At 68.4% G+C, this 113,262-nt stretch carries 102 protein-coding genes and 1 pseudogene (1 of these 103 cut by a window edge); 48 read left to right on the top strand and 55 right to left on the bottom strand.

Annotated features, from left to right (window positions below):
* Window positions 1–5: 5 nt before the first annotated feature.
* Complete coding sequence (locus NXI30_16520; protein MCR9095827.1) at window positions 6–791, bottom strand: SDR family oxidoreductase; 786 nt, start codon at window positions 789–791, stop codon at window positions 6–8.
* Between the two features lie 46 nt (window positions 792–837).
* A complete protein-coding gene (locus NXI30_16515; protein MCR9095826.1) occupies window positions 838–1,989 on the bottom strand; it encodes a sulfotransferase in 1,152 nt (383 codons plus the stop codon).
* A 116-nt stretch (window positions 1,990–2,105) separates the two neighbouring features.
* On the opposite strand from NXI30_16515, the gene NXI30_16510 reads away from it, so the two are divergent.
* Window positions 2,106–2,519, top strand: a complete 414-nt coding sequence (locus NXI30_16510) for a nuclear transport factor 2 family protein (protein ID MCR9095825.1) — start codon at window positions 2,106–2,108, stop codon at window positions 2,517–2,519.
* 21 nt (window positions 2,520–2,540) lie between these two features.
* Here NXI30_16510 and NXI30_16505 read toward each other — a convergent pair whose 3' ends face one another.
* The 6 genes from NXI30_16505 to NXI30_16480 all read right to left on the bottom strand — a co-directional run bounded on the left by NXI30_16505 (window position 2,541) and on the right by NXI30_16480 (window position 10,310).
* A complete protein-coding gene (locus NXI30_16505) occupies window positions 2,541–3,605 on the bottom strand; it encodes a beta-lactamase family protein (GenBank protein ID MCR9095824.1) in 1,065 nt (354 codons plus the stop codon).
* 49 nt (window positions 3,606–3,654) lie between these two features.
* Window positions 3,655–6,267, bottom strand: a complete 2,613-nt coding sequence (locus NXI30_16500) for an insulinase family protein (GenBank protein ID MCR9095823.1) — start codon at window positions 6,265–6,267, stop codon at window positions 3,655–3,657.
* A 70-nt stretch (window positions 6,268–6,337) separates the two neighbouring features.
* The gene (locus NXI30_16495; GenBank protein MCR9095822.1) at window positions 6,338–7,159 is read right to left on the bottom strand and encodes a thioesterase family protein; all 822 of its coding nucleotides are present in this window, start codon (window positions 7,157–7,159) and stop codon (window positions 6,338–6,340) included.
* A gap of 107 nt (window positions 7,160–7,266) precedes the next feature.
* Window positions 7,267–7,614 (bottom strand): PilZ domain-containing protein, encoded by a 348-nt coding sequence (locus NXI30_16490; protein MCR9095821.1) that lies wholly within the window; start codon window positions 7,612–7,614, stop codon window positions 7,267–7,269.
* 159 nt (window positions 7,615–7,773) lie between these two features.
* Window positions 7,774–9,909 (bottom strand): hypothetical protein, encoded by a 2,136-nt coding sequence (locus NXI30_16485; GenBank protein MCR9095820.1) that lies wholly within the window; start codon window positions 9,907–9,909, stop codon window positions 7,774–7,776.
* 245 nt (window positions 9,910–10,154) lie between these two features.
* Complete coding sequence (locus tag NXI30_16480; protein MCR9095819.1) at window positions 10,155–10,310, bottom strand: hypothetical protein; 156 nt, start codon at window positions 10,308–10,310, stop codon at window positions 10,155–10,157.
* A 155-nt stretch (window positions 10,311–10,465) separates the two neighbouring features.
* Between NXI30_16480 and NXI30_16475 the strand changes: the two genes are divergently transcribed.
* Genes NXI30_16475 through NXI30_16465 form a run of 3 tightly spaced genes read left to right on the top strand, consistent with a single transcriptional unit; the run spans window position 10,466 to window position 13,195 of the window.
* Complete coding sequence (locus tag NXI30_16475) at window positions 10,466–11,350, top strand: TIGR03620 family F420-dependent LLM class oxidoreductase (GenBank protein MCR9095818.1); 885 nt, start codon at window positions 10,466–10,468, stop codon at window positions 11,348–11,350.
* A 4-nt stretch (window positions 11,351–11,354) separates the two neighbouring features.
* The gene (locus NXI30_16470; protein MCR9095817.1) at window positions 11,355–12,335 is read left to right on the top strand and encodes an SDR family NAD(P)-dependent oxidoreductase; all 981 of its coding nucleotides are present in this window, start codon (window positions 11,355–11,357) and stop codon (window positions 12,333–12,335) included.
* On the top strand, window positions 12,332–13,195 hold the full coding sequence (locus tag NXI30_16465; GenBank protein MCR9095816.1) for an SDR family NAD(P)-dependent oxidoreductase: 864 nt from the start codon (window positions 12,332–12,334) through the stop codon (window positions 13,193–13,195). The genes NXI30_16470 and NXI30_16465 overlap by 4 nt, the downstream gene beginning before the upstream one ends.
* Before the next feature lie 26 nt (window positions 13,196–13,221).
* On the opposite strand, the gene NXI30_16460 is transcribed toward NXI30_16465, so the two are convergent.
* Both NXI30_16460 and NXI30_16455 read right to left on the bottom strand, forming a co-directional pair.
* On the bottom strand, window positions 13,222–13,950 hold the full coding sequence (locus tag NXI30_16460; GenBank protein MCR9095815.1) for a DUF2490 domain-containing protein: 729 nt from the start codon (window positions 13,948–13,950) through the stop codon (window positions 13,222–13,224).
* A gap of 76 nt (window positions 13,951–14,026) precedes the next feature.
* Window positions 14,027–14,659 carry a TetR/AcrR family transcriptional regulator gene (locus NXI30_16455; protein MCR9095814.1) on the bottom strand — a complete coding sequence of 211 codons (633 nt, stop codon included), beginning with the start codon at window positions 14,657–14,659 and terminating at the stop codon, window positions 14,027–14,029.
* A 139-nt stretch (window positions 14,660–14,798) separates the two neighbouring features.
* Here NXI30_16455 and NXI30_16450 point away from each other — a divergent pair, with 139 nt between their 5' ends.
* The 7 genes from NXI30_16450 to NXI30_16420 all read left to right on the top strand — a co-directional run bounded on the left by NXI30_16450 (window position 14,799) and on the right by NXI30_16420 (window position 21,057).
* Window positions 14,799–16,076, top strand: coding sequence for a cytochrome P450 (locus tag NXI30_16450; GenBank protein ID MCR9095813.1), 1,278 nt, complete (start codon window positions 14,799–14,801; stop codon window positions 16,074–16,076).
* 170 nt (window positions 16,077–16,246) lie between these two features.
* Window positions 16,247–16,828 carry a universal stress protein gene (locus NXI30_16445; protein MCR9095812.1) on the top strand — a complete coding sequence of 194 codons (582 nt, stop codon included), beginning with the start codon at window positions 16,247–16,249 and terminating at the stop codon, window positions 16,826–16,828.
* Between the two features lie 251 nt (window positions 16,829–17,079).
* Window positions 17,080–17,499 carry a pyridoxamine 5'-phosphate oxidase family protein gene (locus NXI30_16440; GenBank protein MCR9095811.1) on the top strand — a complete coding sequence of 140 codons (420 nt, stop codon included), beginning with the start codon at window positions 17,080–17,082 and terminating at the stop codon, window positions 17,497–17,499.
* Window positions 17,496–18,275, top strand: coding sequence for an acyltransferase family protein (locus tag NXI30_16435; protein MCR9095810.1), 780 nt, complete (start codon window positions 17,496–17,498; stop codon window positions 18,273–18,275). The genes NXI30_16440 and NXI30_16435 overlap by 4 nt, the downstream gene beginning before the upstream one ends.
* Window positions 18,272–19,300, top strand: coding sequence for a hypothetical protein (locus tag NXI30_16430; protein MCR9095809.1), 1,029 nt, complete (start codon window positions 18,272–18,274; stop codon window positions 19,298–19,300). Before NXI30_16435 ends, NXI30_16430 begins: the two co-directional genes overlap by 4 nt.
* On the top strand, window positions 19,276–19,770 hold the full coding sequence (locus NXI30_16425; GenBank protein MCR9095808.1) for a CBS domain-containing protein: 495 nt from the start codon (window positions 19,276–19,278) through the stop codon (window positions 19,768–19,770). Before NXI30_16430 ends, NXI30_16425 begins: the two co-directional genes overlap by 25 nt.
* A 222-nt stretch (window positions 19,771–19,992) precedes the next feature.
* Window positions 19,993–21,057 (top strand): hypothetical protein, encoded by a 1,065-nt coding sequence (locus NXI30_16420; protein ID MCR9095807.1) that lies wholly within the window; start codon window positions 19,993–19,995, stop codon window positions 21,055–21,057.
* A 22-nt stretch (window positions 21,058–21,079) separates the two neighbouring features.
* Here the strand turns inward: NXI30_16420 and NXI30_16415 are convergent, their stop codons facing one another.
* From NXI30_16415 to NXI30_16390, 6 genes are all read right to left on the bottom strand, one after another.
* Window positions 21,080–21,634 carry a hypothetical protein gene (locus NXI30_16415; GenBank protein MCR9095806.1) on the bottom strand — a complete coding sequence of 185 codons (555 nt, stop codon included), beginning with the start codon at window positions 21,632–21,634 and terminating at the stop codon, window positions 21,080–21,082.
* A gap of 35 nt (window positions 21,635–21,669) precedes the next feature.
* Complete coding sequence (locus NXI30_16410) at window positions 21,670–23,043, bottom strand: wax ester/triacylglycerol synthase family O-acyltransferase (protein MCR9095805.1); 1,374 nt, start codon at window positions 23,041–23,043, stop codon at window positions 21,670–21,672.
* A 5-nt stretch (window positions 23,044–23,048) separates the two neighbouring features.
* Window positions 23,049–23,483, bottom strand: a complete 435-nt coding sequence (locus NXI30_16405) for a CBS domain-containing protein (protein MCR9095804.1) — start codon at window positions 23,481–23,483, stop codon at window positions 23,049–23,051.
* Window positions 23,480–23,980 carry a globin domain-containing protein gene (locus NXI30_16400; protein MCR9095803.1) on the bottom strand — a complete coding sequence of 167 codons (501 nt, stop codon included), beginning with the start codon at window positions 23,978–23,980 and terminating at the stop codon, window positions 23,480–23,482. Before NXI30_16400 ends, NXI30_16405 begins: the two co-directional genes overlap by 4 nt.
* Window positions 23,981–24,000: 20 nt before the next feature.
* A complete protein-coding gene (locus NXI30_16395; protein MCR9095802.1) occupies window positions 24,001–25,182 on the bottom strand; it encodes a cytochrome P450 in 1,182 nt (393 codons plus the stop codon).
* An 80-nt stretch (window positions 25,183–25,262) separates the two neighbouring features.
* Window positions 25,263–26,585 (bottom strand): amidohydrolase family protein, encoded by a 1,323-nt coding sequence (locus NXI30_16390; GenBank protein MCR9095801.1) that lies wholly within the window; start codon window positions 26,583–26,585, stop codon window positions 25,263–25,265.
* A 465-nt stretch (window positions 26,586–27,050) separates the two neighbouring features.
* Between NXI30_16390 and ccoN the strand changes: the two genes are divergently transcribed.
* The 13 genes from ccoN to NXI30_16325 all read left to right on the top strand — a co-directional run bounded on the left by ccoN (window position 27,051) and on the right by NXI30_16325 (window position 40,324).
* Window positions 27,051–28,484, top strand: a complete 1,434-nt coding sequence (gene ccoN / locus NXI30_16385; GenBank protein ID MCR9095800.1) for a cytochrome-c oxidase, cbb3-type subunit I — start codon at window positions 27,051–27,053, stop codon at window positions 28,482–28,484.
* Window positions 28,485–28,488: 4 nt separating this feature from the next.
* Window positions 28,489–29,103, top strand: coding sequence for a cytochrome-c oxidase, cbb3-type subunit II (gene ccoO / locus NXI30_16380; GenBank protein ID MCR9095799.1), 615 nt, complete (start codon window positions 28,489–28,491; stop codon window positions 29,101–29,103).
* A 2-nt stretch (window positions 29,104–29,105) separates the two neighbouring features.
* Window positions 29,106–29,315 carry a cbb3-type cytochrome c oxidase subunit 3 gene (locus NXI30_16375; protein ID MCR9095798.1) on the top strand — a complete coding sequence of 70 codons (210 nt, stop codon included), beginning with the start codon at window positions 29,106–29,108 and terminating at the stop codon, window positions 29,313–29,315.
* Window positions 29,312–30,217, top strand: coding sequence for a cytochrome-c oxidase, cbb3-type subunit III (gene ccoP / locus NXI30_16370; protein MCR9095797.1), 906 nt, complete (start codon window positions 29,312–29,314; stop codon window positions 30,215–30,217). The genes NXI30_16375 and ccoP overlap by 4 nt, the downstream gene beginning before the upstream one ends.
* Window positions 30,214–31,647 carry a cytochrome c oxidase accessory protein CcoG gene (ccoG, locus tag NXI30_16365; GenBank protein MCR9095796.1) on the top strand — a complete coding sequence of 478 codons (1,434 nt, stop codon included), beginning with the start codon at window positions 30,214–30,216 and terminating at the stop codon, window positions 31,645–31,647. Before ccoP ends, ccoG begins: the two co-directional genes overlap by 4 nt.
* Window positions 31,644–31,835 (top strand): FixH family protein, encoded by a 192-nt coding sequence (locus NXI30_16360; protein MCR9095795.1) that lies wholly within the window; start codon window positions 31,644–31,646, stop codon window positions 31,833–31,835. Before ccoG ends, NXI30_16360 begins: the two co-directional genes overlap by 4 nt.
* Before the next feature lies 1 nt (window position 31,836).
* The gene (locus tag NXI30_16355) at window positions 31,837–34,344 is read left to right on the top strand and encodes a heavy metal translocating P-type ATPase (GenBank protein MCR9095794.1); all 2,508 of its coding nucleotides are present in this window, start codon (window positions 31,837–31,839) and stop codon (window positions 34,342–34,344) included.
* Window positions 34,341–34,529 carry a cbb3-type cytochrome oxidase assembly protein CcoS gene (gene ccoS / locus NXI30_16350; protein MCR9095793.1) on the top strand — a complete coding sequence of 63 codons (189 nt, stop codon included), beginning with the start codon at window positions 34,341–34,343 and terminating at the stop codon, window positions 34,527–34,529. Before NXI30_16355 ends, ccoS begins: the two co-directional genes overlap by 4 nt.
* A complete protein-coding gene (locus NXI30_16345; GenBank protein MCR9095792.1) occupies window positions 34,519–35,313 on the top strand; it encodes a sulfite exporter TauE/SafE family protein in 795 nt (264 codons plus the stop codon). The genes ccoS and NXI30_16345 overlap by 11 nt, the downstream gene beginning before the upstream one ends.
* Before the next feature lie 324 nt (window positions 35,314–35,637).
* On the top strand, window positions 35,638–36,057 hold the full coding sequence (locus tag NXI30_16340; protein MCR9095791.1) for a CBS domain-containing protein: 420 nt from the start codon (window positions 35,638–35,640) through the stop codon (window positions 36,055–36,057).
* A 134-nt stretch (window positions 36,058–36,191) separates the two neighbouring features.
* Window positions 36,192–36,938, top strand: coding sequence for a pirin family protein (locus tag NXI30_16335; GenBank protein MCR9095790.1), 747 nt, complete (start codon window positions 36,192–36,194; stop codon window positions 36,936–36,938).
* A 210-nt stretch (window positions 36,939–37,148) separates the two neighbouring features.
* A complete protein-coding gene (locus NXI30_16330; protein MCR9095789.1) occupies window positions 37,149–37,901 on the top strand; it encodes a sulfotransferase family protein in 753 nt (250 codons plus the stop codon).
* Window positions 37,898–40,324, top strand: a complete 2,427-nt coding sequence (locus NXI30_16325; GenBank protein ID MCR9095788.1) for an efflux RND transporter permease subunit — start codon at window positions 37,898–37,900, stop codon at window positions 40,322–40,324. The genes NXI30_16330 and NXI30_16325 overlap by 4 nt, the downstream gene beginning before the upstream one ends.
* A gap of 12 nt (window positions 40,325–40,336) precedes the next feature.
* On the opposite strand, the gene NXI30_16320 is transcribed toward NXI30_16325, so the two are convergent.
* From NXI30_16320 to NXI30_16295, 6 genes and pseudogenes are all read right to left on the bottom strand, one after another.
* Window positions 40,337–40,798 carry a cupin domain-containing protein gene (locus NXI30_16320; GenBank protein MCR9095787.1) on the bottom strand — a complete coding sequence of 154 codons (462 nt, stop codon included), beginning with the start codon at window positions 40,796–40,798 and terminating at the stop codon, window positions 40,337–40,339.
* Window positions 40,799–40,808: 10 nt separating this feature from the next.
* On the bottom strand, window positions 40,809–41,978 hold the full coding sequence (locus tag NXI30_16315) for an amidohydrolase (protein MCR9095786.1): 1,170 nt from the start codon (window positions 41,976–41,978) through the stop codon (window positions 40,809–40,811).
* A 40-nt stretch (window positions 41,979–42,018) separates the two neighbouring features.
* Window positions 42,019–43,269, bottom strand: a complete 1,251-nt coding sequence (locus tag NXI30_16310; protein MCR9095785.1) for a cytochrome P450 — start codon at window positions 43,267–43,269, stop codon at window positions 42,019–42,021.
* Between the two features lie 40 nt (window positions 43,270–43,309).
* On the bottom strand, window positions 43,310–45,163 hold the full coding sequence (locus NXI30_16305) for an NAD(P)/FAD-dependent oxidoreductase (protein MCR9095784.1): 1,854 nt from the start codon (window positions 45,161–45,163) through the stop codon (window positions 43,310–43,312).
* Window positions 45,164–45,200: 37 nt separating this feature from the next.
* Window positions 45,201–47,007: pseudogene (locus NXI30_16300) on the bottom strand (NAD(P)/FAD-dependent oxidoreductase).
* Between the two features lie 52 nt (window positions 47,008–47,059).
* Window positions 47,060–48,166, bottom strand: coding sequence for a MarR family transcriptional regulator (locus NXI30_16295; GenBank protein ID MCR9095783.1), 1,107 nt, complete (start codon window positions 48,164–48,166; stop codon window positions 47,060–47,062).
* 365 nt (window positions 48,167–48,531) lie between these two features.
* Here NXI30_16295 and NXI30_16290 point away from each other — a divergent pair, with 365 nt between their 5' ends.
* Together NXI30_16290 and NXI30_16285 are read left to right on the top strand one after the other, a co-directional pair.
* On the top strand, window positions 48,532–49,533 hold the full coding sequence (locus NXI30_16290) for a hypothetical protein (GenBank protein MCR9095782.1): 1,002 nt from the start codon (window positions 48,532–48,534) through the stop codon (window positions 49,531–49,533).
* 115 nt (window positions 49,534–49,648) lie between these two features.
* Entirely contained in the window at window positions 49,649–51,484 is a 1,836-nt protein-coding gene (locus NXI30_16285; protein ID MCR9095781.1) for a mechanosensitive ion channel, read from the top strand.
* A gap of 101 nt (window positions 51,485–51,585) precedes the next feature.
* Here NXI30_16285 and NXI30_16280 read toward each other — a convergent pair whose 3' ends face one another.
* Genes NXI30_16280 through NXI30_16265 form a run of 4 tightly spaced genes read right to left on the bottom strand, consistent with a single transcriptional unit; the run spans window position 51,586 to window position 55,145 of the window.
* The gene (locus tag NXI30_16280; GenBank protein MCR9095780.1) at window positions 51,586–52,200 is read right to left on the bottom strand and encodes a PqiC family protein; all 615 of its coding nucleotides are present in this window, start codon (window positions 52,198–52,200) and stop codon (window positions 51,586–51,588) included.
* A 2-nt stretch (window positions 52,201–52,202) separates the two neighbouring features.
* Window positions 52,203–53,825, bottom strand: coding sequence for an MlaD family protein (locus tag NXI30_16275; protein ID MCR9095779.1), 1,623 nt, complete (start codon window positions 53,823–53,825; stop codon window positions 52,203–52,205).
* Window positions 53,800–54,510: a paraquat-inducible protein A gene (locus NXI30_16270; GenBank protein MCR9095778.1), complete on the bottom strand. Its 711-nt coding sequence runs from the start codon at window positions 54,508–54,510 to the stop codon at window positions 53,800–53,802. The genes NXI30_16275 and NXI30_16270 overlap by 26 nt, the downstream gene beginning before the upstream one ends.
* Window positions 54,511–54,548: 38 nt before the next feature.
* Window positions 54,549–55,145 carry a paraquat-inducible protein A gene (locus tag NXI30_16265; GenBank protein ID MCR9095777.1) on the bottom strand — a complete coding sequence of 199 codons (597 nt, stop codon included), beginning with the start codon at window positions 55,143–55,145 and terminating at the stop codon, window positions 54,549–54,551.
* 52 nt (window positions 55,146–55,197) lie between these two features.
* On the opposite strand from NXI30_16265, the gene NXI30_16260 reads away from it, so the two are divergent.
* The 4 genes from NXI30_16260 to NXI30_16245 all read left to right on the top strand — a co-directional run bounded on the left by NXI30_16260 (window position 55,198) and on the right by NXI30_16245 (window position 57,953).
* Window positions 55,198–55,404 (top strand): hypothetical protein, encoded by a 207-nt coding sequence (locus NXI30_16260; protein ID MCR9095776.1) that lies wholly within the window; start codon window positions 55,198–55,200, stop codon window positions 55,402–55,404.
* Window positions 55,405–55,669: 265 nt separating this feature from the next.
* Window positions 55,670–56,398, top strand: coding sequence for a potassium channel family protein (locus NXI30_16255; GenBank protein ID MCR9095775.1), 729 nt, complete (start codon window positions 55,670–55,672; stop codon window positions 56,396–56,398).
* A 98-nt stretch (window positions 56,399–56,496) separates the two neighbouring features.
* Window positions 56,497–57,009, top strand: coding sequence for a potassium channel family protein (locus NXI30_16250; protein ID MCR9095774.1), 513 nt, complete (start codon window positions 56,497–56,499; stop codon window positions 57,007–57,009).
* 230 nt (window positions 57,010–57,239) lie between these two features.
* Window positions 57,240–57,953 carry a DUF4410 domain-containing protein gene (locus NXI30_16245; GenBank protein ID MCR9095773.1) on the top strand — a complete coding sequence of 238 codons (714 nt, stop codon included), beginning with the start codon at window positions 57,240–57,242 and terminating at the stop codon, window positions 57,951–57,953.
* On the opposite strand, the gene NXI30_16240 is transcribed toward NXI30_16245, so the two are convergent.
* The 4 genes from NXI30_16240 to NXI30_16225 form a co-directional block, all read right to left on the bottom strand.
* Window positions 57,950–59,434, bottom strand: a complete 1,485-nt coding sequence (locus NXI30_16240; GenBank protein MCR9095772.1) for an efflux transporter outer membrane subunit — start codon at window positions 59,432–59,434, stop codon at window positions 57,950–57,952. The two genes, NXI30_16245 and NXI30_16240, sit on opposite strands and share 4 nt — an antisense overlap.
* 1 nt (window position 59,435) lies before the next feature.
* The gene (locus NXI30_16235; GenBank protein MCR9095771.1) at window positions 59,436–62,633 is read right to left on the bottom strand and encodes a multidrug efflux RND transporter permease subunit; all 3,198 of its coding nucleotides are present in this window, start codon (window positions 62,631–62,633) and stop codon (window positions 59,436–59,438) included.
* Between the two features lie 3 nt (window positions 62,634–62,636).
* The gene (locus NXI30_16230; protein ID MCR9095770.1) at window positions 62,637–63,800 is read right to left on the bottom strand and encodes an efflux RND transporter periplasmic adaptor subunit; all 1,164 of its coding nucleotides are present in this window, start codon (window positions 63,798–63,800) and stop codon (window positions 62,637–62,639) included.
* A 372-nt stretch (window positions 63,801–64,172) separates the two neighbouring features.
* The gene (locus tag NXI30_16225; GenBank protein ID MCR9095769.1) at window positions 64,173–65,030 is read right to left on the bottom strand and encodes a universal stress protein; all 858 of its coding nucleotides are present in this window, start codon (window positions 65,028–65,030) and stop codon (window positions 64,173–64,175) included.
* A gap of 115 nt (window positions 65,031–65,145) precedes the next feature.
* Here NXI30_16225 and NXI30_16220 point away from each other — a divergent pair, with 115 nt between their 5' ends.
* Entirely contained in the window at window positions 65,146–66,444 is a 1,299-nt protein-coding gene (locus NXI30_16220; protein ID MCR9095768.1) for a cation:proton antiporter, read from the top strand.
* A 158-nt stretch (window positions 66,445–66,602) separates the two neighbouring features.
* Here NXI30_16220 and NXI30_16215 read toward each other — a convergent pair whose 3' ends face one another.
* A complete protein-coding gene (locus tag NXI30_16215) occupies window positions 66,603–66,908 on the bottom strand; it encodes an antibiotic biosynthesis monooxygenase (protein ID MCR9095767.1) in 306 nt (101 codons plus the stop codon).
* A 59-nt stretch (window positions 66,909–66,967) separates the two neighbouring features.
* On the bottom strand, window positions 66,968–67,408 hold the full coding sequence (locus NXI30_16210; GenBank protein MCR9095766.1) for an MAPEG family protein: 441 nt from the start codon (window positions 67,406–67,408) through the stop codon (window positions 66,968–66,970).
* A gap of 111 nt (window positions 67,409–67,519) precedes the next feature.
* On the opposite strand from NXI30_16210, the gene NXI30_16205 reads away from it, so the two are divergent.
* Window positions 67,520–68,110 carry a TetR/AcrR family transcriptional regulator gene (locus NXI30_16205; protein MCR9095765.1) on the top strand — a complete coding sequence of 197 codons (591 nt, stop codon included), beginning with the start codon at window positions 67,520–67,522 and terminating at the stop codon, window positions 68,108–68,110.
* A gap of 70 nt (window positions 68,111–68,180) precedes the next feature.
* On the opposite strand, the gene NXI30_16200 is transcribed toward NXI30_16205, so the two are convergent.
* The 5 genes from NXI30_16200 to NXI30_16180 form a co-directional block, all read right to left on the bottom strand.
* Entirely contained in the window at window positions 68,181–68,897 is a 717-nt protein-coding gene (locus NXI30_16200; protein ID MCR9095764.1) for a glutathione S-transferase family protein, read from the bottom strand.
* Between the two features lie 66 nt (window positions 68,898–68,963).
* Complete coding sequence (locus NXI30_16195; protein MCR9095763.1) at window positions 68,964–69,815, bottom strand: formamidopyrimidine DNA glycosylase; 852 nt, start codon at window positions 69,813–69,815, stop codon at window positions 68,964–68,966.
* 33 nt (window positions 69,816–69,848) lie between these two features.
* Complete coding sequence (locus NXI30_16190; protein MCR9095762.1) at window positions 69,849–74,477, bottom strand: DEAD/DEAH box helicase; 4,629 nt, start codon at window positions 74,475–74,477, stop codon at window positions 69,849–69,851.
* A gap of 82 nt (window positions 74,478–74,559) precedes the next feature.
* Window positions 74,560–75,315 (bottom strand): SDR family oxidoreductase, encoded by a 756-nt coding sequence (locus NXI30_16185; protein MCR9095761.1) that lies wholly within the window; start codon window positions 75,313–75,315, stop codon window positions 74,560–74,562.
* A gap of 21 nt (window positions 75,316–75,336) precedes the next feature.
* Entirely contained in the window at window positions 75,337–75,570 is a 234-nt protein-coding gene (locus tag NXI30_16180; GenBank protein MCR9095760.1) for an amphi-Trp domain-containing protein, read from the bottom strand.
* A 358-nt stretch (window positions 75,571–75,928) separates the two neighbouring features.
* Here NXI30_16180 and NXI30_16175 point away from each other — a divergent pair, with 358 nt between their 5' ends.
* From NXI30_16175 to NXI30_16165, 3 genes are all read left to right on the top strand, one after another.
* Complete coding sequence (locus tag NXI30_16175; GenBank protein MCR9095759.1) at window positions 75,929–77,542, top strand: hypothetical protein; 1,614 nt, start codon at window positions 75,929–75,931, stop codon at window positions 77,540–77,542.
* A gap of 229 nt (window positions 77,543–77,771) precedes the next feature.
* On the top strand, window positions 77,772–78,755 hold the full coding sequence (locus NXI30_16170) for an alpha/beta fold hydrolase (protein MCR9095758.1): 984 nt from the start codon (window positions 77,772–77,774) through the stop codon (window positions 78,753–78,755).
* Window positions 78,756–78,807: 52 nt separating this feature from the next.
* Window positions 78,808–79,824 carry an amidohydrolase family protein gene (locus tag NXI30_16165; GenBank protein ID MCR9095757.1) on the top strand — a complete coding sequence of 339 codons (1,017 nt, stop codon included), beginning with the start codon at window positions 78,808–78,810 and terminating at the stop codon, window positions 79,822–79,824.
* Window positions 79,825–79,837: 13 nt separating this feature from the next.
* Here the strand turns inward: NXI30_16165 and NXI30_16160 are convergent, their stop codons facing one another.
* Window positions 79,838–80,206, bottom strand: a complete 369-nt coding sequence (locus NXI30_16160; GenBank protein MCR9095756.1) for a nuclear transport factor 2 family protein — start codon at window positions 80,204–80,206, stop codon at window positions 79,838–79,840.
* Window positions 80,207–80,356: 150 nt separating this feature from the next.
* Between NXI30_16160 and NXI30_16155 the strand changes: the two genes are divergently transcribed.
* Window positions 80,357–81,202 carry a PhzF family phenazine biosynthesis protein gene (locus NXI30_16155; GenBank protein MCR9095755.1) on the top strand — a complete coding sequence of 282 codons (846 nt, stop codon included), beginning with the start codon at window positions 80,357–80,359 and terminating at the stop codon, window positions 81,200–81,202.
* A 28-nt stretch (window positions 81,203–81,230) separates the two neighbouring features.
* Here NXI30_16155 and NXI30_16150 read toward each other — a convergent pair whose 3' ends face one another.
* Window positions 81,231–81,932 (bottom strand): hypothetical protein, encoded by a 702-nt coding sequence (locus tag NXI30_16150; GenBank protein ID MCR9095754.1) that lies wholly within the window; start codon window positions 81,930–81,932, stop codon window positions 81,231–81,233.
* A gap of 204 nt (window positions 81,933–82,136) precedes the next feature.
* Between NXI30_16150 and NXI30_16145 the strand changes: the two genes are divergently transcribed.
* Together NXI30_16145 and NXI30_16140 are read left to right on the top strand one after the other, a co-directional pair.
* A complete protein-coding gene (locus NXI30_16145) occupies window positions 82,137–83,339 on the top strand; it encodes an efflux RND transporter periplasmic adaptor subunit (GenBank protein ID MCR9095753.1) in 1,203 nt (400 codons plus the stop codon).
* The gene (locus NXI30_16140) at window positions 83,336–86,500 is read left to right on the top strand and encodes an efflux RND transporter permease subunit (GenBank protein ID MCR9095752.1); all 3,165 of its coding nucleotides are present in this window, start codon (window positions 83,336–83,338) and stop codon (window positions 86,498–86,500) included. Before NXI30_16145 ends, NXI30_16140 begins: the two co-directional genes overlap by 4 nt.
* A 29-nt stretch (window positions 86,501–86,529) precedes the next feature.
* Here the strand turns inward: NXI30_16140 and NXI30_16135 are convergent, their stop codons facing one another.
* Genes NXI30_16135 through NXI30_16105 form a run of 7 tightly spaced genes read right to left on the bottom strand, consistent with a single transcriptional unit; the run spans window position 86,530 to window position 91,904 of the window.
* A complete protein-coding gene (locus NXI30_16135) occupies window positions 86,530–87,246 on the bottom strand; it encodes a Dabb family protein (protein ID MCR9095751.1) in 717 nt (238 codons plus the stop codon).
* A complete protein-coding gene (locus NXI30_16130; protein ID MCR9095750.1) occupies window positions 87,243–87,608 on the bottom strand; it encodes a hypothetical protein in 366 nt (121 codons plus the stop codon). Before NXI30_16130 ends, NXI30_16135 begins: the two co-directional genes overlap by 4 nt.
* 10 nt (window positions 87,609–87,618) lie before the next feature.
* A complete protein-coding gene (locus NXI30_16125; protein ID MCR9095749.1) occupies window positions 87,619–88,413 on the bottom strand; it encodes an SDR family oxidoreductase in 795 nt (264 codons plus the stop codon).
* Between the two features lies 1 nt (window position 88,414).
* On the bottom strand, window positions 88,415–89,482 hold the full coding sequence (locus tag NXI30_16120) for a saccharopine dehydrogenase NADP-binding domain-containing protein (protein MCR9095748.1): 1,068 nt from the start codon (window positions 89,480–89,482) through the stop codon (window positions 88,415–88,417).
* Window positions 89,483–89,522: 40 nt separating this feature from the next.
* Window positions 89,523–90,359, bottom strand: a complete 837-nt coding sequence (locus tag NXI30_16115; protein ID MCR9095747.1) for a hypothetical protein — start codon at window positions 90,357–90,359, stop codon at window positions 89,523–89,525.
* A 16-nt stretch (window positions 90,360–90,375) separates the two neighbouring features.
* A complete protein-coding gene (locus NXI30_16110; GenBank protein MCR9095746.1) occupies window positions 90,376–91,032 on the bottom strand; it encodes a TetR/AcrR family transcriptional regulator in 657 nt (218 codons plus the stop codon).
* 8 nt (window positions 91,033–91,040) lie between these two features.
* The gene (locus NXI30_16105) at window positions 91,041–91,904 is read right to left on the bottom strand and encodes an SDR family NAD(P)-dependent oxidoreductase (GenBank protein ID MCR9095745.1); all 864 of its coding nucleotides are present in this window, start codon (window positions 91,902–91,904) and stop codon (window positions 91,041–91,043) included.
* A 178-nt stretch (window positions 91,905–92,082) separates the two neighbouring features.
* Between NXI30_16105 and NXI30_16100 the strand changes: the two genes are divergently transcribed.
* Complete coding sequence (locus tag NXI30_16100; GenBank protein MCR9095744.1) at window positions 92,083–92,553, top strand: VOC family protein; 471 nt, start codon at window positions 92,083–92,085, stop codon at window positions 92,551–92,553.
* Window positions 92,554–92,754: 201 nt separating this feature from the next.
* Window positions 92,755–94,569 carry an NAD(P)/FAD-dependent oxidoreductase gene (locus NXI30_16095; GenBank protein ID MCR9095743.1) on the top strand — a complete coding sequence of 605 codons (1,815 nt, stop codon included), beginning with the start codon at window positions 92,755–92,757 and terminating at the stop codon, window positions 94,567–94,569.
* A gap of 96 nt (window positions 94,570–94,665) precedes the next feature.
* Here NXI30_16095 and NXI30_16090 read toward each other — a convergent pair whose 3' ends face one another.
* The 3 genes from NXI30_16090 to NXI30_16080 all read right to left on the bottom strand — a co-directional run bounded on the left by NXI30_16090 (window position 94,666) and on the right by NXI30_16080 (window position 96,333).
* Window positions 94,666–95,103 (bottom strand): hypothetical protein, encoded by a 438-nt coding sequence (locus NXI30_16090; protein ID MCR9095742.1) that lies wholly within the window; start codon window positions 95,101–95,103, stop codon window positions 94,666–94,668.
* A 218-nt stretch (window positions 95,104–95,321) separates the two neighbouring features.
* A complete protein-coding gene (locus NXI30_16085) occupies window positions 95,322–96,041 on the bottom strand; it encodes an NUDIX hydrolase (protein ID MCR9095741.1) in 720 nt (239 codons plus the stop codon).
* Between the two features lie 82 nt (window positions 96,042–96,123).
* Window positions 96,124–96,333, bottom strand: a complete 210-nt coding sequence (locus tag NXI30_16080; GenBank protein ID MCR9095740.1) for a hypothetical protein — start codon at window positions 96,331–96,333, stop codon at window positions 96,124–96,126.
* A gap of 53 nt (window positions 96,334–96,386) precedes the next feature.
* Here NXI30_16080 and NXI30_16075 point away from each other — a divergent pair, with 53 nt between their 5' ends.
* Window positions 96,387–97,604, top strand: coding sequence for a cytochrome P450 (locus NXI30_16075; GenBank protein ID MCR9095739.1), 1,218 nt, complete (start codon window positions 96,387–96,389; stop codon window positions 97,602–97,604).
* A gap of 68 nt (window positions 97,605–97,672) precedes the next feature.
* Here NXI30_16075 and NXI30_16070 read toward each other — a convergent pair whose 3' ends face one another.
* Window positions 97,673–98,617 carry a tetratricopeptide repeat protein gene (locus NXI30_16070; protein MCR9095738.1) on the bottom strand — a complete coding sequence of 315 codons (945 nt, stop codon included), beginning with the start codon at window positions 98,615–98,617 and terminating at the stop codon, window positions 97,673–97,675.
* Between the two features lie 83 nt (window positions 98,618–98,700).
* Between NXI30_16070 and NXI30_16065 the strand changes: the two genes are divergently transcribed.
* On the top strand, window positions 98,701–101,283 hold the full coding sequence (locus tag NXI30_16065; protein MCR9095737.1) for a TonB-dependent receptor: 2,583 nt from the start codon (window positions 98,701–98,703) through the stop codon (window positions 101,281–101,283).
* 72 nt (window positions 101,284–101,355) lie between these two features.
* Here the strand turns inward: NXI30_16065 and NXI30_16060 are convergent, their stop codons facing one another.
* The gene (locus tag NXI30_16060; GenBank protein MCR9095736.1) at window positions 101,356–102,075 is read right to left on the bottom strand and encodes an SDR family oxidoreductase; all 720 of its coding nucleotides are present in this window, start codon (window positions 102,073–102,075) and stop codon (window positions 101,356–101,358) included.
* Between the two features lie 90 nt (window positions 102,076–102,165).
* Window positions 102,166–102,876, bottom strand: a complete 711-nt coding sequence (locus tag NXI30_16055) for a hypothetical protein (protein ID MCR9095735.1) — start codon at window positions 102,874–102,876, stop codon at window positions 102,166–102,168.
* Window positions 102,877–103,333: 457 nt separating this feature from the next.
* Here NXI30_16055 and NXI30_16050 point away from each other — a divergent pair, with 457 nt between their 5' ends.
* Window positions 103,334–104,185: a hypothetical protein gene (locus NXI30_16050; protein ID MCR9095734.1), complete on the top strand. Its 852-nt coding sequence runs from the start codon at window positions 103,334–103,336 to the stop codon at window positions 104,183–104,185.
* A gap of 114 nt (window positions 104,186–104,299) precedes the next feature.
* Window positions 104,300–105,460, top strand: coding sequence for a right-handed parallel beta-helix repeat-containing protein (locus NXI30_16045; GenBank protein ID MCR9095733.1), 1,161 nt, complete (start codon window positions 104,300–104,302; stop codon window positions 105,458–105,460).
* Window positions 105,461–105,867: 407 nt separating this feature from the next.
* Here the strand turns inward: NXI30_16045 and NXI30_16040 are convergent, their stop codons facing one another.
* Window positions 105,868–106,566, bottom strand: a complete 699-nt coding sequence (locus NXI30_16040; protein ID MCR9095732.1) for a PEP-CTERM sorting domain-containing protein — start codon at window positions 106,564–106,566, stop codon at window positions 105,868–105,870.
* Window positions 106,567–107,225: 659 nt separating this feature from the next.
* Here NXI30_16040 and NXI30_16035 point away from each other — a divergent pair.
* Both NXI30_16035 and NXI30_16030 read left to right on the top strand, forming a co-directional pair.
* Entirely contained in the window at window positions 107,226–107,747 is a 522-nt protein-coding gene (locus NXI30_16035; GenBank protein MCR9095731.1) for a shikimate kinase, read from the top strand.
* Window positions 107,748–107,863: 116 nt separating this feature from the next.
* A complete protein-coding gene (locus tag NXI30_16030; GenBank protein ID MCR9095730.1) occupies window positions 107,864–108,025 on the top strand; it encodes a hypothetical protein in 162 nt (53 codons plus the stop codon).
* A 104-nt stretch (window positions 108,026–108,129) separates the two neighbouring features.
* Here the strand turns inward: NXI30_16030 and NXI30_16025 are convergent, their stop codons facing one another.
* Window positions 108,130–108,423 (bottom strand): hypothetical protein, encoded by a 294-nt coding sequence (locus tag NXI30_16025; protein ID MCR9095729.1) that lies wholly within the window; start codon window positions 108,421–108,423, stop codon window positions 108,130–108,132.
* Window positions 108,424–109,104: 681 nt separating this feature from the next.
* Between NXI30_16025 and NXI30_16020 the strand changes: the two genes are divergently transcribed.
* Together NXI30_16020 and NXI30_16015 are read left to right on the top strand one after the other, a co-directional pair.
* Complete coding sequence (locus NXI30_16020; GenBank protein MCR9095728.1) at window positions 109,105–110,088, top strand: glutathione S-transferase C-terminal domain-containing protein; 984 nt, start codon at window positions 109,105–109,107, stop codon at window positions 110,086–110,088.
* Between the two features lie 700 nt (window positions 110,089–110,788).
* Entirely contained in the window at window positions 110,789–111,748 is a 960-nt protein-coding gene (locus tag NXI30_16015; GenBank protein ID MCR9095727.1) for a hypothetical protein, read from the top strand.
* A 548-nt stretch (window positions 111,749–112,296) separates the two neighbouring features.
* Here the strand turns inward: NXI30_16015 and NXI30_16010 are convergent.
* Window positions 112,297–113,262, bottom strand: the 3' portion of a protein-coding gene (locus tag NXI30_16010) for a hypothetical protein (protein MCR9095726.1). 99 nt of this gene lie beyond the right edge of the window; the window shows 966 of its 1,065 coding nt (coding positions 100–1,065); the start codon falls outside the window, past its right edge; its stop codon occupies window positions 112,297–112,299.

Genomic DNA, 113,262 nt, shown 5'->3' with positions numbered 1-113,262 from the left:
CTCGTTCAGCGCATGACCAGGCCGGAGTTCACCAGGAGCTGCTGGCCGGTGATCGTCGACGCGCGATCGGAGGCGAAGAAGATCACCGCCTCGGCGACCTCGGCGTCCGAGGGGATCCGGCCGAGGGGCATCGTGCTCGAGAGCTCCCCCGCGACTTCGTCTTCGCTCACGCCACGCGCTTCCGCCGTCTCCTTGATGTAGCCCTCGAGCGCGGGCCCCCACATGTAGGTCGCGACGACGGTGTTCACGCGGATGTTGTCAGGGGCGAGCTCGTTGGCCATGAAGTAGGAGGCGCTCGTGAGCGCGCCCTTGGCGGCGCCGTAGGCGATCTGCGGAACGAGCGGGATGAACGCGGCGTGGGATCCGATGAAGATGACCGATCCGCCGCCCCGGCTCTTCATGCTCGGGACGCAGGCCTTCGTGAACTGCGCGGAGCCGATCACGCCGAGATCGAATGCGGCCAGCCACTCCTCGCGCGTCACCTCGCCGAGACCGCCGAAGAAGCGGTCCTGGGCCGCGACCTGGCAGATCGCGTCGATTCCCCCGAAGCGCTTGACGGCTTCGTCTGCGAGCTTGTCGCACTGGCTCTCGTCCGTGATGTCCGTCGGCACGGTCAGCACCCGATCGCCCGAAGGATCGAGCTCCGTGGCGATCGACTCGAGCGTGTCGCGGCTGCGCGCGGCGAGGACGACGTTCGCGCCTTCTCGAAGGCCGAGTCGGCCGACCTGACTTCCGAGGCCGGTGCCGACGCCGGCGACGACGATCGTCTTGCCTTCCATCATGAGACTCATCGTTCGAAGCTCCTTCTCGTGGATCGAGTCGTGGATCGCGGTGCGGTCATTCGCTCGGAATGCCGTACTGGTCGCGGTATTCGCGGAACGCCTCGGAGAGCTCGTCCGGGTCGAGCCCGTACTCCTCCGCGGTGTACTGGTGGGCGCCGTGCCGCTCGGGTTGGTGGCTCTTCTGCCAGTCGGTCATCCGGGCGATCGCCGTGTCCGAGAGCGGCAGGTCCAGCGCCGAGAAGGCCTTCTGGAGCGAGCCGACCGGGTCGGCGAGGACCTCGCGGAAGTGGAGATCGACGAACTGGGACTCGCGATCCAGCTCTTTGCGGTCGATCACGCCCTGCGCGATCCGCTCCTTCCAGAGCCGCGCCGCGAGGGCGCCGACCTGGTGCGGATCGACCTCCTTCTCGTAGACCGCCGTGAAGTGGGTCAGCAGGCTCGCGAAGGACGGGATGACCTTGGCCGGGTCGCGGTGGGTGTGGATCACGCAAGCCTCGGGAAACTCGCGAAAGAGCTCCTTCAGGCAGCGCAGATGCGGCGGGTATTTGAGAATCCAACGCTTGCCCACGTCGTCGGGATACTGGATCAGCTTCAGTACGTCGTGGTACCAGCGATACACGTCGTCCATCGGCTGCGCGTCGAACCAGGCCCGGTAGCTCGGCAGGTAGGCCGTGTGGTCGTAGGAGTCGTCCTTGAAGAGGTGTCGGAACACGAAGCGACACTCGCCGGCGCCTTCCGCCGAGACGTCGTGCAGGGCGCGGAGGCCCGGGTCGGACTCGTAAGTCAGGCGCAGGACCTCGGCGACACGTTGGAAGTCCGGGTCGTCCTTCCAGGTCTCCCGGGGCGGGCGCGGCTTCGGCACGACGCCGAGCCAGTACTCGAGGACCTGGCTATCCGGGTCCTGCTGGAGGAGGTGATGGATCGTGGTCGTGCCCGAACGGGGCAGGCCGAGGATGAAGATCGGGCGCTCGAGCTTCGTCTCGAGGATCTCGGGGCGCTGCTTCAGCTGCTCGACGACCTGCAGGCGACCGACCAGGTCACCGACGATCTCGTCGTGGGCGAGCTGGACGCCCAGATCGGTCAGGTTCGCGTCGGTCGCGTAGGACTCGAGCAGGACGGCGAAGCCCTCCTCGAAATCGTCCGGACCGAAGTCGTCGAGGCCGGTGGCATCCCGGGCAGCCTGCATCAATATTTCGCGGTCGAGCATGAAAGGGTCCTCGTCGTCGGGAGACCAGTTGTATCAAGTTCCGGCGGCGACGGCTCGCGCGAGCGAAGACGTTCTGCATGGGTAGAATCGGTGGGGACCCGAAGTGAGGAGGCGACATGGGCGGAAATATGTCAATCGAGGATGCGGTCGTCGTGGTCGAGCGGTGCTTCGCAGCGCTGCTGAAGCAGGACATCGATCTGCTCTGCGAGAACTACACCGAGGACTACGTTCTCGAGCTCCCGTACTTCAAGCCCGGCGAGTCGAACGTCGTCGAAGGCCGCGAGAACGTGCGCGCCTACGTCGGCAGCTTCCTGCCCGTCCAGCAGATGAACCTCCAGCTGACCGGGACGCACTGGATCGAAGAGGAACAGCTGCTGATCGCGGAGTACTTCTGTGACGGTCGCTTCCTCGATACCGGTGAGCCCTACGCCAATCGCTACGTCGGCTACTGGTACATGCAGGACGGTCGGGTTCGTCGCCTACGCGAGTACTACAACCCGCAGGCGCCGAGGGCTTCGGCGATCGGCTGACGGTGCATTCATCGCCGCAGCTCAGTCCGCGGTCGGACGGAACGCATCGACGATCGCCTTGTCGAAGGCGACGACGTGCCCGACCTTCGCCGGCGACGTCTGTCCGAGGCGGACCACCACGAGGTCGAGCTTCGGAACGATCGTGATCCGCTGGCCGAAGGCGCCATGACACTCGAAGGTCCCGAGGCTTCCGGGGACCGTCCAGAAGTGGGCGCCGTAGAGACCCTCCGAGACCGCGGTGGGCGTGCGCGCGTAGTCGACCCAGCCCTCGGGCAGGAGACGTCGATCCTCCCAGACCCCGTCGCGCAAGAAGAGCAGGCCGAAGCGGGCGAAGTCCCGCGCGCTGCAGGGGCAGTAGGCGGAGCCGACGAAGGTCCCCGCGCCGTCGAAGACCGGCTTCGCGGTCCGCATGCCGAGCGGACCGAAGAGCTCCCGCTCCATGAAGGCGCGCATGCCTTCTTCGCCTCCGCCGACCGTGTCCGACACGAGGCGGGCGAGCAGGTTGGAAGCGCCGCTGTTGTAGTTCCAGCGCGCTTCCGGTTCCGCGATCTTCGGAAGCGTCGAGGCGTAGGCGGCGACGTCGTCGCGACCGGGCCCGAAGAGCATCTGGACGACGTCGTTCTCCTCGTCCGGGTAGTACTTCACTCCGCCGTTCGGGAGCGCCTCCGCCTCCCGAAAGCGCAATCCATCGACCATTCGCAACATCTGGTCGATCGTGATCCGACTGCGCAGGTCCGACGCGTCCCACTCCTTGACGGGGATCGGGGCGTGGATGTCCAGCTTCCCGTCGCGTACGAGGATGCCGACGAGAGCGGCGGTGATGCTCTTCGCCATCGACCAGGAGCGGAACGCGTCGTCGGGGGCGACGTCGTGGGCATGGCGCTCGGCGACGAGTGCGCCGCGGTGGACGACGACGACGCTGTGGGTTCGCTCGAGATCTTCTGGCTCGGGCACCGCGAAGGCGCGAGCGAGGAGCGCATCGATCGCGACTCGATCGACCCGCGGATCGAGCTCGGCCGTCGGCCAGGCGTCGGTCGGCCAGGCGACGTCTTCCGGTTGCGGCGGAAGGGGGATCAAGGACGGCATTCGGGGAAGCTAGGTCTTCGATCTCCGCGACGAAAGCGCCGCTGGCCGATCAAGGGAGCCAGGTTCCGTCGAGGTCGAGCGTCACCTGCGGTTCGTCGCGCTCCGAGGGAACGATCCGCACGCCCTCTCGTCCCGATACGAGCGAGCGGAACAGCCGGGCAGCGTCTGCCGTAGCGAACTCCAGGGTCCACCGACGCGACCCCGCTTGGGGCGACCCGTCGGTCGACTCCTCCATCCGGTCGCTGCGGACCAGCGTCGCGAGCGCGCGGGCATGGGGCCGCGAGTCCGGGGCACCCCCAAGGAGGAGATAGGCGGAGTAGGCCCCGTAGGTGCTGCGCGTCTTCGCGTCCTTCTCTTCGCCCTGGAGCCAGAGCGAGGGGTCGAGGATCTTGACGGTCCGATCCGGCGGGCGGCGCCAGGCCTCGTCGACTCGGGACCAGCCGCCCGACTCGCGCAGGGCCATCACGAAGCGCATGCCCTCCCCGTAGCGGAAGACCTTGTCGAAGCGGTTCCGGTCGACGGGGTAGGCGTCGAAGTTTGTGGCATGCGAAAGAAAGTCGTATCCCATCAGGTCCGAGACGGCGAGCATCGCCTCGCCCTCGATCAAGGCGGAGAGGGCGCGATGCGCGTCCGGAGAGTCGGCCTCGTCGTGCAGACGAGCGAGGTCGAAGTGCTGGTCCTGGAGCGCGTGAAAGATCTCGTGGAGCAACGTCCCGTCCGAGAAGGTCTCGCTTCGCCCGGCCATCACGACCAGGCGCTGCTCCGCCGGCGAGTAGAAGCCGGCCAGGTCTTCTTCTTCGCCTTCGACGCCATACTCGATCCGCAGGTCGCCGCGGAAGGGGAGGCCACGCCACTCCTCGATGCGTCGCATCCACTGCTCCGCGCGCGCGACGATCTCGGGTGCGAGGCTCTCCGGATTCGCGACGCCGAAACCGGACGCCGGGGGCGAGGCGGATTCCGTGGCGGACTCGGCGCTCGCCGTCGCGGTTGCGCGTTCGCCGGTCGAGAGCTCCTCGTCGATCTCCTCGAGGAGCGAGCGGACCGCCGGGTACTCCACGATCTCGAGCGCTTCGAGGAGCGCCGCGCGGGCCTCGATCAGCCGGTCGCGTCGTCGCTCGACGTGCGCCAGCGAGTAGAGCGCGATCACGCGCATCTTGGCGTCGTCGACCGAATCGGCCAGCTGCTGGTAGGCGAGGGCGGCGCCCGCGAGATCTCCGGAATCGGCCGCGCGTTCCGCACGTCGCGCGAGGGTCTCCGGGGAATCGGAGGAATCGCCCGCTGCGGTGGACGGGGACGCGCCGCCGGGCTCGAATCGAACCGCGAACCGCGCTTCGGGGAGCAGCCAACGCTCGGCCGCCGTGCGAACCCGCTCCGGAGTCAGCTGGCGGAGCGCGTCGAGGCCGTCGTTCAGGTACTCGGGGTCGCCGACGGCGCTCAGGATCCCCATCCGCCCGGCGAGCGAGAAATAGGGTCGACCGCGCAGCGGCGCGGACGCCCACTCGCGTTCGATGGCCAGGATGGCGCTCCGGAGCTCGTCGGGCGTGATGGCCTGTGAGCGCATCGCTGCGGCGTGCTCCCGCAGCCTCTTCTCGGCGTCGGGTCCCGAGGCGGTCAGGGTGATCCGGTCCGCACGCATCCGATCGCCGCTCGAGACGCGGACCCGGGAAGAACGCGCGTCGTAGACGCGCTCGAGGACTTCGAACGCGAGTCGCTCGGTCGGGTCCCCGGCTTCGGATCGCCATGCGGGACCGATCCAGGCGTGGTCGACGCGCGCCTGCGTCAGATCCTCTTCGAAGCGCGACGTGGTGGGGGCGCGCGGCTCCTTCTGCGCATCCCCGCGTCGCATCCGATCGGCTTCCGGTCGGGCGGGGAGTGCGTCGAAGGCCCGTTCCACGGCATCGAGGGCCCGTCGTTCATCGAGATCGCCCACGACGACCACCGCGGCGCGGTTCGGGACGTACCACCGGTCGTAGAAATCGCGCACGACGGAGACGTCGAGGTCCTTGGCCCGCGTGTGTCCCTCGTCGTCGACCCGCTGACTGCCGTACCCAGCCGGACCGAAGACCGCGCGGTCGACGCGCTGCTCCCGGCGCTGACGGCCGGTGTTGGCGCCTTCTTCTTCCCGAACGAGGCGTTCCCGCTCGTACTCGACTGCCCCCGTCTCGAAGGAGAGTCCGCGCACGCGGTCCGCTTCCATCGCGAGGACGCGATCGAGCTCCGCGAGGGGGATCGCGTGGTCGTAGTAGAAGGTGTAGTCGGCGCGAGTGAATGCGTTCCCTTCGCCCCCGATCGATTCGACGAATCGTTCGTGCGCGCCGTTCGGCGTCGTCGGAGTCCCGCTGAAGAGGAGATGCTCCGTCAGGTGGCTGATCCCCGCGACGTCGTCGGTCTCGTCCCCGGTGCCGACGGCATAGACGACGTAGACCGACGCGGTCTCGGCGCCCGATTCCCGAACCGCGAGCGCTTCGAGTCCGTTCGCGAGCCGACGGCGCTCGAAGCGGTGACCGAAGACTTCGAGGGGAGGGCGGTCGAGGCTGCCGGAGGTTTCGGGATCGATGCGGGGCGTGCTGCACCCGCCGAGGACCGCGGTCAGGATCAGTGCGAGTGCCACGCTCGAGCGCGCGGTCAACGAAGGGCCTCGGTGAAGGGACGTGATCTGCATGGCGCGGAGCATAGGATTGCCCGGTGCTGCGACATCCGCCGCGCGGTCAGCGAGGGACCTTGCCGGCTCCTCAGATCACGACCCCGACCTGTCTCGCCTGGGCGAGCAGGATTCCGTCCTCGCTCCAGATCTCGCCATCCTCTTCGAGATAGCCGCCCTGGACGGCGCGGGTCGTGAAGTCGACCAGCACGAAGGCCTCGGGCGCGAGGGCGGCGAGGGCCTCCGGGTTCAGGAGATGGACCGTGAGGTCCACGGTCGGGACGCCTCCCGTCGTCTCGGGCATGTCCGAGGACGCGAAGACCGCCGGCGGCCAGGCATCGCTGATCGCGGCGATCTCGGCGGCGTCCCAGGGCCGGGACTCCTTCAGACGGATCCATCCACCGCTGCGCGCCTCGCGGGTGCGCGGCTCGTCGCTGAAGGGAGCGGGGCCGATCGTGAAGCGCTGGTCGTAGCGCTCGTGCAGGGTCGGGCCGTCCGGGGTCGGGGTTCGAACGCGAGGGGCGCACTCGCTCGGCGGAGGCACGTCGGGCATCGCCGCATGGATGAAGCCTTCCATCTTCCGCGGCACCGCGTGGGCCGCGGTCGCGATGGCCTGGACCTTGCCGTTCTGCAGGAGGCGCACGCTGACGGTCGTGACCGTGCGCCCCGAGCGTTCGACGACCGCCTCGACCTCGGCAGGGCCTTCCTGGGGCGGGCGCAGGAAGTGGATGGTGAGCGAGCGGAGCGGCCGACCCGGATCGTCGATGGTCGCGGCCGCGGCCTTCGCGAGGATCGCCGCGATGTAGCCGCCGTTCGGCCCGCGGATGATCCACCAGCCCCGGTCGATTCGGACCTCGAAGCGTCCGTCGGTCAGGCGGGTGAGGGCAGTGTCTCGGTCGAATCGATTCTCCATCCGGAGACGATAGACGCGAGGCGTCCGGAACGGCTCGCGTTCGGAGCGAACCCGAAGTCGTCGGGGTTGCTCTCAGCCCGCCCGGCGTGTCGGAAGCGAGCGTGCCTTCAGGAGGACTCGACGGCCTGCTGGAGGCGAGCACGCGTCGCGTCGTCGAGGGCGTCGAACTCGATCGCGAAGCCCGGGCGCTCATCGCGCCGGCGCGCCACGCGCACCACCTTTCCGACGATCTTGATCGGGTCGGCGACGTCGTCGAGGGTCAGGCTGACGTCCACCGGCAGTCCGTGGGGTACGCCGACTTCGGTCGCGACGAAGGCGCCCTGGACGCTCAGATTCTCGGCGTTCGCGACGTAGAGCACGCCGCCACACAGGAACTCCACCTCGCATCGAACGGCGACGCGCTGCGCGGCTCGTCGTTCGGTCTCCGGCTCTCTCGTCGCTCGACGGTCTCGCATCGCGCTGCGCCTCCGGCGGTCGGGGGGTGGCGGCCCTCCGTCGAAGAGATCGACCGTTCCGTCGAGCGGCTTGAGCCACCGAACTGTGTCAGGGGGAAGCGACGCCGCGGTGCGCGCGGCGAGCGTGCGACGAGCAGGGGGGAGGCGTCGCCTCTCCGGTCAGGGCGCGCGGTGGTTGCGCAGACGCTGCCGTCCCCGTGCCGACAGCGCGAGCAAGGCGGTCCCCACTGCCAACATCGTGGTGGTCGCCGGCTCCGGGACGGCCTGCTCGAGGATCGTGACCCATTCCTCGCCCGCGGTCCCGACCGGCTCGGACCCGAAGTAGTCCCACGCGAGGTAGATCACCTCACCCCGCCCGACCTGGACCGAGAGGACGCCGACCTCTCCGGCGGCTTCGTAGAGAGGGACGCTGCCGGCCGGAAGCGATCCGCGGTCGAGATGGCGCGTCGCGCTCGGGGTCGGCAGGCTCGCCGGTCCGTTGTCGAAGTCGGTGCCGATCGTGGTCGCGAGGCGGGTGGTCGCGGTCGTCGGCGTGACCGAGACGAGGCTCCACCTGAAGAGCGCGTTCAAGAAGGTTTCGGCGTCGAACTGGCCGCCGCCGACCACCAGGCGCCCGCCGTTCGTCACGTAGTCCACGAGGGCAGCGCTCGCCGAGGGGGAGAGGTCGGCTTCGAGGGTTCCGCGTTCGAGCTCCGGGATCACGACGACGTCCTTGCCCGGGAGGTCCCGTTCGAAGGAGCCTCGGAGCGCGAGGGCCCGGTCGAGCACGTCGCGCCAACCTCCGTCTTCGGGGCCGTCGGGCGCGGCGGCGAAGAAGTCCCATCCCAGCCACACGAGGCCGCCATTCCACACCGGGGCGACGAAGGCTGCGACGTCCCCCGACGAGGTGGTGTAGAGCGCGCGCGCCGGAGGCGGGAGCGTGGTCTCGTCGACCAGAGCCGTCGCGCTCTGCAGCCGAAGCGCGGCGGGGCCGCCCTCGAAGAGCGTGTTCGCGGCGGCGGTCGTGACGAGCTGGGCAGAGCCCGAGGAGACGACCGTCGTCGGCGCGATGGTCGAGAAGAGCAGCGCGTCGGCGACGGCGAGGCTGCGGCCCTGGATGTCGCCGAAGAGGACGAGGGTGCCGCCGCCGCGCAGGAAGCCGTGCAACTGATCCAGTTCGGTCTGGTCGAGGAGCGCCGCCAGATCCCCGTTCTCGAGCTCCGGAATCACGATGACTTCCGCGTTCGACGCGAGAGAACTGGGGAGCACGCTGGGCCCGGTGAAGACCGTGACTTCGTGGCCGCGTTCGATCAGGCCGCTCTCGAGCAGGACGGCTTCCGAATCGACGTTTCCACTCGCCGGGTCGTAGTCGACGAGGGCGTCGTCGGCGAAGAGCGAGACTTCGGCGACCTCGTCCCGGCCCGCGAAGCCACGCGCCGGGATGCGCAGACCGCGGATCACCGCCTCCATGTTCGACGCCTCCGAGTTGGCGTCGCCCGGGTCGGTATCGACGTAGCCGTTGCCCAGGAAGAGGCCGACCTCCCGGTCTCGTCGCGGGAGAGCCAACTCGGGAGTCGCGAGGAGGACGTCGAGCCAGCCCTCGCCATCCGTCGGTCCCGAGGGCGCCGCATTGAAGAAGTCCCAGCCGATCGACACGACCCAGCCGAGACCGACACGCACGACGAATACGGTGGTGTTGGTTCCGTCGTCGTAGAGGGAGAGCGCCTCGGGCGGCAAGGAGGTGGTCAGCGTCGATCGCGTCGCGCTCCGCGTCGGAAGCGTGGCCGGTCCGCCTGCGAAGGGGGTCCCGACGGCGTTGGTCGCGTTCAGGGAAGTGACGATGTTCTGAGCCCCCTCGCTCAGTCCCGTCCATCCGAAGACGCTCCCGAGAAGTGCGTGGTCCCGGCTCGCCGAGGCCCGGAAGGAGACGAGGACCCCGCCCGTCTGCACGTACTGGAGGAGGTGGGTCGTCGCCGCCGGCGAGAGCGCAGGTTCGAGCGCCCCGGTCTCCAGCTCCGGGATCACGACCACGTCGTAGGCGTCGAGATCGAAGGCGATGTCGCCGAAGCGGAGGAAGCGCTGGCCGCCGTAGGCGAGGGCGACTTCGATGCGCAGGACTTCGCCGTCTTCGTCGACGTAGAGATCGTTGTCGAAGAGCCCGATCTGCGGACCGGGCGCGTCGATCGAGGACCACCCGGCGTGCGCCACGGCGGCGCAGAGCGAAGCCGCGAGGAAGGCGAGGAATGGGAGCGCGCGTCGTCGGCGTCGCGAGATCCGGGGAGCGGTCGCGGGGGAGATGGAGGGAAGGAGCAGCATGATCGGGTCACCCTCGTCGGCGACCGCGCAGGTCGCTCCTCAGACCTAGCAGATCCGGACCGGGCGGTGCGAGAATACGGCCCGGTCGGCGAGAGGTTGCGCTGGCGGTGCCGGTGGGCTGCGGATCGCTCCGCCGCGGGGCGCCTGGGTGGATGCGCGGTCGCGACCGCGTGCCGCACGGCCGAGCGCGCTCCTGGGTGACCGGACGGGCAGGCCGGGGCGACGGCCGGCTGCGATTCTCCCGGTCAACGGGTGCCGGGGACAGACCGCTCGAGCTCGGCCAGCCGGTCCGCCTCTCGCGCGATCATGGCGATCTCGTACGCCTCCCCGAAGCGACGGACGAGGGCGGTTCCCGTTCCGGGACCGACGCCCGTGATCAGGCAGGAGGCTCGGCTGGCCATGGAACGGGTCTCCTTCGAGGCGGGGTGTAGGAGGGTGTACCAGAGCTCGCTCGTCGAAACGCGGCACGGCCGGTCGGCATTCCGGTCGGCAGGGCACTAGAGTTCGCGAGCGGCCGACCGCGTCACGTCGCCGCTCACCCTGTCAGGAGACTCGAATGGACATCGGCGCGACGGGCGTCTGGACCCGCATGGATGGATTCGCGGCCCACGAAGCGATCGAGTTCGCTCAGCACGTCGAAGACCTCGGCTACGGCGCGCTCTGGATCCCGGACGCGTTCGGTCGCGACCCCTTCGCGCACGCGGCCATGCTCTTCCAGCACACGAAGCGACTCGTGATCGCCACCGGCGTGGTCAACGTCCATCTTCGCGAGGCGCAGGCGACGGCCTGTGCCCAGCGCGAGCTGCACGACCAGTCCGGAGGCCGTTTCCTGCTCGGCCTCGGCGTCTCCCATCAGACCGCCGTCGAGCCGCTCTTCGGCAAGACCTATCCGGCCCCGCTTTCGTCCATGCGCGAGTACCTCGACAAGATGGACAACGCCATGTGGTGGGGACCCGAGCTCGACGAAAAGCCTCCGGTGATCCTCGCGGCGCTCGGTCCGCTGATGCTGAAGTTCGCCGCCGAACGGACCCTCGGTGCCCACCCCTTCTTCGCGCCGCCGGAGAACACCCGTCGCTCGCGCGAGATCATGGGCGAAGGTGCCTGGCTCTGTCCTGAGCAGAAGATCCTGCTCGAGTCCGACCCGGAAAAGGCGCGGGCGCGGGCGCGACAGGCGATGGCCGGGCCGCTCACGATGCCGAACTACCGGAAGAACCTGATGCGTTCCGGCTTCACCGAGGAAGAGCTGAACGACGGGGGCAACGATCGCGTGGTCGACGCGGTGGTCGCGTGGGGCGACGAGTCGGCGCTCGTGGATCGCGTTCGACAGCACCGCGAAGCGGGCGCGACCCACGTCTGTATCCAGCCGCTCGACGCGAACGACGCGACGCGACCGAGCGTGGAGACGATCGAGCGCCTGGCGCCGCTCCTGAAGGACGCGTGAGCCGATGTCGACGGCGTCATCGAAGGCGTTCGAGGGCCGCGTCGCCCTGATCACCGGCGCGGGGGACGCCGACGGTCTGGGCTTCGCCCACGCCCGATTCCTCGCGGAGCGGGGTGCGCGGATCGTGCTCAACGACTTCGGCGGAGGGACCCTCGGCCTTCCGGTCCAGGGCGTCGACGCCGGCGTCGCGGAGGCGGCCGCCGAGCGGATCCGCGCCCTCGGCGGCGAAGCGATCGCCAACGCCGGCGACGTCGGGGATCCACGGACCGCCCAGGACATGGTCCAGAGCGCCCTCGACACCTGGGGTCGTCTCGACATCGTCGTGAACAACGCCGGCATCGCGAGCGCGGCCTTCTTTCCCGACGTGGACGAGGAGGAGATGCAGCGCCACCTCCGCGTGACGCTCCTGGGCTGTCTCCACACGGCACGGGCCGCGTGGCCCTACTTCATCGAGAAGGGCTACGGACGGATCGTGAACACGGGCTCGCCCGCGTGCTTCGGAAACGAGATCGCCGCGTACTCGTCGACCAAGGCTGGGCTCTTCGGCCTGACGCGAACCGCCGCGATCTTCGGCGCAGCCCACGGCATCCGCGTCAACCAGCTGCTCCCGGCGGCGTGGTCGCGGCTGACGGCGCTGCTTCCCGACTCGGACTTCAAGACGCGGCTCCACGCGGACTTCGGCTCCGATCGGATCTCGCCACTCGTCGGCTGGCTCGTGAGCGATCGATGCGACGTGTCCGGTGAGACGTTCACGGCGGGGGGAGGCGGATTCTCCCGCGTCGTATACGCGGCGGGCGGTGTCCAGCCGGCGGAGGGAGACCTCGACGAGGTCGGGCAGGCCGTCGGGCGGGCGATGGACGACACCGGGTGGACGGTCTTCCGGTCGACCCAGGACAACATGGTGCACCTCGGCATGCCCGCGGAGGACGAGCCTTCCGTGACGAAGTCGGTCGACGCGGACGAGCCGGGGAGTGGTAGGGGATGAAGGATTTCGAAGGGCGCGTCGCCGTCGTGACCGGCGCCGCGAGCGGAATCGGGCTGGGGCTCGCCGAGGCGTTCGCCGCCGCGGGCATGAAGATCGTGTTGTCGGACGTCCGGGCCGATGCGCTCGAGGCGGCGGCCCTTTCGCTGCGCGACCAGGGGGCGAGCGTCGAGCCGGTCGTGACGGACGTGCAGGACCCGGCGGCGGTCCAGGCGCTGGCGGATCGGACCCTCGAAGTCTTCGGGGCGGTCCACGTGGTCTGCAACAACGCCGGGGTCGCGAGCAGCAGCTCGCTCCTCTGGGAGGCCCCGCTCGAGGAGTGGGACTGGCATCTCCGGACGATGGTGATGGGGACCGTGCACGGCATCCGCAGCTTCGTGCCGATCCTGCTCGAGCAGGGCGGCGAAGGCCATGTCGTGAACACCGCGTCGATGGGTGGGCTCATCACCGGGAGCTCTCCCGAGGCCGTCTACATGACCGCGAAGCACGGTGTCGTCGCCCTGACCGAAGGGCTGCAGGACCAGCTCGCATCGGTCAGTGACGCGGTGAAGTGCTCGGTCCTGTGTCCCGCCTTCGTGACCTCGAACGTCTTCGACAGCTACGAAGAGCTTCGGCCCGACGGCGTGAAGTCCCATCTCACGACCGAGCAGGGACGTCAGATGGTCGCCGGCATGAAGCATTTCCTGGGGACCGGCATGCCCGCGCGGCAGGCGGGCGAGGTCGTGCTCGACGCGATCCGGGACGAGCGGTTCTACATCCTCACCCATCCCGAGTGGGCTTCGATGGTCGAGGGACGCCTACGCGGGATCCTCGACGGAACGGACCCGCAGCGTCCGCCGCCGCCCCTCGGCGCGATGGACTGACGAACCGAGGCCCTCGGGCCGGATGCTCAGAACCAGTCCGCGACCTGGGGCGCGCGCCAGCTGAACCCGGTCATCAGGAAGTGGTTGTAGACGTCGGCGTTTCCGCGGCGGTCGAGGTACTGCTGCAGATAGCCGATCTCGAAGACGAGCTGGCCGGGAAGCTTGTGGCTCAGCGCGAGCACGAGGTGGTTCTCGCCGAGACCCGCGTTGCGGATGCGGGTCGTGCCGTTGAGATCGAAGAAGATCTCGTCGCGCAAGACGACGGACAGGTCGGCGGTCACCGGGGCGGACGCGCCGGCGTTGAAACGGGCGCGGACGGCGACGTTGTCCGTGCCCTGGAAGAACCGTTCCTCGATCCAGACGTGGCCGAGGAGGGTCAGCCGGTCCAGCGGATGCTGGACGGCGACGCGCTGCCAGGCGCGCCGCTCCCAGCGGTCGGGGCCTTCGAACTCGTGGTGGTCGTAGCCGATCGCCACGTGCCCGCGATCCGGCCAGCGGTAGGAGATCCAGGGGCGCACGATGGTGCGCTCGTACCGCTCGACCTCGTCGCTCCAGCGACTCTGGTGCATGGCGTGGACGGCGAGTCGCTCTCCGAGCGGGACTTCGACCTGATTGACGAGCCAGACGCCCGCATCGTGGTCGATCGCGCTCGCGGTCCGCCCGAGGCCTACGAGGCAGATCCAGAGACAGAGGACGACGAAGAGCGTACGACGGGCCGGGTCGGTCGAGACGAGGCGGATGAGATCGCGCAGCATGTGCACGGAATAGCACGCTGTTCGGAGGGGATCAGTATCCGGTCGGGGGCGGCCACGATCTCGGCGTGTTCGCCGACTACGCGGCAATCGTCTGCAGGACGATCCGCTTCCAGAGCTCGAAGTGGCGGCGTCGTTTCGCGTCGTCCTCGCGCAGGATGCGCTGCAGGCCCATTCCGCGAAGCAGGTGGATCGTGAGCTCGATCAGGTCTTCGAAGCGCTCGTCGTTCGCGGCGATCGAGCTGGCCTCCGCGGTCAGGGCGCCGATCGTCCGGCCGAGCTGGCGTTCCGCCGTGTAGAGCGCTTCGTGGAGCGCGGGGTCGGTTCGCGCCGCCACCCAGAGCTCGAGGGAGGCGAAGAAGAGGGGCCCCGTCAGGCTCTGCTCGAGCAGGTCGAGGAGTCGCGCGACGCGATCCTCGGCCGTCGTCAGGCGCTGCGCGTCGGCGCGGAGCTCTTCGAGCCGGCGGTTCGCGAGGTGGATGACGGCCTGGATCACGAGGTCGTGCCGCTTGGGGAAGTGGTGCTGCTGGGCGCCGCGAGACACGCCCGTCCGCTCGGCGATCCGCTTCGTGGTCGTGCCCGCGTAGCCCTCGTCGATCAGGCAGTCGATCGCCGCGTCGAGGACCCGGGCCCGGGTCTCGGCGGTTCGTTCGTTCTGGGTGCGACGCACCCGCGGGGCCTCGTTCGCGGCTCTCTCGGCGGTCTCGCTCATCTCCGTTCCTTTAGCGCGGAGTTAACAAACCAGCAAGCTTGCTTGTTTATGGAATGGCCCATAGACTGAGCTTTCCGAGCGACCCGCCCGGTTCGCCTCGATCGGGCTCGCCGCCCGAGTCGGGATTGGGGGAGAAGTCATGAGCGAAGCCGTCGCGAGCCCCGTGCCGACGAAGCGGAAGCAGGTCGGCGTCGATCCGTACGGCGTGCCGCTCGAGCAGATCGACGTCTCCGACTACGCGCTCTTCACGAGCGACGAGCTCTGGCGATGGTTCGAACGACTCCGCGAAGAGGACCCGGTCCACTATTGCCCGGAGAGTGGCTACGGCCCGTACTGGTCCGTCACGAAATTCGACGACATCGTCGAGGTCGAGAAGAACCCCGAGACCTATTCCTCGGTCCCGAGCGTCGTGATCTTCGACCCGCCGCCGGGGGGCGTGCTGCAGAACGCGGGATTCATCTCGATGGACGGGCCGCGCCACACCGCTCATCGCAAGGTCGTGCAGCCGGTCTCGTCGCCGCGCAACCTGAAGCAGCTCGAGCCGCTGATCCGCGAGTTCGTCTGCGAGATTCTCGACCGTCTTCCCGTCGGCGAGACCTTCGATTGGGTCGACAACGTGTCCGTCGAGCTGACGACGCGCATGCTCGCCACGATGTTCGACTTCGACCGGGCGCAGCAGCGGCAGCTCACCTTCTGGAGCGACATCACGACGGCGAGCGCCGACCAGCTGAAGGACATGGGGGTCACCCGGGAAGAAGCGCGCGCCGCGCTGCTCGAGTGCCTCGACGTCTTCACGAAGCTCTGGCACGACCGCAAGGGCAAGCAGGGCGAGAGCCTCGACTTCGTGACCGCCCTCGCGAACGCCGATGCGACCCAGGACCTCGATCCTGCCACCTATCTGGGGACGCTGATGCTGCTGATCGTGGGCGGCAACGACACGACGCGGAACTCGATCACCGGTGGCGTACTCGCCCTCAACGAGAACCCGGGCGAGTACGAGAAGCTCCGCAACGATCCGCGCGTGATTCCCAGCATGGTCGACGAGATCATCCGTTGGCAGACCCCGCTCGCCCACATGCGTCGCACGGCGACCCGCGACACCGTCCTCGGCGGGAAGACGATCAGGAAGGGCGAGAAGGTCGTGATGTGGTACGTCTCGGCGAATCGCGACGCAGACGCGATCGAGCGCGCCGACGAGTTCCTCATCGATCGCAGGGAATCGAAGAAGCACCTCTCCTTCGGCTGGGGCGTCCACTTCTGCATGGGGAGCCGGATCGCCGAACTGCAGCTCCGCGTGCTCTGGGAAGAGATCATGAAGCGCTTCCGCTTCGTCGAGGTCGTCGGCCCGCCGGTGCGCGTGAAGTCGTGCTTCGTGAAGGGCTTCAGCGAGCTGCCGGTGCGCGTCCACCCCTGGTAATCGACGGCGCGAGGCGGTGCGCGAACGCGGTCGCCCGGGGCGCGCGGGATCGGTCGCGGCGGAGCCCGGCAGGTTTCGGCATCCTTCGGCTTGACACGGACCGCCCCGAGACGACAAGTCGCGGACCCACGCGAAGTCCGGCCAACGCGCGAAAACGAGGAGATCGGATCATGTCCTACAAGAACCCGCTGAGTGAGCGCGAGCACGCCCTCGAGAACGCCTACTTCGACAAGGAGAACCGCCGCCTGATCGAGCGGATGCGCGCGCGACGCGAGGCCGCCGAGAGTGGCGCGGAGCCCGAGGCGCTGGAGGTCGCGACGATCCTGGTGGCCACGGACTTCTCGACGCCCGCGGCGCACGCGACCGACATGGCGATCGACTACGCCCGGAAGCTCGATTCGAAGATCGTGCTCGTCCACGCCTACGATCTGCCGATTCCGTTGCCGGGACCGACCCTCTCCGGCACCTATACGCTGCCCGAGGGTCTGATCGAGGAGGTCGCGAAGAGCGCTCGCGACGCCGTGGAGGCCGCCGCAAAGGAGGTCGCCGCGACCGGCGTCGTGTGCGAAGGCATCGCGATCGGCGTCCCCGCCGCGATGGGCATCGTGAACGAAGCGGTCGAGCGGCACGCGGATCTGATCGTCATGGGCACCCGCGGCCTCACCGGGATCAAGCACTTCGCGCTGGGCAGCGTGGCCGAGAAGGTCGTGCGGACGGCCCCTTGCCCCGTCCTGACGGTTCCGTCTCCCTGAAGAAGGCCCTGACCCGCGTGCGCGGCCTGACGCGCGCGCGGGGCTCGTTCGCGTCCATCTGAGTCCGAAAGACGCGAAGCGTGCCCGAATGTCTCGCTCGCACGGGTTTCGGCGTGGCGTCGCGGAGCTCGAAGCGAGGCGAGATGGCCCGGAATTTGCTCCTTGTGTGGAGGAATGGCCAGAGAGCGACGGCGACGTAGCGGCGGCGCGCCTCCCGGCCTCGGCGGCAGCCGGAGCGAAGAGGGACTGCGATGCGCGAAGACGACGCCGGAGACGGCACCCGGATCCTCACCGACGAGGAATGCGCCAGGCTCCTCGCTCGGCCCGGCGTCGGCGTCCTCGCCCTCTGCGGCGTCGAGGCACCGATCCTCCGACCGGTGAATTTCGCGTGTGACCAGAAGCAGGTCGTCATCCGGACCGGTGAGGGCCAGATCCTCTCCGCGGCCCAGGGTGAAGAGCCCGCTTCGTTCGTGATCAGCGCGGTCGACGCCTTCGAGCACACCGGGCGCAGCGTCGTCGTGACGGGGCGACTGCACGAGCGACTTGCGGACGACGACGTCGAGTCGTTGCCGCTTCGTCCCTGGGTGCGATCCCCGAAGCACCACTTCGTCGCGCTGACGATGGACACGATCTCGGGCCGCGAGATCCAGCCGATGCAGGTGCCGTCATGACGGCGACCCCCGGAGAGCGAGGAACGACGGTCGAGGATCGTTGGGGTCGCGACACGGAGGGCCATCCCGAGAACGGCTTCTTCGCCGCGGCCTACCGCTCCTGGTTCCGCGTCGAGTGGGAGGGCCTCGAGCACGTCCCGGAAGAGGGCGGTGCGCTCCTGGTCTGGAACCACGCAGGCATGATGCCCGTCGACGGCGGCATCATCCAGCACGGCATCCAGGTCGAGAAGCGGCGTGCGGTCTACATGCTCGCGCACCACGGCTTCTTCCGGATTCCCTTCATGGGGCGCACGCTCAATCGCATCGGATCGGTCGTCGCCCACCCGGACAATGCCCACCGCCTCCTCGCCGAGGACGACCGTCTCGTGCTGGTCTTTCCGGAAGGCGCGAAGGGGCCGGTCAAGCCCGCCTCCGAGCGCTACCGGCTGCAGCGCTTCGGACGCGGAGGCTTCGTCGAGACGGCGATGCGTGCAGGTGTTCCGATCGTGCCGATCGTTCTGATGGGGACCGAGGACACGACGCCCACGATGAGCACCCTCACGCTGAACAACCAGACGATGCCCATCACCTGGAACTCGCTCATGCTCGGCCCGCTCCTCGGCTCGGTGGCCCACCTGCCCGTGAAGATTCGTGCGCGGGTCCTGCCGCCGATCCAGGTAGACGGCTCGCCGGAGTCCCGGAGCCTGCTGATGGATCGGGCCGAGCACGTACGGAGCGAGATGCAGACCGCGCTCGACGACCTGTACCGAAAGCGAAGGAGCTTGTGGGAAGGATGAGCGCCCCGCGTCGAGTCGTCGTCACCGATGCGCAGCTCCCGGTCGCCGCGCCGATCATGGATGCGCTGCGCGCCTGCTCCGACGTCGAGTTCGTGGGCGGCGTGGTGACCCGGAAGGACGCGCGGGCCCCGCACGCCGCCGATCTCGAGACGATCCCGCTCTCGTCGGACCACCGCGAGTTCGTCGCCTACCTGCGCTCCCACGCGATCGACACGGTCGTCCAATGCGGGCTGGCGCCCGACCGCTCGGGGCAGCGGCGATCGCGTACGGAAGCCGACGTGATCGGAACGATGTGCACCGGGGCGGCGGTCGGACACGAGGACGTCCGGATCCGGAGCTGGGTCGCACTCTCCACGACCGGGGTCTATCCGGTCGACAGCTACGCGAGCCTGATGCAGCGGGAGGACGCCTCCCGGGCCCTCGATCCGGCGAGCCGCGAGGCCTCGATCGCCGAGGCGGAGGACTACGCCCGGGACGTGGCCCTCCGCAATCCCCAGATCAACGTGTCGATCCTGCGTCTCCAGCAGCTCGTCGGTCAGGGCCTGAATGGGGCGCTCTCGCGCATCTTCGCCGGGGAGTCCGTCCCGGTTCCGATCGGTTTCGATCCGCCGATCCAGTTGCTGCACGTCGAGGACGCGGCGGCGGCGGTCTCTTTCGCCGTCCTTCACGAGCTGGCCGGCGTATTCAACGTCGCCTCCGAAGGTCAGATCCGGTGGGCGACGGCGGCACGGACGGTGGACGGCGCTGAGACGCCCGTACTTCCCGTCAGCGCCGCCGCGCTCTCGCCCCTGCTCGACCGATTCGGCGTGGCCCACCTGACCGACGATGTGATCGCGCTCGCGCGCTTCGGCCAGGTCGTCGACACCGCGAAGATCGAACGCGCCGGCTTCCGACCCAAGCACGACCAGCGGACCTGCGTCCAGGCGATCCGCGCGGCCAGGGCGGAGACTCCTCGGGCTGGCTCGGCGACCGGCTCGCCGGGAAGGGAGAACGAAAAGCGATGGCGATCACGACCGCGGACGTAATGACGACGGGCATCTTCTCGCTCGCTCCCGACATGACGCTGCACGAGATGGACACGATGCTCGTGAAGTGCGGCGTATCGGGGGCGCCCGTCGTCGAGGGCAACCGTCTGGTCGGCGTCGCCTCCCAGAGCGACGTGATCCGGACCCTCTGGGAGGGACAGCAGGAGAACGCCCATCCGGCGCCCTACTACACCACGGGCTATGCGGTGCCGCTTTCCGCCCTCGAGTACATGGCTCGGGACGCGGCGAGCCTGGGCGATGCCCTCGTCTCCTATCGCGTCCGTGACGTCATGACGCCGAATCCCGTCGTGGCCCACCCCGAAGAGTCCCTCGAATCCGTCGCTCGCCGGATGATGACGGATCACATCCACCGTCTTCCCGTCGTCGACGGACAGTCCGGCGTGCTCGTCGGCATCGTCACCAGCCTCGACCTCGCTGGCGCGATCGCGGACTTCGGACTCGGCGCCTAGCGCTGGCTGTGCCTCCGGCCGTGGCTCCGGTCGTGCCTCCGGGCGTGTCGGCGAGTCGCACTTCGCCCGAACCGCGGTGACAGCGTGTCGCGCCTCGGCGAGATCGACTCGGCGTCACGCGACTGACGTCGACGTCATCGTGGCACTTCACTTGCACACCCTGGACTCGAGGTCGGCGCACGGAGCGTCGGCCGGGATCGACCTCGCACCAAGGAGAGAATCATGATCGAGGCAAGGGAGACCCGAACCACCGCGTCGGCCGTCGCGCACCCTCCGACACACCGGATGTCGATCGGACTCGGGCTCGTCCTCCTGGCCATCCTCGTCCTGCTTCCTATCGCGGCGCGGTCTGCCGAGGACTGCAGTGGACTCCTGCCCGACTTCGGCTGCGACCGGGAGGCGAGGCCCGCCGGCCACGTCGCGCCGATGTCGATGCCCTACCTCTTCGAGGATCCGTACATCACGACGGAGCTGAACCTCGTGGGCATCTACCACGACTTCCCCTCCGACTCGGTCTTCGACGGCGGCGAAGCCGGCGTGATCGCGCTCCAGGCGCGTCTCGCCATCACCGACCGGCTCGCGTTCATCGCAACGAAGGACGGCTACACGGTCCTGCGCCCCAACAACGGCCTGCTCGGCAACGACAAGGGCTTCACGGACATCACCGCCGGGTTCAAATACGCCGCCATCGACGACCGCGAGGCGGGCCTGATCGTCACGCCGAGCCTCCGCTACGAGATTCCTCTCGGCTCCGACGACATCCTGCAGGGGCGTGGCGACGGCGTCTTCATTCCGGCGGTGTCCGTCGGCTTCGGTCCCGAAGCGATCCACCTGATCGCGGACTTCGGTGCGCAGCTGCCGGTGGACGGAGACCACGACAGCACGTCGATCTTCTACAACCTCCATCTCGACCAGGCCTTCGAGACCGACGTCATTCCCGGCGCCGACTTCGTCGTGCCCTTCATCGAGCTGAACGGCATGACCTGGGTCGACAGCGGCGACGGCAGCGCCACCCTCGACACCTCCCTCGGGCGACTCTCGCTCCGGGCGGCGCAGAATGCGCTCAACGGCCTCGGCGTGACCGCGGACCAACGCGGTGAAGGCGCCGACGTCGCGAACCTCGGCTCTCCGGGAATGGCGGGCGAGAGCCTGATCACGATGGCCTGGGGCCTGCGCGTCCCCTTCCGCAACGGCCTGTCGCTCGGCTTCTCCTACGAGCGTGTCCTGTCCCAGCGACAGGACATCTTCGAGCAACGAGCGACCTGGATGGCCTCGTACACGTTCTAGGAGAGACGCCGCCGTCGGTGAGCTAGAGCGCGGCAGTCTCGCGCGAGCTCACCGGCGGCGTCGCCCGCGCGGTTCGCGCTTCGGCGTCGCGCAGGCAGTCGTCGAGGAACGCGCGGAGCGTGTACATCTCGGCGATGCTCAAGCCCTGTCCGACGAGGGCGGCGAGATAGAGCAGCGCCGCGATCACGGCGGCGACGACCGGTACGATCAGGGCGATGGGCGAATGACCGATCGCCCACTGGGCGAGACCGATCATCGTCGCGAAGAAGCTCACGATCGCGAGGGTCCCCATCGCGAAGACGAGCGCGGTCCAGATCTCGGCACGCGGCGAGAACGTGCCCCAGAGATCCGTCCGCTCGGGCGCGTCTGCGGACGCCGAATCGAACATGAGATCGAGGCTGGGAGTCCAGAATCGTCGCTCGCGGGCGTCGACCTCCAGGACGCAATGCCCCGACTTGAGCGTGCCGACGACCCGGCCCGCGCTCGCAGCGAGCCGCTCGGCGAAGGCGTCCTGAAGGCATTCGTTCGAGCAGGACGTCTCGATCCGGAACGAGGGACGCATTCGCGGGGTGGCCATCGGGATCCTCCTCGTCCTGCTCGAGCTCCGGGCGTTCAGGCGCTCTGCGAGAGCGACGCCAGGGCCGCTCGGATGCCTTCACCCAGCACGTCGATGTCTGCGGCGCTCTCGTAGTCGCCGGTGATGCCGAAGGCGAGGTCGCCGGCGTACGAGAAGACCGCGATCCCGAGCCGGATCGATCCCCAGAGTGGGACGTAGGGCGCGACCGAGACGAGGCGGCGGCCGAGCGCATGGAGGGGCACGCCGGGCCCACGCACGTTCGTCACGACCGTCTGGACCCTGTGCTGCTCGAACGCCGAGAGGAATCCTGCGCTGAAGGAGAGGAGCGCGGGCGGTGACAGGTCTACGATCGCGCTCAGCGCTTTCGTCGCTTCGGGCTGATGCTCGTCCTTGAGGCGGGCCGTCTCGGCGAGGACCTCGGCGAGACGATCGCCGGGCGTCGCTTCGTCGAGCGGAAGGTCGACGAAGATCGCCGCGACGTGGTTGCCCGGCCCCTCGTCCTCGCCGGCGCGGTGGGTCGAGACCGGGACGAGGGTCCGCACGCTGCACCCTTCGACCGGTTCGTCGCGGGACGCGAGCAGCGCCCGGAAGCCCCCCGCGACGGCGGTCAGGACGACGTCGTTGATCGTCCCTCCATGGGTCGCCCGAATCTTGTTCAGGGTCTGGAGCGGGACCGAGAAGGTGCGCCAGCGCCGGTGCGGGCCGATCGGCCCGTTGAGCGTGGTCTCGAGGGTGTCCGCGGCGCCGGCGCGGAAGCTCTGGAGCCCTTCCGCGAAGGCGCCGAGCTCCTGGAGGGCGCGGCCCGGCGCGGTCGCGGCCCAGCGAAGGCCACGGAGTCCCTCGGTCGGCATGCGCCAGCCGCGACGGAGCGCGGTCGCGACGAGCTCGCTCGCACGGGGAGGAGGACGTGGCTTCCAGGAGGAGGGCGCGGGGGGCGTCGCCGTGGGCGAGGACTCGAGCATCGTCGCCAGCAGCGCGGCGCCGGAAACGCCGTCCGCCAGACAATGATGGGTCTTGCAGAGGATGGCCCACCGGTCCTCGGCCAGCCCTTCGATCACCCACATCTCCCACAGCGGCCGTTCCCGATCGAGCTTCTGGGACATCACCCGGCCGACGAGATTCTGGAGCTCGAGCTCGGAGCCCGGCCGCGGCAGGGCCGTCCGCCTCAGGTGGTAGGCGAGGTCGAAGTCGGAGACGTCGATCCAGTAGGGCTCTGTGAGATCGAAGGGCACCTCGCGCACGTGCTGCCGATAGCGCGGCAATCGGTCGAGCTTGGACTCGACCATCGCCTCGATCTCGGCCTGCGCGGGCGGGGGACCCTCGAAGACCGCCACCGCGGCGATGTGCATGTGATTGCACTCGTTCTCCACGTAGAGGAAGGTGGCGTCCTGGGGGCTCAGGGACTCCATGGGGATCAGGGGCGCGCGGGCTTGTGAAGGCGGACGAAATCGCCTTCGGTCAGGATGCCGACGAGCTCACCCTCCGGGTCGCCGCGTTCGACGACGAGGAGGCAGCCGATCTTGTGCTCGTCCAGCAGGCGTGCGGCCTCGGTCAGGTTCGCGTCGGGGGCGATCGTGCGAGCAGGACTCGCCATCACGTCGGTCACCTTGATCGCGTTCAGCACGTGCCGCTTGGCACGGTCGTCGTATCCGAGCAGGGAGGTGATGGCGCCGCGGAAGAGGTCGCGTTGGCTCACGACGCCGACGGCGCGTCCCTCGGAATCGACGACGGGCAGGTGGCGGATCCGGCCGAGCTGCATGATGTCGTCGGCGATCGAGAGCGAGTCGTCTTCTCGAAGCGTCGTCACTTCGGGAGACATCACCTCCCGCACCGTTCGCAATCCGCTCATGCCCCGTACTTCCTCTGGATCGGCGATCGCGTGGCCATCGCCCCGGTGATCTGCTCCAGGCTCTCCCGCAGGAGGAGAACGCCCGCCGAGGTCCGGGCGACGCCAGCGCAGGCACAGACGGTCTCGACGAGCGCTTCGACGAAGAGGGGGTACATCCCCTCCTCGACGCCGTACTCGACGTGGCTCTCTCCGAACGCGATCAGGTTGTCGTCCAGCCAGGGCTCGTCGTCGAGCCAGGCGACGATCGCGCGGAAAGTTTCGCTCACCATCTCCTCCTGCTCGGAGAGGGCGTGCTCGCCGAAGAGCGGCCGAGCCGCGGGGCAGCGGGCGAAGAAGTCGGCGTAGAGCGCGTCGACGAAACGATCCCCGTCCTCCGCGATCGCTTCCGCGATCGCTTCGAGCGCCTCCCGGTCCTGCTCTTGCTCCGAGGGCGAAGGTGCGACTTCGGCCTCCGCCCTCGTGGACGTCGGAGCGGGGAGGGCGTTCACCGTCGGCACGGGGATCCTCGCTCCGGGACCTAGGACCGCGTGGCGGGCAAGCCGACGATGCCGGCGACGAACTCGCTGCGCAGCCGCTCGATCCGGTCTTCGTTCACGACGAACTCGGGTATCCGCTCGAGCAGCGCCCGGGTCGCGGTCTCGCCCTCGAGTGCGGCGATGTGGGTTCCGAGGCAGGAGTGGCTTCCGTGTCCGAAAGTGAGGATCCGGCGTGATCGACGATGGATGTCGAACTGGTCGGGGCTCTCGAACTCGCGCTCGTCGCGATTCGCCGACGGGAAGAGGAAGATCACCGATTGTCCGGGCTCGAACGTGTGGCCGTGCAGCTCGACGGGCTTCACCACCGTCCGTCCGAGGAACTGGGTCGGCATTCCGAATCGCAGCCCCTCACGGAACGCGTTCGGGATGAGCGACGGGTCCGCGACGAGCTCCGCCCGCTGACCGGGATTGCGGAACAGCTCATGGAGGAAGCAGGCGAAGACCTTCGGGAAGCTGTCCGTGCTTCCGATCACGAGGGTCGACATCTGCGAGGCGATGTTCTCGTCCGGCAGCGGCTTGTCGTCGAAGCGCGCGTTCAGGTAGGCATTCAGCAGGACGTCGTCGTCCGTCGGGTTGTCCCGGCGGAACTGGATGAACGACTCCAGGTAGCGATTCAGCTCGTCTGCAGCCTGGAGCCCGTCCTGCGTCATGCCCGGCTGATCGTTCTCGCGGGCGAAGAACCGGTTCACGTAGCCATAGAGCTCGTCCGCGTCTTCGATCGGGAGCCCGAGCAGGACGCACGAGACCTCCATCGCGATCTTCGCGATGTAGTCCCCCACGAGGTCGATCTCGCCGTCCTGTTCGAGCGCCTTCGCGTGCTTCTCGACGATCGCCTCGACCGCGGGGGCGAGGGCGGCGACGCGCCGGGGCTTGAACGCGCCGGAGATGAGCGCCCGATTCCGCGTGTGCTCCGGCGGGTCCATCATGTTGACGCTCGGGAAGACCGGCATCTGCTTCGTGATCAGATGCGCCGGCGTCGTGCCGCGCAACGAGGCGGAGTAGGAGGCGTTGTCGCCGCTCTGCACCCAGATGTCCTCGAATCGCGAGAGCGCCCAGCAGTCGTGCTCCTCGACGTAGTAGGCCGGCGCTTCCTCTCGCAGGCGGGCGTAGATCGGAAGGGGGTCGTCGAAGATCTCGGGCATCAGCGGGTTGTACTCGACCAAGGGGTTCCTCTCTTTCAGCAATTGCGGGCGCCGTCTCCGGACGCCGGCATCGGTGCGAGCTCGTGCGGGTCGCTCGCGAATCAGGCCGCGGGCTGCAGCCGGTTCAGGGCCCATTCGCCGCCGAGGGCGACTGCTGCGATCCCGTCCGCGGCGCCCAGGCAAGCGATGTCGACGGACGGGTCGCCGTTCACGACCACGAAGTCCGCGAGGCGTCCGGCTTCGACGAGTCCAGCGTCTTCGCCGAGACCCATCGCGATGGCGCCGTTGTGGGTCGCCCAGCGGAGCACCTCGAGCGGCGGGATGCCGAGCACCTTGACGTAGAGCTCGAGCTCCGCGGCGTAGTCGCCGTGGGGCATGATCGGCGTTCCGAAGTCGTCGCCGATCACCATGCGGACTCCGGCGCGGAGCGCTCGAGGAATCGCTTCACAGGTGTACTCGTAGTCCTCGCGCACGGCGGCGATCCGCCGCCTCACCTCGTCCGGACTCTCCGGGAAGCCCTCGCTGATCTGCAGGACCGCTTGGTCGTGGTCCCAGGACTCGGCGAGCTCGAGGAAGCGCGCGCTCCAGAGCATGCTCGGCACGATCGTCGTGTCCGCGTCGAGGATCGCTTCGATGCACTCGTCGTCGATCCGGTCCGCGTGGTCGATGATGTCCACGCCAGCGCGGGCACACTCGAGGATCGAGGTCTTCGACGGGGCGTGGGCGCGAACGCGCTTGCCGAGAGTGTGGGCCGCGTCGACGAGGGCATGCAGCTCGGTCCGGGTCGGATACATCACGTCGCGGGCAGGGGACGAGCCGTGTCCCGGCCCGGCGGAGATCTTGATCACGTCACAACCGCGGCCCGCCTCGATCCGCGCGACGTGTCGCCACTCCTCTTCGCCGTTCACGGCGCAGGTCAGGCCCGTGCAGCCGAGCTCCATGAAGTGGTTCCGGTTGTTGGCGTAGTCCGAATACTCGCCGGTCGTGACGATCTCGCGTGATCCGGCGAGATAGCGGGGGCCACGGACGATTCCGGCCTGGATCGCCTCCTTGAGGCTTACGTCGATCACGAATGCGTTGCTCGAACCGATTGCGCCGGTCCAGCCGAGTCGCAGCGCGTTCTCCGCGTTCTTCGCGGCGAGCATCGAGAGGTAGGGCGGGGCCGCCTCGAGGCCCAGGGCCGGTGCCGAGACGCCGTCGCCGAAGGCCCCGAAATGCGAGTGGAAATGGGACTGCACCATGCCCGGCATGAGAGCCCGACCGCCGAGGTCGTGGACCTCGTCGTCGGGTCGAGGCGTGAAGGCCGCGTCGGGCTCCACGCTCGAGATGCGGTCGCCCTCGACGACGACGGTCATTTCGGGGCGAGCGGGGTCGCGCCCGTTCAGGAGCAGGGCGCCCTGCAGGACGATTCGGGGTTGGGGCATCTCGCGGCGTTCCTCCCGCGCGCCGGCGTCGAGCCGACTGCGCGATGTCCAACACTGCACTGCAGGTCACGTGCCACTGCGTGCGCGTCTTCGGCGGCGGCTCTCGGCGATCGGCGTGGCGATTCGTCGCGTTCGCTCTGCGAAGTGAGGCGAAATGTCTGGGGCGGGCGACCTGGGTTCTCGAAACCCGCCCACCTCGCGTGACGCGATCGAGTCGAGTGTCGGTCTCTGGGACGCAACGTTGCGTTGCGCCCCGCTTCGGGTCGAATCGACTCGTCGTGTGGCGAGATGTCGCTCCGGTAGGGGCGAGGGCGCATACGGCGCGTCTAGGGCTGGCACGGTTGTCGCAATCGCTTGGGGCGCCGGTCCAGCGGGCCGGTGAACGGCGACGTGTGTGGCGTCGCGCCAAGCAGAACCAACCTTGGAGGGAGTGCTCGAATGGTGACCGCAACGCCGGACGCCGACATGTCGGTCGCAGCCGCGCCCCGGCAGGACGCGCAGGCCTTGGCCTACGACGACGGCGTCGTTCGGCTCTTCGCCGTGATGACCGTGGTCTGGGGGATCGTGGGGATGCTGGTCGGCGTCGTGCTCGCCGCGCAGCTCGCCTGGCCCTCGCTCAACTTCGATGTCCCCTACCTCTCCTACGGGCGGCTTCGTCCGCTGCACACGAACGCGGTGATCTTCGCGTTCGGCGGCTGCGCGCTCTTCTCGACGTCTCTCTACGTGGTCCAGCGCACCTGTCGAACGACCTTGTTCGCGCCGGGGCTGGCGTCGTTCGTGTTCTGGGGCTGGCAGGCGGTGATTCTCGCTGCGGCGATCACCCTCCCGCTCGGCATCACGACGAGCAAGGAGTACGCCGAGCTCGAGTGGCCGATCGACCTGCTGATCACGATCGTCTGGGTCGCCTACGCGGTCGTGTTCTTCGGCACGATCGCCAAGCGCAAGACGTCCCACATCTACGTCGCCAACTGGTTCTACGGCGCCTTCATCCTGACCGTCGCCGTTCTTCACGTCGTCAACAGCGCTGAAGTCCCGGTCACGATGTGGAAGTCGTACAGCGCCTACGGCGGCGCGATCGACGCCATGGTCCAGTGGTGGTACGGACACAACGCCGTCGGCTTCTTCCTGACCGCCGGCTTCCTGGGCATGATGTACTACTTCGTGCCGAAGCAGGCCGAGCGTCCCGTCTACTCCTATCGACTGTCGGTCGTGCACTTCTGGGCGCTGATCTCGGTCTACATGTGGGCCGGTCCGCACCACCTCCATTACACGTCGCTGCCGGACTGGGTCCAGTCCATCGGCATGGTCTTCTCGTTGATCCTGCTCGCACCGTCCTGGGGCGGGATGATCAACGGCGTGATGACCCTGTCGGGCGCGTGGGAGAAGCTGCGCGACGATCCGGTCATCCGCTTCATGATCGTGGCGCTCTCGTTCTACGGCATGTCGACCTTCGAGGGGCCGATGATGTCGATCAAGACCGTCAACGCCCTTTCCCACTACACGGATTGGACGATCGGCCACGTGCACTCCGGTGCGCTGGGCTGGGTCGCGATGATGACGATCGGGTCGCTCTACTACCTGATTCCGCGGCTCGCGGGCCGAACGGAGATGTGGAGCATCCCGGCCGTGAACCTGCACTTCTGGCTCTCGACCCTCGGCGTGATCTTCTACGTCGTGAACATGTGGATCGCCGGCGTGATGCAGGGACTGATGTGGCTCGCGGTCAACGAGGACGGGACGCTCACGAACAGCTTCGTGCAGTCGGTCGAGGCGACCTGGCCCTTCTACGTCGGTCGTCTGGCCGGAGGGACGGTCTTCTTCAGCGGCATGCTGGTGATGGCATGGAATACGGCGAAGACGATGCAGGCGGGTGCGTCTGCGGAAGCGGAGGGGAACTAGCACCATGGACCATCGCGTAATCGAACGGAACATGGGCCTGATGCTCGTCCTCGTGATCGGGGTCATCAGTCTCGGTGGCCTGGCGGAGATCGTGCCTCTGTTCTGGCAGGACGCGGTCACCCAGCCCGTTCCCGGGCTCCGTCCGCTGACCGCTCTCGAGCTCGAGGGGCGCGACATCTACATCCGTGAGGGTTGCGTCGGCTGCCACTCCCAGATGATCCGCAAGCTCGCGCCGGAGGAGGCGCGCTACGGACCGCATTCTCGGGCGGGCGAGTCGATCTGGGACCACCCCTTCCTCTGGGGCTCCAAGCGGACGGGGCCCGACCTCGCACGGGTCGGTCGCCGGTACAGCGACGAGTGGCATCGCGTCCACCTCATCGACCCCCGCGCCGTCGTGCCGGAGTCGAACATGCCCGGGTTCCCGTGGCTCGCCGACGCCGAGCTCGACGGGGCGGACACGCCGGACAAGATGCGAGCCCTGCGCTCCGTCGGCGTGCCCTACGAGGACGGAGACATCGACCGGGCGACCGCCGAGGTCGAGGGCAAGACGGAGCTCGCGGCTCTGATCGCCTATCTGCAGCAGCTCGGGACGCACTTCGATCCCGATCAGGAGGGGTGACGGTGGAACTCGTCGACATCCACATCAGCATGGGAACCGTTCGGGGCGCGATCGCGGCGCTCACGATGGCGACCTTCCTCGGAATCGTCTGGTGGGCCTACCGGCCCGGGAACCGCGGACGCTTCGAGGAGGACGCCCTGCTGGCCTTCGAGGACGACGAACGTGCGGTGCTGCGGAATCGCAAGGAATCACGAGAAGGAGAAGAGCGATGAGTGCCGCATGGAGCACGTTCATCATCGTGCTGGTCGTCGCGAACATCGTCGGCTGTGCCTGGCTGCTCTGGGGCAACCGCCACGTGGAGATCGATCCGGGAGAGATCGGCGAATCGACGGGGCACGACTTCGACGGCATCGAAGAGCTGAACAACCCGCTTCCGGCGTGGTGGACCTGGCTCTTCATCGGAACGATCGTCTTCGGCGTCGGCTACTTCATCCTCTATCCGGGTTTCGGGAGCATGCCGGGCGTGCTCGGCTGGAGCTCCACCGGTGAGGCGGCGGCGAACGGCGCGGCGGCGGAGGCGAAGTACGGTCCGATCTACGAGGCGTACCTCGCGCAGCCGATCCCGGATCTCCTCGACGACGAGCGGGCCCTCGGGATGGGTCGGCGCATCTTCGCGAACCGATGCGCGCAGTGTCACGGCTCGGATGCACGCGGCGGTCGCGGCTACCCCAATCTGACGGACGACGATTGGATCCACGGCGGCGCGCCGGAGACGATCGTGAGCACGATCGCGAACGGTCGCGTCGGCGTGATGCCGCCGCTCGGCGGTGCGCTCGGCGGAGACGAGGGGGTCGGCAACGTGACGGAGCACGTCCTCTCGCTCTCTGGTCGCGATCACGATGCGGCGGCCGCGGCCATCGGAAAGCCGATGTACGACGGGCTCTGCGGGATCTGCCACGGGGTCGACGGACGCGGGAACCAGGCCATCGGAGCCCCGAACCTGAGCGACGACGTCTGGCTCCACGGCGGAACGCGCGACGACATCGCGTACGCGATCGAGGCCGGCCTGAACAATCAGATGCCGGCGCACTCCGACATCCTGACGGAAGGGCGCGTCCACGTGACGGCGGCCTACGTCCTGTCCCTGTCCAAGGGAGGAGCGGCGGCGCCGTGAGCAGCGGAGGCGACACGACGAGCGACGCGCCGCAGACCGTCGATCTGTACGAGAAGTGGCGTCGGATCTATCCCGAGTGGGTCTCGGGCGGGTTCCAGACCTGGCGCCGCGTCACGCTCGTGGTGCTCCTCCTGATCTTCTATGCGGGGCCCTGGCTTCGCTGGAACGGGGAGCCCGGGGCGCGCTTCGATCTCGCCGAGCGTCGTTTCACCGTCTTCTGGCAGACCTTCGCACCCGACGAGTTCGTGCTGCTCGCGTGGCTCCTGGTCATCCTCGCGCTCGGACTCTTCGTCGCGACGATCGCCGCCGGCCGGGTCTTCTGCGGTTGGGTCTGTCCGCAGACGATCTGGGTCAACGCCTATCTGATCCTGGAGCGCTACATCGAGGGCGACCGCGTCGAGCGCCAGCGCCGCGACAACAAGCCCTGGACCCGGGACTGGATGGCCAGGAAGGCCATGAAGTTCGCGGCCTGGTCGGTCGTGGCGTTCTCGATCTCGATCACCTTCGTCGGGTACTTCACGGAGATCCGTGAGCTCGTCCCGCGCGTCGCGACGTTCCAGCTGACCGGCTGGGAGACGGTCTTCGTCCTTCTCCCGGCGGCCGGCAGCTTCTTCTTCTCTGCGATCCTGCGTGAGCAGGTCTGCTTCCACATGTGCCCCTACGCGCGATTCCAGAGCGTGATGCTCGACCGCGACTCGTTGATCATCAGCTACGACGAGTCGCGCGCGGAGCCCCGCGGCCATCGGCCGCGAAAGGCGGATCCCGCCGAGCTCGGGCTCGGCCACTGCATCGACTGCGACCGGTGCGTCCGCGTCTGCCCGACCGGCATCGACATCCGCGACGGCCTCCAGTACCAGTGCATCGGTTGCGCGGCCTGCGTCGACGCCTGTACCGACGTCATGGGCCAGATGGGCTACGGGGAGACCCTCGTTCGCTACAGCTCGGAGAATCGTGACGCGGGCCAGCCCGGTCGTTGGCTCCGCCCCCGGCTCGTCGGGTACGCGACCATGATGACCGCGATCGTGACCCTCTTCGCGGTGACCGTCGCCACGCGCCTCCCCCTCGATCTCGACGTGATCCGCGATCGCAATCGTCTCTATCGCGAATTCTGGGACGGCAGCGTCGAGAACGTCTACTCGCTCCGCATCTCGAACCGCGCCGACACGACCCAGGACTACCGGATCGAGTTCGCCTCGGAGGTGCCGCTCGAGCTGGTCGGTGAGCGAGTGGTCTCGGTCGAGGCCGGGGACATGCGCATCGTGCCGATCAGCCTGTTGCGGGCGGCGGAGACGCCGCGGGGTGAGACCGTGTCCGACGTCGAGTTCACGATCCGGGCCGAAGCCGACGAAGAGGCCGTCGCGCGGGCGACGAGTGTGTTCCACCAGCCCGAGCCCGTGCGGCGCGCGGCCAACGAGGAGGTTCGAGGATGAGCGAGCCCAGCCCCTGGTATCGCCATTTCTGGCCCTGGTTCATCGTCGTGCTCATGGTCGTGTCCGTGGGCGCGAGCCTCTGGACGGTCGTGATCGCCTACGGCCTGGGCGACCTCGAGGTGTCCGACACGCGCCCGGCTTCCGTGGAATCGCAAAGCCTCTCCCCTTCCGGACCGGCGGCTCCCTGACATGGCGGCCGCCGAGGCACTGGTCGCGACCGAGACCTGCTTCCACTGCGGTCTCGACGTTCCGATCGGCAGCGACTTCGCGGTCGAGCTGCAGGGTGCTCCGCGCGCGATGTGCTGCGTCGGCTGCCAGGCGGTGGCGGAGATGCTCCGCGACGAGGGGCTGGAGCGCTGGTACGTCGAACGCGAGCAGCCGACCGGCGTGCCCGCGCAGATCGTGCCGGAGGTGCTCGAAGAGGCGGACTTCCTGCGACTCGAGGGCGAGGACCGGAGCTTCGAGACGCACGTCGAGGGCGACCGGGTCGAGGTGGCGCTGCTGGTCGAGGGGATGACTTGTCCAGCCTGCGCCTGGGTGATCGAACGCGCGCTCTCCGCACTCCCGGCGATCGAAGAGGCTCGCGTGAATCTGATCGCGCGCCGCGTTCGTGTCGTCTGGCGGGCGGGCGAAGCGGCTCTCGACGACGTGGTCGCGCGCCTCGCAGCGGTCGGATTCCGGGCGCGTCCGGATGCGCCGGGGGAGGGGGCCGCGCTGCACGCGAGCGAGCGTCGGGCGGCGCTCATCCGACTCGGGATCGCCGGGCTCGCGACCATGAACGTGATGACCTACGCGGTTGCGCTCTATTTCGGCGCGATCGCGGAGATGGCCGAGGGGATCGATCGCTTCCTGCAATGGATGTGCTGGCTGGTCGCGACACCGGTCGTGCTCGTGAGCGCGCGTCCCCATTTCGAGGGCGCCTGGCGCGATCTGCGCGCGCGACGTCCGGGGATGGACGTCCCGATCGCGTTGGCGATCGGCGGAGCCTACGTGGCCAGCGCGGTCGCGGTCATGCGCGGCGAGGGCGAGGTCTACTTCGAGTCCGTCTGCATGTTCACCTTCTTCATCGGCCTCGGCCGCTACCTCGAGCACGGCGTGCGTCAGCGGGCCGACGCGCTCTCCGACCGACTCGTGGATGCGTCGCCGGCGCTCGCCCGAAGGATCGTGGAAGACGCGCAGGGCGCCGAGCGCGCGCGGGAAGAGGTGGTGCCCGCGAATCGTCTCGCGGTCGGGGATCGGATCGTCGTTCGTCCCGGGGACTCGATTCCCGTGGACGGGATCGTGCGCTCGGGTGCCGGCGCGGTCGAGGAAGCGGTGCTCTCGGGCGAGCCGTGGCCGCGGCGCGTCGCGTGCGGGGACGAGGTTCGCGCCGGGAGCGTGAACGCGGACGCGCTGCTCGAGATCGAGGTCACGCGGGTCGAGGAGGAGTCCACGCTCGGCGTGCTCCATCGACTGATCGATCGCGCGCAGAGCGACAAACCGGCGATCGCCCGGCGAGCGGACCGGCTCGGCGGCGTCTTCGTCGCGGCGGTGCTCGTGATCGCGGCAGTCACGGCGATCGCCTGGTCGCTGATCGATCCGTCCCGGGTCTTCGACGTGACCCTTGCGGTGCTGGTCGCGACCTGTCCGTGCGCGCTCGGGCTGGCGACGCCGACGGCGCTCGCCGCCGCCAGCGAGGGCCTGGCGCGGATCGGCTTCGTGCTCACCGGGGGGTCGGCCCTCGAGTCCCTGGCCCGCGTCGACCGCGTCGTGTTCGACAAGACCGGGAGCCTGACCGAAGGCCGGCCGCGAATCGAGACGGTCGAGCTCGTACGCGACCTCTCGAACCAGGACGCCTTCGCACGCGCCCGCGCGCTCGAGGCGGGCTCGACGCACGTCCTGGCGCGGGCGTTCACGGAGCCGGGTGCGGTCACGTCACGCTTCTCCGGAGGGTCCAGCGCGGGCCCGGGCGTGCTTCCCGTCGTGGAAGCGAACCGCTCGATCGCCGGGGCCGGCGTGGAAGGCACGATCGCAGGCGTGCGTCACCGGCTCGGCCGACCCGACTGGGCGAGCGCGCTCGCTGCCGAGGCCGCGCCGCCTGTCCTTCCGGAGACCGACGCGCATACCTGGATCCTGCTGGCCGACGAGGACGGGGCGATCGCCTGGTTCGGTCTCGGTGACGCGCTGCGTGCCGAAGCGGCAGCGAGCGTGGACGAACTGCGGTCGCTCGGCGTCGAGCTCGAGATCCTGACCGGCGATCCGTCGTCCGCCGCCTCGCGGATCGCCGCGGAGCTCGGCGGGCTGGCCGTCACGTCGGGGGTCATGCCGGAGGGCAAGGTGGATCACATCCGCCGCCATCAGACGCAGGGCGAGCGGGTCGCCTTCGTGGGCGACGGACTGAACGACGGACCCGTCCTGCGGGCCGCGGACGTCTCGGTCGCGATGGCCGGAGGCTGCGATCTCTCACTCCTCTCCGCGGACGCGCTCCTCTACCGGGACGACCTGGCGGCGATGCCGCGCGCGGTCCGCTGGGCCAGGCGGACCCGCCGGATCGTGACCCAGAACTTCGCCTGGGCGATCGGATACAACCTGCTCGTGCTGCCCCTCGCCGTCACCGGGAACCTCGCGCCGTGGCTCGCCGCGGCGGGCATGTCGGCGAGCTCGCTGCTCGTCGCCCTGAACGCGACGCGTCTGCGCCGGGAGGAGAGACGCGCATGACGATCCTGCTCGTGTTGATTCCCCTCGGCTGCCTGCTCCTCCTGATCGCGATCTACGCGTTCCTCTGGGCCGTGCGGAACGATCAGTTCGAGGACCTCGAGCTCGAAGGGCGACGGATTCTCTGGGACGACGACGTGCCGGCCGGCCCGTCTCGCAAAGACGAGGAGACCGGACATGTCCGTTGATCCCGGGATCACGATCGGCGCCGCCTTCCTGCTCGGGTTCGTCGGTAGCGCCCACTGTCTCGGAATGTGTGGCGGGATCGCCGGCGCGCTCGGCCTCTCCGCGCGGGGCGCCGGCGGATCCCGCTCCCGCCCCGCGCTGTCGGCGGGCACGCACTCGCTCGCGCGGATCGGCAGCTACGCGGCGATCGGTGCCGTCCTCGGCGGGGCAGGGGGCGTGGCCCACGGCGTGCCGGGACTCGGGACGGGACTTCGGGTCCTCGCCGGTGCCGTGCTCGTCGGACAGGGCCTGCGTGTGCTGGGTCTCGATCTCGGCTTCTCCTGGATCGAACGTCGCGGACTCGGGCTATGGCGCCAGGTCTCGCCCCGCATGCGTCGCCTCGGGTCGCCGGGAAGCCTGACCCGAGCGGCGGCGATCGGGGCAGTCTGGGGTCTGATGCCTTGCGGGCTCGTCTACACGGCCGCCGCGACGTCGGCGGCGACCGGCTCCGCGACGGCAGGCGCCATCTGGATGGCGGCGTTCGGTCTGGGAACGATGCCGGCGATGGTGGCGACGTCGCTCGCCGCCGGCGGGCTGACGGCGAAGCTCCGGAGTGCCGGCGCGCAACGGACCGCCGGCGTCCTGCTCGTCGCCTTCGGCCTGATCGCCTTGATCGGTGTCGCCGGGGGCGGACACGGATCGCACCCGGGAGAGCACGCGCCCGAGACGTCCTCGCATCCGAACATGCATTCCTCCCTCGACCCCGCCCTCATGCCGACCTGCAGCGCGCCTGCGGTCGGGAGGTGAGTCCCCCCGACGAACACGACCTTCGAGGGGCTGCCGGCGACGGCGGCTCGTCGGAGGTCGATCGGAGGCGTGTCGGAGGCGTGTCGGAGGCGTAGCCCCTACGCCCATGCCTTCGAGACCCGACCCGAGGCCACCGCCTTCCGGCCACCACGTCGTCCAGCGAGCGGCGCGAAGGCCGGGGTCTCCCGCCTCGAGGTGTGGCGAAGGAGCACGATTCGCGCTGCGAGATCCGTCTCCGGCACTCCGCTGCGGGCATGGAACGTGCACTCCAAGGAGGGAGCCAACCAGGGCCACGCGGCCCGCGAACGGAGACACGGGAATCCGATGAAGAAGAACGAGCCGATCTCGAAGGTGTTGACCACGGACGTCATCACGACCCACGTCGCCCAGAACGTGAGCGACGTGCGAAAGACCTTCGCCAAGCATGGATTCCATCACATGCCGGTGGTTTCGGGCGACGAGCTGATCGGGCTGATCTCGGCCTCCGACATCCTCGGGATCAGCGTCGAGGGCGTGGGCAGCGACGAGATGTCGATGGACGCCTACCTCGATCACCAGTTCTCGATCGAGGGGCTCATGAAGAAGGAGCTCCGGACCCTGCCCGAGAAGTGCACCGTGGCCGACGCGGCGGAGGCGCTGTCCGACGGCAGCATCCACGCGGTGCCGGTGGTCGACGACAAGAACAAGCTCGTCGGGCTCGTCACCTCGACCGATCTGATCCGGTTCCTGCACGATCAGTTCTGATCGGGGCGGGCGTGCGCCCCTCGATTGATTCCTTAAAGGAACCAATCATGTTCCAAGAAGATCGATTGTCATTCGACGAGTCGGTTCGATCCTTTCCTTCACCGCTGACCGGTGAAGGGAGGGCGACCCGCGCCATGATCGACAAGAGGAAGGCCGACCATCGATTCCGGACCGAGCTCGACTGGCTCGACAGTCGCCACAGCTTCTCGTTCGGACATCACCACGACCCCGCGATCCTGGGCTTCGGCCCGCTGCGGGTGATCAACGAGGACTGGATCGCCCCGCGCTCGGGGTTCCCCGCCCATCCGCATCGCGAGATGGAGATCCTGACCTACGTGCTCTCGGGCACGCTCAGCCATCTCGACAGCGAAGAGAACGAGGCCCAGATCCGCCCGCGCCGGTCGCAGCTCATGCATGCCGGGACCGGGATCGCCCATGCCGAGATGAATCTCGGGGACGATCCGGTCCACTTGCTGCAGATCTGGATCGAGCCCGACACCCGGGGCACCGCACCGGGCCACGAGATGATCGACTTCGCGCTCGCCCCCGGGGTCCCGACCGTGCTGGCTTCTTCGGGTGCGTCGGGGGCGTCGACGGGCGGGCTTCCGCTCCGTCAGGACGCGATCGTGTCCGCGCTCGTCCTGGACGAGGGCCAGTCCTTCGTCTGGCCGTTGGGCGGGCGACGGCGCGGATGGATCCAGGTCGCGCGCGGCACCGGCCGCGTCGACGGGATCGACTTCGAGGCCGGGGATGGCTTTGCCATCGAAGAAGTCGATCGACTCGAGATCGAAGCGGTGGAGAGCGCAGAGCTCCTGCTCTTCGACCTGCCGGGGGAGGAGTTGCGGCCGTCGCGACACAAGTGGGTTTCCCCACGCCGATGAACGCTGGCCGGAACGTTAGGCGGCACGATGACGATCGGGCCTGGGGCGAATCGCCGATCGCAGCTCGGCTGTTTCTCGTTAGGCTCCAGACTTGCCGGCGTTCTGCCGATCGAGTCTGCGGCCCCTACGTCGGATCGGCGCGCTCTCGCGACCGAGCGAGACCGCCCGCCGGCTTGTCTCGACGGGGCCGGAACGGGCAGGGGCAGACCCATGAGTCTCAAGATCATCGGCGCGGGATTCGCTCGGACGGGGACCGTCAGTACGAAGGCCGCCTTCGAGAAGCTGGGCTTCGGTCCCTGCTATCACATGCGCGAGATCCTCACGCCGCGACGTGGCCACAGCGAAGGCCACCTGCAGCTGTGGAGCGAGCATGCGCGCGCCCGCCACGCCGGTCAGCCCCATCGACTCGACTGGGGTCGGCTCTTCGCCCGCTACGCCTCGTGCATCGACCTCCCGACCTGCCTCTACTACGAGGAGCTGCTCGAAGCGTTCCCGGACGCCAAGGTGGTCCTGACGGTGCGCGACGCCGAAGGGTGGTTCCGATCCTGGAAGCGCCTCAACGACGCCTTCCGTTTCATCCGCCCCTTCGCCCGCTTCTCGCCCCGCGTGCGCAGAGCGATGGACATCACCGACCTCCTCGTGACCGGCACCGTGATGGGCGGCGGGATCGAGAAGGCCTCGAACATCGAAGTCTACGAGCGGCACAACCAGGCCGTTCGCGACCGGGTGCCCGCGGAGCGACTTCTCGTCTTCGACGTTCGCGACGGTTGGGCACCGCTCTGTGAGTTCCTCGGCGTCGAGATCCCCGACGAGCCCTTCCCGCACCTGAACGAGTCGAAGGGGAGTCTGAGCTCCAGGCTCTTCCGCTACTGGGTGGACACGACGCCGGCCCGGATCAAGGCGGCCTGGGTCGTCGGCGCGGCCGCGAGCATCGTGCTCGGCTGGACGCTCGTCGGCCCTTGAGGGAAGGGCCCGCGTCGCGCCCGCCCGGGCGGTCCCGCGTCTTTCGCGCGTGGGCGGATCGGGTCGCCGGGGCCCCGGTCCGAACGCTGATCGCGGGGCTGCTCGGTCTCGTGGTCCTCGCGTCGGGCCTGCCGTCGATCCGGTTCGAGACCCACGCGGAGCGCTTCCTCGGTCCGGACCATCCGTCCAGGCTCCGGTACGAGGCGTTCAAGCGCGACTACGGACTCGACACCGCGATCTTCGTGTTGCTCGAGGCAGAGGACGTCTTCGCGCCGGGCTTCCTGGCTCGACTCGACGCTTTCCACGCCGATCTCGAAGCGACCCTGCCGCACCTGGACGAGGTGCGCAGCCTCGCGAGCGCGCGTCTGCTCTCCGGTCGCGACGATGTCCTGTCCGTGCGCGAAGTGCGGAAGACGCTCCCGCAGAACGGGCGCGAATCGGACCGGCTCGCCGCGAGACTCTTCGAGACCAGCGCCTACCCGGGGCATCTCTTCTCCCGGGACCGAACGCTGACCGTCGTCGCGGTGAGCCTGGACGCCTACGTCGACCGCGACCTCGCGACGCTGCAGCCACTCTCGGCCCTCGAGTCGGGTCGCGTGGTCGCGCGCGTCGAGACGCTGGCCGAGCGGCATTGGCCCGAAGGGGGCTACCACCTGGCCGGGAATCCGGTGGTGAACGCGCGGCTGGCGGCCGCGTTCGCTCGCGACATGCTTCTCTTCACCGTGCTGGCCGTGGTGGCCATCGCCGCCTGCCTGGCCTTGCTCTTCCGCCGAGCATCTGCGGTGGTGCTGCCCCTCGCGAGCGTGATGATCTCGATCGCCGCGACCCTCGGCCTGCTCGGGCATCTGGGGGTCACCCTGAACGTGACCATCCAGATCCTTCCGCCCTTCCTGCTGGCCGTCGGCGCGAGCGCCGCCATCCACCTGCTCGTCATCGCCTACCGGGAGCTCGACGCGGGGACGCCGCGCGTCGAGGCGGTCGCGCGATCCGTCGAGCGCGCGGGGCCGGCGCTGGTCGCGACCAGCCTGACGACCGCGCTCGGCCTCGGTTCGTTCGCGGCCGCGACCGACCTGGCTCCGGTGACCCTGCTCGGGACCGTCGCCCCCGTCGGCGTGTTGGCGACCCTGATCGCCGTCCTCGTGCTGATTCCCGCTTCGCTCGTGCTGCTGCCGATCCGGGCACGAGTGGGCGAGCCGGCGACTGTGCACCTGCGTCTCGGACGGGCGCTCGCCCGACTGGGACTCCGCGCGTTGCGCGCGCCGCGACTCGTCGCGGCGGCCGGTCTGGCTTGCTTCGTCGGCGCAGGGATCGCTGCGTCCCGGGTCGACGCCGAGAACGACGCGCTCACCTACTTCCCGGCCGGCGACCCCGTCCGAATCGCGACGGAGATCTTCGACGAACGGCTCTCCGGGACGATGAGCATGGAGGTCCTCGTCGATGCCGGCGTGGCCGGGGGCGTGCGGCAGCCGGAGATCGTGGCGGCGCTCGACGAGATGGCACGCGTGCTTCCGGCGATCCCCGCGGTCGAGGGAGCGCGGATCCAGCGCTCGCTGTCTTTCGTGGACGTGTTGCGTGAGATCCATCTCGCGCTGACGGAGGGCGAGCCGGGGCAGGGCGCTCTGCCCTCCGAGGCGCGACTGATCGCGCAGGAGCTCCTGCTCTTCGAGGCGACCGGGGCCGAGGATCTCGAGCGCGTCGTGGCGAGCGACTACTCGAGCGCGCGCATCACGCTTCGCGCGCCCTGGGGCTCGGGGCGGGACTACCTCGCGCTGATACCGAAGGTCGAGGCGGCGCTCGAGCGGCTGCTCCCGAGCGGGGTCTCGGTCTCGACGACCGGGCTGATCGTCCTCTTCGCGGAGGCAGTCGAGGCGATCTCGCGCGGCTTCGTGCTGAGCTACGGAACGGCGGTTCTGATGGTGACCCTCGTCATGGTCGCGTTCCTGCGCAGCGTGCGCGCCGGGCTCGCGAGCATGGTGCCGAACGTGCTTCCGATCGCGATCACCCTCGGCGTGATGGGCTTCTTCGGGATCGACCTCGATCTCTTCACGATGTTGATCGGCAGCATCGCGCTCGGCCTCGCCGTCGACGACACCGTCCATCTGAGCCACGCCTTCCGGCGGGGCTGGGAAGAGCACGGCGATCTCGAAAGGGCCGTCTCGGAGGGGCTCGAGACGACCGGAAGCGCGATCCTGACCAGCTCGGTCGTGCTGTGTCTCGGGTTCGCGACGTTCGGATTCTCGTCGATGTCGAATCTGGTCGCGTTCGGCGGGCTGACCGCGCTCTCGATCGGCCTCGCGCTCCTGGTCGACGTCGTCTTCCTGCCCCCGCTCTTCGCGTGGACGAGAGGGCAGCGGGGCGCCGAGACGATCGGGGAGCCGACCGCCACGGCGCATGGCCCGCTTTCGGAAGCCACGCCTCGCTAGGGCGAGCGCGGTTCAGCGTTCGCCGAGCGTCGGCTGAGCCGCCATCTGCGCCACGGTCGACGCTTCGAGCACCTTCATGTCCTTGTCGAGGGTCTCGAAGACGGGACCGTCTCCCGCGTAGAGGGAGAAGAACACGACGGCGCCATCGGGCCCGCCGTACTCCATGTGGGCCTCGCCGCCGGGACTCATCACGTAGGTGCCGGCCGGACGAACCTTGTGTTCTCCCTCGCTGCCGTCGTCATGGATCTCGATCACGTGCTGCTCTCCCTCCAGCACCATGATCGCTGTGTCGGCGACGTGCCGATGGAAGTGGCAGTACGAGTTCGCGGGCCATCGCACGATCAGGTCGAGCCGGCCCGTCTCGGCGTCGGAGCCGAGGATGGCCATCTCGTACTTGCAGGGATAGTCCTGGGTCGGGTCGTCGATCTCGTTCCAGTCGATCTTGTCGCCGTCGAACTGATAGGCCGTGCTCATCTTCTTCTCCTCAGATTTCCACGTTGTAGAGCCGTGCAGGCGTGTCCTGCAGGATCGCGCGCACGACCGACTCGTCGATTCCGCCGAGGGCTTCCTCGGCGTAATCCGCCGGGTGGACCGCGCTGCTGTTCGGGCTCGGGTACTGGCTGGTCGGGTGCGGGTAGTCGGTTTCCCACATCAGGTTCTTCGGGAACTTGGCGACCGCGGATTCGATTTCCCTCTTCTCGAACCAGAACGAGCCGTAGATCTGGCGCTCGAAGTACTCCGACGGGAGCAGGTCGTATTCCGGATGCTCCTTGGCGACGTCGCCATTCGTCCACTGCCAGTCGAACATCTCGAGGACGCAGGAGAGCCAGCCCACGCCGCTCTCGACCGACACGAAGTCGAGGTCCGGGAAGCGCGCGCAGACGCCGCCGAAGAGAAGGTTCGCCAGGCAGCTCTGGTTGTCGAGGAGCGCCAGGGAGCCGCCACGGGCGAAGTTCGCCTTCGTCCCCATGTCGGCCTTGTCCTCCATGATGTCGCTCAGGTCGCCGCCGCCGATGTGGAAGCTGATCGGGAGGCCCGCGTCACGCGTCGCGGCCCAGACCGGATCCCAGTGCTTGTGCGCGAGGACGGGCTCGCCGAAGGTCTCCGGTCGGCTGCCGAAGAGGACGGCGCGGTGGCCCTTCGCGGCGGAGCGTTCGATCTCCTCGACCGAGGCCTCGACGTCCCAGAAGGGCAGGGCCATGACCGGCAGGAGCCGGTTCAGGTCGGCGCTCGCCCAGTCGACCAGGAAGTCGTTGTACGCCTGCACGCACTCGAGCATCAATTCGGGCTCGCCGAGCTTGAGGAAGCCCCCCGAGCCGAAGCCGCCCAGATTGGGATAGAGGACCATCGCGTGGATGTGCTCCTCGTCCATGAGCGCGAGCCGGGCCTTGGCGTCGTAGGACGCCGCCGGGATGTCGTCGTAGCCCATGGGCACGTCGGGGAACGTGCCCGTGTGGCCGGCCATGGTCACCCAACCGGGACCGCCGGCGGGTTCGTCGCCGATGAACCACATGTCCATGCCCTCGACCTTCTTGATGTGCGGAATCTTGTCGCCCCACTTGCTGGCGACGCGATCGGTCCAGACGCCGGGCGGCTCCGTGATGTGCGTGTCGACGTCGATCACCTTGTACTTTTCGAAATGCCTCTGACTCATGGGGTCTCCGTGATTCTGGAAGGGTTCGTCCGTGGAAGGGCTATGCGCTCGCGCGCAGCTTGTAGCGGATGGGCAGGCGCTTGAAGCCGCCGACCAGGTTGGAGTGGAGGCGATCCGGCGGGCCGGCGAGCTCGACTTCCTCGATCCTCGGGAGCAGGAAGCGGAGCGCGTACTCGATCTCGAGCCTCGCCACGTGGGCGCCGGCGCAGAAGTGCTCGCCGATTCCGAAGGCCAGGTGCCGGTTCGGATTCCGGTCCACCCGGAACTCGAAGGGCGCCTCGAAGATCTCCTCGTCGCGATTCGCCGAGGGATAGAAGAGGGCGAGGGTGTCGCCCTCCTTGATCTGCCGGCCCTTGATCTCGACGTCCGCCGTCGCCGTGCGCGCGAAATGGATGATCGGGCTGGTCCAGCGCAGGATCTCCTCGACCCCGCTCTTCAGCAGGCCCGGATCGGACTGGAGGCGCCGCATCTGGTCGGGATGCTCGATCAGGGCGAGCATGCCGCCGGTCGTCGCGTTGCGGGTCGTCTCGTTGCCTGCGGCGACGATCAACATGCACCAGACGAGGATCTCGACGTCGGAGAGCTTCTTGCCTTCGACCTCCGCGAAGGCGAAGAGCGTGACGAGGTCGTCCTTGGGATCCGCCTTCTTCTTCGCCACGAGGTCCGAGAAGTAGGCGAAGAGCTCCGTCTGTGCGGCGAAGACGGTTTCGACCTGGGACTTGCCCTCGTCGACGTACTCCTCGTCGCTGGAACCGAGGATCCGGTTCGTCCAGTGGAAGAGCTTCGGCCAGTCCGGTTCGGGCACGCCGAGCAGCCAGCCGATGACGGCGATCGGCAGCGGCGCCGCGATCCGTTCGACGAAATCCGCCTCGCCCTCGTCGCCCTCCTCGAAGAGGTCGTCGACGACGCCCTTGGCGATCCGTTCGATGTCGGCGTGGAAGCGCTTGAGCGCCCGCGGCGTGAACCCCTTGCTGATCAGCTTCCGCTGGATGCCGTGCTTCGGCGGGTCGAACTGGATCAGGTTCTTCGGGATCAGGTCCTGGTCGCCCTCCGGCGGGGTCGTCTGGACGACGAGGGTCGGATCGCTGATGAAGAGCTCCGGGCGCTTGCTGATCCACACGATGTCTTCGTGCTTCGTGATCGCCCAGAAGTCGTGGCCCGGACTCCGGTCGAACCAGTAGACCGGCGCCTCGGCGCGCATGCGCGTCCAGACCTCGTGGGGATAGCCCCGGGCCACGTAGCCGTCGGGTTCGATGAAGTCGAGCTGATCGAGATCGACCGCCGTCGCCATATCGCGTCCTCCAATCATTCGTCGAGGGGGTCGCCCTCGTTCAAGCGTCCTTCGCGTCCCCGCGCCGGATCACGAGCCCCGCCATGCCGCCTTTCGCGCGGCAGTCCTTCAGGATCTGCATGAACTCACCGGGTTCTCCGAAGAAGTAGCTGTTCTGGCGGCTCGCATCCCCGGGCTTGCCCTCGTTGTTGTAGTAGCCCGGGGTGCAGCTCTGCATGAAGTCGCCGCGTGCGCCGGCGAGCTCGAGGACGCGTCCGACCCAGCCGGCCTCGGCCTCCTCGGAGACCTCGACGGCTTCGATTCCCTCCTCGAGGGCGCGGGAGATGATGAAGGCCAGGTGCTTCGCCGTGTCCCCGAGGCCGTGGGTGAAGTTCACGGCAAACCCGGACTGGACGATGCTCATGATGAAGAAGCAGTTCGGGAAGCCGTGGGAGTGCATGCCGTGGAGTGTTCGAGCGCCGTCGGCCCAGTGCTCCGTCAGCGTCCGTCCGTTCCGCCCATGGACCTCGTAGCCACCCCGTCGCGTGTAGTCCGTCCCGACCTCGAAGCCCGAGGCGTAGATCAGGCAGTCGATCTCGTACTCCTCGTCGCCGACGAGCACACCGCGCTTCGTGACGCGATCGACGCCTTTGCCGTCCGTATCGACGAGGGTGACGTTGTCGCGGTTGAAGGTCGGCAGGTAGTCGTTGTGGATGCAGGGCCGCTTGCAGAACTGTCGGTAGTAGGGCTTGAGCGCCTCGGCGATGGCCGGGTCGTCGACGACCTCGTCCACCCGGGCGCGGATCTGCTCCATCTTCTCGAAGTCCGTCAGCTCGATCTGCCTCTCGATCGCTTCCGGGGACAGGTCGGGTGAGTCGCCCGCGAGCGTCGTCGAGATGAACTTGCGGATGATCTCGGTCCAGTTGTCGGCGACCAGGTCTTCTTTCTGGAAGCCGCCCTGGGTCAGGACCTGGAAGTTGTCCATCCGCTCCTGGTGCCAGCCGGGATTCAGGCTCTTCGCCCACTCGGGATCCGTCTTTGGATTGTCCTTCACGTCGATCGAGGACGGCGTCCGCTGGAACACGTAGAGGTGCTCGGCCGACTCGGCCAGGTGGGGGACGCACTGGACCGCGGTCGCGCCGGTTCCGATGATCCCGACGCGCTTGCCGCGGAGTCCCACCAGTCCGCCGTCGGAGCTTCCACCCGTGTAGTCGTAGTCCCAGCGACTGGTGTGGAACGAGTGGCCCTCGAAGTCCTCGATTCCGGGGATGCCGGGCAGCTTCGGATGGTTGAGCACCCCGAGCGCCATGCAGACGAAGTGGGCGCGCATCTCGTCGCCGCGGTCGGTCGAGATGATCCAGCGCGCCGCGTCGTCGTCCCAGCGGAGGTCGGTCACGCGGGTCTGGAAGCAGGTGTCGCGGTAGAGGTCGTAGTGACCCGCGATCCGCTGGCAGTGCGCGAAGATCTCCGCCCCGGTCGCGTACTTCTGGGTGGGCATGTAGCCGGTCTCTTCGAGCAGCGGCATGTAGATGTAGGCCTCGATGTCGCAGGCGATCCCCGGATACCGATTCCAGTACCAGGTTCCGCCGAAGTCGCCGGCGGAATCGATGAAGCGGATGTCCTCGACGCCGGCCTCGCGCAGGCGCGCGCCCGTCAGGAGACCGCCGAAGCCGCCGCCGATGATCGCGACCTGGACTTCGTCGCGGAGCGGCGCGCGCGGGATCTTCTCCTCCGAGTGGGAGTCCTCGAGGTAGCCCGAGAGATCGCCCTTGAGCTCGCGGTACTGGTCGTTGGCGTCCTCGCGCAGCCGCTTGACGCGCTCCTGCTCGTATTTTGCGCGCAGCTGATCCGGGTCGAAGGCGAGGGGCTTCGCCCGTGCCGGACCGCCGGTCGTGCCGGCACTCTCGTTCTCCATACGTTCCACCCGTTCTCTCTGGCCGGCCGCGATCGGCTCAGCGCTGGTCGATGCCTTCGAGGTCGCCCTTGGCCCGCCACGCGTGCAGGAGCGCGAAGAAGGCCTGTGCGCCCCCGCCGTAGCTGCCCCCGAACCAGCCCGGACCGACGCCGGGCTTGCCCTCGTTGTTGTAGTAGCCGGGCGTGCAGGTCTCGGCGAAATCGGAGTTCGAGTACGCGGAGTCCTTCACGGCCTGGACCCAGCCGGCGACGGCTTCCGGGGTCGCTTCGAAGACCTGCTCGGACTGGCCGAGGGTCTTCAGGGCGATGTAGGCGATGTGTCGGCTCTGTTCGTTGTAGAGCTCGGTGAAGTTCGGCGTCACGCCGGACTGCAGCCCGCCCATCAGGAAGAGGTTGGGGAAGCCGTCGGTCGTGAGGCCGTGGAAGGTGGTGACCTCCTCCTTCCAGTGGTCGGTCAGCGTCTCGCCCGTCGCGCCCCGGATCTCCATGGCGGCCCGGCGCGAATAGTCGGTGCCGACCTCGAACCCGGTCGCGAAGATCAGACAGTCGAGCGGGTACTCCTTGCCGCCGACGATCACGCCGTCCCTGGTGATCTGCTCGACGCCGCGACCTTCCGTGTCGACGAGGGTGACGTTCTCCCGGTCGAAGGTCTGGAGGTAGTCGTCGTGGAAGCAGGGGCGCTTGCAGAACTGGCGATACCAGGGCTTGAGCGACTCGGCGGTTTCGGAATCGGAGACGATCTCCTCCACCCGGGCGCGGATCTCCTCCATCATTCTCGAAGTCCGCGAGCTCGACCATCCGCTCGGCCTCTTCCGGCGAGAGCCCCGCACCGTCCCGCGAGAACATGACCGAGACCTTGCGAAAGATGTCGGTCCAGCCGTCCGCGACGAGGTCTTCGCCGACGGGCGTTCCGGAGACGAAGGTCGAGAAATTCGCGATCCGCTCGTCCTGCCAGCCGGGCTCGAGGCGCGCGGACCACTCGGGATCCGTCGGTCGGTTGTTGCGCGCGTCGACGGAGGAGGGCGTGCGCTGGAAGACGTAGAGGTGGCCCGCGGCTTCGCCCACGTGGGGGATGCACTGGATCGCCGTCGCTCCGGTTCCGACCACGCCGACCTTCTTGTCGCCGAGCTTGTCGAGCCCGCCGGTCGTATCGCCGCCCGTGTAGTCGTAGTCCCACCGGCTGGTGTGGAACATGTGGCCTTCGAACTCCTGGATGCCGGGAATGCCGGGGAGCTTCGGCCGGGCCAGGGGGCCGGGGGCGACGACGACGAAGCGCGCGTGGAGCCGGTCGCCGCGCTCGGTTCGGACCGTCCAGCGGTTCGTGTCGGTGTTCCAGTCGAGGTTCGACACGCGGGTCTGGAAGAGGGCGCGATCGTAGAGGTCGAAGTGGTGGCCGATCCGGCTGGCGTGGGACTGGATCTCGGGGCCGTAGCTGTACTTGAGCGTCGGCATGTACTCGAGCTCTTCGAGCATCGGCAGGTAGATGTAGGACTCGATGTCGCACTGGACGCCCGGGTACTGGTTCCAGTACCAGGTCCCGCCGAAGTCGCCGCCGGCCTCGACGATTCGTACGTCGTCGATCCCCGCCTTCTTGAGCTGCGCGCCGGCACTCAGGCCGCTGAAGCCGCCGCCGATCACGACGACGTCGAGCTCTTCCTCGATCGGGTCACGGGCGATGATCTCGTCGACGTGCGGGTCGTCGAGGAATTTCGCGAACTCGCCGGTCAGCTCCTGGAACTGGGCGATTCCGTCCGGTCGCATCCGCTTGTCCCGCTCGATCCGGTACTTCTCGCGGAGGGCATCCGGGTCGAAGGGCAGCTCGCTCGCTCTCGTCGTGGCGCTCATGCGTTCCTCTCTGATCGGAATCGATCGAAGATCCGGCGCAGCGTGGCGCCCGTCAGTTGCACAGGATCCGGCCCAGGCGACTCGCGGCGCTCGTCCCGAGCTTCTCCTCGAGCAACGAAGCAATCGCGCGGAGCTCGCGGTCCCGCGGCGCTCGCCCGTTGCGCTCGGCCGGGTCGGGCGGTGGGGCCTCGAACGCGCGCGCTTCGAGGAGTTCCCTCTCGAGGGTCAGCGCGTGATGGAGCTCAGCGGCCAGGTTCACGAAGTCGGCGAAGCGGCGCGTGCCGAGCTTCTCGCGGAACTCTGCTTCCAGATCCTCGAGCGTCGCGACGGTGTCGCGGACGAGGGCTTCCCCCTTCTCCGTCAGGTGCACGCGAATCGCTCGGCCGTCGGACTCGAGAGTGCCGCGCTTCACGTATCCGCGCGATTCGAGGCTGCGGACCGTGACGCCCGTGGCCTGACGGCTCACGCCCTGGAGGCGCGCCATGTCGGAGACGCTCAGGGCACCGTCGCCTACCAGCGCGACGATGCGCGCGTGGGAGAGCTGGAGGCCCGAGTGACCCATTGTGCGGACCCGCTCTCGCAGCTCCAGCTCCACGTGGTCGGCGATCAAGGGAAGGACGCCGATCGATCGGCGCGCGTCCTTGCCGAGTCCGGCGTCCGTCTGATCCTGGAGGCCGAGCGTGAAGAAGAGCGCCGACGAAGCCGCGTTGAAGCGACGCAAGCGGCCCGCGCCGATCCGAGCCTCCCAGGTGGTCTGCTCCTCGAAGATGAGACGCACGCTGTCCTCGGCGAGATCGCGTCCCCGCTTCGTCAGCCGGACGCACTGCGCGCGGTCGTTCTTCTGGGCGAGGACGCGTTCGACGTAGCCGTCGTCCTCGGCGAGGCGAGCGATCTTGCTGCACGCCTGGCGACTGATCGCGAGCTGCTGCGCCAGCTCGGTCAGCGGCCGCGGCTCGCGCCACACGAGGGAAATGAAAGGGCCGAGGCTCGGCCGGATCCGGGGATAGCCGCACTCGCGCTCGAGTCGCTCGATCGTCCGGCGGCTGAGGGAGGCGCCGAGGTCGTGGATGTGGCCCACCCAGTTGTGCCGATAGCGCTCGACCGTGGCGGCGAGATCGACGGCAGAGCGCTGCGGATCGGCGGCGGGAGGCGGGGGCATGGCGAAACGCTACTCCGGGCCCGGTCGAGGCGCAACGCACATTTGCACGTATGACAATGCGGGTTACGTGTCGCCTGCGAGGCGCCGAGATCGGGTGACGGCCGGGGCGAGATCGACGCGCGGGTGGCTCGAACTGCTCGAGCATGATCGACTCTTCGGGGCGTGGCGGCCAGGACGGTCGAGGCAGACGGCATCTCACTGGGTTAGATTCGGGCCGGCTTCGAGCAGGCGACCTTAGGCGCCGAGCTCGGAGCAATCTCAATGATCGCCCGCCCGTCGATCCGAATCGCGCTCGACGTACGGGCAGCGAGAGAATCTGCAGTGCGAGCCCGGCTCGCGCTGAAGTTTCTCCAGGAGCTCGCGAGATGAAGACCGTCGACGTCCTCTCGATCGAACGACTGGGACTGCGTGCTGCCCCGGCTGCGGTCGCGCTCTTGGCCCTCCTCCTGGTGCCGATGTCCGCCGCCGCCGCGGACGACGGCGAGGACCACTGGACGGGGACCGCAGCGACGCGGCCCGCCGAGGAATCGGCGTGGCGCACTCAGGCTCGCACGGGCTTCGAGTACCAGGGCGAGACGAAGCTCGATCGACGAGGCGACTTCAGCTACTGGATGGCTTCCGGCGGCGTAGATCTCTCGCGGAAGCTCTCCGACGACGTGGGCGTGACGATCAAGACCCAGTACCGCGCCGTGGGCTACGACTTCAGCGGCACCTTCGTCGGCGCGAACAGCACGGACCCGTGGAACACCGTGCACGTGATCCGGGTCATGCCGACCTTCGCGTTCGCCGTGAACGAGAGCTGGTCGATCCTCGTGGCCCCGATCGGGGAGTTCTCCGGAGAGGGCGGCGCACAGTTCGGCGACGCCCTCCGCGGCGGCGGTGCGCTCGCCGGTGCCTGGAAGGGCGAGAGTCTGACGGTCGCCGTAGGCGTCCTCGCGCTCACCGAGATCGAGAAGGACGCGCGCATCCAGCCCTTCGTCCTCTTCAACTGGCTGATCACGGATGGCCTGACCCTCGGCCTCAAGGCCGATACCTCGCGCGGCGGTGAGTTCCGCATCCAGTACGCCTTCGACCGGATGACGGTGGCGGCCGGAATCGGCGTCCGTCGCGAGCTCTTCCGCCTGAACGGCGATCGCGGCGGTCTGCCCGGCACGGGCATCCGACGAGACGGCGTCGGCGAGGAAGAAGCGACCGTGGCCAAGATCACGGTCGGCTATCGCGTGACCGACACCGTGACCGTCGAAGGCTACGGCGGCGTCACGGCCGACGGGCAGTTCCGGCTCGAGGACAAGAACGGCAACGGCTTGTCGTCCTCGGACTACGACGATGCCGGCTTCGGTGGCGTGAACGTCCGATTCAACTTCTAGGGCATTCTCGCCCCTCGCCTCAGCAGGTTCCGTCGTGAGCGCGTGGTCTCGTACAACGTCGCACGGGTGGGGTTCCGTGCTTCGCCCGTGCCCCTCGGCGCTGCTGCTGGGGCTCGTGTGTGCTCTGCTCGCGGGGCTTCCGGCCTCCATCGCCGCGGCCCAGGAAGCCTCGGAGCCGGTGGCCACGGCGCCCGCCGACGCGCCCGCGGACGACGCCGAGGAGGCGGTCGAGGAAGCGGTCGAAGCGGCGGAAGAAAGGGAGCTCCACCCACTCGTCGCGGAGGCGGCCGAGCGTCGCGGCGAGATGGAGACGCTCGTCGAGCGCTACGACGGGCTGGAAGAGGAGCTCGTGGCAGCGCGCGGCGAGGATCGCAGCGTTCTCCTCGCGCGCATGGGCGACATGCGACTGGAGTATCTCGCGCTGCTTCACGAGCAGGCGGGGAACCTGCTCGCACAGCAAGGGGAGGGCCTCGAGACGGCGGACCTCGAGCGCGAAGTCAAGCGCCAGATGGGGCCGACCACCGGCCGGATCGGCGAGCTGATCGTCGAGGCCGAGCAGCAGGTCCAGCGGAGTCGCACCCCGCTCGAGGAGCTCGATCCCGCCACGCGCCGGAAGCGAGAGCAGAAGGCGCTCGACGACATGGAGATGCTCGACCGTCTCTATGCCGCGATGCAGGAGCATCTCGAGGGGGTGGAAGCCGTCGGGCTCGACCCAACGACGGGCCGCAACTGGCTGACCACGCACATCGAGCGCCGCGCCGACTCTCTCGCCGCCTGGCTCGAGTTCCTGGACGGTCGCATCGAATCGCTCCAGCGCGATCTCGAGGTCAGCCCGGACGACGCGGAGCTCAAGGCAGAGCTCGTCTTCGAGGAGCGGCGCCTCGAGTCCGTGACGACCAGCTTCGGCGAGACGCTCGGCATCATGGGCGACTACGACCTGGAAACGGCGGAGTACCGCCAGCTCCTGATCGAGACGACCGGCGAGCTCTCGGGCGACATCCTGGACGGGGACGTCGTCGTCCGCCTGCTTCGCGACGCGTCGGACCGCGCGGGTGCGTGGTTCCGGGAGAAGGGCCCGGACGTCGCCTTCGATCTCCTGCTCTTCCTGGCGATCCTCCTCGTGACGCGCGTGTTCGCCCGACTCACCGGGCGAGTCGTTCGGCGGGCCGTGTCCACTTCGCGGTTCTCGTTCACGAAGCTGCTCCAGGACACGTTGGTGTCGTGGACCTCCGGTCTGGTCACCGCGCTGGGCGTCCTCTTCGCACTCTCGCAGATCGGCATCGACCCGGGACCCCTGCTCGCCGGCCTCGGGATCGCGGGCTTCGTCGTGGGCTTCGCGCTTCAGGAGACGCTGGCCAACTTCGCTTCCGGCGCCATGATCCTGCTCTATCGGCCCTACGACGTCGGCGACTTCGTCGAGACGGCTGGCGTCTTCGGGCAGGTCTCGAAGATGAGCCTCGTTTCCACGACGATCCTCACGATCGATCGACAGACGCTGGTCGTTCCGAACGCGAAGATCTGGGGAAACGTGATCAAGAACGTGAGCGACCAGCGACTTCGCCGCGTCGATCTCAAGTTCGGCATCGCCTACGGCGACGACATCGAGCACGCGGAGCGCGTCTTCAAGGCGCTGTTCGAGGAGGACGAACGCATCCTCTCGGATCCGCCGCCGCTCCTCGTCGTCGACGAGCTGGGGGACTCCGCGGTCGTCTTCAAGGTCGCACCCTGGGTGGAGAACGCGGACTACTGGGACGTGAAGTGGGACCTGACCCGCGCGGTCAAGCTTCGATTCGACCGGGAGGGGCTGCATATCCCGTTCCCTCAGCGCGACGTCCACCTGCGGGATGGGGTCGCCCCGGAGCCCACTCGGCCATCGTCGTCCGAAGCCCCGAGCCCGTCGAATCGTTCTTCGACGCGTTCACGCGACGCCGCGGAAGGCGAGTCCGAATAGGCCGGCGCCCGCGCGGCGGGAGCCCCTCGATCCGGTCGGGATGCCGCGAGAGGGCTCGTTCGTCAGGCTCGACGGTGCGGGCCCACGAAGCCATCCCACGCTCAGGGTCGCACTCCCTGGATCGCCGCGGCGATGTCGCCCCCGAGCGCCTCGATCAACCGCTCGTGGGCTGCGACGAGGGCGCGGGTCGAGCGCCCGTCGACCGGGAGATCGCGGTCGGTCCGTCCGAGCACGGGCGCCTCCCCCCGAGTGCCCGTCGCGATCGACCAGGCGGCGCGCATGCGGAGGGTTCCGTCCGCCGCGACGACCAGCTCGTCGAAGCGAACGGCGACGCGGAAGTCGACGGCGAACGCGGGATCGGCCGGCGACGTCACGACACGATCCGACCCGAGCCGTTCGGAGACGGCGAGGCCGAGCGCCCGGATGACGTTGTCCTCGAAGCTGCCCGCCCATCGATTGAACTCGTCGAGCTCGAGCTCGCCGCCAGGGAGGCGGCGGACGATCTGGGGTCGCTCCAGGTAGCGAGGGAAGCGCACGGAGCCGATCACGACGGCGGTCTCGCTCGGGCGGTCGGCATCGACGGCTCGCGGCTCCGCGCCGAGGGTATGGAGCCGGACTTCGGGGCTTCGGCCGAGGCAGGCCAGGGTGGTGAGGGCGAGCACGCCGACGAGGGCGAGGCAGGTCGTAGGTTGCGCACGCAGGTAGGGGCTTCTCATGATCAGCGCTTTCCTCGCAGCAGGTCTTCGGGGTGTTGTTCCAGGCGTTCCGTCAGCAGGCGAAGCGAACGCGCGGCGTCCCCGAGATCGAGCACGATCCGGTCGAGCTCGGTATTCGCAGCCGAGTCGGGCCCGACCATCGTATCCGTGGAGGCGAGCGTCCGCTCGACGCTCTCGAGCGTCGCGGTGAGACTCGGGGCGACGTCATCGTTCAAGGTCCCCGTCAGCTCGTTCACGCTTTTCACCGCCGTCTGCAGCTCGGCCAGGACCCCGTCGAGACGCCGGCCGATGTCGGCGATCGGGACCTCCTGGAGCTCGCCGACGACGCTCGCGAGGCTGTTCGAGATCTGATCGAAGGCGCCGGGCGCCGACGGGATCACGGGGTAGCGCTCGCCCTGGATCAGCTCGGCGGGTTCGGCGTCCTCGTGGAAGCCGAGCATGACCTTGAGCTGGCCCGTCAGGATGTTCCCCGTCGCGAGCTCGGCGCGCAGCCCGCGGCGCACCAGTCCCGCGAAGCCCGCTTCGATGGCCGCCTCATCCTCCTCCGGGTCACCGACGGCCTCGATGCGATCGGGCTCGAGCTCGAGCACGACCGGGATGCGGAAGTCGCTCTCGCCGTAGTCGTAGGTGAGCTTGACGTCGAGGACCCGCCCGATCTGGATGCCCCGGAACTCGACGGGAGCGCCGATCGTCAGGCCCGCGACCGATCGGTCGAAGTAGACGAGATAGCGCTGCTTTCTCCGGTAGACGGGATTCTGGCTCTCGTCCCGATTTTCGTACAGGTCGAAGATCGTCCCCTCGGCGACGGGTCTTCCCAGCGCGGCGTGGGCGAAGTTGTCGAACGAGACACCCCCGATGAGCGCCGAGACGAGCGACGGCGTGTCCACGCGAACGCCCTCGGCGGTGACGCTGACATCGAGGCCCGAGGCGTTCCAGAACTTCGTGCTCGTCGTGATCTGCGCGTCGTAGGGCTTGCGCACGAAGACGTCGATCGAGAAGAACTCCGCGGACTCGTCGAGCTCGTAGGCGATGACCTTGCCGACGTCGTAGCTGCGGTAGTAGACGGGCGAGCCCACGCGGAGCGAAGTCGCCGCCTCCGAGCGGAGGGAGTAGGTCGTGCCCTCCGCCTCCGAGGTGATGACAGGTGCCTTGTCGAGTCCGACGAAGGTCGTCTGTCGCTTGCCCTCGTCGGAGAAATCGACCGCGATGTACGCGCCCGAGAGGACGGTCCCGATTCCACTGACGTGGCCCGCCGAGATCTCCGCGCGGACGATCCAGAAGCGGGTGTTCTCCGTGAGGAAGGGCTCGGATCCGTCGACCAGGCTGACCTCCAGCTCGACCTGCTCGAGGTCTCGCGTGAAGGAGATCGCTTCGACGACCCCGATGTCGACGCTCTTGTACTTGACCTTCGTCTTCTCGACCTCGAGGCCCTCCGCGTCGTCGAAGAGCAGCGTCACGGTCGGACCCTGCTCGCTGATCGCGCGCCAGGCGACGAAGATGGCGGCGAGCGCCGCCACGATCGGGACGATCCAGACGATCGAGAAGTTGCGCGTCTTGCGGATGAGCGCGTCGGCGGGCTCGCCCTCGGTCGAGGCGGGGTCAGGACGAAGGGGCGGTTCGGACATGGCTAGCTCCCGGGTGGGCGTCGGCCCGTGTCGGCGTGCTCTCGCGCGCCGCCGTGTCGATGGGGGTCCAGATGAGGCGCGGGTCGAAGCTCTCCGCGGCGAGCATGGTCAGGATCACGACGGCCCCGAAGAAGACTGCGCCGGCCCGGGCCTCGACGCTCGCGAGCGAGCCGAGCTTCACGAGGGCAACGAGGATCGTGACGACGTAGATGTCGACCAGCGACCATCGGCCGACCGCCTCCGTGATCCGGTAGAGACGGGTGCGGTCGGCGGGCCGCCAGTGCGAGTCGATCTGGACCGAGACGAGCAGGAACACGATCGAGACGATCTTGGCGAGGGGGACCACGAAGCTCGCCACGAAGACCACCAGCGCGAGGGGCCACATGTCGTGATGGATCAGGAAGAACACGCCGGAGAGGATCGTGTCCGCCTGGGTCTTGCCGAGCGACGTGATCGCCATGATGGGGTAGAGGTTCGCCGGCACGTAACAGATCGTCGCGGCGATCACGAGCGCCCAGGTCCGCGCGAGGCTGTTCGGCTTCCGTGCGTGCAGCGCCGCGCCGCAGCGCGGGCACTCGAAGTCGTGGAGCCCGCGCGCGATCGCGACAGCCGGGCGCTTCGTGACGGCCTCGCATTCGTGGCAGACGAGGAGCCCCTCGGACGCGCCGGTTCGGGGAGCGCTCATGGCCGTTCCGGGAGCGCTCACGGCTGTTCCGGGAGCGCTCATGGCTGCGCCTCCAGCTGGTCCCAGACCTCCTGGGGGTCCAGGACCGAGCTCATGGCGGCGAGCGTCGGGATCAGCAAAGCGAAGGCCCAGATCGCGATCCCCGGAATGATGTCCGCCATGTCCGCGAGCTTGACCAGCGAGACGAGGACGCCGATCAGGAAGACCTCCATCATGCTCCAGCCGCTCGCGATGCCGACCCATCGGAAGGCGGGGACCATGCCGCGAACGCGAAAGCCCAGATGGAGCGGTGCGAGGACGTAGAGCATCAGGCTGAGTCGGGCGATCGGCGCGACCATCGTCGTGAGCAGCACCAGCGCACCGACGGCCGGCTGCCCCTGCGCGAAGAGATCGAAGGAGCCGGAGGCGAGCGTGGTCTCGACCTCGTTGCCCTGCATGTCGAAGGTGAGGAAGGGAAACGAGCTTGCGACGACGAAGAGGAAGACGCCGGCCACCGTGAGCGCGAGCGACCGTTCGATGCTGTCGCGCCGGCGCTTGCGCAGCAGGGCGCCGCAGCGCGGACACACTGCGGTGTCGCCCTCGGCGACGGGCGGCTCCTTGACGAGCAGGTCGCAGTCGTGGCACGGAATCAGCACGGGCGAAGCCTAGCGTGGGTACTCGGTGTCGGCGCCGAGGGGCTCCGGGCCCTTGGCTTCGAGGGCTCTCGGGCTCGAAGCGCCGCATCGCGACCTGGCCGTCCCGGACGGTGAGGACGCTCGACGCCGGGACCTGCAGCCAGACGCCCGGGCGGTCGCTCATCGGCTCGGAAGCGACCGCGACCGCCTCCTGATCGACGGCGTGGGCTCGATCGTCGTCGGGATCGAGCGCCTCGAGGGGGCCCAATCCTCGGAGTAGAAGAGCCCCGCGAAGGAGTCGAGGACGAGCCCGAGGACGACGCGCACGAACGGGCCGATCGAGAGGCGCTTCGGCACCGGGGGACCTCTGGGGGCCGAAGTCCAGCCGGCTGGGGAGTCCGGTCGACCGTGGCCGATCGACTCGGAGCCCGGTCCGTCGCGACCGGGCCCCGCCTATCAGGGACGAGTGAACTCCATTCGGTGGGGGCTAGTCTTGGGGCGATGGATCCTCACGACTCGACGCGCACACACCTCCGATCCGAGCGATGGCCCTCGCCGCGATCACCGTGGTACGTGCTGCCGTGAGCGCGGTCGCCGACGTGCCGAAGCGGAGCCATCGCTACCGCGTGCTGCTGCTCTCGCTCGCGCTCTTCGTCGGCCTGCAATCCGTCGCGCAGGCCCGGTCCTGGAGCCCGATGGCGCTCGCCTTCGTCGGTGCGGTCGTGATGGCGACGATGCTCTGGCGGGTCTACGACCGCCTTCTGGCCTTCGCAATCGGGGTCGCGCTGATGCTGCTCGCGATCGTCGGTGGTCTCGCCGTGTCCTCGAGCTTCTCCGCCGCCATCAGCGGCTCGCCCTTCCACGCCCCATTCTACGTCTACTTCTCCGGCACGGTCCTCCGTCAGGTGCTGCGCGCGAAGCAGGTCACGGAGGACACCGTGCTCGGATCGGCGTGCGCGTACCTGCTGATGAGCCTGGCCTTCGCGAGCGCCTACGAGGCGGTCGAGTCGTTCTCGCCGGGCGCGATCGCCGGCCTCGTCCAGGAGGGCGGGGGTACGATCTTCGCGCAGCTCTCGTACTTCAGCCTCGTGACGCTCACGACGCTGGGCTACGGAGACCTCGCTCCCGTCCACCCCTTCTGCCAATCGCTCGCCATCCTCGAGACCGTGATCGGAGCGATGTTCCCGGCGCTGATCGTCGCGCGGATCATCGCCGTACAGTCCTCCTCCGGCGACAGCCCGACAGCCCCTTCTCCCATCCCGAGCCCGAGCTGAGCCGCGAGGGAATCGTCGCTCGCGCGCTCTTCTTCTTCCTTCCGACGGCGATCCTCGCGCTGCCCTGGCTCGAGCGCAGCGCGCTCGGGAGCTTGGCTGTGAGCGCGATCCTGTCGGCCCTGATGATCACGGGCGTCTACTTCGTGACGGGACGGCGGAGCGTGCTCGTCGTCGGGACGGGCATGGCGCTCACCGCCGAGGGGCTGCGCGTCGTCGGCCCCGAGCTGCTCGAGCTCGCGATCGGGATCGAGGTGCTCCTGATCGCAGGGGTCGTCGTCGGCATGAGCCGATGGTGTCTTCAGCAGCAGCAGGTGACGACGAGCGTCGTCCTCGCCGCCGTCTGCCTCTACTGGCTGATCGGACTCGGCTTCAGCGGCGTCTTCCAGATGATCGAGCGCGTCTCACCGGGGACGCTCGAGCCCGATGGTCCGGGCGTCGTGGGCGACCTGATCTACTACAGCTACATGACGCTCACGACGACGGGCTATGGCGACTTCGTGCCCGTCAACGAGCTGACCCGGCTGCTCGCTTCGATCGAAGCGTTCGTCGGCGTCTTCTACCCGGCGATCGTGATCGCCCGGCTCGTCTCGCTCTACGGCGCACGGGAGTGAGCCGCCGCTCGGGACCGGGTCGTTCGACCTCCGGGCGGTCGGCCGGTGGGGCGGTGCGGGCGGGACACGACCGAGCGAAGCGGATAGACTTTCCGGCGGCGCGGCTCGCGATGGATGCCCATCTTGCGTAGCCCGCCTCCGAAGCGAGTGACTCGATCTTCGCTCGCGGTCGTCCGCATCGCCTCCCGACCCACCGCGTCGCTTCGCGACGTATCCCGAGGACCCGACCCATGACGATTCGCATCGCTCTGACGGCTTCCCTTTTCGCGTTCCTGGTCGCCGGGTGCGCGAGCACGGAAATGGAGAGGGGCCGGCGCTACGTCGACGAGTCCGACGTCGAGCGGCCGCCCGTCGTGCTGGTCTACGACTTCGCCGTCACGGATGCGGAGGTCGTCGTGGACGAGGCGGGCCTCGGTTCGTCCGACAAGGACGGTGAGGAGGGGGCTGCGCTCGCAGACGAGCAGAGGAAGTTCGCACGGGAGGTCGCCGACGTGATGGCGGCGACGATCGTCGCCGAGCTCAACGATCGCGAGATTGCGGCCCGCAGGGCCGAACCCTCCGAAGTGCCCCCGCTCCATGCCCTGCTGCTGAAGGGAGCCTTCCAGACCATCGACGAAGGCGATCAGCTCTCGCGGGTGACGGTCGGCTTCGGTGCGGGCAAGAGCGAGGTCGAGATCGAGATGACACTCTTCCAGCAGACGACCTACGGCGCGAAGCTGCTCTCTCGGGGCGATGCAGAAGCGGCGGGTTCGAGAATGCCGGGAATGCTGGGGCCCGTTGCCGTGGGCGCGTCGCTGGGCCGCGCGGCGACCTCCGCCGTCGTGAGCGGCACGATGACCGGGCTGCGGGAGCTGAAGGGGCCGCTCGGTGCGGACGTGAAGCGGATCGCCGAAGAGTTCGCTGACCGGGCCGAGGAGTTCTACGAGCGCCGCGGCTGGCTCTAGCGCGGAGCGGTCGACGCTCCGTTCCCGGTCGCGCCTTCGTCGTTCTCTTCGAGGCCGGATTCGGCCTCGGCCTCCGGGTCGAACTGCGTCATGTACTCCTGGGACCATCCCCCTCCCAGGGCCTTGTAGAGCGTGACGTAGGCGACGAGCGCCTCGCGGCGTACCGCGGATTCCGCCAGCTCGGCGTCGAAGAGGGACCGCTCGCTGTCGAGCACTTCCAGGTAGTCGACGACCCCGCCGTCGTAGCGTGCGCGGGAGAGGCGCGCGGCGCCAGCGGCGGCCGCCACCTGACGGGATCGGGCGGCGTGCTCGCGGCGCAGGGTCGCGACCCCGATCAGCGCGTCTTCGACTTCACGGAAGGCGTTCTGCAACGTGGCGACGTAGGCGTAGCCGAGCTGCTCGGCGCGGGCCTCCTGGGCCTCCTTCTGCGCCTTGAGCCGACCACTGTTGAAGATCGGTTGGAAGATCCCGGCCGCGACGTTCCACTGCCCAGCGTCCGTCGAGTTCAGATCCGTCAGGTCTTCGGCGACCCCGGCGACCTGGGCCGTCAACGACAGCGAAGGGAATCGCAGCGCCTGGGCGACGCCGATGCGCGCCGTCTCCGCCGCGAAGCGTTGCTCGGCCTCGACGATGTCGGGGCGCCGCTCGAGGAGCTCCGAGGGGAGGCCCGCCGGGACCTCGATCCGGAACTGCTTGATGTCGTTGCGGGGGCCGCGCGGGATCGGGCCCGGGTAGCGTCCCAGCAGTACGCGGAGAGCGTGCTCGGTCTGCGCGACGAGCCGTTCGAACTGTGCGACCGAGGCCTCGGCGATCGCGAGCTGGACCTCCGCCTGGTTCACGTCGATCTCGGGCTCGATGCCCTTCTCGAAGCGCGCGCGCACGATCTCGAGCCGATCCCGCCGACCCTCCACGGTCCGAATCGCGATCTCGAGACGAGCGTCCGCGTCCCGAAGCAGGAGGTACGTGCTCGCGACGTCCGCAACGAGTGTGATCGTCACGTTCCGATAGGTCGCCTCGGTCGCCAGCAGGTCGGCGCGCGCCGCTTCGGTACCGCGTGCGAAACGCCGCCAGAGGTCGACCTCGAAGCTGAGCGTCGCACCGAGTGAGAAGTTGCTCGTCGTGTCGGCGCCGGGCACGATCTCGCGGCTCTGCCGGCCGCGGCCGGCGTCCGCGAAGACGTCGAGAAAGGGGAACTGCTCGGCGCGAGTGAAGGTGACGAGGCGCCGCGACTCCTGGACGCGCGCGAGGGCGAGGGCGAGGTCCTGGTTGTTGGCGAGAGCGACTTCGATCAGACCCGAGAGGGTCTCGTCCTTGTAGACGTCCCACCAGTCGAGGTTCGCGATGGACGCGCCGGGATCGGCCGGCCGGATCCAAGCCGAGGGCTCGTCGAGCTCGGGGCGCTCGTAGTCCGGCGTCAGCGCGCAGCCTGCGAGACCGAGCGCGGCCGCGAGAGCGACGGCGAGATGAATTCCAGCGCGCATCTCAGTCCGCCCCGCCACGTTCGGGCGCCGGCGACGCTGCGGTCGCGGCGGTGCCTTCGGGCGTGATCGACGCCTCGCTCCGCGAGATGAACCGCTCGACGAAGACGAAGAGCGCGGGGACGACGAGCACGCCGACGATCGTCGCGACCAGCATGCCGCTGAAGACCGTCATGCCCATGACCTTGCGGGCCTCGGCGCCAGCCCCGCTCGCGACCAGGAGAGGAAGGACGCCGAGGATGAAAGAGAACGCGGTCATCAGGATGGGGCGGAAGCGCTGGCGCGCCGCCTCCATGGCCGCCTCGACCAGGCCCTTGCCGGACTCCACCTCCATCTTCGCGAACTCGACGATCAGGATCGCGTTCTTCGCGGACATGCCGATCAACATCACGAGCCCGATCTGGGCGAAGACGTTGTTCTCGTAGCTCTCGCTGAACAGCCTCGACAGCGCGAGTCCGCCCATCGCGCCGAAGACCGCGATCGGCACGCCGAACAACACCGAGAGCGGAAGCGACCAGCTCTCGTATTGGGCCGCCAGGATCAGGAACACGAAGACGAGGGCCATCACGAAGACGATGCCGCCCGTCCCCTCGGCGGCCTTTTCCTGGAAGCTCATCGCGTTCCAGGCGTAGGAGAGATCTTCGGGGAGCGTCTCGTCCGCAACCTCTTCGAGGGCGGCGAGGGCGTCGGCCGAGCTGTAGCCCGGGGCGGCCTGGCCCTGGATCTCCGCCGAGCGGAACAGGTTGAAGCGATTGGTGTACTCGGCCCCGAGCGTGCGGCTCGCCGAGACGAAGGTCGAGAGCGGGACCATGCCTCCTTCGCGATTGCGCGCGTAGAAGAAGCGGAGCGAGTCCGCGGCCGTCCGATACTCGGGCTCGGCCTGGATGTAGACGCGATAGAGCCGCCCGAAGCGGTTGAAGTCGTTCACGTAGGCTCCGCCCAGGAACGCGCCGATCGAGGTATTCACCTCCTCGAGCGGGACGCCGAGCTTCAGGACCTTGGCCTCGTCGATGTCCAGGAAGACCTGCGGGACGCTCGATCGGAAGAGGCTCGAAGCGCGATCGATCTCGGGTCGTGCGCTGGCGGCCGCCGTGAACTTCTGGACCTGCTCGGCGAGGTACTCGGGCGGGTTGCCGCTGCGGTCCTGGAGCATCATCGAGAAGCCGGAGCCCGTGCCGAGACCCGGGATGGCGGGCGGGCCGAAGGCGAAGGCAATGCCCTGGTTGAGGCGGGTCGCGAAAGCGGCGTTCAGCTTCCGGATCACGTTCTTGGCGTGGTCCTCCGCGTCCGGTCGTTCGGACCAGTCCTTGAGCTGGACGAAGAGGAAGCCCGAGTTCGGCTGGACCGTCTGGGACACGAGGCTGAAGCCCGCGATCGTGACGACGTTCTCGATCGCGTCGTTCTCCATCGCGATCGCTTCGAGGTCCTTCATGACCCCTTCGGTCCGATCGAGGGAGGCCGCGTCCGGCATGATCAGCGCCCCGAGCACGTAGCCCTGGTCCTCCTCCGGAACGAAGCCACCGGGCACGACGGCGAAGAGGAGGAAGAGTCCGACGACGAGCGCGACGACGAGCACGCCCGCGCGAACGAGCTTCGTCGTGAAGAAGCTCGTCAGGATCATGAACCGCTCGGTCGCGATGTCGAAGCCCTTGTTGAAGCTCGCGAAGAAGCGATCGAAGAGGCCCTTCTGCTCGCCAGGCGGCTTGAGTAGCGACGCGGCGAGCGCGGGGCTGAGCGTGAGCGCGTTGATGGACGAGATCGCGACCGAGATCGCGATCGTGATCGCGAACTGCTGATAGAGCCGGCCCGTGATCCCCGCCATCGCGGCGACGGGAACGAAGACCGCGATCAGCGCGAGCGACGTCGCCACGATCGGTCCCGAGACCTCGCGCATCGCCTCGATCGTTGCCTGCTTCGGGGAGAGTCCCCCCTCCATCTTCGTGGAGACGGCCTCGACGACCACGATCGCGTCGTCGACGACCGTGCCGATCGCGAGCACGAGCCCGAGGAGGGAGAGGGTGTTGACGGAGAAACCGAGAAGGGGGAAGACGGCGAACGCGCCGATCAGCGAGACCGGCACGGTCAGCGACGGAATCAGTGTCGATCGGAAGTTCTGGAGGAAGATGAACACCACCAGGATGACGAGGGCGATGGCCTGGAAGAGGGTGACGATGATCTCGCGGATGCCGGCGGTGATCGGCTTCGTCGTGTCGAGCGAGATCAGGTAGTTCATGTCCTCCGGGAATCGCTCGGAGACCCGGGCCATCGTCTCCTTGACCTGCTGGGCGACCTCGAGACCGTTGGCGTCGGGGAGCTGGTAGATCGAGATGACGGCGGTGCGCCGGCCGTTCGTGCGCGTGCGCATCATGTAGGCCTGCGAGCCGAGCTCGACCCGTGCGACGTCGCGGAGCAGGACCTGAGACCCGTCGTCGTTGGAGCGGACGACGACCGAGCCGAACTCCTCCTCGGTCTGGAAGCGCCCCGAGGTCTGGACCGTATAGGTGAAGTCCGTGCCTCTCGGTGCGGGGGGGCCTCCGAGCTGCCCGGCCGGGACGAGCACGTTCTGCTCGCGGATCGCGTTCTGGAGATCGGAGATCGTCAGGTCGAGCTTCGCCAGCTCCGCCGGGCGCACCCACACGCGCATGGCGTACTCGGTCGAGCTGCCGCCGAAGACCTCGGCGAGCCCGACACCCTGGATCCGGGCGATCTCGTCGATGATGTTGATCGTCGTGTAGTTCGCGAGGAAGCGGTCGTCCCAGGTGCCGCCGGGCGAATCGATCGTGATCAGCAGGAGAGGAAAGGAGAGCTTCTTCTTGACCGTGACGCCCTGGCGCTTCACCTCGTCGGGGAGCATCGCCTGGGCTTCGGACACGCGGTTCTGCGTCAGCACGTTCGCCATGTCGAGGTCGGTTCCGACCTCGAAGGACACCTCGAGCGACATCTTCCCGTCGCTCGCGTTGATCGACTTCATGTAGATCATGTCCTCGACCCCGTTGACCTTCTGTTCGATCGGGGTCGCGACGGACTGCTCTACGTTCGTGGCGTTCGCTCCGGTATAGGTCGCCGTGATGTTGACCATCGGCGGCGTGATGTCCGGGTACTGGGCGATCGGCAGGCTCTGGAGCGCGACCAGGCCGATGATCACGATCACGATCGCGATGACCATGGCGACGATCGGCCGGCGGACGAAGAACTCGGCCATGCGTCAGCCTGCCTGCTTCGCGGAGTCTCCGTCGGAGAGAGTCGCGGAGCCTGCCTCTCCGGGAGTCCCCTCGACGATCGTGCCGTCGTCCCCGACCGACACGATCCGGGGCTTGACGGTCATGCCGGGTCGAAGCTTGATGAAGTCGAGGGCCACGAGCTCTCCGGGGCCGATACCGGACCGGACGAGGCGAAGGCGATCGATCTCCGGTCCGAGCTCGACCGACCGCATCTCCACCTGGCCGTCCGCGCCGACGACGAAGATCCGGAAATCGCCCTGGAGCTCGCTGATCGCGATCCTCGGTACGAGGAGGGCGCCCTCGCGGGTCTCGGCGACCGCCCGGATACGGGCGAACTGCCCCGCCAGCACGAAGGCTTCCGGGTTGGCGAAGTCGGCCTCGAAGGTGAACGTGCCCGTCTTCGGGTCGACCGCGGCGTCGGCGCCGACGACGAAGCCGGGATGGGGATGGACGGAGCCGTCCGCGAGGGTCAGCTCGAGCCCCTCGCTCATGTTCGACTCTTCGCCCGTGCTCTTCGCCAGCTCGCGCAGGCGCCGCGCCAGGCGAAGGTAGGTGCGCTCGTCGATCGAGAAGCGCACGCGAATCGGGTCGGTCTGGGAGACGAAGTTCAGCACCACGGGGTTCGGGGAGCGCCCGACGAACTCGCCTGTCTGGGCTTCCGAGATCCCGATCCGACCGCTGATCGGCGAATGGATGCGCGTGTAGCCGAGCTGGATCTGCTCCTGCTCGACCCTGGCCTGCGCGGACTGTCGACTTCCGAGCGCGGCCTCGTACTGGGCGACGGCGCTGTCCAGGTCCGACTGGCTCACGGCGTTCAGCTCGGCGAGCGGTCGGACCCGATCGAGATCGGCTTTCGCCTTGGCGAGATGGGTGATGGCCTCGGCGAGCGCGCCCTCGGCCTCGACCACTCTGGCCTCGTAGGGCTCGGGGTCGATCGTGTAGAGAAGCTGGTTCTGCTCGACGTCGCGTCCTTCGAGGAAGTGCATCCCCAGGAGCTCGCCCTCGACGCGCGTGCGGACGGGGACGTCGGCCGAGCCGAGGGTCTCGCCCACCATGACCATTTCGATCGGTTGATCCCGCTGGACGACACGCGCGACCTGGATCTCCAGGAGCGGCGGCGCGGGGGGTGCGGCGGAATCGCAGGCCACCAGACAACCGAGCCCGACCGCGAACAGCAGAGCCGCGGACGATGCCTTCGAAAACGCCTTCGAAAGAGATGGGCTCGCGCCCCGCGACGTGCGCGGGACCGGGCGACGATGGGGGGACATCGGGGGCTCCTTCGGCACTCCACGGCGGTAGAGTCCGACAAGGGCGTTAAGCTAGCGCCGTGGCATGCTCATGCCATCGACCCAGGTTCCGCCGGGACCGGCTCCGCTCGCGCACGCCGTCGCCCGGCCCGACCTCGATCGGCACCGCGCCGCCCGAGCGTCCCACCGCATTCCAGAAGCGAGAGAACCCGCCATTATTCGAGAGTCCGTGCCCTGTCGACGCTCGTCCGTCTCGTCGCCGGCCACGCGGGTTCAGGTCGGTGCGGGGACGGCGAGTACGGGGCAGGGCGCGCCCGCCACGATCCGCTCGGTGAAGCTGCCCCGGAGCGCGTCGAGGACGCCGTTGCGGCCGTCGGTGGCCGTCACGATCAGGTCGCTCTCGTTGGCCTCCGCCTCTTCGAGGATCTCCTCGATGATGTCGCCCCGACGAAGCTCGTCGCGCCAGATCCAGTCTGCGCTCTCCGGACGCGGGTACGGGGGCAGCGTGCCTTCGCCGACATGGAGCAGCGTGATCTCGACGGGCAGATCGCCGTAGCCGCTCGCCGCACGGGTTGCGGCGACGATCGCCTGGGTCGCGTCCGGGGTCCGGTCGATCGGGACCAGGATCCGGCGGAGCGAGAGGTGTCCGTCTTCGGGCGATACGAAAGGTCGCACGCCGACGCCGACGAAGAGGGTCAAGGTGCGCGATCGCCGGGCGATCGTCTGGGACTTCGACGGGTGGAGGAAGGCGGGAAAGCCCCTGCGTCGCGCGGTCGAGAACACGAGCAGGTCGGGACGCTCGTCTTCGACGTACGTGAGCATCGCCCGCTTCGATTCTTTCTTCAGGAGGGCCTTCTCGACGCGAACGCCCAGCCGCTCGAAGACGTCCGAGGGGCGGGAGCCCGGCTCGAGCAGCTTCCATCGCTCCAGGACGCTGCGCACGGCCGGAAATCCGGACCAGTCCGCGCCCCGGTCCGCCCCCGCGTGCAGGATCGTCAGGCTCGCCCTTTGCACGAGCGCGATCGCGAGGGCGTGCGCGAAGGCGACCTCGTCCCCGTCGGAGAAGTCCGTGAAGTGCGCGACCGACCGAACGGTGGGCAGCGACGACTCGGACAGGTGAACAGAGGACATCGGAGCTCCGTGGGGTCTCGGGTCATTCGGTTCCGTAGATCCGGCTTCCGACGGCCTATTCTAGGGACAGCCCGCGCGCAGTCACCGTGGGCTTTTCCCGGAGGCTCGACCCGCCGTGCTCGATCCGGCCGATCAGATCGCCGCCGTTCTCGTAATGGCTGGGCTCTTCAGCTTCGTGAACCATCGATGGCTTCATCTGTCGGACTCGATCGGCCTCTTCCTGATCGCGTTCGCGAGCGCCCTCTCGCTCATCGTCCTCAATCGATTCGCGCCCGGGCTCGGGATCGGGGACTGGATCGATCGCAGCATGACGCGGCTCGACTTCGCCCGGACGCTCCTCGACCTGCTGCTCGGGATGCTGCTCTTCGGCGGGGTTCTCCACTTGAACGTCCGGTCGATGCAGATCCACTGGCGCGCGATCGCGGTGCTCGTCGTGATCGGCGTACCCCTGTCGATCGTGCTGATCGCCCTGGCGCTCGAAGGCGTGCTCCACTTCTTCGTTTCGGATCCGCCCTTCGTCTGGCTGCTCGTCTTCGCGGCGCTGATCACGCCGACGGATCCCGTCGCGGTGCTCGAGGTGCTGAAGCGAATGCGACTCCCGAGCGACTTCACCGCGGTGCTGGCGGGTGAGTCGCTCTTCAACGACGGCCTCGGCATCTTCGCGTTCACCAGCTTGTTGGGCGTGGCGGTCGGCACGAGCGGAGAGCTCGGCGCCGTCGACCTCGCGACGGACGTGCTCTGGGAGTCCGGCGGCGCGATCGCGCTGGGGATCGCCGTCGGCTGGGTCGCGCAGAAGATGTCCCTCTCGGTCGACGACGAGGGTCTGCTCGTCCTCATCTCCTTCGCTTCGATCTTCGCGATCACGCGGACGGCCGCGCAGTTCCACATGAGCGGCCCGATCGCGGTGGTCGTCTTCGGCCTCTTCATCACGGCCCACGTGAACGACCGCGACACTCACCGCCGTGCGACGGCTCGATTCCGAACCTTCTGGCGGATCAACGACTCGCTGCTGAACACGATCCTGTTCCTGCTGGTCGGTTTCACGGTCACGGAGCTCGGACACCTCGAACCGAACGGCGGCTGGGGGACGATCATCGCGTTCACCCTCGCGACCGTCGCCGCGGTCGTCGGCGTCCGCTTCGTCGTCGTGTGGTCGCTGCTCCTGGTCCTCCCGGTCCTGGGCGAGCGCGTCCGGCCCGGGATGGTCGCGCTTCTCAGTTGGGGCGGGTTGCGCGGCGGCATCCCGATCGCGCTCGCTCTCACGATCCCCGACTCCGGGCACGACGACGCTCTCCTGTTGATGGCGATCTCCGTCGTCGCCTTCTCGATCGTGGTCCAGGGGCTCACGATCGCACCGGTGGCGCGGCGGGTGATCGGGCCGGAGCCGAGCGAGGCCGTCGACGCCCAGGGCTGAGCGGACAGCCGCGGTGGATTCGGGCGTTCGCCGACCGGTTGGCGGAGTCGATCCGGGGGCCGCGACCGCGCTGGCGTCGACGGGTGCACGGCTTCGCTGTCACGGCTCGGAGTGCGGAAGACGGGATGCTGAGGGGCTCCCGCGCTCCGCCGCTCGGGTCAGAGGTCGAGCCCGATCGCCGCGATCGGCACGCTCCCCGACATGCGGGGCGGACCGGCGACCAGAGGCATGAAGGCCGCCATCGCCGCCTTCATGGCCTCGCTCTGTCCGTGGACCTGCATCGCATCCTCGTCGCTCATGAGCGCGAAGAACCAGAAGGTGTCGCCTTCTCCCCGGTGGTAGGAGTAGATCTCGCATCCGGGCTCGTCTCGCGCGGCCTCCACCATTTCGCGCAGCACCGATTCCATCGCCGCGGCCTGGCCTTCCTTGCACTCGAAGGAGCCCATCATCGTTCGCTTGTCCATTCGATTCGTCCTCGTCCTCTTCGTGGTGGCGAAACCCGGCATGCGCGGCCTCCGGTTCGTCAGCTGACCAGGGTGTAGAGCACCATCCCGGTCAGCACGAGGTTGGAGAGCGCCCCCGCGACGTAGGTGATCGTGCGCGGACCGCCTGCCACCTTCCCGACCCCGCTGTAGTAGACCGCCCAGAAGGCGAGCCGGGAAGCGACATGGATGGCCGCCAGCCAATTCACCGCCGCCGCGGACACGCCGACGAGGATCGCGAGGAGGAGCGAGAACCCGAACGCGGGCAGGTTCTCGACCGAATTCGCGTACGTCCGCAGGACGCGAAAGCTGAACATGTCGTGGTCGCCTCGAAGCGGCATGCCGGGCGCCTGCTCCTCCTTCAGGAATCCGAGCGGCGCCGTCAGGAAGGCCTGGACCATGACGGCCATGCACAGCACCGCGAAGGCGAGGACCGCAGGCTCGTAGGGGGAGAGGCTGAGCGATTCTTCGAGGACGGTCATGACGAGGTCTCCTGAGGGCGGGTTCCTCGAAAGTATGGGTCGGATCTATATATGTTAAAGAACATATAATGAATCTCGGGTACACCGAACGGCGAACGCAGGGAGAAGGGCATGCCCTACAGCAAGGGACACAAGAAGCAGACCCGGGACCGGATCGTCGAGGCGGCGCGCGTGCTCTTCAATCGACACGGTTTCGAGAGCGTCACGATCGACCAGGTGATGGAGTCGGCGGGGCTCACGCGGGGCGGTTTCTACAACCACTTCCGAAGCAAGGAGCATCTCTACGGAGAGGCCGTGATCAGCTTCCTCGCCGGTCGCGGCAGGCAATGGCGCGACGAGGCGGGGGTGGATGCCGGAGATCCCGGACCCGAAGAGTCTCGACGGATGATCGCGAGCTACCTCTCGTCGGAGCATCTCGGCGATCTCGACGGTCAGTGTCCGATGATCGCGCTTCCCTCCGACGTCGCGCGGGCGGGTCCCGAGGTGCGAGCCTCCTACGAGGTCCTGTTGAAGGCGATGGTCGGCCTCTTCGAGCAGAGCCTGCGGGCAAAGAAGGTCCGACCGGCGGCGCGACGACAGCGCGCCCGGGCACTGGCAGCGCTCTGCGTCGGGGGGATGGTGCTCGCTCGGACGTTGCCGGATTCGGCGTTCGCGGACGAGGTCCGCGCGGCGGCGCTGGAGACAGCCGACGCGCTGGCGTGATCGGCTCGATCGGGGAAGCGCGAGCAGGGTCGCGTCGCCGAGGAGAGAGCCGGTCGCGAGCGCGGAGCGCCTAGCGCCGACCCTGCCAGCCATCGTCGAAGAGCGCCGCCGCGTAGTAGTCGGGCAGGTTCGAGCGCGCTTCTTCGCCGAGCGCGAGACCGCGCTGGACCGCCGGTCGCGCCCGCATCCGCCGGTACCAGCGCGCCAGGTTCGGCAGCGACTCGACGTCGTCGACGCCATGGAGCAGGAGAGGCACGGTCGAGCCGATCGCCGCGATGTCCGTGATCGAGAAGTCGTCGCAGATGAAGTCGCGTCCCTCGAGACGTCGGTCGAGCTTGCGGTGGGCTTCGATGCTCGAGTTCGTGAAGAACTGGTAGGTCTCTTCGCAATACTCTTTCTCGTTCAGGATCCGGTACTTCGGATCCGTGTGGAACATCGCGCCCGGCCAGCTGAGCGCAGGGCCGTAGCTGTTCATGACCCAGAAGAACCAGGTCCAGAACTCCACGCGATCGCTGGGATCGGTCGGGACGAGTCGCCCGGTCTTCTCGGCGAGGTACATCAGGATCGCTCCCGACTCGAAGACCGAGACCGGTTCGCCGCCGCCAGGCGGATCGTCGTCGACGATCACGGGCACCTTCTGCATCGGGTTCCGAGCCGTGTGCTCGGGGCCGCGTTGCTCTCCCGTTCCGAGGTTGATCGAGACGTAGCGGTAGTCGAGGCCGAGCTCCTCGAGCGCGATCCCCGCCCGCCAGGTCATGGTCGTGATGTAGCCGTAGAAATCGATCATGCATCGTCCTCGTCGAAGCGCCGTCGCCGAATGGGGAAGGCACTTCTCTCGTGCCGCCCGCGCTCGTCACGGTAGTCGGAATCGCCCGTCCTGGCAGCGCGGGCACCAGTAGGTCGCGCGCGCCTGGTCGCCGAGTCGCGCCGAGCGGATCGGCGTGCGACAGCGAAGACAAGGGCGCTCCGCCCGGTCGTAGACCCAGGCCCGCGGCTCGCCGAGCCGAAGCGGCGCCGCCTTCGAAACGGCGCGCGTCGTGGTTCGCCGCCAGCCGCCGAGATTCGCGCGCATGAGCGTCCTCGCCCGGCGATAGAGTCGACGGAGCGTCTCGCGATCCAACGCCGTGACCGGCGTCGCCGGAGAGAGACTCTCGAGGAAGAGGGTCTCGTTGCGGTAGACGTTGCCGATCCCGCAGGCGACGCGTTGGTCGAGCAGGAGATCGGAGACCGTCTCGTTCTCCGCGGCCTCCGCGCGCGCGATGATCCGTGCCAGATCGAAACGGTGGTCGAGCAGGTCGGGCCCGAGATGCGTGATCGAGGGATGGGTCTCGAGATCGACCCGGCGGAGCAGCTCCGCACGGGCGGCGCGGAAGCAGACCCACTCGGCGCCGTCGACGCCCAGCCGGATCCGCGCGTCGGAAGGCGCCCGCGACCAGCGGTCCCCGGGCGCGTAGCGATGCCAACGGCCCCACATGCCCAGATGGACGTGGAGGTACCAGCTCGCCACGGTCTCGTGGGGGACGTCATCGCGCGAGCCGAGCGCGATCACCAGGTGTTTGCCGACGGCAGACACGTCCGCCAGCCGGGCGCCCTCGAGGTCCTCGACCGGGCCGCGATCCGAGAGCCAGAGCGATTCGAGGCGACGGCCTTCGATCGTGCTGCGGAACCGCGCGGCGATCTTATGGACGGTATCGCCCTCGGGCACCCGTTTCTCCGTGGTCGTCGTCGGCCGCAGGTTTCACTCGTCTTCGCCCCTTGCGTCGCCCGGCCCCTCGAAGGCCCGCTCGAGCTCGAGGCCCTTGTAGCTCCGTCGATAGCCCGCCTGGACGAAGGCCGTCGCGCCCTCGGCTTCGTGGGCGGACTCGCCGTCGATCTGCTCGATCCGGAGCCCGCCGCGGGGAAACGATCGCCCGCCGCGGCCAAGCGCCCGCGCCGCGCGGGTGAGGCCGTCGGCGCGACGAGCGGGCTCGGCGGTCGGAAAGGTCCAGACGCGGCGCGCGTTCCGATCCGTGTACAGCACCGGCTCGCCGTCCACGAGGACGACGCGCGCGCCCGCCGCCCGTCGCGGCCGCGCCGCGTCGCTGGTCGGCTCGGGCCACGGAAGCAGCGCACCGTAGGGGTTCGCTGGATCGGTCGCCGCGAGCGTGATGGCATGACGGTCCTGAGTCTCTTCCCGGACGGCCCTGAGTCGATCGACGCAGGCGACGTAGGCGAACTGCGCGCCCGAGAATCCGTCGACGAAGTGGCCGCGCCGGATTCGGCCCGACTCCTCCATCGCCTTCAGGACGGGGTAGAGACCGCTCCAGCCCTGCGGCAGGTCCTCGATCGCGAGCGCATCGCGGCTCAGCACGCCGTACCGGTCGAGGAGCGCGCTCGCGCGGGCGTGGGCGCGCGTGGTGTCGTCCAGCTCCTTCGCGATCAGCGTCGAGACGCGGCTCCAGCGTCCGGCCGAAGCCGACGGCGGAGCGCGGCGACCCGGGCGGCGACGCGGCGCGCTCTTGCGGCCGAGCGCGCGCAGGGGCGCGAAGGTGTCGTTGGTGACGTGCCCCCACCAGACGAGGTCCCAGAGCGTGTCGAAGAGCGGCTTCTGCTCGCGCTCGCCGCTCGCCTGGAAGAGCTCGGTGAAGAAGGTCGCCCCGCGTTCCCCGAGCAGCTCGAGCAATCGATGGTGGAGCTCGCTCGCCTCGTCCGGCAGCTCGGGTTCCGAGAAGAGGAGGCCGACGCGCTCGCGCCGATAGAACGCGACCCGGCCGTCGCGATCGCCGAGCGAACCACGACCGACCCAGACCCACTGGCCGAGGGCGCCGAGCTCGTCGAGCATGCGCGGGTCGTAGTTGGCGACGCGTGCCGGGAGGATCGCCCCCTCGAGCTCCGCGAAGGAGACGGGGAGGCCTTCCAGCTGATCGAGCACTTCGTCGAGTCGGGACTCGCCGCGACGCGGCCGGTCGAGTCCGTGCCATTCGACGAGGAAGCGACCGAGCGCCGGCCCCTCGACCGGCGTCACTTCGTCGCGCAGCTTGGCGAGGGTATGGCGACGCAGCCGCCGCAGGACCTCGGGATCACACCACTCCCGCTGCAGTCCGCGCGGATGGAACTCGCCGGACAGCAGCCGCCCGTCCTTCTCGAGCCCGGCCAGGACGGGCTCGAGCTGGGTGGGAAGGAGGGCGTAGCGCTCGGCGAGGGTCGCGGTCACGAAGGGGCCGTGGTGGCGCGCCCAACGCAGGACCAGCTGTTCGAAGGGATGCTCGACCGGTTCGAGGAAGGCCGCCGGCAGACCCGGAGGCGGCACGGAGCCGAGCGCATCGCGGTAGAGCGCCGCGTCTTCGGCGGCGATCCACCGCGTCTCGTCGCCGATGGTCATGGCGACCGCCCGCCGCCCCGCCGCGAGCTCCTCGAGCCAGGCCGCCGCCGATGCGGGCTCCGCACTTCGCGCCGCGACTTCTTCCGACGTGAGATCACCGAGCCGGCGCAGAAGGTCCTCGACCCCGTCGGGATGCCGCGCCTGCATCGCCTCGGTCCGCCCCTGCAGCGTCGCGACGAGCGCGTCGATCACCCCTTCGTCGAGGAGATCCCGGAGCTCCTCCTCCCCGAGCAGCTCGCGCAGCATGTGTCGATCGAGCGAGAGCGCCTGCGCGCGCCGTTCGGCGACGGGGACGTCGCCCTGGTAGAGGTAGGTCGCGGTGTAGGCGAAGACGAGGGAACGCGCGAAGGGCGACGCGGTGCGTGTCTCGACGTCGTCGACCCGGATCGTTCGTGAGCGCAGGCCCTGGAGGATCTCGCGGAGTCCGGGCAGGTCGAACACGTCCTGCAGGCATGCGCGATAGGTCTCGAGCATGATCGGGAACGAAGGAAAGGCCTGAGCGACCGCCAGCAGGTTCTGGGCGCGCAGGCGCTGGGTCCAGAGGGGCGTCCGCGCACCCGGGCGGCGTCGCGGGAGGAGCAGCGCGCGCGCCGCGTTCTCCCGGAACTGCGCCGCGAAGAGCGAAGACCGCGCGAGCTGCTCGACGACGCTCTCCTCGACGGTCTCCGGATCGGGCAGCAGCCAGTCGAGGGACGGCGTCTTTTCCGCGTCGGCGAAGCGGAGGACGATCCCGTCGTCGCTCCAGAGCGCCTGGACCTCGAAGCCCGCCTCTTCTCCAAGCCGGGCCTCGATGGCGAGGGCCCAGGGGGCGTGGAGCCGGGCACCGAAGGGGGAGAGGATGCACACGCGCCAATCCCCGAGCTCGTCGCGGAATCGTTCGACGGTGATCGAGCGGTCGGAGGGGAGGCCGCCGGTCGACTCCTGCTGCTCGATCACGTAGTCGAGGAGGTTTCGCGCGGCCCACTCGTCGAGGCCGTGCTCGGCTTGCAGCCAGGCGTCGGCGTCGGCCCGTCCCTCCGAGAGGGTTGGGGGGGCCTGCAACCGCGTGCCGAGCTCGCGGGTGAACTCGCCGAGTCGCCGTCCGAGCTCCAGCGGTCGCCCCGGGCCCTCGCCCCGCCAGAAGGGCAGCTTGCCCGGCTCGCCCGGGGCGGGCACCACGATCACGCGGTCGCGGGTGATTTCGGTGACGCGCCAGGTCGAGGCCCCCAGCGTGATTGTCTCGCCCGGTCGCGTCTCGTGGACCATCTCCTCGTCGAGCTCGCCGATGCGCGGTCCGCCCGTTCCCATGTAGACGGCGTAGAGCCCGCGATCCGGGATCGTGCCACCCGAAAGGATCGCGAGTCGCCCGGCGCCGCGTCGACCTTCGAGGGTGTCGCGCTCGCGATCCCAGACCAGGCGCGGCTTCAGCTCGGCGAAGTCGGTGGAGGGATAGCGCCCGGCCAGCATGTCGAGCACGCCGCCGAGGATCTCGCGCGAGAGCTCGCGGTAGTTGGCCGCGCGCTGGATCAACGCGTAGAGCGACTCGACGTCGATCGCTTCCTGGGACGCGATCGCGACGATCTGTTGGGCGAGCACGTCGAGGGGATTGCGCGGGACGCGAATCGGTTCGACCTCGCCCCGCCGCATCCCTTCGGCGACGACGGTGGCTTCGAGCAGGTCGCCGCGGTGCTTCGGGAAGAGCAGGCCCTGACTGGTCTCGCCCACGGAATGCCCGGCGCGTCCGATGCGTTGGAGTCCGCGGGAGACGGACCCGGGCGACTCGACGAGCAGCACGAGGTCGACCGCGCCCATGTCGATGCCCAGCTCGAGGGAGCTGGTGGCGACGATCGCGCGGAGCGTGCCCGCTTTGAGCGACTCCTCGATCTGCAGGCGCTGGTCGTGGGCGATGCTCCCGTGATGGGCGCGGACGAGCTCTTCTTCCGCGAGCTCGTTCAGACGTTGGGCGAGCTTCTCGCAGAGTCCGCGACTGTTCACGAAGACGATCGAGCTGCGGTGGGCGCGGATCGCCTCGAGCAGGCGAGGGTAGAGCGTGGGCCAGAGACTCGTGACCGGAGGCGGCGTGTCGCGCTCGCGGAGTGCCGCCAGGATCGAGCCGCTCTCGCGTCGCGGCGGAGCGACGCCTTCTTCTTCCGCGATCTCGTCGTCGGTCCAGTCTTCGTCGCCCTCCGGTGCGTCGGCGTGCTCTTCCCGGTCGAGGTCCTCGGGATCGGGTGCGTCTTCCGCGAGGCTCGGACCCGGCGCCGTCGGAACAGGGACCTGGTCGGGGCGCGTCATGTCGGGAACGGGCACCGAGATCCGGAGGTCGAGCCTCGGCGGTCGGCTCGTGTCGACGATCGAGACCGGTCGATCCCCGCCGAGGAAGCGCGCGATCTCCTCGAGGGGGCGCGCCGTCGCGGAGAGACCGATTCGCGTCGGGTCGTCGCCGGTCACCCCCGCCGCGAGTCGTTCGAGGGAGAGCGCGAGATGGGCACCCCGCTTGGTCGGCGCGAGGGCGTGGATCTCGTCGACGATCACCGTGTCGACCGTACGCAGCGCCTCTCGCGCTTTCGACGAGAGCAGCAGATAGAGCGACTCCGGCGTGGTCACGAGGATCTCGGAGGGATCGCGGAGCTGGACCCGGCGCTCCTTCTGGGACGTGTCGCCGGTCCGGATCGCGACGCGGGGCGCGCGGAAGGGCAGGCCGAGCGCTTCGGCCGTTCGCGCGATGCCGGCGAGGGGCGCGCGGAGGTTGCGCTCGATGTCGTAGACGAGTGCCTTGAGCGGCGAGACGTAGAGCACCCGGACGCCGGGGGTCTCCTCTTCGTCGGGCGGGCGCTGCGCGAGGCGGTCGAGCGTGTAGAAGAAGGCGGCGAGGGTCTTGCCGCTCCCGGTGGGCGCGATCAGGAGCGCGTGTTCGCCGGCGGCGATTCGAGGCCAACCCTCCTGCTGGACGGGGGTCGGCGCCTCGAAGTGGGTCTCGAACCACTTCTTCGCGGCGGGGCTCAGGCCGATCTCGGGAAGCGCCATGCCCCGAGTATACGATCCACCTTCCCGCCCCGGCGTGCGTCCTTCGCACCGAGATCCGATCCCTTCGCGCGGTCCCGCCGGGCTAGAAGGGAATGGGCGCGCCGTCCCAGGCGAAGAATCCGCCGGAGTCCTCCGGGGTCGCGCCGTCCATCACGGCGAGGAGCTGCGCGGCGGCCCGCTCGGGGGCGAAGCGCTTCTCGGGGGGCACGCCGCCCTGGAAGGGCCGGGAGAGGTCGGTGTCGACGGTGCCCGGATGGAGGGCGAGACAGATGACGTTCGTGGCGCGGCGACGCAGCTCGATCGCGAGGGTGCGGGTGAACATGTTCTGCGCGCTCTTGGACGCGCGGTAGGCGTACCAGCCGCCGAGGCGGTTGTCCTCGATGCTGCCGACGCGGGCGGAGAGGTTCGCGATCACCGCCCGCTCGTCGTGCCGGAGCTTCGGCAGGAGATGCTTGGCCACCAGGATCGGGCCGAAGGCGTTCACCTCGAAGACGGTCCTCAACCGATCGGGATCGATTGCTTCGAGGCGCTTCTCCGGGCCGAGTGCGGCGCCTTCGTGGAGGACCCCGGCGCAGTTGACGAGGGTGTGGAGGCGCTCGATCCCCCGATCCGTGAGCGTCGAGGCCGCGAGCGCGATCGAGGCTTCGTCGCGTACGTCGAGCGCCAAGAGATCGAGCGCGGCGCCGTGTGTTTCGCCGAGCGTGGCGAGCGCCTCGCTCCGATCTGGCGCGCGGGACGTCGCCACGACGCGATCGACGTCGGGCCGTTCGAGCAGGGCTCGCACGAAGGCGAGCCCGAGCCCGCGGCTCGCCCCCTGCACCAGGGCGACCCGGGTCATCGCCGACCTCCCGCCGCCATTTCAGTCGAGCTTCCAGCGGAGCTGGAACTCGATCTCCTCCTCTTCGCGACCGCGCTCGTGCTCGAGCGTGATCTCGGCGTCGGGCGGGACCGAGATGCGCTCGCCGGCGATCTGGAGGCGATAGCGATCCCCGTTCTCGAGCGCATCGGCCAGGCGGCGCAGCTTGTTCGCGAAGGCCTTGCGGGAGACGATCTTCTCGACGTCTCGTCGGCCTCGACGTGTTCTTGCGGGCATCGTGCTCCCCTCTCGATCTCGGGTGTCGAAGGCAGCTTATCCCCCGTGGAGCGCAATGCACGGCTCGGTCCTTCCTCGGGCGCGCCTGCGCGCGCCCCGACGCGGTCGAGGCGGTCGAGGCGGTCCGCGCGAACGAAGGCGTACGTCGGCCCTCGGCGAACCCGGGCCGATTCCCGCTGCCTTTCGAGTCGCTTCGGCGGAGCGTATCCTGGCCCGTACGGCGCGGCCGGTCATCGCGAAGGCGTGGACTGGAGCCGCGAGCGCGTAACCCCCCGTCCGACCGGGCGCGGCCCCATGCGAGGAGAAGGTTCTGCGCGGACGAACGATCCTTCCCTTCGTCGGCTGCGCCGTCCTGGGCGTGCTGCTCGCCTTCCATCCCGTGTTCGTGTCCGGGTTCGCGATCGTGCCGGGGGATCGCGGCGACACGATCCACTTCCTGACGCTCCTCGAGCACGGCTGGCTCTGGCTCTCCGGAGGCGCGTCGGCGCCGGCGTTCTGGTCGCCCCCGATCGGGTTTCCGCGCGCGGGCGCGCTCGCCCACGGCGACGTGATGATCTCCTTCGCCCCCTTCTATTCGACCTGGCGCGCGTTGGGCGCCGACCCGGAGACGGCACTCCAGCTCTTCTACCTGTCGGTCGCGATCGCCAACTACGCGGCGATGTTCGTCCTGCTGCGTCGCTTCGGCGCGTCGACGCCGCTGGGCGCGGGTCTGGGGGCCGGGGTCTTCGCGTTCTCGAGCGCGCTGATGGCCCATCTCGGTCATCCGCAGCTGCTCCCGCAGGTCTTCGTGCTCGGCGCACTGGGGGCCGCGCTGACCTTCTGCGAGACGACGCCCGAGACGGCGGACCGGGCCGGATCGTCGAGGGCGGAGCCGACCGCGATCGCCGTCTTTCTCGCCTGTCTCTGCCTGCAGCTCTGGGGGAGCTTCTATCTCGGCTACTTCGTGGTGCTCGTTTCCGGCGTGGCGCTCGCGATCGGACTCGCGCGATCGGCGACCCGCCCGGACCTGCTGGATCGACTACGCCGGAACCGCGTGCCCCTCGGCGTCGGACTCGCCACCTCGGCCCTGGCGCTGGCCCCCCTTGCGATCCGGTACCTCGAAGCACGGGCGATCAGCCAGCGCGTCGGCGTCGGTGCGGGCGAGCTTCGGCTCCCGCGACTCGCCTCCTATTTCTCGATGGGCCCCGAGAGCGTCTTCTACGGCTGGACGGCCTCGCTCCCGCCCTTCGCCTGGATCCCGGAGCCCCACGAGCAGGCGATCGGCCTGGGAATCGTCACGACGAGCGTCGTCGCCTTCGTCGCTTGGCGCGCCCGCGACGCGCCGACGACGCGCTTCGTCGCGCTCGTCGTCGTCGTGCTGGTCGTGGCCTTGACGATGTTCCCCTTCGAGATCCGACTCTGGCGTCTCTGGTACTACACGATCCCGGGACTCGGCGCGGTCCGCGCGGTCAGTCGCCTCGGTCTGTTCCTGACGATCCCCGCCGCGTTCGCCGTCGCCCGTTTCGTCTCGGGCCGAGTGGACGAATCGGCGTCGACGCTCGGCCGTGATCGGAGATCGGCACGTCGTACGGCCGGTCTCGTCGCGATCGGCGTGCTCTGTCTGGTCGAACAGGCGCGGGTGATGCCGGGATTCGACAAGGCCCGGTGGCAGTGTGAGGTCGACGCGCTCGTCGCGCGGATCGACCCCGCTGCCGACGCCTTCCATCTGACCGGCAACCACGGCGACAACCTGCAGGCGCTGCGCGTCGCCCAGCAGGCGGGGAAGCCGACCGTCAACTTCGTCGGCGGAGCCTTTCCGATCGACTGGACGCTCTTCGACGTCCAGATCCGGGAGACCCGAAGCGAAGCCGAGATCCGGGCCGAGCTTCGCCGCTACCTGGAACGGAAGGGCGTCGATCCCGGTCGGGTCCAGGTCCTCTGGCCGGAGCGGGGAGGGCGCTGCACGGTCGGTCGGGCCCGCGAGCGGGCCTGACGGGACGCGGGACTGTGTCGAGCGCATGACCCACGTCGAGACGGCCGCCGGTCGCATCGCGCTGCCGGCGCGGACGATCTTCGAAGCCGATCATTCCGCAAAGTCACGGGCTGGCGGGACTGCTTCGATCGGTGACGCGCCGGACGCGACGGTATCGGCCAACTCGCCGGGGCTTCGGCCCCGGTTCGAGCGCGCCTCTCCGTGGTAGGCTGAGGTCGAGCCCGAAGCCATGCCTTCCTCCACCTATCCCGATTTCGAGCCCCGGTTTCCGTGGCGGGGGCCGGACCTCCAGACGCTTCGAAACGTCCTCCGCGGCCCCGCGCTCGTCGTGACCCCCGAGGCCGAGCGGACGACGCTCGAGCTCCCTATGTGCGACGAGAGCGGAGACCGACTCGTCGCCCACCACCTGGCGGCGGAGCCGCGTCCCGCTCATCGAAGCGACGCCCCCCTCGTCGTTCTCGTGCACGGGCTCGGCGGAACCTCCGACAGCGCGTACATCCAGACGACGACCGCCGACCTCCTCGAGTTCGGCTACCCCGTTCTGCAGCTGAATCTTCGCGGCGCCGGCGAGAGTCGCGTCCATTGCCAGGCGCAGTATCACGCCGGACGCAGCCGGGATCTGCACGATGCCGTCGCGGCGCTTCCGACGGAACTCACCCGAAACGGTGTGGTCGTCGTGGGCTACTCCCTCGGCGGCAACATGGTGCTGAAATTCGCGGCTGAGTTCGGCGGCGTCCGGGGCGCCGTGTCCGTTTCGGCGCCGATCGACCTGGAGGCCGCCTCGCTTCGATTCCTGGACGCGCGCAATCGCGTCTACCACGCGCATCTGCTCGGGGGGATGAAGCAGGAGATGCGATCGACGCCCGGTGGCCTCGACCCGGCCGAGGCGGAGACCCTCGAGCGTGTCCGGACCATCCTCGATTTCGATGAACACGTCGTCGCTCCGCGCAACGGCTTCGCCGACGCGAGGGATTACTACGCGAGGAACCACGCGAGGCAGTTCCTCGGCGAGATCCGGGTTCCAACGCTCCTCATGCACGCGCTCGACGACCCCTGGATCCCGTCGACGATGTATACGGAGTACGCGTGGTCCGGATCACCCCGGCTGGAGGCACTCCTGCCACGCGGCGGTGGCCACGTCGGCTTCCACGCGCGAGGGGAGCGCGCGCCGTGGCACGACCGATGTCTTCGTGTCTTTCTCGACCGGGTGTAGGCTCTATCACCACGGCCTGACGTCTCGACGTCGGGCCCAGGAGGATTGAAGGATGGAGAAGATCGTCTTTCGTGAGGAATGGCTCGCTTCCGTATCCGAGGAAGTGCTCGAGCCCGATCGGCCCATCGTCGATCCGCATCATCACTTCTTCGACACGATGGAGATGTTCCCGAGCTACGACCTCGAGGCGCTCTGGTCCGATACGCGCGGCCACAACGTGGAGCAGACGGTCTTCATCGAGTGCATGGAGCACTATCGACCGGGCACGTCGGAGGACCTCGCCGTCGTGGGCGAGACGGAGTGGGTCGCCGGGATCGCCGCCGAGACGGCGAGGGCGCCCGCCGGCAGAGCACGCATCGGGGCCATCGTGGGGACGGCGAACCTCTGCCTCGGCGAGAAGGTCCGGGAGGTGCTCGAGGCGCACAAGGAAGCCTCGCCGCTCTTCCGGGGGATCCGCGACGCCGCGATCTACGACGCGTCCGAGGACATCCACACCGCGGAGCGGGCCACCGGGCCGAACCTCTACGGCGACGCTGCGTTCCGCGAGGGATTCGCCCAGCTCGCGCCGCTCGGCCTCTCCTTCGACGGCTACCACTACCACACGCAGAACCATTTCTATGCGGATCTCGCGCGGGCCTTCCCCGAGACCACGATGGTGCTCGACCACCTCGGCACGCCTCTCGGTACGGGTCCGTACAAGGGGCGGAGAGACGAAGTGTTCGAGGTCTGGAAGAGCGGCCTCGAGACGCTGCGCGACTGCAGCAATGTCCACATGAAGCTCGGCGGGATGGCGATGCCGTGGTCGGGCTTCGGCTTCGAGCGGGGCGAGCGGCCCCCGACGTCGGACGAGCTGGTCGCGGCGCAGGAGCGCTACTACCACACGGCGATCGACGTCTTCGGGCCGGACCGCTGCATGTTCGAGAGCAACTTCCCGGTCGACCGGCTCTCGATCTCCTATCCGGTGCTGTGGAACGCGTTCAAGAAGATCGCGAGTCGCTACGGCGACGAGGAGAAGGAAGCGCTCTTCCGCGGGACCGCGATGCGGGTCTACGGACTGACGGCGGTCTGAGCGTCGCCGCGCCTCACCCCATCCCGCGCGCGTAGGTCCCCATGTCGAAGTAGTCGCGCCAGACGGCGATCTTCCCGTCGCGGATCTCGAAGACGCCGGTGCACGGGAGATCGACCTTCTTGTCGCCGGCCTCGGTCCGGTCGAGTCGCTCTGCGATCACGACATTGCCCTTCTCCATGACGTTCAGCACGTCCCAGGTGGTCTTCGTCCACGAAGCCGTGAAGCCGCGAATGAATCGTTCGACCTCGGCCCGCCCCTGGATCGGGCCGGCGGGCATGTTGTGGTAGATGCCGTCCTCGGTGAAGTAGCCGGCGAGCTCGCTGGGATCGAGGCGCGACCAGGCTGTGCAGAACTCGACGATCAGATCGGTGTGGCTGGACATGTCTTGCGTCCTCGTTCGCGCGTGGGCGACCGCTGAGGCTAGTCGAGAAGACCGGCAGACGCGAAGTCGCGACGAGGCCCGCGCTCGAAGTCGCCGTGGTCCCTACGCGGAGGTACGATTGGCCGCGCTTCGGATCAGCGGAAGGAAACCATGAAGCTCGATCTGGTCGACGTGTTCGGCTGCAGTCCACTGAAGGGCAATCCGCTCGGCGTCGTGCGCGGTGGCGAGGGGCTGAGCGACGCCCAGATGTTGGAGCTCACCCAGTGGCTCGGCTTCTCCGAGACGACCTTCCTGCTCGAGCCCACGGACGCGGCCGCGGACTATCGCGTGCGAATCTTCTACCCGGCGGGCGAATTGCCCTTCGCCGGGCATCCGACGCTGGGAAGCTGCCACGCCTGGCTTCAGGCGGGTGGGCGGCCGAAGGACGGCGGTCGGATCGTCCAGGAATGCGGGATCGGGCGGGTCGAGATCCGGCCGCAGGACGAGCGCCTGTCGTTCCGTGCGCCGGAGCTGGTGCGGACGGGACCGCTCGAAGAAGCGGAACTCGTCGAGGCGCTGCGCGTCGTCGGCGTCGAACGCGAGGCCGTGGTGGAGGCGGTTCACGTCGCCAACGGGCCGGAATGGAAGCTGCTGCGACTGCGTTCCGCGGACGACGTGTTGACCGCCGAGCCGGTGGCGAATGCACCTTCCGGTACCGACGTCGGATTGGCGGGGCCCCATCCGGCCGGGGAGGCGGTCGACTGGGAGATCCGCGCCTTCTTCGCGAATCAGCGCGGACAGCTCGTCGAAGACCCCGTGACGGGCAGCTTCAATGCAGGTGTCGCCGTGCACCTTTTCGCCAGCGGACGGGCGGAAGGCGCCTATGTCGCTGCGCAGGGACGTCGCGTCGGAGCGGACGGCCGTGTCCATTGCTCCCGCGATGCGGACGGCCACGTCTGGGTGGGCGGTCGCGTCGCGACGATCGCCGCGAGCGCGTCGCTGCCTCTCTCCACCTGAGGCCGCCCCGATTCGGCTCCCGGGCGACTCAGTCGAGGCGACCCCCGCTCTTCAGGATCCACTCGCTCATCAGGCTGAGGCTCACCGCCTCGGGCTCGGCGAATCCGACGGCCTGCATCTCGCTGAACAGCGCGGGCGAGGAATAGAGCTGCTCCGGGTCGAGCCACTCGTCGAGGCTCCCCCAACGCTCCGAGACGATGCCTCGCCAGGGCGGTGCGTCCGGGGTGAGCCGCCGTACGACGACGTTCCGGACGTATCGCGTGCGGGTCGGATGGAGCTCGAACGACATCGGCGTGATCCGGTCGTGCCAACGCGCGAAGAAGGCTTCGTCGGAGAGCGCGTCGGGCTGCGGAAACGTCACGAACTGGGTGACGCCCGGGCTCCTCTCGCCGTCCGGCCAATCGCGCGCCGCGTAGGGTTGGACCATCGACTCGGTCACCAGATACCCGGCGATCTCCGCTTCGATCGTCGCGAGCGTCTCCTCGATCACGTGCCGATCGTCGACGCTGCCGAGCCACGCGAATACGACCCCGCCGATCTCGCGCCCCCGTCCCGTGAGATGCTCGGGCGTGACGCGACGGTCGTCCGCGAGATCCGGAATCTCGATCGTCAGCCCGCGCACGCGCTCGTTCCGCACGAGCACGGGCCCGACCGAGCCGAGCAGGGCGTCCGCGAAGCAGTCGCCACGCTGGTCGGGGTCCTTCTTCAATACGTAGGCGAGCTTCTCCATTCGTTCCTTGTCGGTTGGCCGCCTCGGGTCACGCCAGGACGATGCCTCGTTCGGGCACCGGCGTCAGCCGCGAATCGGTCGAACGAGTCGCCAGGAGCGACACGGAGTGCATGACGGCACGCGCGATCGGGAGGCCGATGCGCCTTTGCGCGCCGCAACGCCGCGGCTTACGTTCGGAATCGACTCGCGATCCTGGAGCGCCCGATGCGACGCCGCCTGCTGATTCCCGCCGCCATCCTGACCCTGGGCATCCTGGGATTCGCCCTGCTGATGGCGACGCGCGCCGAGGTGGATCGTGTCGAGCCGTCGGTGGACGTGCCGATCGTCCGGACGACGACGGTCGAACCCGGTCCGCTGCGTCTCGAGGTCCTGGCGAACGGTACGGTCGAGCCGCCCGTCGAGAGCGAGCTCCGTGCTCAGGTGGACGGCGAGGTGGTCTGGGTCTCGCCGAAGCTCTCACCCGGCGGATACTTCGAGGCGGGCGACGTGCTCGCGAGACTGGACGACACCGACTACCGCCACGAGCTCGAGGCCGCGCGCGCTTCCCGGGACCGGGCGGAGAGCGCCTTGTCGGTCGCCCGGCGCGAGCACGAGCGCCAGCAGCGCTTGATGAGCCAGTCGGCCGCGAGTGTCGCGCGAGCGGACGAAGCGCGGGACGCCCATCGCGCGGCGGACGCCGAGCTACGCGGAGCGACGGTCCGCGTGTCGCGCGCCGAGCACGATCTCGAGCGTACGCAGCTCGTCGCTCCCTATGCCGGCCGCACGCGAACGAAGGGCGTCGACGTCGGTCAGTTCGTTCGTCGCGGGGACGAGATCGCGCACCTCTACTCGATCGCCTACCTCGAGGTGCCACTGCCCCTCTCGGACCGCGAGCTCGCCTTCCTCGAGCTCCCGCATCCTTTTCGCGACACGGGCGGAAGCGAGTACGTGGACGGACCGCGAGTGACGCTGCGCGCGGAGTTCGCCGGTGTTCCGAGCGAATGGACGGGGCGCATCGTCCGGACCTCGGCGGAGATCGACGCGCGCAGCCGGACCGTGACCGTCGTCGCCCGCGTCGACGACCCCTACGGTCGGTCGCCCTCGGGGCCCGACATGCCCCTTCCGGTGGGGCTCTTCGTCGAAGCGCGAATCGAGGGTCGCGAGATTCCCGAAGCCGTCGTGCTTCCGACGACGGCGCTGCACGATGGGGACGTCGTCTACGTCGTCGACGAAGACGACCGGGTCCGGTTTCGCCGCGTGGAAGTGCTTCGCGACCGTCGGGAGGAGGTCGTTCTCGGCGGCGGGCTGGATCGGGCGGCTCGCGTCGTGACGTCTCCACTCAGGGGCGCGGTCGACGGAATGCGCGTGCGACCGGTCGATTCGGATGAGCCCGAGGATCCGTCCTCCCTCGCGGAGCGAGACGGGTGACGGGGCCGATCGCCTGGTTCGTCGACAACCCGGTCGCGGCGAACCTCCTGATGGGTCTGATCGTGATCGGTGGTCTCGTCGCCCTGCCGAACGTGCAGCAGAAGACGATGCCCGACATGGACGTCGACATCGTCGAAGTCTCCGTCGAGTACCTCGGCGCCGCCCCGGAAGAGGTCGAGACGGGGGTCTGTGTCCGGATCGAAGAGGCGATCGCGGGGATCGAGGGGATCGATCGGATCCGGTCGGTCTCCGCCGAAGGCGCGTGCAAGGTCACGATCGAGCTCATCTCGGGCTACCCGAAGGATCGAGCGCTTTCGGACGTCAAGAACCGCGTGGACGGAATCGACACGTTCCCCGCCGAGGCCGAGAAGCCGCTCGTCAACCTCTACCAGATCCGGCACAACGAGCTCCAGATCGCGCTCTCCGGCGCGGCGACCGAGCGGGCGCTCAAGATCCACGGCGAGCGGCTGCGCGACGGGATCACCGCGAACACGTCGGCAACCCAGGTCGAGCTGCTGAACGCCCGCGACGACGAGATCTCGATCGAGGTCTCCGAGGAATCGCTGCGCCGTCACGGACTGACGTTCGCGCAGGTCGTCGAGGCCGTGCGTGGCTCGTCGCTCGATCTGCCCGGCGGCTCGATCAAGACGCGCGCCGGCGAGATCCTTCTGCGGTCGGCGGGCCAGGCCTATCTCGGAGACGAGTTCGAGAGGATCGTGGTCCTCACGCGAGAAGACGGGACGCGCGTCCTCTTGCGCGACGTCGCGAGCGTCGTCGACGGCTTCGAGGAGGATCCGCGCTACGCGCGCTTCGACGGCGGCACGGCCGTCATGATCTACCTCTATCGCGTGGGTGAGCAGAAGGTCCTCGACCTCGTCACCGAAGTGAAGGAGTACGCGCGCGAGTTCGAGCGATCGCTGCCCGAGGGCCTGTCGATCACCGTCTGGCGGGACGGTTCCGGCTATCTGCGCGATCGACTGGACGTCTTGATCCAGAACGGTTTCGGCGGCTTCCTGCTCGTATTCATCGTGCTGGCGCTCTTCCTCCGTTTCCAGCTCGCCTTCTGGGTCGCGATCGGTGTGCCCATCTCGATCCTCGGGGCGATCGCGACGTTCCCCGTCTTCGGGATCTCGATCGACGTCCTCACGCTCTTCGGATTCATCCTCGGACTGGGAATCCTCGTCGACGACGCGATCGTGATCGGCGAGAACGTCCACAGCCATCAGCTGGAGGGGGACGATCCGATTCGCGCGGCGATCACCGGCGCGCAGGAGGTCGCGAAGCCCGTCATCTTCGGGATCCTGACGACCATCACGGCCTTCGCGCCGATGATGATCGGCGGCGGTCGGATCGGCGAGATGTTCGGGACGATCGGGGTCCTCGTGACGATCTGTCTCCTCGTTTCGCTCGTCGAGTCGCAGTTCGTCCTGCCCGCCCATCTCGGCCACCATCTGCGACCCGAAGCGGCTGCGGACGAGATCGAAGTCGGGCAGGCAAGGGGCTTCTCGGCTCGCTGGAAGCGATTGCAGGCAGCCACGCGCACGACGCTCGGTCGCCTGGCGACCGAGCGCTACGCCCCTGCACTCGCTCGCGTCCTGGAGTGGCGGTATGCGGCGCTCGCGACCGCGGTGGCCCTCCTGCTCTTGACGGCCGGCGTGCTCGCGAGCGGCCGGATCGCCTTCTCGTTCTTTCCAAAGGTCGAAGCCGACTACGTGAGCGCCGCATTGACGATGCCCCAGGGCACGCCCGTCGAGGTGACCGCGGCCGCCGTCGAGCAGCTCGAACGCGCGGCGCTCGACGTGAAGGCGGAGATCGATCGCGACTTCCCGGTCGAGTCCGGGTCGGTGATCAAGCACATGCTGGCCTCGATCGGAGAGCAGCCTCCGCTCCAGAACGGCCCCTCGGTCGGGGAGGCCGGACGCGGTACGCACCTCGGGCAGGTCGCGCTCGAGCTGATGGGACACCGCCCGGTCTCCGCCGACGAGATCGTGCGGCGCTGGCGCGAGCGGACGCCGGCGATCCCCGAGGCGGAGCAGCTCGTCTTCACCTGGGACTCGGTGTCGATGGGGGCGCCGATCGACATCGAGCTCCGATCGGATCGGATCGAGGACCTGGTCGCCGCGGGCGAGACGCTCAAGTCCGCGCTCGGTGTCTACCCGGGCGTCTCCGACGTCCGGGACTCGTTCCACGCCGGCAAGCGCGAGATCAAGCTCGCCGTGTTGCCCGCCGCGGAAGCCCTCGGCATCGACCTCGAGGACGTCGCCCGTCAGGTCCGGCGGGCGTTCTACGGGGAGGAGGCCCAGCGTATCCAGCGCGGTCGCGACGACGTCCGGGTCATGGTCCGGTATCCGGAGGACGAGCGGCGCTCGCTCGCCGATCTCGCGAATCTACGGATCCGAACGCCCGCGGGCGGCGAGGTTCCCTTCTACAGCGTGGCCCGCGCGGAGTCCGGCGTCGGCTTCGCGAACATCCGGCGGGTCGACCGCCGTCGGACGGTCGCGGTGACCGCCGACGTCGACATCCACGTCACGAACGCGAACCAGGTGATCTCCGACGTCGAGCGAACCGTGTTGCCGGACATCCTCGCGACCCATCCGGGGCTCTCCTATTCGCTCGAGGGAGAGCAGCGGGAGCAGCAGGAGAGTCTGGCGGGTCTGGTGGGCAGCTACGGCTTCGCGCTCTTCATCATCTACGCGTTGCTGGCCATCCCGCTTCGTTCCTACGCGCAGCCCCTGATCATCATGGCGGTGATCCCCTTCGGTCTGATCGGCGCGATGGTGGGTCACGTCATCATGGGCCTCGACTTCAGCATGATCTCGATCTTCGGCGTGGTCGCGCTCTCGGGGGTCGTCGTGAACTCGAGCCTGGTCCTCGTGGACGGCGTGAATCGACGACGTGCGAACGGCGCCGACGTCGTCGAAGCACTCTCGCAGGCGGGCGTTTCGCGATTTCGACCGATCATCCTCACGTCGCTCACGACGTTCGCCGGCCTCACGCCGCTGCTGCTCGAGGATCGGCTCGGTGCGCGTTTCCTCGTACCGATGGCGACTTCGTTGGCCTTCGGCGTCATCTTCGCGACGGCAATCTCGCTCTTCCTGGTCCCCAGTGCCTATCTGGTGCTCGAGGATCTGGGGGAGGCGGGCAGGCGGCGCCGGCGCTGAGATCCCCTTCGATCGGCGAAGCGTCGGGTTCAGGCCGACGTGCCCATCCACGACAGCACGTTCTGCTTGGCGTTGCAGTAGAGGTGGGCCAGGTCCGGATCCATGATGCAGTGGGGCATCTCGACGTCGTACCAGCCGTCGAGGTGGCCCCAGTGGTAGGGGCTCGCCATGTAGTCCTCGAGCAGTCCTGCGAGGGTCTCGAACTCCTGCTCCCAGACGTGGGTCCAGCGAACGCGCGGCGAAGTCGGTCCGATCGCGCGGACACGGGCGAGGCTCCAATTGCGGATGGCGGGGACGTGGTCCGCGAGGACCGGGACTTCCCGTTGCCACCGGTCGACGGCGTCGGTCGCCGCGTCGTCCAGCACGCGGACGAGATTCGTGCGTTTGATGCCGACCAGATCCGCGTGCGGCACGTTCGCGGCGACCGGCTCGACGAGCCAACCCTCGATCTGCTCCACGCGCGCGAGGCAGGCGCGTTCGTCCGCCTGCGCGCACCTGAAGAGCCCCGCCCAGCCCTCCGTGTCGAGGAGCGTCGTCAGCTCGCGAAGCGCCTCCGGATCGGGGACGGCGAAGTCCCAGGTCAGGTCCCCACCGCCGACCGAGCCCTCGACGTGCAGGCCCGCGTGCGAATGGCTGAGCTCGGAAACGAGGCCGCCGAGTCGTTCGAGGGCCTCGCATACGCGCTGGCGATCGGCGGCGCCGAGCTCGTCGGGAAGGGTGGCGGTCGCGACGATGCGTCGGGTCATGCGTGGATCCTCCCGGCGGCGCGGAAGGCGTCACGGGATTCCGGCGCGACGGCGAAGCGGCGCGTTCGTCGCTTGCAGAAGTCGTCGCACTGGCGCCACCATTCGGTGATGCCCGGGAGGCCCGTCTGGCTCCGCATCTGCCAGAAGCCCGGGATGCCCGCGAGGCCCCAGACGAAGAGGACCGTCTCGCCGAGGTCCGGGGGCCCCTCCGGTGGAGTCACCCAGGTATGGAGCAGCTCCATGCCGCGCTGCTGCGCGAGAGGGCGGTAGTCCGCCTCGAAGGCCTCGAGGAAGGACTCCAGACGATCGGGGTGCAGCTCGATCTCGTCGATCATGTAGATCGTGTTCGCGTCTTCGCTCACGGTCGTCTCCCTATTTCGCGAATCCAGGGCCGGCGAAGGGGTCCGGTTGGAGCCCGGCCAGGACGCCGCCATCGACGGGGATCGCGGCCCCGTGCAGGTAGGACGCGTCTTCTCCGAGCAGGAAGGCCGCCACCCCCGCGACCTCGGCCGCGTCGCCGTCGCGCCCGAGCGGCACGGGCATCCGTCGCGTGTCGTCCCCGATCCCCGGCGTCGCGTAGACCCCGTCGAGCATCGGCGTCGCCATGTTGCCCGGCACCAGGACGTTGAGTCGGACCCCCGCCGCGCCCCACTCGGGCGCCCGACTTCGCGTGCCCACGACGACGGCGCGTTTCACGCTCGAGTAGGCCTGCGTCCCCGTTCCCTCGGCGCCTGCGGCGACGGCGCTCGCCTCGTCGTCGGCCAGGCACGCGTCGACGATCCGGGGGACGATGCTGCCGTCGAAGTAGCCGCCGATCGAGGCGACGCTGACCGCGGCCGGTGCGTGCCCGCGTACGAGGGCGGGGCGCAGCGCGTCGACCAGCCGCATCGAACCGAAGTAGTTGACCGCCACGACCGTCTTCGGATCCGCTTGGGGACCCACACCGGCGGCGACGACGAGCCCGTCCAGGCGGCCGGCGCCGCGCGCGAGCACGGCCTCGATCGCCGCCTTCCGCCCCGCCTCGGCACCCAGGTCGGCCTCGACGTCGCTGTCGCGGAGATCGATCCCCAGAACCTCGTGGCCCACGCTTCGCAGCCGGGTCGCGAGCGCGGCGCCGAGACCCGAGGCGGCCCCGGTCACCGCGACGAATCGTTCGCGTGTCGTCATCTCAGGCGGTCTCCCGCGGCCGGACCTCGGGCACGTCGATGTCCTCGATCGAGCAGCCGGGCAGGGACGTGAAGAACGAAGCGCCGAAGGCGGAGGACGCGGTCTGATAGCCGGGCTTGCCCTCCATCCGTGCGGCGCGGCAGGTGGCGTCGATCGCCGAGAGCGCGGTCAGCGTGTAGCCCTCGGGTCCTCGCGCGACGGCCGCGACGGATTCGCCGGTGTCGTTTCGGGCGATCGCGAAGTTGCGGTAATGGCCGGCGGCCCGCTGCTCGTCGGTCGGGCCCTCGACCCCACGATCGAGCTGCCATTGGACGATCTTCTGGCCGACCTGCGTCGAGAGGAGTCGCTTCAGCCAACCCGGCACGCTGCTCATCTGCTTCACGGCGCCGGTCTCCTGGACGAAGGTCGTGATGTTCGGGATCTGCGAGGACCAGCCCGCCACGAGCACGTCGCAGAGCGGAACCGTGACGGAGTCGAGGCGCTCTCCGTCTATCTCCGTGGAGACGCGGATCGGGGCTTCGAGCGGGACGAGTCGCCCCTCGCGGCGCACCTCGGTCGGGAGGTGGACTGCCTCCATCGCCGACTTCGCGGTTCCACGCGAGACGACCTCGAGGCTTCCGCCGTAGAACTCGAGGGTCGTGGCGTCGGGCATCCGCTGCTTCAGGTGCGCGGCGAGGCAATCCGTCGGCGCGCCGCCGGCGCCGAGTCCGGGCAGCAGCATGACGCCCGCCGCCTGGGCGCTCGCGTCCAGCGACTGGAGGTTCGCGAACACCGCGTTCTCCGCCGTCACGTCGACGTAGTGCGTTCCGGCTTCGAGGCAGGCGGAGACCATCGGCGCCGCCGTGGCCGAGTAGGGGCCCGCCGCGCTGAAGACGGCGTCGACGTCGCGGAGGGCGTCGACCGCGCCCGCGTGGTCTTCGAGGGAGAAGGCGCGCGCCTCGAGGGCGTGCTCGCCGGCGATCGCTTCGACGGCGCCGCGCGTTCGACCCGCGACGATCGGGCGCTGGCCGGCCGCGAGCGCCGTCCGGAGTGCGAGGCGACCGGTATATCCGGTCACCCCGTAGATCATCGTCCTCACCGGCTTCTCCTCGCGAGTCGGGCGTCGTGCCCTAGCCGCGCCATGCGTCGTCGGTCCACGCCCAGGTCCCCGGATCGACCGGCGTGATGCCGAGCTCCCGCCGGACGTCGTCGATCGGCAGCTCGAAGAGTCGGTGCCAGTCCTCGATCGGGAGCGGGCGCTTCATCTTCGACGCCATCTCGAGCCCGGCCTGCGTGGCCTCCATGAAGGCCATCGTGCAGTCGGGGTAGTAGAGCGTCGTGCGCATCTTCCACGTGCCCGAGAGGTAGGCGTGGTTGAAGTTGAGGACGCCCGCGAACTCGGGAGAGAAGTAGGCCGAGTTGAGCGTGATGTAGAGGTACATCATGCCGAATTCGCCGGCGGGGTCGGTCCCGAATCCCGTCACGAGGTGCTCGATGTCGTGGACGATCGTGCGCTGCATCGAGTAGAACTGGTAGTCGTTCTCCGGCTCGAGGTCCTTGTAGGAGAGCACCTGGGCGAAGCCGGTCTCGCGGTAGAAGTCCCGGATCAGCGCGCCGAGGGTTCCGTCCGCGAAGCGGTCCGCGGTGTCGAGGTCGAGCAGACAGTGGCGCCGCTCGTCGAGCCGGGCGGCGAAGTCGGGATGATCCGCGCGATCGCGCTGGATCATGCGTTCGATTTCGTCGTCGTCGAGGAGACGGTGGAACTCGTTCATCACCTCCGGGACGAGCTGGAGCACGCCGATGTCGTGGCCGTTGCGACGGAGGCTCTCCTGGCCGAAGAGATCGCGCATGACCGCGCTGTTCAGCCACTTCGAGTTGCTGGAGAGGAGACTGGTCGTGCCGAAGGCGTTCGCCTTCCCCTCCTTGTAGTAGAGGTCCTCGTCGCCCTTGATCTCGAGCTTGGCCATGGTGGGGTTCTCCGCTTCAGGCTTCTTCGCCGTTCTCGAGTCCGAGATACACCGCTGCGTCTCGCCAGTATCCGACGAAGACCGCGTCCGGATCCGCTCGCTCGCCGTCTTCGATCCAGTCGGCGAGATGGACCTGCTGCATCATCACGAGGGTTCGGGCCGCGCGACGAGCGCTCGTCTCGCGGAAGGTCCCGTCCTCGATCCCCCGCTCGACGAGGCGTTCGAGCGCGCCGACGCCTTCGCGAAAGCTGCGGGCATCCGCCTGCGAGCGCGCGCCGACGGCGTCCGGAAGGCCCCACGCGTGGCCTTCGGCGAGGTGGATCCGCAGGTAGCTCGGGTGCGCCATCAGGAAGTCGATCGCCCCGTGAAAGGCCTCGCGCAGCGCCGCTTCCGGAGCGTGTCCGCTGGACTCGGCGTCCGGACCGAACCGCGCCAGCTCGCTCATACGGACGTCGTGAACCGTGCGCGCGATCTCGCTCTTGCCGCCCTTGAAGACCGAGTAGAGGGTGGCGAGGGACAGGCCCGCTTCTGCGGCGATCTCCTCGACCTTCGTCTCGTCGATGCCCCGCGCGGCGAAGCAGTCCTCGGCGGCCTCGCAGATCGCATCGCGGTAGACCGCCTCGCGCGCCTGTCGTGCGCGCGTCTTCGCGTCCGGTGTCTTCGCTCTCGGCATGTCGTCTCCTACTCCGCGGTCGCAGGAATCTCGGGATGCGCGATCGAAGGCATCGCGGGAACCGGAAGCGGCTCGCCCGTTTCGAGGTCGTGGCACGCCAGTCCACGCTCGAGCACGTAGTGGACGCTGTAGGCGAGCAGGCCCGTGCGCTCCTTCGCCGGGAGTCGCGTCATCTCGTAGACGCACTCCGTCAGGTAGTCCATCGGCTCGGTGGGGGAGTCCCCGATGTAGCCGTCGGCGCCCGGCGTGCTGATCGCGGAGCTCGGCGCGACGAGGTTGACGGCGATGTTGTCGCGCTCGAGCTCGGCGGCCATTCCGCGTGTCAGTCGATTGAGGGCGGCCTTCATGGCGCCGTAGATGTGGGATCCGCCGTCCGTCGCGAAGACGTCGAAAGGCTTGAGGGGTCGGAAGGCGGTCGCCGAGCCGACGTTCACGATCCACCCCGCGCCTCGCTCCCGCATGACGGGGATCGCGGCCTGGGCGAGCTTGACCGGAACACGGATATAGTGATCGAATGTGCCCTCGAGGACCTCGTCGGGCATGTCCTCGATCTTCGAGAAGCGGGCGAGACCGGCGTTGTTCACCAGGACGTCGAGGCGACCCGCCTCGTCGACGACGCGCGCGACCAACGAATCGCGCTCTTCGGGATTCGACAGATCCGCGCCGATCGCCGTCGCTTCGCCTCCGCGTGCCCGGATCAGGTCGACCGTCTCTTCGAGGGTGCCTTCGTAGTCGATCGAGCGGTTCAGACTCCGTGCGCTCACGAAGACGTGGGCTCCGGCGGCGGCGAGGCGACGGGCGATGCCGCGTCCGATCCCGCGGCTCGCGCCGGTCACGAGGGCCACGCGTCCATTCAGCTCACCCTGGGCCACGAACTTCCTCCAATCCTGTCTTCCATATTGACGAGTACGATATGTCAGAATTTATATTCTGCTAGTGTGTATTCACAATTTCGCGTGCCCGGTCCGGCCCGTGGATCCGCACCGAGGGGAGGGCGCCGGGATCTGTTCGTCCCAGGGGCTCGCCTCGGGGCGATCGAAAGGAGTCTCGATGCCGATCACCGGCGTCTCGCACCACGGGATCTGCGTGCACGATCTCGAGGCGTCGCTCCATTTCTACTGTGAGGTGCTCGGCTTCGATCGCGTCGCCCACATGACGGGGATCGACGATCCGGAGGTCGGCCGACTCCTCGAGCTCGACGACCTGTCGATGGAGCTCGCCTTCGTCGAGCTCGACGGGTTCCGGGTCGAGCTGATCCACATCCGGAACCCGCCGCCGTCGGGCGGAGGGAAGGGCGCGTTTCATCGCGTCGGGTTCACGCACCTCTCGGTCAGGGTCGCCGACTTCGACGCAGAGCTCGATCGTCTGCGAGCGCTCGGCGTTCCGATGCTCGAGAACACGATCGGGGCCAGCGCCGGCTCGAACGCGCGCTTCGCCTTCGTCCTCGACCCGGACGGGAACCGGGTGGAGCTCTTCGGCGCGATCGACGAGACCGAGCGGAAGCCGTGGGAGCTCGGCTGAGTCGCGGCGCTTTCGACGCTCGGACGCTGCCTGCCTCCCGCGACAGATCGGTCGCCTTCGTCGAAGAGCGCGGCCGGCGTTGAGCGGCCCGTCCGCCGCTTGATAGCATCGGGATTCGAGGAGCCGTTCGGCGGCCCGCTGCCCCGCGAAGGGGCGTCGGCGCCTTCGGCATCACGAGACGGCAGTTCTGGAGGGATCGAGATGATGGAGCGCGGTGGCGCACCGAGCGAACGCAACGCGGATTCGATGCGCGAGAAGTACGGGGAGGAACGAGACAAGCGGCTCGGCGTCGAGCGGCGGTCCGCGCTTCGGGACCTCCGAGGCGACGCCGCCTCGGCGCGCTATCGACGCGACCCCTTCACCCCGTACCAGGATCGCGACGCCGTCTCCGACGAAGTCGAGGTCTTGATCGTGGGCGGCGGATTGGCGGGCGTTCTCGCCGGCGTCGAGCTCCGCAAGCGCGGTGTGCGAAGCATCCGGATCATCGACGAGGCCGGCGGGATCGGCGGGACCTGGTACTGGAACCGCTACCCGGGACTGATGTGCGACATCGAGTCCTACATCTACCTGCCGCTGCTGGAGGACATGGACTACGTCCCGAAGCATCGATATTCGTTCGGCGACGAGATCCGCGGGCATTTCCAGGCGATCGCCGACAAGTACGACCTCGTCGACGACGCGCTCTTCCACACGCGCGTCGAGCGGACCGAATGGGACGAAGAGGCGCGGCGTTGGCGCCTGCACACGGATCACGACGACCAGCTGAGCGCCAGGTACGTGGTCATGGCCGTCGGGATCCTCAACCTGATGAAGGTGCCGGCGATCCCGGGAATGGACTCCTTCGAGGGCACGTCGTTCCATACTGCGCGGTGGGACTACGACTACACCGGGGGCGACCTGCACGGAGGACTCACCGGGCTCGCCGACAAGACCGTCGCGGTCGTCGGAACCGGCGCGAGCGCGGTCCAGTGCGTTCCCCACCTGGCCGACAGCGCGAAGAAGCTCTTCGTCTTCCAGCGGACGCCTTCGGCCATCGGCGTTCGAGACAACCGACCGACCGACGACGCATTCAAGGAGAGTCGTCGGCCGGGGTGGCAGCAGGAACGCATGGAGAACTTCCAGGCGATCCTGCAGGGTATGCCCGTCGACGAGGACCTGGTCGACGACGGCTGGACGCACCACTTCGGGCCGGTTCAGTTCCCGCCGCGGGACCCCGCCTGGACCGACGAAGAGTACGCACAGGCGGCGGAGGCCTTCGACTTCGGGGTCATGGAGGAACACCGGGAGCGGATCGACGAGATCGTCGGCGATCCGGCGAAGGCCGAGATCCTGAAGCCCTACTACCGCTACATCTGCAAGCGCCCGCTCTGGCACGACGAGTACTACCCGGCCTTCAACGCGCCGAACGTGGAGCTCGTCGACTGTCCGGGCGGGATCGAGCGGATCACCGAGTACGCCCTGTGGGCGAACGACGAGGAGTTCGCCGTCGATTGCATCGTCTACGCGACGGGCTTCGAAGGGGAGGTCACGCCTTTCTATCGCCGCGCGGGTCACGTCATCGTCGGCCGGAACGGCGTCGAGATCGCCGACAAGTGGGCCGACGGTCCGAAAAGCCTGTTCGGCATGATGAGTCGGGGCTTCCCCAACATGTTCATCTCGCCCTGTCCCTTCCAACAGGCAGTGGTCACGGCGAACTTCACGCTCGCGACGACCGCGTTCGCGGCGCAGGCGGCCGAGATCGTGGCGTCGATGGAGGAGCGGGATCTCGCCGTCTTCGACGTCAGCGAGGCGGCCGAGGCCGACTGGTGCCAGAAGATCCTCGACACGCGAATCGACGCCAGCGCGATCATGGAGCTCTGCCCGCCCTCGCGAATCAACAACGAAGGCGACCCGGCGGGCGTCCCGCCCCTCGCTTCGAACTACGGCGGCGGGATGGGCGACTACTTCGGCTTCAAGCAGATCCTGGCCGAGTGGAACGCGAAGGGCGATCTCGGGGGACTCGAGCTGGAGAAGTGAGCTCGTCGAGGACAGGCGGCGATCCTGATCGAGGAGCCCCGCGGACGGTCGGGGTCGGACCAGCGCTCGGTCGCGCCCGCCCGCCCGCGATCGCGATCAGCAGCCCGCGCCGCCGCGCTGCGCCGCGTACGCGACTCCGCCGAGATCCACCTTGCCGTCGTTCCGGAGCCAGACCGGATAGCCGCCCTGGTCGCCCGCATCGGTCGTGTACGTGACGATGATCTGCCCGCCGGACTCGATCACGTCCCAGCGACCGGTGATGCGGCTCTGGTTCGCGCCCATCGCTGCACCGCCGGCGTTCCAGCTGCCCTCGCGGTCGAGCTGAAAGCGGCCGTTGCGGCAGAGGCGGAGGGTGGTGAGCGAGCTGTTCGAGCTGATGACCGAACCCGAGTACGCCGTGAGCAGCGCGCCGGAGAGCCCGGCCTTCCATTGGGCGAGGGGGGACTCCGCCAGGACGGGCAGGGGGGCAAGCGTGAGCGCGACGAATGCAGCGAGCGGGACGGCCCTGATCGCGATTCGCTTCTGTCGTGTCATCGATCGATTCCCTTCACTCGGGGCGCGGTGAAGCGGAGGGAACCCTCCTTCCGGCCGCGCTTCTGTGAAGGAGTTCACACAAGCGGCGTATTCTCCGGCCGCGCGAGCGACCCGTCGATCTCCGATACGCTCCCGGCTCGAACTTCGCCTCCGCACGTTTCGTTGTACGGCATTCACGAAGCGCCGGACCAGGCGAGCCGGGGCCTCTCCGCGTCCCGCTAGCGGACGCCCGAGTCGTCGAAGACGAAGCCGCCGCTTCCCATCGTGAGGCGGTGGCGAGCCCCTGCGACGGACGCGTCGCGGGTCTCGTAGCCGGCATCGCCCTCCCACAGGATCACCATGCCGTCGTCCCCCTTGGTCATCTGGGTCACGTAGTGGCGCGGACCGGCGGTGGGGACGAGATTTCCGAGGGCCGTATCGACGGAATCGTGCTGGGCCAGGTAGTGGAGCGTCACGAACGTCGGCGGGACGAGCTGGATCTCGTTGCTTCGGTGTCGCTCGATCGCCTCTGCCGGACGGATCCACTGGCTGTCGGTGATCTCTCCCTGGTCGATCGTGACGTCGTGCTGCCTTGCGCGCGCCGCGAAGAACCACGTGCTGTAGCGGCGGATCTCGACGGGCGGCGGCGTCCAATGGGAGAACCAGACGAGCTCGCGCGCGTCGAGATCGAGGGAGGCTTCCTCGTTGGCTTCGCGCACCGCGGCCGCGCGCGCCCGGTCGTCGTCGGCAGCACCCGGCGCGTCTTCGTCATCGACCCGGCCACCCGGAAAGACCCACATCCCGCCGAACGCGATCTTCGAGTTCTTCTTGAGCATGAGGGTCTCCGGGCCGGCGTCCGTGTCTCTCAATAGGATCACGGTCGCTGCGGGCATGATCACGGTGGCGTCGCCCTTGCCACCCGCGATCCGCTCGTTGAAGTCCTTCACCTCGTCACCCATCGGTCTCTCCTCGTTCGCCCGCAAGGATGCGAGCCGGCAGATCGCGTTCGGCGTCGGAGTGCGAGTCTGCGCGTGAGCAACGCTAGCCCGTCGTCAGCTGCGTTCGCTCTTCTCGCCGTCGCGCAGGGGCGCGGAGACGCACGACGCGCTCCAGCAGCGAGTGCGGGCGGTCGTCGGCGAACGTGAGCTCGCCGAGATCGATCACGCCGTCCGGCGACCCCTCGAGATCCTCCAGGAGGCGAGCGAATACCCCGCCTGACTTCGCCGAGGACGCGAAGCGCGCGTGGATCATCGACCGACCCGATGGGAGTGGTCGTCGTCCGTCGTGCGCGTCAAGATTCCTCGATGGACCCGTCCCTCGAGTCGATCGATCTCGCCGACGTCGAGCTCTTCGCCCACGGCACGCCCCACGACGTCTTCCGACATCTCCGCCGACACCATCCGATCCATTGGAACGAAGAGGCCGACGGCACGGGGTTCTGGGCCCTGACCCGGCACGCGGACGTGCTCGCGGTCAGCAGTGACTCGGAGACCTTCTCCTCCGAACGCCGCGGCATCATGATCTACGACGAGTCGTTCGAGACGAGCGGCCGCGCGCGGACGATGCTCGAGATCGATCCGCCCCGACACACCCGGCTCCGCGCCCTCGTGAGCCGAGGCATGACGCCGAGGCGGGTCCTCGATCTCGAGCCCTTCGCCCGGCGCTGTTTCGCAGGCGTGCTCGACCGCGCGCTCGAGAAGGGGCGTTGCGATTTCGTCGAGGACGTCGCGAGTCAGCTGCCCCTCCGGATCATCACGGAGATGATGGGGGTCCCCGAAGACGATCGGCCGCGGCTGGGAGAGCTCGCCCATCGGATCCAGGGGTTCGACGATCCCGAGCTCGGCGGCGACGACGGCAATCGCGAGAACGTCGAGGCCATCCTCGAGATGGGTTCGTACGCGCTCGAGCTGGGCCGGGCGCGAAGCCGGGAGCCGCGCGACGACGTCGCGACGAAGATCCTCCAGGCGGAGATCGAGGGCTACACGATGGACGCCGACGCCTTCGCGTCCTTCTTCATGCTGTTGATCACGGCCGGGATCGAGACGACCAAGGCAGCGATCTCGGGCGGCATGCTCGCCTTCACGGAGCATCCGGACCAATGGGCGCGCCTCCGCCGCGAGCCGGGCGGGTTGCCAGTCGCCATCGAGGAGGTGATTCGTTGGACCACACCGATCCACCACTTCCGCCGGACGGCGACCAGGGACACCGAGATCGGAGGCCAGGCGATCCGCCAGGAGGATCGCGTCGTCGTCTGGTACTCGTCCGCCAACCGCGACGAGGCCGTCTTCGACGCGCCCGATACCTTCGACATCGCTCGACGGCCGAACGAGCACCTCGCGTTCGGCTTCGGTCGCCACTTCTGCCTGGGCGCGGGACTCGCCCGACTCGAGATGCGCGTGGTCTTCGAGGAGCTGCTCCGCCGAGGCGTGGAGGTGCAGTGCGCCGGCGCGGCGGACTACATGCGCTCGAACTTCACCCACTCGCTGAAGCGCATGCCCGTGGAGCTGCGGATCGACGGTTGATTCGCGACTCGCCCGTGACGAACGGGGCAGGGGGCGGGCGGTGGAGACGGCGAAGATCGGCGAAGCCGTCACGGCAGGGCGTCGCCGTTCCCTTTCGTAGGGGACGTCCCGACGAGCGGCGCCACGCGGACCCGCGTCGCGCCCTCCGCTCGCGTCTCCATGACGGTCAGGTTGTGTTCGGCGGCGCCGAAGGCCGTGTCGAGCTCGACGGCGCGGCGATACATCTCGCGCGCTTCCTCGAAGCGGCCTCGGCGAGTCAGCGCGATCCCCAGGTTGTTCCAGGCGCGCCCGAGCTCGGGCTGGAGCTTCGTGGCGAGCTCGAACCCCCGGATCGCCGCGTCCCACGCCGCCTCATCGGGCTCCTTCGTCTCGAGCATCACGCCCTGTGCCGAGAGGTTGTTGAGGACATGGGCGTAGGCGGTCACGTCGTCGATCACGCGAGCGTTCTCCATGTCGTCCACGCGGCCCGTGAAATCCACGATCATCGAATACGACGCGACCGGAATCACGACCGCCATGTGATCGCTGACGGCCTTCACCGTGGAGAAGGCCTGGGTCTCCGGCTGGCGAGTGCGGATCTCCACGAAATACGTCGGCCATCCGAGCCCGCGCCCGATCCCGACCAGCACCATCGCGAGCGAGACGCAGTTGCCCCTTTTGCGCTCGAGGGTCCGTTCGGCCGTGCCCGTGGCGGCGAAGTCGTAGGCGAGGCCGAGGCCGTCCGGCTCCGGCTCGGAGAGGAAGTCGACGAGGGCTTCGATCTTCGACGGACCGCGGGGAACCCGTCGCAGCCTCCGCCGGCTGCGCTCGATCACGGCCTCGTCGACCGCCCACGGGGCGCTCGCGAGTCGCTCGGGGAGGCCGGGCACACGGCGCTGCACTTCCGTGGCGAACGACTCGGGGGTGTACGCGAGCGTGGGCTCGTCGCGCGGCGCGGTCGCGCAGGCCGAGGCGCCGAGGTGCGCGACCAGGATGAGCGCGGCAGAGACGCGACCCACGTGGAGACAACGCATGCCCCTTGATACCACCGACGAGCCTTTCTTGCCGCCGGATCGCCGGGTGCAGGCGCCGGCCCGATGCGCGAACGTCCGACGCCATGCGAACCCGCGCCCTTCGCCGTGAAGCCCCGCACGCCCTCGTCTTGGCGCTCCTGGTGGGAGTCGCATCGTCGTCCTTCTCGGCAGCGGCCTCGCGCGCGGCGGACGATCCCTTCCGCGGGATCGAGGAGATGATCGTCTTCGGGGAAGGCGGCGGCCAGGCGCTCTCCTACGACGACGTCTCGATCATCGAGTTCGACGCCGAGCACATCGAGGCGATCGGCGCGGCGGACATCGCCGACATCGCCGCGTTCACCCCGAACCTCGAGATCCGCACCCCCTTCGCGGCCTCGTCCCCGACGCTCTTCATCCGCGGCGTCGGCATTCGTGACTTCACGGCGTCCTCTTCCTCGTCGGTCGCCGTCTACATCGACGAGACCTACATGAACTCGCCGACCGGCCAGCTCGCGCAGCTCTTCGACACCGAGAACATCGAGGTGCTCCGCGGGCCGCAGGCGACGCGCTACGGCCGCAACGCGTCCGCCGGCACGGTCCGGATCGTGACGCGGAAGCCGACCGGTACGCCAGGAACCAACGTCTCGCTCACCTACGGCCGCTTCGACCAGATCGACGCCGACGTCGCGGTCGAAAACGTCCTCGTCGAGGATACGCTGTCGATGCGCTCGGCGGCGCAATGGAGCGTGCGCCGCGGCACGACGAAGAACCGCTGCGCCGACGTCGACTACATCCGCCCGCCCTCTCCTCGGGACATCAACGTCGAGACGCCCGAGGGACTGAATAATCGCTTGATCTTCGACGTGAGTCGGGCCTGCTACACGGCTGAGAATACGGCGACGTTCCTGTCGCCCCCGGGCGCCGGCTGGACCCGGAGCCGAGGGGGGAGCGTCAAGGAATGGGTGAACGACGTTCGGAACTGGGGCGCGCGCTCGATCCTCCGGCTCCAGCTGCCCCTCTTCGACATGGACTGGCAGCTGAACCTGCACGGCGGCCAGAATCGCGGCGACGCTCGGCAGTTCCAGCTCGTCGGCGCGGATCAGCGGCTGCTCGATACCGTCCCTCGCCCGGCACCGGACGGCCGCGACATCGACGAGTACTTCGACCCGGACACCCGTGTCTTCGCGCCGGACGGGACCTACCCGCTGGTCGAGGATCCGTACATCGGGAACCCCTTCGAAGGTGACTACGACCGGGTCGAGAAGGAGAAGATCGACCTCTTCGGCAGCAGCCTCGTCGGCTCGGCGACCTTCGGCGCGTACCGCGTCACTTCCGTGACCGGCTACGAATGGAGCAAGCGCGACACCAAGATCAATTTCGATGCGAGCCCCACGCCGGCCCTTCACATCGATCTCGTGAATCGCGCCTACCAGCTCTCCCAGGAGGTTCGGCTCGACTACGACGGGAACGATGGGTATGCGTGGCAAGTCGGAGGCATGTTCCTCTACGACGCGATCGACGCCGAGAACTTCTTCCCGTTCGGCCTGATCGCCGACGCGACCGATCAGGAGTTCACCTTCTTCACGCGGCACACGAGCTTCTGGGGCGACTTCGAGTGGAGCCCTTCGGAGACCTTCTCGCTCGAGACGGGTGCCCGGTTCAACTACGACGAGAAGGAGATGAACCTCGTCCGGCGGATCGTCCGCGTGATTCCGGGGACGGGTGAGATCGTGCCGAAGCGCTTCGACCGGAACAGTCCGCGCGCCGGCGAGCCCATCCCGCCGACGCTCGCGACCTCCGCCGCGACGGCCTTCGGCTGGGCCGGTCGGATCGTCGCGACCTGGCGCCCCACGCCCGGCTTCGACGTGTCGCTCGGGTACACCCGCGGCTGGAAGGGACCCCACATCAACAGCGCCGTCCTGAACCCGGGCCCGGAAGGCGCGGAGCGGGGTGCGCTCTCCGAGCCCGTCGATCCGGAGATCGTCGACTCGATCGAAGCGCGGCTCCGCGCCCGGTTCCTGGGAGATCGCGTCGCCCTCAGCTCGGCGTTCTTCTTCTACGACTATCAGGACCTCCAGGTGATCGCCGTGCGCAACGCGCGCGGCGCCACGCCGGTCCCCGACCTGATCAACGCGAACGACGCGGACGTGCTCGGCTTCGAGATGGAGGCGGACCTTCGTCCGCTCCAGGGCTGGGCGCCCCCGCTGGTCGAGGATCTCTGGATCCGGCTCACGTTCTCCTGGCTGGACGCGCACTACACCGACTTCGTGAACACGCTCTCGGCCCAGAACGTCGGGGACAATCTCGTCGAACGGGTCACGCAGGAAGACTTCACGGGGAACCGCGTGGTGAACTCGCCCGAGTTCGCGTTCGTCGGCTTCGTCGCCTGGCCGCTCTCCACGCGTTGGGGCGAGCTGGTGCCGCGCTTCGACTGGTCGTTCAAGGACTCCGTCTTCTTCAGCGCTGCGAACTCCTACCTGGTCCGACAGGGCAGCGTCTGGCTCATGAACCTCCGGCTCACGTACAGCATGCCGGGCACCGGCGTCGAGGTCGCCGGATGGGTCGAGAACCTGACGGATCAGCGGTACACCGAGGACGTGTTCAACCTGGCCCGGGTGCGGAACGCGATCCTGCACGCGGTGGCCGATCCGCGGACCTACGGCCTGACGCTCACCGCCCGATTCTGATCCGCTCGGCGGCGGTGAGGGCGCGCCGATCGATTCCGCTGACTACCGACGAGGCGCTCCGCCTGGATCCGTTCAGATCGCTGCTCGGCCTGCGGTGATCCCGCCATCGACGAAGAGGTTCTGGCCCGTCACGTAGCGAGCCTCGTCACTACAGAGAAACGAGACGACGTCGGCGATGTCGGCCGGCTCGCCGACGCGTCGGATCGGGATGTTCTTCGCGCGCTCGATTCGTTTCTCGCCGCTGTGGGCGGCCGCGCTTCCTTCGGTGACGACGAGACCGGGACCGACCGCGTTCGCGCGGATCTGGTGCTCGCCCCACTCGATGGCCATCTGTTTGGTCAATGAGATCACCGCCGCCTTGGTGGCCGGGTAGACCCCGGTGCCCGGGGAGTTCGTCCAGGCTGCCGCCGAGGAGACGTTCACGATCGCGCCGCCGCCGGCCGCGATCATCTTCGGCGCGAAAGCGCGGCTGCAGGCCAGCGTGCCGACGACGTTCACGCCGAGCACCGCGTCGAGGTGTTCGGCGGTCGACTCGAGGAGCGAGTCGTAGTGCCAGATCCCGGCGTTGTTCACCAGGATGTCGCAGGATTCGACGCTCGCCGCGAGGGCTTCGACCGAAGCCCAGTCGCTCACGTCGCATTGCCGGGCCTCGCCGCCGACGTCGGCCGCAGTGCGCTCTGCCGTATCGCCGTCGAGATCGACCGCGACGACGTGGTGTCCGTCGCGGGCGAGCCGGCCGGCGATCGCCCGACCGAGCCCGCGCCCGGCGCCCGTGATCACGGCAATGCCCATGGTTGCGTCTCCCTTCGCTCTACGAAGTCTAGTGCAGGCGCCCGGCGCGACCCCGATCGGGACCTCGAGCTTCCGATGTCCGGGCGTCCGCTAGAACCCCCAGTCCACCTCCGCGATCGGGCGATATCCGCACCCACTGCCCGTTCGGATCGACTCCTCGAGGTGCGCGCCGAGCTCTGGCGCCGCCTTCGAGATTCGCCGGATCGAAGCCCGGATCCGATTCGAGACGGCCTTACGGGCGCGCTCGCTCGGACCCGAGGTCCGGCGCGATCGGCCGCCGAGGCCGGTGGCACGTGAGAGCGTCGTTTCCAGGAACTCGAGCTCCTCGCTGCATCGCTCGATCGCGCCGAGATCCGCGCGCGCTTCCGCGTCCTCGCGCTCCCGCTGCAGCACCCGGATCCGATCTACGTATTCCCGCAGCGCTCGCTCGTCGAGCAGGGTGTCTTCACCCGGGCACGAGATCGAAACGTCCTCGGGGCCCGCTTCGCAGTAGAGCTCCATCACGGGAACGTCGGTGTTCGGCTGGGCGAGCAGGTTCGCCAGGTCGTGCAGCCCCTTCGCGTCGCGCAGCCACACGACCTCTTCACCGAACTCGATGCGCCAGACATCTCCTTCGCGCACGAAGCGGCCCCGCGCGCGGGTCGGCGCACGAGCGACAGAACGAAGCTCCTCCTCGAGCGACGACGCGTCCGTGAGCTCACCGATCAGCGCCTTCGCCACGCTGAGCAGCAGGTCACGCGGCAGATCCGCCCCCAGCTGGGCCGCCAGTCCGAGGGACTCGCGCTCCTGCGCGGCCGCCACACCGGAATACGCTCGCGCTTCGCTCTCCTCGCCTCGCGCTCCAGGGCGCGAGGGGAATTCCCAGGGAGCGATCCGCTGCGCGGTCGCGTCATTCGAGGCCGATCCGTACTCCGTTTTCAATGATTCCACCTCCAGAGATGCCCTCGAGCCCCGAAATGATCGCTTCTGCGCGGACGTTCGACTGTGGGCCGCTTCACGGACACGAAGTTCCCGCCGAATCGTCGCGTGAAAAAACACCGATATTCCTCGGCGGCTTCGAGCGGACGACACCGCTAGGAGCGCAATAGCGCCTCTCCATCGAAAGCCGGGACGCGACGGGTCGGGCAGTCGCCCGATCCTGCGCCCCGATCGATGGAGGAATCCCATGAAGCACCAATCGTCCCCGTACGACCGGTCGCGAGGACCGCGACGCCGTCGGGCGAGGAGGGGGCGACTCTGCACCCTGCTCGTCCCGTTCGTGGCGCTCGCGACCACGAACGCGTTGGCCGCTCCCGATCTCCTGATCGCGTCCCCCGACGTCACGATCGATCTGATTCCGGGAGGCGGGACCGATCTCGTCACCGACCAGGACCTCGTGGCCGACAACCTGCTCGGCGTCGTCGTCGAAGAGTCGCTCGGGGGCTTCGTCGCCGGTCGTCAGGAGGTCTCCGTCGTCGGCTATCACGACGAAGGGGGCGGGCGTCGGCTCATCGTCTTCGACGAGCCGATCCAGCTCTTCGGAACCGTGCCCTCGCCCGGCGACGTCGTTCGCTATTCGGGCGGCACCGACTACAGCGTGATCTTCGACGCCTCTGCGGAGGGGATCCCGGCGGGCGTCGAGGTCGACGCGCTGGCCCGAGGGCTCGACGGCGAGCTGGTCCTCTCCTTCACCACCCACGTCGACTTCGGCTCGTTCACCGCGGCGGACGAGGACCTCGTCCGGTTCGACGGCACCGACTTCTCGATGGCCTTCGATGCCTCGAGCTTCGGGATCCCGGCGAGCCTCGACCTCGATGGCGCGAGCTACGACGACGCGACGGGCAACCTGTTCGTTTCGTTCGACTCGGACGGCGACATCGGGGGCGTCCTCTTCTTCAGCGACGAGGACGTGGTCGAGTTCGACCCGTCCACCGGCCTCTGGGTGAGGCCGCTGGGCTTCGACGCCACGGCGGACGGATCGGGCAACGCGGCGAGCTGGCGTGCCGCCGACGTCGAGGCGATCCAGGCTCCGGAGCCCGGCTTCGCGGCGGCGCTCGCGATCGGCGCGCTCGGGCTCGTCCGCGCGACGAGGCGCGTGAAGCGATCGCCGGTTCGGGAGGGCGTCGCGTGAAGCCACATCCCTCCGGTCGGGGTACCCGCTAGGAAAGCACGCCCCGTCCTCGCCCGAGCGAGCGGACCGTCTCGCTCCCCTTCTCAACGCTTCCCTTCAAAGAGGAATACGACCATGAATCGAATTCGAATCCACGACAAGATGATCGGCCTCGGACTGGCCACCGTCGCCAGCTTCCTGACGCTCGCCGGCGGTGCCGGAACGGCTTCGGCCTACGACGGCGTGCTCGAGATCAACGGCTCCTGTGCCCTCAACTCGGGCTGCTTTCCCGGAGACGCGCCCGGCTACCCCGTGACGATCACGTCCAGCGCGGGCAGCCAGAGCTTCCGACTGACGAGCGACCTGATCGTCCCCAACACGAGCACCGACGGCATCGTCGTCGAGATCAACGACGCCTCGGTTGACCTCGGCGGCTTCTCGATCCTCGGCACGACCTGCGTCGGCTCGACGACCGACTGTACGCCCGGAAGCTCGAGCACCGGCGACGGAATCGACGTCGCGGGAATCATCTTCGGGCTCTCGGTGTCCAACGGCCAGATCGCCGGCATGGGACGACACGGGGTGAACGCCGGAACGCAGGCGCGCATCGAGAATCTCACCTCACGTTGGAACGCGAGCTTCGGAATGAGCTCGGGGCCCGGTGCCCTGGTCGCCGATAGTTCGTTCCACCAGAACGGGGGCACGGGCGTCGTGCTGGGCGCGAACTCGGCGGTCCACCGAAGTGTCTCCGTCGGCAACGGCAACGGCGGGCTGTCCGCCACGGCCGGCGCGACGATGCTGGGGAACACGGTCCGCGACAACGCCGGGATCGGGATCAACGTCAGCACCTACTCGACGGTCCAGAACAACACCGTGACCACGTCCGGCGACGGCGGCTCCGGCGACGATGGCATCGACGCCGGGAACGGATCGAACGTCAGTGACAACACGATCCAGGGCAGCTCCGCCAACGGGATCGACTGCGGCAATGCTTGCACGATCGCGCGCAACGCCGTCTACAACAGTCTCGCCGACGGGATCCAGTGCGGCAGCGGCTGCACGATCCACGACAACACGTCCTTCGACAACGGCGACGCGGCCGGGGACGATGGAATCCAGTGTTCGTCGGGCTGCAACGTGATGGGCAACACGCTGCGGCAGAACACGGGCGAGGGCCTGAACCTGAGCTTCGGCACCGGGTACGGCGAGAACGTCATGTCGAGCAACGCCGGTGGCGACGTCTCCGGTGGCACCAATCTCGGCGGCAACCTGTGCAGCGGGGCGATCTGTCCCTAGTCGAGCCGACCGCGAGGAGCGAGCCCCCGTCGCGCGTTGGCGCGGCGGGGGCTTTGCTCTTTCCGGTCCTCTGAGATCTCCTCGGCCCACGCGGAGGCCCCGGGAATCTGAATCGCGGCGAAGGGACGAAGCGCTGGGACCCCAGCGCCTGCGCCGTCCCACACTGCCCTGGACGCCAGAGAGCGATTCGCGGGTCGGGCGGCGGGGAGCAGGCCAAGGACGGTGAGCATGAGCGCGGCGCGCGCTGTGCTGCGGATCGTGCGAGCGATGGGGGGCGTCGGCTGGAGACGAGCGTGGTTGCGTGACATCGACGAGGACTCCGGATCTGCAATCGAGCGGCGTGGGGGGACCGAATACTGGGCAGGAAGCGGATCGCGACCCCGACGGCCCGTGCCGGTCGAGTGCCTTCAGCTCCTTCGCGATCGGGAAAGGGTTCCAAGCATGACGAGGCCGAGCGCCAGACCGATCGCTCCCGTCGGCTCGGGGACGAAGACGTTGTCGAGGTGGGCCTCGTCGATCGTGCCGTTCCCGGTCGTGCCGTTGCCGTAGTCCGCCGCGATCACGAGTCGGGTCGCGTTCACCAGGACCGACTCGAGCTCGGCGGGTGTGGGGACCGGCGCGGTCGGATCGTAGTTCTGGTTCAGATCGGCCTGGATGCGCCAGCCGGCGAGCTCGTGGAGGATGAACTCGTACGAACGCCAGACCCCGTCCGGAAGCGAGAGCTCGTTCAGGAGGACGAGTCCGTTTCCCTCGATCCCGACGCGCACGTCGTACTGGATCGGATAGCTCCCAGGGTCGCTCGTGAACGCGCGCAGATCGAACGCCAGCAGGCCCGGGTAGTCGAGCTCGGTCGCGAACGCTGCGGGCGCCTCGACGTAGGCCCAGCCGCTTCCGATGTCCACCCCCCGGACATAACCCCCCGGTACGCCTCCGGTCTCGACCCAGCTGAGCTCGGTCTCCCCGACCGGATAGGCCTGCCATCCCTCCTGGTCGACGTCGAAGCCGCTCACGACCTGCGCCGACGGGGCCGTGACGAAGCTCAGGAGGAACGCGAGGACGAGGAGAGCGCAGACCGGATGCGGACTCGAAGACGACTTGCGAATCATCGGAACCTCCGAGCATCGAGCGTGACGCCTGGCCTATATCGTGCCCGAGATCTCCCGACCGCGCCGCAGCCGCCCTCGCTTCGGGCGGGAATTGCGCGCGATCTGCCTACCACCGCGCCGCATGGCGCACACCGCGTCTCTGGCCGGCGACGAGCACGCTCGATTCCGGCCGGGCTCGGGGCGGCCCGGAGGACGGAACCGACGCCACTGGGACGCTGGCTCCTACAGCCGCTCGCGGAGTTCCTCGTCGCGATCCGGGCGAGCCTGGCAGTTCAAGCTCGACGATCCGACTTCCCCGGCCGACCACCTGCAACAGCGGCCCCGAGTCCGTGAGTCTTGCGCTCCTGACCTGGGCAGAGGATCGTGGGAACGATCTCGACTAGATCGATCCCGGCTCGCCCGTGCAGAACGCCTCGGCCGAGAGCTTCAATGGGACGCTCCGAGACGAAGGTCTCAACGAGCACCGGTTCACGAGTCTTCGGGCTATCCGGCGGAAGATCGAGGCATGTCGCAGGCGCGACAACGAGGAACGACCTCACAGCTCATTGGGTGAGCTGACGCCGAGGGAGTTCGGAGCAGGGTTGGCATAGCGACTGCCCCAGTGGTTGGGGGCACGTCAGTCGCTGAGTCGTAGTCGTGCACGTCGACTGGAGTGGACTTTGAAACGCATCGTGATATTCGGCAACTCTGGCTCAGGGAAGTCGACCTACGCCAGGATGTGCAGTGAGCACCTGGCCTGTGCCCATATGGATCTCGATACGGTTGCTTGGGAAGCGGATTCAGAACAGCCCACGCGGCGCTCACTGCAATCAAGCCAGGCAGACATCCTTCGATTCATTGGAGCGGAACGGCAATGGGTCGTCGAAGGCTGCTACGCCGATCTGTTGGAGCTCGTCCTTCCACGAGCCACGGAAATCGTATTCCTCAACCCCGGCACGGAAACGTGCGTCGAGAATGCGAGGAATCGCCCGTGGGAACCTCACAAGTACCCGACAGAGGAGGCTCAGAACGCCAATCTGGAGATGCTCATCGCGTGGATCAGAGACTATGAGCGTCGGGCAGATGAGTTCTCGTATCGAGCGCATCGGCAGCTCTTCCAGAGCTATCCAGGCCAGAAGCATGAGTTCACCGCGAACCGTCGATCACTGCACCTTCTCACAGGACCCTCGACCAAACCTTGAACCGTGAACCGTCCCGAGTTTGCCAGAGTCTCCGGAGAACCCGGGGCGGTCCAGACCCGAGAGACAGTTCGTATACACCCGACTGGGAAAGGGCACAGCACACGCTCGACACGACGATGGCGCCCTACCTGGAGGACCTTCAGCAAGAGATCGAGCTCGGGTTGGAAGAGGCCGCGCAGACGACGTGCCTCGGAATCGTCATCGGCCTCTACCACGCGAGGGAGGGGGACGCGGACGACAGCTTGTCCGCCCAGGCGCCCGATTTCTCCGAGAACTAGGCGCACTACGTCGTCGACATCCTGGCGAAGCAGAGCGGGAAGCGTCGTCGGTGCCGGTGACGCTTCCCGAAGACGCGCGTTGGTCGGTTCCCGAGTGGTTGCGGCTATTTCAGAGGGCAGCGCGGCCGAAGCGATCGCCATCGAGTGGCTATTCTTGCGAGATGGGCGCTGACGACGACGCCAATCGCGATTCCCAGATCCACCGCATTCGGCGAGAAGAGGTACGCGTCGTAGGCCTCGAAGCTCTCGGTGGTGGCGGCCGTCGTCGCGGCGCGAAGGCGGAGGTCGAGCGCCGCAGCGACGTCGACGGTGATCTCTTCCTGCAGCTTGAAGATGTCGTCGTAGGTCCGGTGGTGGGTGTCGGACCAGAGACTCGCTCCGTCCTTCGTGGCGGACATCCGCCGCGCGATTCGGACTCGATCCTCGGAATGACGCGCCGTGCCTTCCGACCAAGGGCGGCCCCCGACGCCGACTCGCGCTTCCTCGGACCGGAGCCCGGCGCACATAGCCGGACCACGCCAGGACCGCCGCATGCCACGAAACGTCGTCGTTCCCGACGCAATCTCGTTCCGTCACGGACCCCGCCCGAGTCCCTGGATTCGCCGGAAGTGCCGACCGCACAAGCGGAATCGCTCAGGCATGACGCTTGGCATGCCAAATGCATTGCCATTGAGACAGCACTCGAGAGGAAAAGTCGATGACGCCTGCGACCGCCATCGCATTCGAGCCGGACCCCGGCGCCGCCCCAGGCAGCGTGATCACGCTCCTCGACCTCGTTCGCGAGCTCGGGAAGGCGGGCGTCACGGATCGAGAGGTTGTCGCGGCCGTGATGGACGTCGTCGAGACCGACCGCGTTCGTCTGTCTGGTCAGATCGGTGACCCGCACCTGCTCTCGCTAACTCGGCGTCGACGAGACAAACCGCGTCGCCATCGAATACCAGGAGTTCGGGGACCAGCGACATCGTCGATCCGTGGAGGGGACCTACGCGAGGCCGGCCGACTGGTCGATCGCCACGCACGACGCGTCGTCTCCGCCGCCGCATGAAATTCGCCCAGCAAAGAATCGAGGACGCACGATCATGATCCAAACGCTCGAACAGACCGACGACAAAACCCTGGGCGCCGGGCCGGGTCGCGAACTCTGCCATGTGGCACGGACCGATTTCCATGCCGCGCTCGGCGATCCGGCCTACCCGGTCGAGCCCAACCGGTACTGGCTCTTCACGTCGAAGCTCTGCCCCTTCGCGCACCGGACCGAGATCGTTCGGGCGCTGAAGGGCGTCCAGGATCGAGTCGGACTGACCATCGCGGATCCGGTCCAGACCTCGGCCGGCTGGAATCTCATCGACCGCCATCGGAGCGCCGACAGTGCGCCCAGTCCCCTGGAAGGGGTGAGCCACCTCCCGGGGATCTACGCACACGCGGCGCCCGGATACGCGGGGCGCGCGTCCGTGCCGGTCCGCTTCGACACCCGGACGCGGACGATCGTGAACAACGAATCCGCCGAGATCATTCGACAGTTCGACCGCGTCTTCCCCTCGGAAGACTCGGAGATGCTCTACCCCGAGGCCGCACGCGAGGCGATCGATGACCTGAGTGATTTCCTCGACGAAGCGCTGATCACCCCGATCTATCGAGCCGGATTCGCCGCGGATCAGTCGACCTATCGAGCCCATCACGACGCGGTGTTCGCCGCTCTGGACGCTCTGGAAGAGCGCCTCGCCGCGGCCGGCCCCTACCTGATGGGGGATCGCGTCACGCTCGCGGACGTCCACGCGTTCCCACATCTTGCGCGTTTCGACGCCGTCTACCACTCGCTCTATCGCCTGAACGCGCGTTTCGTGCGCGACACGCCCGCCTTGTCGGGATACATGGCACGCCTGGGCGAGATCCCGGCGTTCGCCGACACGCTCGACATCGAAGCGCTGAAGGCCGGCTATTTCCTCTCCTGGAATCAGCCGACGGTGGGGGGCTTCGTGCCGGCGGGTCCTCCAGTGGACCCAAATTCGGGCGTCGCGCTCCATCCGGGTGGGCCGCGGACGACATCGGTATGCACCGGCTGATCTCCGTCCTCGTGGCAGCGGGCGTGACCGATTCTGGCGATCCCCGGGCAACGTGCGCGAGCCAGCTCGTTTCGCAAGTACTTCGAACTGGAGCGAAATCTGCTCGTCCGTGGCGGCGAGGTCCGATAGAGCACCAGGCTACTCGGATCAGGGTGAACCACACCGGGAATTCCAGAGACTCTCTTGGTTGAGTCGAGGGCCGTTTTCTCCCCGGCGGAACGAAAGTTGTCAGAACCGCAGCCATCGAAGGCGCCGAAAGCCCAGCGTCTATTTCCTAGCCGCCATGATCCGGTGGGACGGTGTGCAAAGTGCGCCGGAGGAGAGGCGATTCCCGACTTCGGAGGACGTCGATCTGGGTCGGATCTCGGAACGGTTTCGCGGGCCGCACGGCGTGTGTGAAGAAGAGCGCGAAGCCACCCGGGCGTCGTGCCGTAAGCAGCTACAGCGAAGAGCGCGTCGGTGGGAATCGCCGCACGAAGTCCCCGGGAAGCAGCCGTCTAGAATCGGTCGTTGAGCGCCGAGGCGTCGCATGCGATCCCTCCAGCGTTCGCCTCCGATCGCCGCTGCCGACCGAAAGCGGGTGGCGAGGAGGCAGCGCTGCTGTCACGCTATTCCATTCGCATCGCTGCGTATCTTCGCTTCCGACACCCACGACTCGATCGCGCGTCCGCCGGCGACCGATTCGAATACGGAGGGACTCGTGCAAGACTTCGCAAGCTGTATTCGAGGATGGCGCCGGACCGCGGTCTCCAGTTGTGTCCTGGGTCTGCTCGTCGCAGTTCCCGGTGACGTGGCCGCGCTGGATTTCGCGCTCGCCGATCGCGTCTACCTGGAAGACTTCGACGCTGAGACCGGCTATCCAACCGTACCCGATATCGACCTCCTGGGGCTCGGGGGACAGATCGGTCAAGATGTCCTGACCGATGGGACCACCGGGGCCGGAGCGCCGGAGTTGATCGGCGGCGTGGCAAGAGGGTTGGTGACGCTCGATTTCCCGCTGCCTTTTCCGATCTCCGAGGTGACGGTCGTCGACGCCACGAATTGGGGGCTCGGCGATATCGGGATGCGAGGCAGGTTCGCGGGAACGCAGATGGTCGGGGATGGGAGCGGCTTCGCGTCGATGCGATCGACGCACGTCGATGGCGCCGACGTCTATCGTGTGACGATGACAGTCCTGATGGTTCGCAGCGGCGCGACGGAATCCGCCTCGCTTCGACTCGAGCTCTTCGAGTTGTTCGGTCCCACCACCGCTTCGACCCTCGATCTCACTCCGGCCGAGGCGAACGCACTCCTCGGCGGAGCGATTTTCGATCTCGACCTCTTTCTGGATCGCGCGGCTCAGCTTGCGACGGGCTCGATCTCGATCCAGGGCTTCTCCGAGGAGGAGGTCAGCCTCTCGATCGCGGCCGCCGATGGCGTCGCGCCCACTGAGTTCCTTCACGGCGGCGGCTTCGCGACGATCAGTGCGACGAGCTTCCAGATCGACGAGGAGATCGTCGAGTACTACGACGCCGTCGCGGCCCCGACCCCGGTTCCGAGCCTGGGGTGGCGTGGCGCGTGGCTGGTGTGTCTCTTGGCGCTCTTGATGGGCGTCGTCTCGCTGCGCCCGGAAGGGGCCGCTTCCTCCCCGGTGGGACCCAAACGAAACGGAGCGGGTTGACCGAGAGGGTTCTATGGAAAGCGCGGCCGCGCGGAGGTCTTCGGCGGAGCACGGCCAGACTCGGCCGCGGTGTTCATGGAACTCGATGAACCAAGCCGCCTGGCTCGCGGGTTCGTCCTTGGGGATTCGTTCAAGGGTTAGGGGCGGCGCATTGCCGTGTTGTACGGGACGGAAGCGCAAGTCCCTCGACCCGGTCGATCACCCGACGGCGATACTCTACCGGGTCTCTCTCTCGTGCCATCTCGTCGTCGGATCACGATGATGACAGCGAATTCCAGTTCGACGCCCACGTGAAAGCGGGGGCAGGCCACCGCCTCCGGGATTCCCCGGGCGGTTCACCCTGACTTGAATGGCACGCCGGGAGGGATTCGAACCCCCGACCCTCAGGTTCGAAGCCTTATACGGCCCCTAGTAAAAACAGGGACTTACGAGATCCCGAACGGGAATAGGGCGGAATACGCGGGAATACGGGGTGCGAGATGGTCACAGTGTGAGGCCGACTTCACGCGGCTCGCCGTCGAACTCCCGGCCGAATGAGTCGCCGCAACTCACGCCGCGATCCCGCGTTCCTCCTCCGGCTCCGGTGGAATGATCAGCGGCCGATCGATGCCGTAGACCTCGTTGAGCAGCGTGATGAAAGCCGTGTCCGTCAGCGGGTCGGACGGCGGATCGAAGTCGACGTTGCGCCTCTTGAGATCCTCGAGGAAGACATCGAAAACGCGCTCGTGCGTCAGGTCGTCGGTGTGGTCGGCGAAGAGCTTCAGCTCGTCCAGGTCCATGTAGACGTTGGCGCCCCAATGCACGAGGAAGCGCAACTCGTCCTCGGGGACCCGCTGGATGACCTCGCCCTCGGTCGTGATGCGCCAGCCCCCCTCGGACTCGGGATCGGGCCCCATCAGGGAATGGAAGGCGAGACCCTCGGGCTTGCGCAGCGCCGGGGCGCCGCACGACTGGGCCGAGTGGAACATCATCTCGTTCTCGACGACCGCGGCCCGGCCCCACATCGGCGCGCGAAGCGTCGTCGGCTGCTCGTGGGGCCCGTCGGGCCAATAGACGAAGCCGCCGCCGATCCGTCCTCGGTAGTACCAGGCCACGATCTGCGACTTGCGCGCCTGCCAGCGCTTGAAGAGACCCGACTTCGCCATCGTGTTCATCAGCCAGACGGGCGTGTTGTCGAGTGAGATCCCCCGGAACCGCGTGGCGTCGAGGTGCGGGGACCCTCCGCCCGAGCAGGGGCCCTGGATGTTGAAGAGCATCCCCTCCGGCTCGGCGTACTTCGCTCCCCAGTAGTCGCGAACGAGGTCGAGGAAGCGTGGGTTGTAGAAGCAGTCCTGGATCTCCGGATACAGACAGATTCCGTCGTGGGAGAGGAAGCCTCGGAACACGGGTGTGAGGAACATGTCTAGCGAGACTTCGACGCCTTCGGGTATCGCCCCGGACGTCGTCGCGACGAGCTCCTCGGCGGACTGGAAGTGATGGGCGACGATGAGCGGCCACGGCCCGTCCCGTCGTAC

Source organism: bacterium, assembly GCA_024742285.1.
Taxonomy (GTDB): domain Bacteria; phylum Myxococcota_A; class UBA9160; order UBA9160; family UBA4427; genus UBA4427.
Note: the sequence above shows the minus strand (reverse complement) of the source record. Positions and strands in the feature narration are given on the sequence as shown.

Excerpts from the sequence above, each read along its gene's own strand:
- NXI30_16520 (MCR9095827.1), bottom strand. The coding sequence starts at position 791 with ATGAGTCTCATGATGGAAGGCAAGACGATCGTCGTCGCCGGCGTCGGC.
- NXI30_16445 (MCR9095812.1), top strand. The coding sequence starts at position 16,247 with ATGTCCTACAAGAACCCGCTGAGTGAGCGCGAGCACGCCCTCGAGAAC.
- NXI30_16150 (MCR9095754.1), bottom strand. The coding sequence starts at position 81,932 with ATGGAGAAGCTCGCCTACGTATTGAAGAAGGACCCCGACCAGCGTGGC.
- NXI30_16305 (MCR9095784.1), bottom strand. The coding sequence starts at position 45,163 with ATGGAGAACGAGAGTGCCGGCACGACCGGCGGTCCGGCACGGGCGAAG.
- NXI30_16270 (MCR9095778.1), bottom strand. The coding sequence starts at position 54,510 with ATGAGCGCTCCCCGAACCGGCGCGTCCGAGGGGCTCCTCGTCTGCCAC.
- NXI30_16200 (MCR9095764.1), bottom strand. The coding sequence starts at position 68,897 with ATGATCGATTTCTACGGCTACATCACGACCATGACCTGGCGGGCGGGG.
- NXI30_16245 (MCR9095773.1), top strand. The coding sequence starts at position 57,240 with ATGACGATTCGCATCGCTCTGACGGCTTCCCTTTTCGCGTTCCTGGTC.
- NXI30_16100 (MCR9095744.1), top strand. The coding sequence starts at position 92,083 with ATGCCGATCACCGGCGTCTCGCACCACGGGATCTGCGTGCACGATCTC.
- NXI30_16180 (MCR9095760.1), bottom strand. The coding sequence starts at position 75,570 with ATGCCCGCAAGAACACGTCGAGGCCGACGAGACGTCGAGAAGATCGTC.
- NXI30_16145 (MCR9095753.1), top strand. The coding sequence starts at position 82,137 with ATGCGACGCCGCCTGCTGATTCCCGCCGCCATCCTGACCCTGGGCATC.
- NXI30_16115 (MCR9095747.1), bottom strand. The coding sequence starts at position 90,359 with ATGGCCAAGCTCGAGATCAAGGGCGACGAGGACCTCTACTACAAGGAG.
- NXI30_16125 (MCR9095749.1), bottom strand. The coding sequence starts at position 88,413 with ATGACGACACGCGAACGATTCGTCGCGGTGACCGGGGCCGCCTCGGGT.
- NXI30_16405 (MCR9095804.1), bottom strand. The coding sequence starts at position 23,483 with ATGAGCGGATTGCGAACGGTGCGGGAGGTGATGTCTCCCGAAGTGACG.
- NXI30_16415 (MCR9095806.1), bottom strand. The coding sequence starts at position 21,634 with ATGGCCACCCCGCGAATGCGTCCCTCGTTCCGGATCGAGACGTCCTGC.
- NXI30_16090 (MCR9095742.1), bottom strand. The coding sequence starts at position 95,103 with ATGACACGACAGAAGCGAATCGCGATCAGGGCCGTCCCGCTCGCTGCA.
- NXI30_16110 (MCR9095746.1), bottom strand. The coding sequence starts at position 91,032 with ATGCCGAGAGCGAAGACACCGGACGCGAAGACGCGCGCACGACAGGCG.
- NXI30_16320 (MCR9095787.1), bottom strand. The coding sequence starts at position 40,798 with ATGAGCACGGCCTATCAGTTCGACGGCGACAAGATCGACTGGAACGAG.
- NXI30_16235 (MCR9095771.1), bottom strand. The coding sequence starts at position 62,633 with ATGGCCGAGTTCTTCGTCCGCCGGCCGATCGTCGCCATGGTCATCGCG.
- NXI30_16420 (MCR9095807.1), top strand. The coding sequence starts at position 19,993 with ATGATCGAGGCAAGGGAGACCCGAACCACCGCGTCGGCCGTCGCGCAC.
- NXI30_16500 (MCR9095823.1), bottom strand. The coding sequence starts at position 6,267 with ATGCAGATCACGTCCCTTCACCGAGGCCCTTCGTTGACCGCGCGCTCG.
- NXI30_16040 (MCR9095732.1), bottom strand. The coding sequence starts at position 106,566 with ATGATTCGCAAGTCGTCTTCGAGTCCGCATCCGGTCTGCGCTCTCCTC.
- NXI30_16290 (MCR9095782.1), top strand. The coding sequence starts at position 48,532 with ATGAAGACCGTCGACGTCCTCTCGATCGAACGACTGGGACTGCGTGCT.
- NXI30_16255 (MCR9095775.1), top strand. The coding sequence starts at position 55,670 with ATGGCCCTCGCCGCGATCACCGTGGTACGTGCTGCCGTGAGCGCGGTC.
- NXI30_16460 (MCR9095815.1), bottom strand. The coding sequence starts at position 13,950 with ATGCTGCGCGATCTCATCCGCCTCGTCTCGACCGACCCGGCCCGTCGT.
- NXI30_16170 (MCR9095758.1), top strand. The coding sequence starts at position 77,772 with ATGCCTTCCTCCACCTATCCCGATTTCGAGCCCCGGTTTCCGTGGCGG.
- NXI30_16515 (MCR9095826.1), bottom strand. The coding sequence starts at position 1,989 with ATGCTCGACCGCGAAATATTGATGCAGGCTGCCCGGGATGCCACCGGC.
- NXI30_16155 (MCR9095755.1), top strand. The coding sequence starts at position 80,357 with ATGAAGCTCGATCTGGTCGACGTGTTCGGCTGCAGTCCACTGAAGGGC.
- NXI30_16435 (MCR9095810.1), top strand. The coding sequence starts at position 17,496 with ATGACGGCGACCCCCGGAGAGCGAGGAACGACGGTCGAGGATCGTTGG.
- NXI30_16120 (MCR9095748.1), bottom strand. The coding sequence starts at position 89,482 with ATGATCTACGGGGTGACCGGATATACCGGTCGCCTCGCACTCCGGACG.
- NXI30_16025 (MCR9095729.1), bottom strand. The coding sequence starts at position 108,423 with ATGTCCGCCACGAAGGACGGAGCGAGTCTCTGGTCCGACACCCACCAC.
- NXI30_16315 (MCR9095786.1), bottom strand. The coding sequence starts at position 41,978 with ATGAGTCAGAGGCATTTCGAAAAGTACAAGGTGATCGACGTCGACACG.
- NXI30_16330 (MCR9095789.1), top strand. The coding sequence starts at position 37,149 with ATGAGTCTCAAGATCATCGGCGCGGGATTCGCTCGGACGGGGACCGTC.
- NXI30_16310 (MCR9095785.1), bottom strand. The coding sequence starts at position 43,269 with ATGGCGACGGCGGTCGATCTCGATCAGCTCGACTTCATCGAACCCGAC.
- ccoP (MCR9095797.1), top strand. The coding sequence starts at position 29,312 with ATGAGTGCCGCATGGAGCACGTTCATCATCGTGCTGGTCGTCGCGAAC.
- NXI30_16355 (MCR9095794.1), top strand. The coding sequence starts at position 31,837 with ATGGCGGCCGCCGAGGCACTGGTCGCGACCGAGACCTGCTTCCACTGC.
- ccoO (MCR9095799.1), top strand. The coding sequence starts at position 28,489 with ATGGACCATCGCGTAATCGAACGGAACATGGGCCTGATGCTCGTCCTC.
- NXI30_16215 (MCR9095767.1), bottom strand. The coding sequence starts at position 66,908 with ATGGACAAGCGAACGATGATGGGCTCCTTCGAGTGCAAGGAAGGCCAG.
- NXI30_16490 (MCR9095821.1), bottom strand. The coding sequence starts at position 7,614 with ATGCGAGACCGTCGAGCGACGAGAGAGCCGGAGACCGAACGACGAGCC.
- NXI30_16065 (MCR9095737.1), top strand. The coding sequence starts at position 98,701 with ATGCGAACCCGCGCCCTTCGCCGTGAAGCCCCGCACGCCCTCGTCTTG.
- NXI30_16080 (MCR9095740.1), bottom strand. The coding sequence starts at position 96,333 with ATGATCCACGCGCGCTTCGCGTCCTCGGCGAAGTCAGGCGGGGTATTC.
- NXI30_16485 (MCR9095820.1), bottom strand. The coding sequence starts at position 9,909 with ATGCTGCTCCTTCCCTCCATCTCCCCCGCGACCGCTCCCCGGATCTCG.
- NXI30_16095 (MCR9095743.1), top strand. The coding sequence starts at position 92,755 with ATGATGGAGCGCGGTGGCGCACCGAGCGAACGCAACGCGGATTCGATG.
- NXI30_16135 (MCR9095751.1), bottom strand. The coding sequence starts at position 87,246 with ATGACCCGACGCATCGTCGCGACCGCCACCCTTCCCGACGAGCTCGGC.
- NXI30_16360 (MCR9095795.1), top strand. The coding sequence starts at position 31,644 with ATGAGCGAGCCCAGCCCCTGGTATCGCCATTTCTGGCCCTGGTTCATC.
- NXI30_16240 (MCR9095772.1), bottom strand. The coding sequence starts at position 59,434 with ATGCGCGCTGGAATTCATCTCGCCGTCGCTCTCGCGGCCGCGCTCGGT.
- ccoS (MCR9095793.1), top strand. The coding sequence starts at position 34,341 with ATGACGATCCTGCTCGTGTTGATTCCCCTCGGCTGCCTGCTCCTCCTG.
- ccoN (MCR9095800.1), top strand. The coding sequence starts at position 27,051 with ATGTCGGTCGCAGCCGCGCCCCGGCAGGACGCGCAGGCCTTGGCCTAC.
- NXI30_16465 (MCR9095816.1), top strand. The coding sequence starts at position 12,332 with ATGAAGGATTTCGAAGGGCGCGTCGCCGTCGTGACCGGCGCCGCGAGC.
- NXI30_16160 (MCR9095756.1), bottom strand. The coding sequence starts at position 80,206 with ATGTCCAGCCACACCGATCTGATCGTCGAGTTCTGCACAGCCTGGTCG.
- NXI30_16495 (MCR9095822.1), bottom strand. The coding sequence starts at position 7,159 with ATGGAGAATCGATTCGACCGAGACACTGCCCTCACCCGCCTGACCGAC.
- NXI30_16225 (MCR9095769.1), bottom strand. The coding sequence starts at position 65,030 with ATGTCCTCTGTTCACCTGTCCGAGTCGTCGCTGCCCACCGTTCGGTCG.
- NXI30_16060 (MCR9095736.1), bottom strand. The coding sequence starts at position 102,075 with ATGGGCATTGCCGTGATCACGGGCGCCGGGCGCGGGCTCGGTCGGGCG.
- NXI30_16030 (MCR9095730.1), top strand. The coding sequence starts at position 107,864 with ATGGCGCCCTACCTGGAGGACCTTCAGCAAGAGATCGAGCTCGGGTTG.
- NXI30_16165 (MCR9095757.1), top strand. The coding sequence starts at position 78,808 with ATGGAGAAGATCGTCTTTCGTGAGGAATGGCTCGCTTCCGTATCCGAG.
- NXI30_16430 (MCR9095809.1), top strand. The coding sequence starts at position 18,272 with ATGAGCGCCCCGCGTCGAGTCGTCGTCACCGATGCGCAGCTCCCGGTC.
- NXI30_16440 (MCR9095811.1), top strand. The coding sequence starts at position 17,080 with ATGCGCGAAGACGACGCCGGAGACGGCACCCGGATCCTCACCGACGAG.
- NXI30_16505 (MCR9095824.1), bottom strand. The coding sequence starts at position 3,605 with ATGCCGTCCTTGATCCCCCTTCCGCCGCAACCGGAAGACGTCGCCTGG.
- NXI30_16510 (MCR9095825.1), top strand. The coding sequence starts at position 2,106 with ATGGGCGGAAATATGTCAATCGAGGATGCGGTCGTCGTGGTCGAGCGG.
- NXI30_16340 (MCR9095791.1), top strand. The coding sequence starts at position 35,638 with ATGAAGAAGAACGAGCCGATCTCGAAGGTGTTGACCACGGACGTCATC.
- NXI30_16070 (MCR9095738.1), bottom strand. The coding sequence starts at position 98,617 with ATGCGTTGTCTCCACGTGGGTCGCGTCTCTGCCGCGCTCATCCTGGTC.
- NXI30_16085 (MCR9095741.1), bottom strand. The coding sequence starts at position 96,041 with ATGGGTGACGAGGTGAAGGACTTCAACGAGCGGATCGCGGGTGGCAAG.
- NXI30_16210 (MCR9095766.1), bottom strand. The coding sequence starts at position 67,408 with ATGACCGTCCTCGAAGAATCGCTCAGCCTCTCCCCCTACGAGCCTGCG.
- NXI30_16470 (MCR9095817.1), top strand. The coding sequence starts at position 11,355 with ATGTCGACGGCGTCATCGAAGGCGTTCGAGGGCCGCGTCGCCCTGATC.
- NXI30_16345 (MCR9095792.1), top strand. The coding sequence starts at position 34,519 with ATGTCCGTTGATCCCGGGATCACGATCGGCGCCGCCTTCCTGCTCGGG.
- NXI30_16045 (MCR9095733.1), top strand. The coding sequence starts at position 104,300 with ATGAATCGAATTCGAATCCACGACAAGATGATCGGCCTCGGACTGGCC.
- NXI30_16425 (MCR9095808.1), top strand. The coding sequence starts at position 19,276 with ATGGCGATCACGACCGCGGACGTAATGACGACGGGCATCTTCTCGCTC.
- NXI30_16335 (MCR9095790.1), top strand. The coding sequence starts at position 36,192 with ATGATCGACAAGAGGAAGGCCGACCATCGATTCCGGACCGAGCTCGAC.
- NXI30_16275 (MCR9095779.1), bottom strand. The coding sequence starts at position 53,825 with ATGTCCGAACCGCCCCTTCGTCCTGACCCCGCCTCGACCGAGGGCGAG.
- NXI30_16455 (MCR9095814.1), bottom strand. The coding sequence starts at position 14,659 with ATGAGCGAGACCGCCGAGAGAGCCGCGAACGAGGCCCCGCGGGTGCGT.
- NXI30_16410 (MCR9095805.1), bottom strand. The coding sequence starts at position 23,043 with ATGGAGTCCCTGAGCCCCCAGGACGCCACCTTCCTCTACGTGGAGAAC.
- NXI30_16185 (MCR9095761.1), bottom strand. The coding sequence starts at position 75,315 with ATGACCCGGGTCGCCCTGGTGCAGGGGGCGAGCCGCGGGCTCGGGCTC.
- NXI30_16475 (MCR9095818.1), top strand. The coding sequence starts at position 10,466 with ATGGACATCGGCGCGACGGGCGTCTGGACCCGCATGGATGGATTCGCG.
- NXI30_16205 (MCR9095765.1), top strand. The coding sequence starts at position 67,520 with ATGCCCTACAGCAAGGGACACAAGAAGCAGACCCGGGACCGGATCGTC.
- NXI30_16480 (MCR9095819.1), bottom strand. The coding sequence starts at position 10,310 with ATGGCCAGCCGAGCCTCCTGCCTGATCACGGGCGTCGGTCCCGGAACG.
- NXI30_16020 (MCR9095728.1), top strand. The coding sequence starts at position 109,105 with ATGATCCAAACGCTCGAACAGACCGACGACAAAACCCTGGGCGCCGGG.
- NXI30_16450 (MCR9095813.1), top strand. The coding sequence starts at position 14,799 with ATGAGCGAAGCCGTCGCGAGCCCCGTGCCGACGAAGCGGAAGCAGGTC.
- NXI30_16390 (MCR9095801.1), bottom strand. The coding sequence starts at position 26,585 with ATGCCCCAACCCCGAATCGTCCTGCAGGGCGCCCTGCTCCTGAACGGG.
- NXI30_16295 (MCR9095783.1), bottom strand. The coding sequence starts at position 48,166 with ATGCCCCCGCCTCCCGCCGCCGATCCGCAGCGCTCTGCCGTCGATCTC.
- NXI30_16075 (MCR9095739.1), top strand. The coding sequence starts at position 96,387 with ATGGACCCGTCCCTCGAGTCGATCGATCTCGCCGACGTCGAGCTCTTC.
- NXI30_16190 (MCR9095762.1), bottom strand. The coding sequence starts at position 74,477 with ATGGCGCTTCCCGAGATCGGCCTGAGCCCCGCCGCGAAGAAGTGGTTC.
- NXI30_16280 (MCR9095780.1), bottom strand. The coding sequence starts at position 52,200 with ATGAGAAGCCCCTACCTGCGTGCGCAACCTACGACCTGCCTCGCCCTC.